The organism is Egibacter rhizosphaerae, from assembly GCF_004322855.1.
Lineage (GTDB): Bacteria > Actinomycetota > Nitriliruptoria > Euzebyales > Egibacteraceae > Egibacter > Egibacter rhizosphaerae.
This window is the reverse complement of record NZ_CP036402.1, coordinates 797,952-909,022: the sequence shown is the minus strand read 5'-3', so window position 1 is coordinate 909,022 and position 111,071 is coordinate 797,952. Positions and strand designations below refer to the sequence as shown.

Annotated in this window: 107 protein-coding genes, 1 other RNA gene, 6 pseudogenes and 1 riboswitch (1 of these 115 only partly in view); of the genes and pseudogenes, 56 read left to right on the top strand and 58 right to left on the bottom strand. The window is 70.6% G+C overall.

From position 1 onward, the window contains the following. The 6 genes and pseudogenes from ER308_RS04285 to ER308_RS21365 all read right to left on the bottom strand — a co-directional run. Positions 1 to 193, bottom strand: a pseudogene (locus ER308_RS04285) (IS256 family transposase); the annotation flags it as partial. A 172-nt stretch (positions 194 to 365) separates the two neighbouring features. Further along, on the bottom strand, positions 366 to 986 hold the full coding sequence (locus tag ER308_RS04280; protein WP_131153832.1) for a dihydrofolate reductase family protein: 621 nt from the start codon (positions 984 to 986) through the stop codon (positions 366 to 368). After that, a complete protein-coding gene (locus ER308_RS04275; protein ID WP_131153831.1) occupies positions 986 to 1,492 on the bottom strand; it encodes an SRPBCC family protein in 507 nt (168 codons plus the stop codon). Before ER308_RS04275 ends, ER308_RS04280 begins: the two co-directional genes overlap by 1 nt. Positions 1,493 to 1,495: 3 nt before the next feature. Beyond that, entirely contained in the window at positions 1,496 to 1,837 is a 342-nt protein-coding gene (locus tag ER308_RS04270; protein WP_131153830.1) for an ArsR/SmtB family transcription factor, read from the bottom strand. Positions 1,838 to 1,883: 46 nt separating this feature from the next. Further along, complete coding sequence (locus ER308_RS23085; protein WP_165491809.1) at positions 1,884 to 2,285, bottom strand: tyrosine-type recombinase/integrase; 402 nt, start codon at positions 2,283 to 2,285, stop codon at positions 1,884 to 1,886. A gap of 1,292 nt (positions 2,286 to 3,577) precedes the next feature. Next, entirely contained in the window at positions 3,578 to 3,727 is a 150-nt protein-coding gene (locus ER308_RS21365; RefSeq protein WP_165491808.1) for a hypothetical protein, read from the bottom strand. An 80-nt stretch (positions 3,728 to 3,807) separates the two neighbouring features. Here ER308_RS21365 and ER308_RS04260 point away from each other — a divergent pair, with 80 nt between their 5' ends. Then, positions 3,808 to 4,605, top strand: a complete 798-nt coding sequence (locus ER308_RS04260; protein ID WP_131153829.1) for a hypothetical protein — start codon at positions 3,808 to 3,810, stop codon at positions 4,603 to 4,605. 58 nt (positions 4,606 to 4,663) lie between these two features. On the opposite strand, the gene ER308_RS22705 is transcribed toward ER308_RS04260, so the two are convergent. After that, the gene (locus ER308_RS22705) at positions 4,664 to 4,789 is read right to left on the bottom strand and encodes a hypothetical protein (RefSeq protein ID WP_276319872.1); all 126 of its coding nucleotides are present in this window, start codon (positions 4,787 to 4,789) and stop codon (positions 4,664 to 4,666) included. A 377-nt stretch (positions 4,790 to 5,166) separates the two neighbouring features. Here ER308_RS22705 and ER308_RS04255 point away from each other — a divergent pair, with 377 nt between their 5' ends. Beyond that, positions 5,167 to 6,849 carry an IS1634 family transposase gene (locus ER308_RS04255; protein ID WP_131153828.1) on the top strand — a complete coding sequence of 561 codons (1,683 nt, stop codon included), beginning with the start codon at positions 5,167 to 5,169 and terminating at the stop codon, positions 6,847 to 6,849. Positions 6,850 to 7,371: 522 nt separating this feature from the next. Here the strand turns inward: ER308_RS04255 and ER308_RS04250 are convergent. From ER308_RS04250 to ER308_RS04235, 4 genes are all read right to left on the bottom strand, one after another. Then, positions 7,372 to 7,803 (bottom strand): VOC family protein, encoded by a 432-nt coding sequence (locus ER308_RS04250; RefSeq protein ID WP_131153827.1) that lies wholly within the window; start codon positions 7,801 to 7,803, stop codon positions 7,372 to 7,374. Between the two features lie 89 nt (positions 7,804 to 7,892). Beyond that, positions 7,893 to 8,243, bottom strand: a complete 351-nt coding sequence (locus ER308_RS04245) for a DUF2200 domain-containing protein (RefSeq protein WP_131153826.1) — start codon at positions 8,241 to 8,243, stop codon at positions 7,893 to 7,895. 239 nt (positions 8,244 to 8,482) lie between these two features. Next, positions 8,483 to 9,367: an SRPBCC family protein gene (locus tag ER308_RS04240; protein ID WP_205745897.1), complete on the bottom strand. Its 885-nt coding sequence runs from the start codon at positions 9,365 to 9,367 to the stop codon at positions 8,483 to 8,485. Further along, positions 9,348 to 9,971 carry a winged helix-turn-helix domain-containing protein gene (locus tag ER308_RS04235; protein ID WP_131153825.1) on the bottom strand — a complete coding sequence of 208 codons (624 nt, stop codon included), beginning with the start codon at positions 9,969 to 9,971 and terminating at the stop codon, positions 9,348 to 9,350. Before ER308_RS04235 ends, ER308_RS04240 begins: the two co-directional genes overlap by 20 nt. A gap of 215 nt (positions 9,972 to 10,186) precedes the next feature. Between ER308_RS04235 and ER308_RS04230 the strand changes: the two genes are divergently transcribed. The 3 genes and pseudogenes from ER308_RS04230 to ER308_RS23080 all read left to right on the top strand — a co-directional run bounded on the left by ER308_RS04230 (position 10,187) and on the right by ER308_RS23080 (position 12,547). Further along, positions 10,187 to 10,993, top strand: a complete 807-nt coding sequence (locus ER308_RS04230; protein ID WP_131156895.1) for an ArsR/SmtB family transcription factor — start codon at positions 10,187 to 10,189, stop codon at positions 10,991 to 10,993. Positions 10,994 to 11,087: 94 nt separating this feature from the next. Next, a complete protein-coding gene (locus ER308_RS04225; protein WP_131156894.1) occupies positions 11,088 to 11,681 on the top strand; it encodes a carboxymuconolactone decarboxylase family protein in 594 nt (197 codons plus the stop codon). After that, positions 11,678 to 12,547, top strand: a pseudogene (locus ER308_RS23080) (RNA polymerase sigma-70 factor). Before ER308_RS04225 ends, ER308_RS23080 begins: the two are co-directional and overlap by 4 nt. 124 nt (positions 12,548 to 12,671) lie before the next feature. On the opposite strand, the gene ER308_RS21975 reads toward ER308_RS23080, so the two are convergent. Continuing rightward, on the bottom strand, positions 12,672 to 12,851 hold the full coding sequence (locus ER308_RS21975; protein WP_205746054.1) for a hypothetical protein: 180 nt from the start codon (positions 12,849 to 12,851) through the stop codon (positions 12,672 to 12,674). A gap of 141 nt (positions 12,852 to 12,992) precedes the next feature. On the opposite strand from ER308_RS21975, the pseudogene ER308_RS23075 reads away from it, so the two are divergent. The 4 genes and pseudogenes from ER308_RS23075 to ER308_RS04200 form a co-directional block, all read left to right on the top strand. Beyond that, a pseudogene (locus tag ER308_RS23075) lies at positions 12,993 to 13,506 on the top strand (TCP-1/cpn60 chaperonin family protein); the annotation flags it as partial. A 482-nt stretch (positions 13,507 to 13,988) separates the two neighbouring features. Further along, positions 13,989 to 14,819, top strand: a complete 831-nt coding sequence (locus ER308_RS04210) for an ArsR family transcriptional regulator (protein ID WP_165491807.1) — start codon at positions 13,989 to 13,991, stop codon at positions 14,817 to 14,819. 156 nt (positions 14,820 to 14,975) lie between these two features. Continuing rightward, complete coding sequence (locus ER308_RS04205; RefSeq protein ID WP_131153823.1) at positions 14,976 to 15,401, top strand: Rossmann-fold NAD(P)-binding domain-containing protein; 426 nt, start codon at positions 14,976 to 14,978, stop codon at positions 15,399 to 15,401. Beyond that, entirely contained in the window at positions 15,398 to 15,832 is a 435-nt protein-coding gene (locus ER308_RS04200) for an SAM-dependent methyltransferase (protein WP_131153822.1), read from the top strand. The genes ER308_RS04205 and ER308_RS04200 overlap by 4 nt, the downstream gene beginning before the upstream one ends. A 689-nt stretch (positions 15,833 to 16,521) precedes the next feature. On the opposite strand, the gene ER308_RS23070 is transcribed toward ER308_RS04200, so the two are convergent. Further along, positions 16,522 to 16,638: a type II toxin-antitoxin system RelE family toxin gene (locus tag ER308_RS23070; RefSeq protein ID WP_131153821.1), complete on the bottom strand. Its 117-nt coding sequence runs from the start codon at positions 16,636 to 16,638 to the stop codon at positions 16,522 to 16,524. A gap of 189 nt (positions 16,639 to 16,827) precedes the next feature. Between ER308_RS23070 and ER308_RS04185 the strand changes: the two genes are divergently transcribed. Together ER308_RS04185 and ER308_RS04180 are read left to right on the top strand one after the other, a co-directional pair. Continuing rightward, entirely contained in the window at positions 16,828 to 17,838 is a 1,011-nt protein-coding gene (locus ER308_RS04185) for an NAD(P)-dependent alcohol dehydrogenase (protein WP_131153820.1), read from the top strand. A gap of 307 nt (positions 17,839 to 18,145) precedes the next feature. Next, on the top strand, positions 18,146 to 19,204 hold the full coding sequence (locus ER308_RS04180; protein ID WP_131153819.1) for an IS1380 family transposase: 1,059 nt from the start codon (positions 18,146 to 18,148) through the stop codon (positions 19,202 to 19,204). 193 nt (positions 19,205 to 19,397) lie between these two features. Here ER308_RS04180 and ER308_RS21970 read toward each other — a convergent pair whose 3' ends face one another. From ER308_RS21970 to ER308_RS04160, 4 genes are all read right to left on the bottom strand, one after another. Further along, positions 19,398 to 19,616 (bottom strand): hypothetical protein, encoded by a 219-nt coding sequence (locus ER308_RS21970; protein WP_205745892.1) that lies wholly within the window; start codon positions 19,614 to 19,616, stop codon positions 19,398 to 19,400. A 437-nt stretch (positions 19,617 to 20,053) separates the two neighbouring features. Continuing rightward, positions 20,054 to 20,824, bottom strand: coding sequence for a CPBP family intramembrane glutamic endopeptidase (locus tag ER308_RS04170; protein ID WP_240732058.1), 771 nt, complete (start codon positions 20,822 to 20,824; stop codon positions 20,054 to 20,056). A 586-nt stretch (positions 20,825 to 21,410) separates the two neighbouring features. Beyond that, complete coding sequence (locus ER308_RS04165) at positions 21,411 to 23,354, bottom strand: heavy metal translocating P-type ATPase (protein ID WP_131153817.1); 1,944 nt, start codon at positions 23,352 to 23,354, stop codon at positions 21,411 to 21,413. 281 nt (positions 23,355 to 23,635) lie between these two features. Beyond that, positions 23,636 to 23,875 carry a heavy-metal-associated domain-containing protein gene (locus tag ER308_RS04160; RefSeq protein WP_131153816.1) on the bottom strand — a complete coding sequence of 80 codons (240 nt, stop codon included), beginning with the start codon at positions 23,873 to 23,875 and terminating at the stop codon, positions 23,636 to 23,638. Positions 23,876 to 23,999: 124 nt separating this feature from the next. Here ER308_RS04160 and ER308_RS04155 point away from each other — a divergent pair, with 124 nt between their 5' ends. Then, entirely contained in the window at positions 24,000 to 24,365 is a 366-nt protein-coding gene (locus ER308_RS04155) for a zinc-binding dehydrogenase (RefSeq protein ID WP_205745891.1), read from the top strand. 78 nt (positions 24,366 to 24,443) lie between these two features. On the opposite strand, the gene ER308_RS04150 is transcribed toward ER308_RS04155, so the two are convergent. Further along, positions 24,444 to 24,668, bottom strand: coding sequence for a hypothetical protein (locus tag ER308_RS04150; protein WP_131153814.1), 225 nt, complete (start codon positions 24,666 to 24,668; stop codon positions 24,444 to 24,446). A 512-nt stretch (positions 24,669 to 25,180) separates the two neighbouring features. Between ER308_RS04150 and ER308_RS04145 the strand changes: the two genes are divergently transcribed. Both ER308_RS04145 and ER308_RS04140 read left to right on the top strand, forming a co-directional pair. Continuing rightward, positions 25,181 to 25,849: a TetR/AcrR family transcriptional regulator gene (locus ER308_RS04145; RefSeq protein WP_131153813.1), complete on the top strand. Its 669-nt coding sequence runs from the start codon at positions 25,181 to 25,183 to the stop codon at positions 25,847 to 25,849. Continuing rightward, a pseudogene (locus ER308_RS04140) lies at positions 25,849 to 26,004 on the top strand (ATP-binding cassette domain-containing protein); the annotation flags it as partial. The gene ER308_RS04145 and the pseudogene ER308_RS04140, both read left to right, overlap by 1 nt. Positions 26,005 to 26,078: 74 nt before the next feature. Here ER308_RS04140 and ER308_RS04135 read toward each other — a convergent pair. Continuing rightward, entirely contained in the window at positions 26,079 to 26,951 is an 873-nt protein-coding gene (locus tag ER308_RS04135; RefSeq protein WP_131153812.1) for a CPBP family intramembrane glutamic endopeptidase, read from the bottom strand. A gap of 578 nt (positions 26,952 to 27,529) precedes the next feature. Between ER308_RS04135 and ER308_RS22690 the strand changes: the two are divergent. The 3 genes and pseudogenes from ER308_RS22690 to ER308_RS04120 form a co-directional block, all read left to right on the top strand. Then, positions 27,530 to 27,844, top strand: a pseudogene (locus ER308_RS22690) (ATP-binding cassette domain-containing protein); the annotation flags it as partial. 154 nt (positions 27,845 to 27,998) lie between these two features. After that, positions 27,999 to 29,090, top strand: a complete 1,092-nt coding sequence (locus tag ER308_RS04125) for an ABC transporter permease (protein WP_131153811.1) — start codon at positions 27,999 to 28,001, stop codon at positions 29,088 to 29,090. Positions 29,091 to 29,127: 37 nt separating this feature from the next. Beyond that, positions 29,128 to 29,622: a hypothetical protein gene (locus ER308_RS04120; RefSeq protein ID WP_131153810.1), complete on the top strand. Its 495-nt coding sequence runs from the start codon at positions 29,128 to 29,130 to the stop codon at positions 29,620 to 29,622. A 76-nt stretch (positions 29,623 to 29,698) separates the two neighbouring features. On the opposite strand, the gene ER308_RS04115 is transcribed toward ER308_RS04120, so the two are convergent. The 4 genes from ER308_RS04115 to ER308_RS04100 all read right to left on the bottom strand — a co-directional run bounded on the left by ER308_RS04115 (position 29,699) and on the right by ER308_RS04100 (position 33,733). Next, positions 29,699 to 30,808 (bottom strand): ABC transporter permease, encoded by a 1,110-nt coding sequence (locus tag ER308_RS04115; protein ID WP_131153809.1) that lies wholly within the window; start codon positions 30,806 to 30,808, stop codon positions 29,699 to 29,701. A 10-nt stretch (positions 30,809 to 30,818) separates the two neighbouring features. After that, complete coding sequence (locus tag ER308_RS04110; RefSeq protein WP_131153808.1) at positions 30,819 to 31,940, bottom strand: ABC transporter permease; 1,122 nt, start codon at positions 31,938 to 31,940, stop codon at positions 30,819 to 30,821. Then, entirely contained in the window at positions 31,937 to 32,983 is a 1,047-nt protein-coding gene (locus ER308_RS04105; RefSeq protein WP_131153807.1) for an ABC transporter ATP-binding protein, read from the bottom strand. The genes ER308_RS04110 and ER308_RS04105 overlap by 4 nt, the downstream gene beginning before the upstream one ends. Before the next feature lie 105 nt (positions 32,984 to 33,088). Further along, entirely contained in the window at positions 33,089 to 33,733 is a 645-nt protein-coding gene (locus tag ER308_RS04100; protein ID WP_131153806.1) for a TetR/AcrR family transcriptional regulator, read from the bottom strand. A gap of 353 nt (positions 33,734 to 34,086) precedes the next feature. On the opposite strand from ER308_RS04100, the gene ER308_RS04095 reads away from it, so the two are divergent. The 5 genes and pseudogenes from ER308_RS04095 (at position 34,087) to ER308_RS04075 (ending at position 37,221) form a co-directional block, all read left to right on the top strand. Continuing rightward, entirely contained in the window at positions 34,087 to 34,713 is a 627-nt protein-coding gene (locus ER308_RS04095) for a PadR family transcriptional regulator (RefSeq protein ID WP_131153805.1), read from the top strand. Beyond that, on the top strand, positions 34,703 to 34,960 hold the full coding sequence (locus ER308_RS04090; protein ID WP_165491805.1) for a 2TM domain-containing protein: 258 nt from the start codon (positions 34,703 to 34,705) through the stop codon (positions 34,958 to 34,960). Before ER308_RS04095 ends, ER308_RS04090 begins: the two co-directional genes overlap by 11 nt. Positions 34,961 to 35,145: 185 nt before the next feature. Continuing rightward, positions 35,146 to 35,601: a DUF6069 family protein gene (locus tag ER308_RS04085; protein ID WP_131153803.1), complete on the top strand. Its 456-nt coding sequence runs from the start codon at positions 35,146 to 35,148 to the stop codon at positions 35,599 to 35,601. A gap of 149 nt (positions 35,602 to 35,750) precedes the next feature. Then, positions 35,751 to 36,685 (top strand): annotated as a pseudogene (locus ER308_RS23065) (helix-turn-helix domain-containing protein). Further along, positions 36,682 to 37,221: a dihydrofolate reductase family protein gene (locus ER308_RS04075; RefSeq protein WP_131153802.1), complete on the top strand. Its 540-nt coding sequence runs from the start codon at positions 36,682 to 36,684 to the stop codon at positions 37,219 to 37,221. The pseudogene ER308_RS23065 and the gene ER308_RS04075 overlap by 4 nt, the downstream one beginning before the upstream one ends. 37 nt (positions 37,222 to 37,258) lie before the next feature. Here the strand turns inward: ER308_RS04075 and ER308_RS04070 are convergent, their stop codons facing one another. The 7 genes from ER308_RS04070 to ER308_RS04040 all read right to left on the bottom strand — a co-directional run bounded on the left by ER308_RS04070 (position 37,259) and on the right by ER308_RS04040 (position 44,212). Then, positions 37,259 to 37,573: a hypothetical protein gene (locus tag ER308_RS04070; protein WP_131153801.1), complete on the bottom strand. Its 315-nt coding sequence runs from the start codon at positions 37,571 to 37,573 to the stop codon at positions 37,259 to 37,261. A 462-nt stretch (positions 37,574 to 38,035) separates the two neighbouring features. After that, positions 38,036 to 38,887 carry a sugar phosphate isomerase/epimerase family protein gene (locus tag ER308_RS04065; RefSeq protein WP_131156893.1) on the bottom strand — a complete coding sequence of 284 codons (852 nt, stop codon included), beginning with the start codon at positions 38,885 to 38,887 and terminating at the stop codon, positions 38,036 to 38,038. 35 nt (positions 38,888 to 38,922) lie between these two features. After that, the gene (locus ER308_RS04060) at positions 38,923 to 40,083 is read right to left on the bottom strand and encodes a dihydrodipicolinate synthase family protein (RefSeq protein WP_131153800.1); all 1,161 of its coding nucleotides are present in this window, start codon (positions 40,081 to 40,083) and stop codon (positions 38,923 to 38,925) included. Further along, positions 40,080 to 41,249, bottom strand: a complete 1,170-nt coding sequence (locus ER308_RS04055; protein ID WP_131153799.1) for a Gfo/Idh/MocA family protein — start codon at positions 41,247 to 41,249, stop codon at positions 40,080 to 40,082. Before ER308_RS04055 ends, ER308_RS04060 begins: the two co-directional genes overlap by 4 nt. A 178-nt stretch (positions 41,250 to 41,427) precedes the next feature. Further along, entirely contained in the window at positions 41,428 to 42,252 is an 825-nt protein-coding gene (locus ER308_RS04050; RefSeq protein ID WP_205745889.1) for an ABC transporter ATP-binding protein, read from the bottom strand. Continuing rightward, positions 42,249 to 43,139 carry an ABC transporter permease gene (locus tag ER308_RS04045; RefSeq protein WP_131153798.1) on the bottom strand — a complete coding sequence of 297 codons (891 nt, stop codon included), beginning with the start codon at positions 43,137 to 43,139 and terminating at the stop codon, positions 42,249 to 42,251. The genes ER308_RS04050 and ER308_RS04045 overlap by 4 nt, the downstream gene beginning before the upstream one ends. Then, on the bottom strand, positions 43,136 to 44,212 hold the full coding sequence (locus tag ER308_RS04040; protein WP_131153797.1) for an ABC transporter substrate-binding protein: 1,077 nt from the start codon (positions 44,210 to 44,212) through the stop codon (positions 43,136 to 43,138). Before ER308_RS04040 ends, ER308_RS04045 begins: the two co-directional genes overlap by 4 nt. A 241-nt stretch (positions 44,213 to 44,453) precedes the next feature. Between ER308_RS04040 and ER308_RS04035 the strand changes: the two genes are divergently transcribed. Beyond that, the gene (locus tag ER308_RS04035) at positions 44,454 to 45,500 is read left to right on the top strand and encodes a LacI family DNA-binding transcriptional regulator (protein ID WP_131153796.1); all 1,047 of its coding nucleotides are present in this window, start codon (positions 44,454 to 44,456) and stop codon (positions 45,498 to 45,500) included. Between the two features lie 93 nt (positions 45,501 to 45,593). Here ER308_RS04035 and ER308_RS04030 read toward each other — a convergent pair whose 3' ends face one another. Both ER308_RS04030 and ER308_RS04025 read right to left on the bottom strand, forming a co-directional pair. Next, a complete protein-coding gene (locus ER308_RS04030) occupies positions 45,594 to 47,264 on the bottom strand; it encodes an ABC transporter permease (protein WP_131153795.1) in 1,671 nt (556 codons plus the stop codon). After that, on the bottom strand, positions 47,261 to 48,175 hold the full coding sequence (locus tag ER308_RS04025) for an ABC transporter ATP-binding protein (protein ID WP_131153794.1): 915 nt from the start codon (positions 48,173 to 48,175) through the stop codon (positions 47,261 to 47,263). The genes ER308_RS04030 and ER308_RS04025 overlap by 4 nt, the downstream gene beginning before the upstream one ends. Positions 48,176 to 48,335: 160 nt before the next feature. On the opposite strand from ER308_RS04025, the gene ER308_RS21360 reads away from it, so the two are divergent. From ER308_RS21360 to ER308_RS04010, 3 genes are all read left to right on the top strand, one after another. Then, a complete protein-coding gene (locus ER308_RS21360; protein WP_165491804.1) occupies positions 48,336 to 48,506 on the top strand; it encodes a hypothetical protein in 171 nt (56 codons plus the stop codon). Between the two features lie 199 nt (positions 48,507 to 48,705). Continuing rightward, positions 48,706 to 48,954, top strand: a complete 249-nt coding sequence (locus ER308_RS21965; protein ID WP_240731952.1) for an ABC transporter permease — start codon at positions 48,706 to 48,708, stop codon at positions 48,952 to 48,954. A 308-nt stretch (positions 48,955 to 49,262) separates the two neighbouring features. Next, complete coding sequence (locus tag ER308_RS04010) at positions 49,263 to 49,829, top strand: TetR/AcrR family transcriptional regulator (RefSeq protein WP_131153793.1); 567 nt, start codon at positions 49,263 to 49,265, stop codon at positions 49,827 to 49,829. An 80-nt stretch (positions 49,830 to 49,909) separates the two neighbouring features. Here the strand turns inward: ER308_RS04010 and ER308_RS04005 are convergent, their stop codons facing one another. Beyond that, positions 49,910 to 50,326: a heavy metal-responsive transcriptional regulator gene (locus tag ER308_RS04005; RefSeq protein ID WP_131153792.1), complete on the bottom strand. Its 417-nt coding sequence runs from the start codon at positions 50,324 to 50,326 to the stop codon at positions 49,910 to 49,912. An 85-nt stretch (positions 50,327 to 50,411) separates the two neighbouring features. Between ER308_RS04005 and ER308_RS04000 the strand changes: the two genes are divergently transcribed. Next, complete coding sequence (locus ER308_RS04000) at positions 50,412 to 50,705, top strand: DF family (seleno)protein (protein WP_131153791.1); 294 nt, start codon at positions 50,412 to 50,414, stop codon at positions 50,703 to 50,705. A gap of 15 nt (positions 50,706 to 50,720) precedes the next feature. On the opposite strand, the gene ER308_RS03995 is transcribed toward ER308_RS04000, so the two are convergent. Next, on the bottom strand, positions 50,721 to 51,632 hold the full coding sequence (locus ER308_RS03995) for an acyl-CoA thioester hydrolase/BAAT C-terminal domain-containing protein (protein WP_131153790.1): 912 nt from the start codon (positions 51,630 to 51,632) through the stop codon (positions 50,721 to 50,723). 184 nt (positions 51,633 to 51,816) lie between these two features. On the opposite strand from ER308_RS03995, the gene ER308_RS03990 reads away from it, so the two are divergent. The 4 genes from ER308_RS03990 to typA all read left to right on the top strand — a co-directional run bounded on the left by ER308_RS03990 (position 51,817) and on the right by typA (position 57,428). Then, positions 51,817 to 53,004, top strand: a complete 1,188-nt coding sequence (locus ER308_RS03990; RefSeq protein WP_205745888.1) for a 2,3-bisphosphoglycerate-independent phosphoglycerate mutase — start codon at positions 51,817 to 51,819, stop codon at positions 53,002 to 53,004. Then, complete coding sequence (locus tag ER308_RS03985) at positions 53,001 to 54,254, top strand: AGE family epimerase/isomerase (RefSeq protein ID WP_131153789.1); 1,254 nt, start codon at positions 53,001 to 53,003, stop codon at positions 54,252 to 54,254. The genes ER308_RS03990 and ER308_RS03985 overlap by 4 nt, the downstream gene beginning before the upstream one ends. A gap of 91 nt (positions 54,255 to 54,345) precedes the next feature. Beyond that, complete coding sequence (locus ER308_RS03980; RefSeq protein WP_131153788.1) at positions 54,346 to 55,434, top strand: DNA alkylation repair protein; 1,089 nt, start codon at positions 54,346 to 54,348, stop codon at positions 55,432 to 55,434. 164 nt (positions 55,435 to 55,598) lie between these two features. Then, on the top strand, positions 55,599 to 57,428 hold the full coding sequence (gene typA / locus ER308_RS03975; RefSeq protein ID WP_131153787.1) for a translational GTPase TypA: 1,830 nt from the start codon (positions 55,599 to 55,601) through the stop codon (positions 57,426 to 57,428). Between the two features lie 15 nt (positions 57,429 to 57,443). On the opposite strand, the gene ER308_RS03970 is transcribed toward typA, so the two are convergent. Further along, on the bottom strand, positions 57,444 to 58,355 hold the full coding sequence (locus ER308_RS03970) for a sulfurtransferase (RefSeq protein WP_131153786.1): 912 nt from the start codon (positions 58,353 to 58,355) through the stop codon (positions 57,444 to 57,446). A gap of 203 nt (positions 58,356 to 58,558) precedes the next feature. Here ER308_RS03970 and ER308_RS03965 point away from each other — a divergent pair, with 203 nt between their 5' ends. After that, positions 58,559 to 58,990, top strand: coding sequence for a SufE family protein (locus tag ER308_RS03965; protein ID WP_131153785.1), 432 nt, complete (start codon positions 58,559 to 58,561; stop codon positions 58,988 to 58,990). Positions 58,991 to 58,994: 4 nt separating this feature from the next. On the opposite strand, the gene ER308_RS03960 is transcribed toward ER308_RS03965, so the two are convergent. After that, positions 58,995 to 60,104 carry a pyridoxal-phosphate-dependent aminotransferase family protein gene (locus tag ER308_RS03960; RefSeq protein WP_131153784.1) on the bottom strand — a complete coding sequence of 370 codons (1,110 nt, stop codon included), beginning with the start codon at positions 60,102 to 60,104 and terminating at the stop codon, positions 58,995 to 58,997. 216 nt (positions 60,105 to 60,320) lie between these two features. Between ER308_RS03960 and ER308_RS03955 the strand changes: the two genes are divergently transcribed. Further along, a complete protein-coding gene (locus ER308_RS03955) occupies positions 60,321 to 61,748 on the top strand; it encodes an acyltransferase family protein (protein WP_131153783.1) in 1,428 nt (475 codons plus the stop codon). On the opposite strand, the gene ER308_RS03950 is transcribed toward ER308_RS03955, so the two are convergent. Together ER308_RS03950 and ER308_RS21960 are read right to left on the bottom strand one after the other, a co-directional pair. After that, positions 61,745 to 62,605 carry an undecaprenyl-diphosphate phosphatase gene (locus ER308_RS03950; protein ID WP_131153782.1) on the bottom strand — a complete coding sequence of 287 codons (861 nt, stop codon included), beginning with the start codon at positions 62,603 to 62,605 and terminating at the stop codon, positions 61,745 to 61,747. The two genes, ER308_RS03955 and ER308_RS03950, sit on opposite strands and share 4 nt — an antisense overlap. 25 nt (positions 62,606 to 62,630) lie before the next feature. Then, positions 62,631 to 63,431, bottom strand: a complete 801-nt coding sequence (locus ER308_RS21960; RefSeq protein WP_205745887.1) for a YdcF family protein — start codon at positions 63,429 to 63,431, stop codon at positions 62,631 to 62,633. A 46-nt stretch (positions 63,432 to 63,477) separates the two neighbouring features. On the opposite strand from ER308_RS21960, the gene ER308_RS03940 reads away from it, so the two are divergent. Next, positions 63,478 to 64,236: an alpha/beta hydrolase family protein gene (locus ER308_RS03940; protein WP_131153780.1), complete on the top strand. Its 759-nt coding sequence runs from the start codon at positions 63,478 to 63,480 to the stop codon at positions 64,234 to 64,236. 25 nt (positions 64,237 to 64,261) lie between these two features. On the opposite strand, the gene ER308_RS03935 is transcribed toward ER308_RS03940, so the two are convergent. Continuing rightward, positions 64,262 to 64,825, bottom strand: a complete 564-nt coding sequence (locus ER308_RS03935; protein ID WP_165491803.1) for an NUDIX domain-containing protein — start codon at positions 64,823 to 64,825, stop codon at positions 64,262 to 64,264. Between the two features lie 101 nt (positions 64,826 to 64,926). Next, the gene (locus tag ER308_RS03930; protein WP_240731951.1) at positions 64,927 to 65,631 is read right to left on the bottom strand and encodes a metal-dependent transcriptional regulator; all 705 of its coding nucleotides are present in this window, start codon (positions 65,629 to 65,631) and stop codon (positions 64,927 to 64,929) included. 293 nt (positions 65,632 to 65,924) lie between these two features. Between ER308_RS03930 and prfB the strand changes: the two genes are divergently transcribed. From prfB to ER308_RS03910, 4 genes are all read left to right on the top strand, one after another. Beyond that, positions 65,925 to 67,008, top strand: a protein-coding gene (prfB, locus tag ER308_RS03925) for a peptide chain release factor 2 (RefSeq protein ID WP_338029792.1) whose coding sequence is annotated in 2 segments (ribosomal slippage) — positions 65,925 to 65,939 and positions 65,941 to 67,008 — 1,083 coding nt in all. Because the reading frame shifts where the segments join, the coding sequence is not laid out codon by codon here. A gap of 138 nt (positions 67,009 to 67,146) precedes the next feature. Continuing rightward, on the top strand, positions 67,147 to 67,833 hold the full coding sequence (ftsE, locus tag ER308_RS03920; protein ID WP_131153776.1) for a cell division ATP-binding protein FtsE: 687 nt from the start codon (positions 67,147 to 67,149) through the stop codon (positions 67,831 to 67,833). Beyond that, positions 67,823 to 68,701 (top strand): permease-like cell division protein FtsX, encoded by an 879-nt coding sequence (gene ftsX, locus ER308_RS03915; protein ID WP_131153775.1) that lies wholly within the window; start codon positions 67,823 to 67,825, stop codon positions 68,699 to 68,701. The genes ftsE and ftsX overlap by 11 nt, the downstream gene beginning before the upstream one ends. 184 nt (positions 68,702 to 68,885) lie before the next feature. Then, positions 68,886 to 70,421: a murein hydrolase activator EnvC family protein gene (locus ER308_RS03910; RefSeq protein ID WP_205745886.1), complete on the top strand. Its 1,536-nt coding sequence runs from the start codon at positions 68,886 to 68,888 to the stop codon at positions 70,419 to 70,421. 3 nt (positions 70,422 to 70,424) lie between these two features. Here ER308_RS03910 and ER308_RS03905 read toward each other — a convergent pair whose 3' ends face one another. Beyond that, positions 70,425 to 71,312 carry a dioxygenase family protein gene (locus tag ER308_RS03905; RefSeq protein WP_131153774.1) on the bottom strand — a complete coding sequence of 296 codons (888 nt, stop codon included), beginning with the start codon at positions 71,310 to 71,312 and terminating at the stop codon, positions 70,425 to 70,427. A gap of 179 nt (positions 71,313 to 71,491) precedes the next feature. Between ER308_RS03905 and ER308_RS03900 the strand changes: the two genes are divergently transcribed. The 3 genes from ER308_RS03900 (at position 71,492) to ssrA (ending at position 73,772) form a co-directional block, all read left to right on the top strand. After that, positions 71,492 to 72,775, top strand: a complete 1,284-nt coding sequence (locus ER308_RS03900; RefSeq protein WP_131153773.1) for a S41 family peptidase — start codon at positions 71,492 to 71,494, stop codon at positions 72,773 to 72,775. Then, the gene (smpB, locus tag ER308_RS03895; protein ID WP_131153772.1) at positions 72,775 to 73,263 is read left to right on the top strand and encodes an SsrA-binding protein SmpB; all 489 of its coding nucleotides are present in this window, start codon (positions 72,775 to 72,777) and stop codon (positions 73,261 to 73,263) included. Before ER308_RS03900 ends, smpB begins: the two co-directional genes overlap by 1 nt. Before the next feature lie 154 nt (positions 73,264 to 73,417). After that, positions 73,418 to 73,772, top strand: a transfer-messenger RNA (tmRNA) gene (gene ssrA, locus ER308_RS03890). 468 nt (positions 73,773 to 74,240) lie between these two features. Here ssrA and ER308_RS03885 read toward each other — a convergent pair. Continuing rightward, on the bottom strand, positions 74,241 to 75,395 hold the full coding sequence (locus tag ER308_RS03885; protein ID WP_131153771.1) for a hypothetical protein: 1,155 nt from the start codon (positions 75,393 to 75,395) through the stop codon (positions 74,241 to 74,243). Next, positions 75,382 to 75,666: an RNA polymerase sigma factor gene (locus ER308_RS03880; RefSeq protein WP_131153770.1), complete on the bottom strand. Its 285-nt coding sequence runs from the start codon at positions 75,664 to 75,666 to the stop codon at positions 75,382 to 75,384. The genes ER308_RS03885 and ER308_RS03880 overlap by 14 nt, the downstream gene beginning before the upstream one ends. A gap of 165 nt (positions 75,667 to 75,831) precedes the next feature. On the opposite strand from ER308_RS03880, the gene ER308_RS03875 reads away from it, so the two are divergent. Together ER308_RS03875 and ER308_RS03870 are read left to right on the top strand one after the other, a co-directional pair. Next, on the top strand, positions 75,832 to 76,914 hold the full coding sequence (locus ER308_RS03875) for an IS630 family transposase (protein ID WP_131153769.1): 1,083 nt from the start codon (positions 75,832 to 75,834) through the stop codon (positions 76,912 to 76,914). A 900-nt stretch (positions 76,915 to 77,814) separates the two neighbouring features. Continuing rightward, entirely contained in the window at positions 77,815 to 78,174 is a 360-nt protein-coding gene (locus ER308_RS03870; protein WP_131153768.1) for a hypothetical protein, read from the top strand. Between the two features lie 1,076 nt (positions 78,175 to 79,250). Here the strand turns inward: ER308_RS03870 and ER308_RS03865 are convergent. The 5 genes from ER308_RS03865 to ER308_RS03845 all read right to left on the bottom strand — a co-directional run bounded on the left by ER308_RS03865 (position 79,251) and on the right by ER308_RS03845 (position 84,514). Then, positions 79,251 to 79,760 (bottom strand): hypothetical protein, encoded by a 510-nt coding sequence (locus ER308_RS03865; protein WP_131153767.1) that lies wholly within the window; start codon positions 79,758 to 79,760, stop codon positions 79,251 to 79,253. Between the two features lie 7 nt (positions 79,761 to 79,767). Then, on the bottom strand, positions 79,768 to 80,340 hold the full coding sequence (locus tag ER308_RS03860) for an RNA polymerase sigma factor (RefSeq protein WP_205745885.1): 573 nt from the start codon (positions 80,338 to 80,340) through the stop codon (positions 79,768 to 79,770). A 371-nt stretch (positions 80,341 to 80,711) separates the two neighbouring features. Then, positions 80,712 to 82,082: a TldD/PmbA family protein gene (locus ER308_RS03855; protein WP_131153766.1), complete on the bottom strand. Its 1,371-nt coding sequence runs from the start codon at positions 82,080 to 82,082 to the stop codon at positions 80,712 to 80,714. 42 nt (positions 82,083 to 82,124) lie between these two features. Next, the gene (locus ER308_RS03850; RefSeq protein WP_131153765.1) at positions 82,125 to 83,567 is read right to left on the bottom strand and encodes a TldD/PmbA family protein; all 1,443 of its coding nucleotides are present in this window, start codon (positions 83,565 to 83,567) and stop codon (positions 82,125 to 82,127) included. A 146-nt stretch (positions 83,568 to 83,713) separates the two neighbouring features. After that, positions 83,714 to 84,514, bottom strand: a complete 801-nt coding sequence (locus ER308_RS03845) for a hypothetical protein (protein ID WP_131153764.1) — start codon at positions 84,512 to 84,514, stop codon at positions 83,714 to 83,716. A gap of 209 nt (positions 84,515 to 84,723) precedes the next feature. Between ER308_RS03845 and ER308_RS03840 the strand changes: the two genes are divergently transcribed. Both ER308_RS03840 and ER308_RS03835 read left to right on the top strand, forming a co-directional pair. Further along, positions 84,724 to 86,613 carry a propionyl-CoA synthetase gene (locus ER308_RS03840; protein ID WP_131153763.1) on the top strand — a complete coding sequence of 630 codons (1,890 nt, stop codon included), beginning with the start codon at positions 84,724 to 84,726 and terminating at the stop codon, positions 86,611 to 86,613. A gap of 158 nt (positions 86,614 to 86,771) precedes the next feature. Beyond that, positions 86,772 to 88,202, top strand: a complete 1,431-nt coding sequence (locus tag ER308_RS03835) for a tRNA sulfurtransferase (protein ID WP_131153762.1) — start codon at positions 86,772 to 86,774, stop codon at positions 88,200 to 88,202. 255 nt (positions 88,203 to 88,457) lie between these two features. Here ER308_RS03835 and tenA read toward each other — a convergent pair whose 3' ends face one another. The 3 genes from tenA to ER308_RS03820 form a co-directional block, all read right to left on the bottom strand. Next, positions 88,458 to 89,156: a thiaminase II gene (gene tenA / locus ER308_RS03830; protein ID WP_131153761.1), complete on the bottom strand. Its 699-nt coding sequence runs from the start codon at positions 89,154 to 89,156 to the stop codon at positions 88,458 to 88,460. 73 nt (positions 89,157 to 89,229) lie between these two features. Further along, a riboswitch (TPP riboswitch) is annotated at positions 89,230 to 89,336 on the bottom strand. Between the two features lie 80 nt (positions 89,337 to 89,416). After that, the gene (locus tag ER308_RS03825) at positions 89,417 to 90,196 is read right to left on the bottom strand and encodes a glycerophosphodiester phosphodiesterase (protein WP_165491802.1); all 780 of its coding nucleotides are present in this window, start codon (positions 90,194 to 90,196) and stop codon (positions 89,417 to 89,419) included. Further along, positions 90,193 to 91,020 carry an HAD-IIA family hydrolase gene (locus tag ER308_RS03820; protein ID WP_131153759.1) on the bottom strand — a complete coding sequence of 276 codons (828 nt, stop codon included), beginning with the start codon at positions 91,018 to 91,020 and terminating at the stop codon, positions 90,193 to 90,195. Before ER308_RS03820 ends, ER308_RS03825 begins: the two co-directional genes overlap by 4 nt. 174 nt (positions 91,021 to 91,194) lie before the next feature. On the opposite strand from ER308_RS03820, the gene ER308_RS03815 reads away from it, so the two are divergent. The 6 genes from ER308_RS03815 (at position 91,195) to ER308_RS03790 (ending at position 97,925) form a co-directional block, all read left to right on the top strand. Further along, positions 91,195 to 92,205, top strand: a complete 1,011-nt coding sequence (locus ER308_RS03815) for a LacI family DNA-binding transcriptional regulator (protein ID WP_131153758.1) — start codon at positions 91,195 to 91,197, stop codon at positions 92,203 to 92,205. A gap of 131 nt (positions 92,206 to 92,336) precedes the next feature. After that, complete coding sequence (locus ER308_RS03810) at positions 92,337 to 93,428, top strand: IS630 family transposase (protein WP_131153200.1); 1,092 nt, start codon at positions 92,337 to 92,339, stop codon at positions 93,426 to 93,428. Between the two features lie 142 nt (positions 93,429 to 93,570). After that, on the top strand, positions 93,571 to 94,683 hold the full coding sequence (locus ER308_RS03805; RefSeq protein ID WP_165491801.1) for an ABC transporter ATP-binding protein: 1,113 nt from the start codon (positions 93,571 to 93,573) through the stop codon (positions 94,681 to 94,683). Between the two features lie 5 nt (positions 94,684 to 94,688). Beyond that, on the top strand, positions 94,689 to 96,029 hold the full coding sequence (locus ER308_RS03800) for an ABC transporter substrate-binding protein (protein ID WP_131153756.1): 1,341 nt from the start codon (positions 94,689 to 94,691) through the stop codon (positions 96,027 to 96,029). A gap of 163 nt (positions 96,030 to 96,192) precedes the next feature. Continuing rightward, complete coding sequence (locus ER308_RS03795) at positions 96,193 to 97,056, top strand: carbohydrate ABC transporter permease (protein WP_131156888.1); 864 nt, start codon at positions 96,193 to 96,195, stop codon at positions 97,054 to 97,056. 11 nt (positions 97,057 to 97,067) lie between these two features. Beyond that, complete coding sequence (locus ER308_RS03790) at positions 97,068 to 97,925, top strand: carbohydrate ABC transporter permease (RefSeq protein ID WP_131153755.1); 858 nt, start codon at positions 97,068 to 97,070, stop codon at positions 97,923 to 97,925. Here ER308_RS03790 and ER308_RS03785 read toward each other — a convergent pair. Both ER308_RS03785 and ER308_RS03780 read right to left on the bottom strand, forming a co-directional pair. Beyond that, the gene (locus ER308_RS03785; protein ID WP_131153754.1) at positions 97,918 to 98,745 is read right to left on the bottom strand and encodes a sugar phosphate isomerase/epimerase family protein; all 828 of its coding nucleotides are present in this window, start codon (positions 98,743 to 98,745) and stop codon (positions 97,918 to 97,920) included. The genes ER308_RS03790 and ER308_RS03785 overlap by 8 nt on opposite strands. 82 nt (positions 98,746 to 98,827) lie before the next feature. After that, positions 98,828 to 101,557 (bottom strand): glycerophosphodiester phosphodiesterase family protein, encoded by a 2,730-nt coding sequence (locus ER308_RS03780; protein WP_131153753.1) that lies wholly within the window; start codon positions 101,555 to 101,557, stop codon positions 98,828 to 98,830. A gap of 321 nt (positions 101,558 to 101,878) precedes the next feature. Here ER308_RS03780 and ER308_RS21955 point away from each other — a divergent pair, with 321 nt between their 5' ends. Further along, positions 101,879 to 102,265, top strand: a complete 387-nt coding sequence (locus ER308_RS21955) for a rhodanese-like domain-containing protein (RefSeq protein WP_205745883.1) — start codon at positions 101,879 to 101,881, stop codon at positions 102,263 to 102,265. Positions 102,266 to 102,334: 69 nt separating this feature from the next. Beyond that, positions 102,335 to 103,645 carry an MFS transporter gene (locus ER308_RS03770; RefSeq protein ID WP_165491799.1) on the top strand — a complete coding sequence of 437 codons (1,311 nt, stop codon included), beginning with the start codon at positions 102,335 to 102,337 and terminating at the stop codon, positions 103,643 to 103,645. 30 nt (positions 103,646 to 103,675) lie between these two features. Here the strand turns inward: ER308_RS03770 and ER308_RS03765 are convergent, their stop codons facing one another. Next, complete coding sequence (locus ER308_RS03765; RefSeq protein WP_165491798.1) at positions 103,676 to 104,317, bottom strand: helix-turn-helix transcriptional regulator; 642 nt, start codon at positions 104,315 to 104,317, stop codon at positions 103,676 to 103,678. A 166-nt stretch (positions 104,318 to 104,483) separates the two neighbouring features. Between ER308_RS03765 and ER308_RS03760 the strand changes: the two genes are divergently transcribed. Both ER308_RS03760 and ER308_RS03755 read left to right on the top strand, forming a co-directional pair. Further along, positions 104,484 to 105,428: an oxidoreductase gene (locus ER308_RS03760; protein WP_131153749.1), complete on the top strand. Its 945-nt coding sequence runs from the start codon at positions 104,484 to 104,486 to the stop codon at positions 105,426 to 105,428. Positions 105,429 to 105,544: 116 nt separating this feature from the next. Then, entirely contained in the window at positions 105,545 to 106,729 is a 1,185-nt protein-coding gene (locus tag ER308_RS03755; protein WP_131153748.1) for a baeRF3 domain-containing protein, read from the top strand. On the opposite strand, the gene ER308_RS03750 is transcribed toward ER308_RS03755, so the two are convergent. The 3 genes from ER308_RS03750 to ER308_RS03740 form a co-directional block, all read right to left on the bottom strand. Next, positions 106,726 to 107,955 carry a lycopene cyclase family protein gene (locus ER308_RS03750; RefSeq protein WP_165491797.1) on the bottom strand — a complete coding sequence of 410 codons (1,230 nt, stop codon included), beginning with the start codon at positions 107,953 to 107,955 and terminating at the stop codon, positions 106,726 to 106,728. The genes ER308_RS03755 and ER308_RS03750 overlap by 4 nt on opposite strands. Positions 107,956 to 107,961: 6 nt before the next feature. Continuing rightward, entirely contained in the window at positions 107,962 to 109,107 is a 1,146-nt protein-coding gene (locus ER308_RS03745) for a site-2 protease family protein (RefSeq protein WP_131153746.1), read from the bottom strand. Between the two features lie 125 nt (positions 109,108 to 109,232). Then, positions 109,233 to 110,486: an HD-GYP domain-containing protein gene (locus ER308_RS03740; RefSeq protein ID WP_131153745.1), complete on the bottom strand. Its 1,254-nt coding sequence runs from the start codon at positions 110,484 to 110,486 to the stop codon at positions 109,233 to 109,235. A 148-nt stretch (positions 110,487 to 110,634) separates the two neighbouring features. Here ER308_RS03740 and ER308_RS03735 point away from each other — a divergent pair, with 148 nt between their 5' ends. Further along, positions 110,635 to 110,886 carry a hypothetical protein gene (locus ER308_RS03735; protein ID WP_131153744.1) on the top strand — a complete coding sequence of 84 codons (252 nt, stop codon included), beginning with the start codon at positions 110,635 to 110,637 and terminating at the stop codon, positions 110,884 to 110,886. A gap of 62 nt (positions 110,887 to 110,948) precedes the next feature. On the opposite strand, the gene ER308_RS03730 is transcribed toward ER308_RS03735, so the two are convergent. After that, a protein-coding gene (locus ER308_RS03730; RefSeq protein ID WP_131153743.1) for an SPW repeat domain-containing protein crosses the window boundary here: on the bottom strand, positions 110,949 to 111,071 show its 3' end. The gene runs 432 nt beyond the window's last position; only the last 123 of its 555 coding nucleotides appear in the window; its start codon lies off the right edge, out of view; its stop codon occupies positions 110,949 to 110,951.

Sequence of the window (111,071 nt, the reverse complement as noted above, 5' to 3'; positions counted from 1 at the left end):
TCACGCGACTTGCTGATCACCACCCTCTGATTCGTCTGGTCGATGAGCTTGCCGTTTCTTGAAATACTGCGCCGGCACGGACCAGCGCTACGAGGTGGGGTGCGTTGAGGGCCCGCCACCGGGTCTGTGCTGATTCGATGAGCTTGAACGCCATCGCGACACCGGCGGCGCGGGAGCCGGGGCCCTTGGTGACTCACTGGCGAAGCTTGAGCTGGCGAGGAAGTTTCACGACAACGCGGTGATGTCCCTCTCGGAGGAGCGCGCGGCCGAGATCGCGGCCCGAACGCTCGCCCTTCCTGAGGCTCAGAGCGTCGAGGATCTCACCGCGCTGCTGCCTCGGCGGGGGGGCGCTGAGGTCGAGACAGCTACCGCTCCCGGACGGTGTAGGTCAGGTGCGTCACCCTTGGGGAGGGCTCCGCGCGGACGGGCTCTAGGGCCACGCGGCCCGCGTCCACGCCTTCGAACAGGCGGATTCCGGAGCCGAACAGCACGGGTGAAAGCGTGATCGAGAACTCGTCGATCAGGCCGGCGTTCACGTACTCCAGGATCGTCGCGCCGCCGCCTGCGATGCGGACGTCCCGGTGGCCGGCGGCCTCGCGGGCCTGGTCGAGGGCGGGCTCGATGCCGTCGTTGACGAAGTGGAAGGTGGTCCCACCCGGCCGCTCCCAGGGGTCACGCTTCTCGTGCGTCACGACGAAGACCGGCGTGTGGAACGGCGCCTCCTCCGGCCACGCATGCTCGCCGGCTTCGAACATGCGCTTGCCCATCACGCTCGCGCCGGTGCGCTCGAACGTCTCCCGCACGATGTCGTTGTCACGCCCTTCCTCGCCGCCCTCGCCGAGCTTCAGATTCTCCCGGATGAACCGTTGCGGGAACATCCACTGCTGCAGTTCCATCCACTGCTGCCCCATCAAGTCCTCAAGGGACTCGGGCGCGATGAACCCGTCCAGCGACATCGAGACGCTGAAGAACACCTTCCCGGCCATCAGTCCTCAACTCCCTTCTGCACGTTCTCGGTGACGTAGGCAGCCAGGTTGCTCAGGGTCTGCTGGCCGCCCTCGATCGCGTGGTACTTCTCGACCGCCTCGTCGCGCAGTTCCTTGGTGGGGAACACCGTGCGCATCTCGATCCGGGTCGCCGCGCCGTCGGGCGCGAACGTCAGGACCGACTCGAAGGCGTTCGGGTCGTCGCGGGACTCACCGTGCAGCAGCGCGATCCGCTCCGGCGGGGCGATCTCGGTCCAGGTGATCCACTCCTGGTAGTCCGTCCCGTCCCGTCCGTGCATCACGAAGTCCCACTCCCCGCCGACGCGGAACTCGAACGCCCGCGTGGTGGTGGTGAACCCCTCCGGTCCCCACCATCGCGACAGGTGCCGGACTTCGGTGAACGCCTCGAACACCAGCTCCCGTGGGGCACTGATGACCCGGGAGATCACGATCTCGCGGTCGGCCGTCGCGGACTGCGCCGGCGCGTCCCGTCCTGTCTCTGCCATCGGTCACTCCTCCTGCCTTGCCTGCTTGAGGTCCTGCACGTATGTGTCTAGCCGGTCGAAGCTCTCGTTCCAGAACCGTTCGAACCCGCCGGTCCACTCGTGGACCGGTCGCAGCCCGCGGGCGTCAAGGCCGTACAGGCGCTGCTTGCCTGCCTTGCGGTCCCGCACCAGCCCGACCTCCCGGAGCACCCGCAGGTGTTTGGACGCCCCCGGCTGGGACAGCCCCAGCTCCTGGGCCAACGCGGTCACCGGCCGCTCACCCGCCCGCAGCAACACCAGGATCTCCCGGCGCTGCGGCTCGGCGATCGCGTTGAAGACGTCCGACGTCGTCGCTGCTCGTGCCATGGGGACCCATCATATACCGATATCGGTATGCGTCAAGCGGCAGCGGTCAAAAGGGGGGCCCACCGGTCTTCGGATGGTTGCTCGGGGTCGGGGTGGCTCTTGTTGGCGAGGGCTGCGGTGCCCGCCGCTCCCGCGGTGCCCTGAGGCCGACCGCGCCGAGCACGCGCGCTTGCAGGGTCATGCCGGCGTTGGCCAGACCGGTGGCGTAGGTGTGGCGCAGCTGGTGGGGCACGACGCGCAGCGGCGCGCCGTCGCGGCCGGTCAATCCCGCCTCGGTGACGGCGTGGTTGAGGGCCTTGCGGATGCGCCAGGGCCCGAGCCGGCGGTCGCGTTCGGTGAACAGGAAGTCGGTGGGCCGGCCGTGGCGGGGATGCGGCAGGGCGCGCTGCTGGCCGCGGTGGGCCGTCCAGGTGTCGAGGGCGGCGAGGGTGTCGTTGTCGAGGGGCACGGAGCGTTCGGTGGCGAGCTTGCCGAGGGGGACCCGCAGCCAGGAGCCGGCCGGGGCCGTAGTCGACGACGCTGTCGAGCTCGAGGTCGAGCAGCTCGCCGAGGCGCAGGCCGGCGCCGCGGAGGGCGATCAGCCCGCAGCGGGCGAAAGGGTCGTCGAGCTGGTCCACGGCGCTCATCAGCGCGGCGTCGTGGTCGGGGGCCAGGGCGCGCGGCAGCGGCCGCTCGAGGCGGGGAACGTCGGCGGCGAAGATCAACTGGCGGGCGGGCCGTTCGGCCCACCCCCACAGGGTTATGTCGTCGAGGAAGTTGCGGACCGCGAGGACGGTGGCGTGCGCCACGGAGGCTGCGACGGGTTGGTTGCGCGCGACCCGCCCGCGCCACGGGCGGGTGGCGTTGTGCCGCAGGAACGCCTCGATGTGGCCTCGGTCGAGCTGGCGCAAGGAGGTGACCTCGGGGCAGGCGCCGCCGAGGAACTCCCCGAAGACGACCAGGCTCTCGCACAACGCCGAGATTGGTGGTGGGGCGCAGGACCGCGGCTCGGTGTCGAGGTAGCGCAGCATCGCCCGGCGGATCTCTCGTGCGGGCACCGCCTTGAGCCGCTCGGCGATCGATCCGGCACGCCGGCAGCATTCCGGCGGCGCGTCGAGCACCCGCAGCTCGAACAGGAGCTGCTGCAGGCTGTGCAGCCGCGCGCGGTACACCCGCCGCGTCGAGACCGTCGCGACGGTGCTGGCCGCAATGGCCTCGTCGAACGCGGCGATGTCGGCGGCGGTCAGCTCGGTCATCGTCCGGCCGCGCCAGGCCCAAGACCACCGCGAGGGACTCGCGCAGCACCGCGTTGGCCCACCCCGGCGTCCAGCCGAGCCGCCCCGCGGCCTGGTACACGGCCGCGTAGTCAGCGGCAAACAGCCGCTCTGCGGTGGCGCCGAACCCGCCGAGGTCCTTGGCCACCAGCAGGTCGAGATCGACCGCGACCCGCTGGGAGAGGATCGCGTAGCAGATCAGCGGCCAGGCGGATGCGCTGCAGGTCGGTCAACCTGGCCGGCAGCGGCACCTCGCGGATCTCGGTCTGGTCGGTTCCATCCACATCGAGGCCCGCGGGCTTGCCGACGCCCCCGTTGCCCGCGGATCAGCGGCCTCGTCAGCTCCCGGGGCGTCGCAAGATCCATGCAGGCGTGGAACATGTGCCGATCGTCCATCGCGTTCGATAGCGAAACGGCCACCCCTCGGAGGAGTGACAGGGTCCGTCTCAACGAATCGGATCATCCACGCGACGCGGAAAATTCCTAGTCAATGGTTCTTCGCCGTAGAACACCTCGACTCGGCAACCGCCGTCTCATTCTCGACGGCGATGGTGTCGCTGGTCACCTGAAACGCCTCGTCCGACCAGTGGCGCTCTTCGTCCCGCATCTGGGCAGTGACCGGCTGGACTTGCCCCATGCGGGCGGACACCTTGGCCTAGCGTTGGGTGGAACTGGCAGGCCGTGGGTGTCGTCTCACTCCGAAAAGGGAGGGCGATCATGCGCATGATGGGATGGGTCGGTGTCCTCGCGGTCGCCGCCGTCGTTGTCACCGGATGCGGCGGAACGCCAGGCGAGCAGGATGCCGCCGGGGGCGGCGTCGTGGTGCTGGCGAAGGCGGAGGGGTGGCGCGACGGGCTTCGGGACGCCGCCGGCCACGCCTACGCGCTGGTCGAGATCGCCTCCGACGAGCGCACGGCCCAGCGGGCGTGGGAAGACAACGTGCCGCAGTCGCTGCCCGACGCCGACGGCGACCCAGCCGAACCCGGCCGCTACGCCCGGCTCGAGTCGGTCGACCTCGATCGGCAGGCGGTCGTGGTCTACTCGTCCGGGCAGTCCGGCACCTGCCCCTCCTGGGTGACCGGGATTGAGACGACCGACGACCGGATCGAGGTGGCGCTGGCCTCCACTGCCGACCAGGGTGAGGCATGCACCGACGACTTCCAGGCGTACCGGTTGGTGGTGGCCGTCGACCGTGACCGGCTGCCCGACCCCGCCCAGCTGCCCATCGAGCGCATCGACGTGTCCACCGAGAACCTCACCGACGTCGAGGGCCGTGCCGTGGCCTACCCCGCCGAGGACGCCGACCCTGCCGGTGCCGGCGATGAGCAGGCCGGCAGCGCTGCGGCGTCCGGCGACGGGATCGGCCCGCCCGCCGGCCTGGAGATCGCCGGCACCGACCGGATCGAGATCCGCGACGTGCCCACCGACCCTGGCCGCCCTGGCCACTGGCCGACCGCGAAGCCGCCGACATCGAGGAGGGCGAGCTCGTGGGCGAGCTCACCGATCCCGACGTAGTCGGCCCGCTCGTCGCCGAAGTCGGTGACGCCTACCGGATCGATCTCGGCGACGTCGCCTACGACCTGGCCCCACCGACCGTGAGGTCGTCTTCCTCGACGGTGACGACGTCCTCGAACGGGTCGGCTACTACAACACTGTCGACACGTGGGGTGAGCGCGAGGTCGAGGGACGTTGGCTGCATGGCTGGGACCTCCTTGCGGTCACTGCCGAACTGCCAGCCGAAGCGCGATAGCACTGACTTTCTCCGCCAGCTGCCGCGGGACCGCCTTCAGCCCTGCCCCGACGCCGAGATGTTCCGCGTCCGACCCCGTGCGATGGATCGGCGAGAACCAGTCCGCCACAGGGAGGGTCGAGAGCCCGCGGGTGCCGTCTCGTGCAGCGCGTCTGGCGGCCGCAACCTGGCCGGAGTTCCGCAGCTGATGGCGGGTTCTGGGGGTAGGCGCGGGTGATGGTGCTGGTCAGCGGGGTGTGGGTGCTGCCGAGGCCGCGATCGGCCTAGTCACACGTTTGAGGTGTGGGTGCTTGGTTGTGCGGTGTGTATCGGCTAGGGTGCTAGTCATGTATATCAGGCGGTCGGCGCGGCGGCGCAAGGACGGCAGCGAGGTCGTGTACGTGCAGTTGTGCCACAACGAGTGGGACGCCTCTCGGGGCCGGTCGGTCACCAAGGTGCTGCACAACCTCGGCCGCGAGGACCAGCTCGATCCCGACGCGGTCGAGCGGTTGATCGGCTCGCTGCGTCGGCTGCTGTCGCCCGAGCGGCAGCTGGCTGAGGCGGGTGCGGCGGAGGCGCTGGTGTGGCAGTCCTCGGCGCGGTACGGGGGGGCGTGGACGCTGGATGGGTTGTGGCGCCAGCTGGGCATCGATCAGACCCTGCGCGCGCTGCTCAAGGGTCGCCGCCTGGACGCGTCCGCTGAGCGGGTGCTGTTCGCGCTGGTGGCCAACCGAGCGTTGGAGCCGATGAGCAAGCACGCCGCGGCGACCCGGTGGGTGGGCAGTCAGGCCGCCGTCCCCGGGCTCGAGGGGACAAGCGATGACGCGTGCTACCGGGCGATGGACCGGCTGGTCGAGGTCGAGGGCGCCCTCGCTGAGCAGGTGTACTCAAGCGTGGCCAACCTGTTGAACCTCGAGACCGATCTGATCCTGTTCGATACGACCTCGACGTACTTCGAGCTCGACGAGCCCGACGTCGCCGTCGACGGTGACGGCGAGACGCAGGCGGGGTTGCGCAGTCACGGCAACAGCAAGGACCACCGCGGCGATCTGCCGCAGGTCGTGGTCGGGCTGGCGGTCACCCGGGAGGGGATCCCGATCCGCTGCTGGGTGTGGCCGGGCAACACCGCCGATGCCGCGCTGATCCGCCAGGCCAAGGACGACCTGCGCGCCTGGCAGCTCTCGAGGGTGGTGTGGGTCGGCGACCGCGGGTTCGCCTCGGCGGAGAACCGCCGGTATCTGCAGCGCGCCGGGGGGCACTACATCCTCGGCGAGAAGCTCCGCTCACACTCGCCCGAGGCCCAGGCGGCACTGTCCCGGCAGGGCCGCTACCGCCAGGTCGCGGGCAACCTGCGCGTCAAGGAAGTCGCCCTCGACGACACCTCGGACCGGTTCGTGATCTGTCACAACCCCGAGCAAGCCGACCGCGACCAAGCCATCCGCGGACGCCTCGTCGCCCAGCTGTCCGAGCGGATCTCAGGCTCCGATGCGCTCTCTGCCACGCGGCGCACCGAGCTGCGCGGCGAGCTGCGCACCAAGCCGGGGCTGCACCGCTTCCTGCGGGTCACCAAGGGCGGGCGGCTGCGCGTCGACCAGACCGCGGTCGCCGCTGAGGCCAAGCTCGACGGCAAGTTCCTGCTGCGCACCTCAGATCCCAGCCTCACGCCTGAGGACGTCGCGTTGGGCTACAAGCAGCTCGCCGAAGTCGAAGCCGGCTGGCGCGACATGAAGCACACCCTCGACCTGCGCCCGATCTACCACCGCCTCGAGGACCGCATCCGCGTCCACGTCACCCTCTGCTGGCTCGCGTTGCTGCTCATCCGCATCGCCGAGACGGCCACCGGCGACATGTGGCGCAACCTGCGCGACGAACTCGACGCCCTGCACCTCGGCACGTTTGCCAGCCCCACCGCCACCGTGACCCGGCGCACCGAGACCACGCCAGAGCAGCAGCGCATCCTCGCCGCCCTCGACGTCGCCGAACCGCCCGCGTTCAGCGACATCACCCTCGCCCGAGACGCCGCGGCCTAGCAACACCCCACCCCCACGACACCCCCAGCCCACCCGCGGGTCTAGTGACACGCCCTGTTCCTAGCCGAACCGGCATTCCCGCAGGTCACACCCCAGATTCGCCGCCCTCAGCCAGACCACTGCTGCGGAAGTCCGGTTGTAGCACTTGAGCTAATCGACCACCCCTTCTTCAGAGGGCTAATCGAGGTCGATCCCGAAACCGTTGGCCCCCGGGCCCGGCTGCACCGGACAATGACACCTTGACCTCGGCCATGGAGCCCTACCGCGAGCGTTGGGACGTCGAGGCGGTCAGGGGCGAGCCCCGTGCAGCGTGCCACTCCGGCAGAAGTCAATACGGTTGCCGCGACCGCGGTCCAACGCCCCCGAGAACTCCGCTGCACTGCGGCGCTTGCCGGGATGGTCTGCAGTTGTTCGACGACGGAGCGCGGGTGGGTGAGCCCTCGAGGGCGAGCAGATCGTCGACGGCGGTCTGCTCGCCCGTAAGGAAGACAATGGTGCGGTCACTCCGTGAGATGGGGACGCCTATTCAGAGGGTGGCTGGCCTTGTGCGGTGATGACACCGATTAGGTGGCGTTCGGGGTCGAGGAACTTGCCGATCTGGACTCCGGGAAAGAGAGGATCGGGGCCTTGCATCCGTGTACCACCCAGTGCTTCGGCCTGGCGCAAGGTCGCTTCCACATCCGCAACCTCGACGATCACGGTGACATGGCCGGGATATCCCTCCGCTCGCGACGGCCCGTTCCATGAGGGCGACGGTTCGTCGGGGACCCGGCTGATCGCACCTCCAAGACCGCTTCCTGTGGCGTCGAGGTTCTCCTCACGGTCGATCAGGCCGTACTCCGCCGGATTGTCGGGGTCGACATTGGCCTGCCAGTCGAACAGGGCGCCGTAGAACGCTCGCAACGTGGCAGCATCACGGCCCTCGATCTCGAAGTGCACCACGGCGCGTCCCATGAAGACCTCCGCACATATCATCGGTAGGTTGTCGTGTGCTGCTCCGCGGCTTTCCCATCCCAGATCCGCCGGGAGCAGCCGCGTCGTTGTCATTCCCGCAGGATCTTCTCCATGGCCTTTCCCTTCGCCAGCTCGTCGATCAGCTTGTCCAGGTAGCGGATCTCCTGCATGGTTGGCTCTTCGATGTCTTCCACTCGGACGCCGCAGACTACACCTTTGATCTGATCCCGTGCAGGGTTTGGATCAGGGGCCTCTGCGAAGAAGGTCTCGAAGTCCGTTGACTCTTCTAGTTGCTTCTCCAGCACCGTTTGGCTGTATCCAGTCAACCAACGGATGATCTCATCAACCTCGGCTTTCGTGCGTCCCTTCTTCTCCGCCTTCGTCACATAGTGGGGATAGATGGTTGCGAAACTCGTCGTATAGATCCGAGGTTTGGTCATCCAAGTCTCCATCCTGTGGCTGTGATCGCACCCCGACTCGACAAGCGATAGTCGTACACAGCGGCTGCCGCGACCGCGATCGTGCGGCCGCCCGGCGCACGGATCTCCTCGCGAATCCCTTCAAGGTCTTCGGGGAGGGAAACCGATGCGCGGTTCCGCTGAGCATCTCGACCGCGACCAGAACGAGCGCAACCGCGATGCCGGTGCGACGACTCCGACGGCACGCAGGCTCGCGGCCATCATGCAGGCGCGTCCTGGGGGAACCGTGCTGCGAGCCAGTCGTTCCATGCTTGCTCGGCGTCCGCTGCGGCCGCGGCACCCTGATCGCCGTAGAGGAAGAAGCGGATCGACACCATGGTCTGCTCGCCCATCGGCATGAGGAACAGGTGAGCGATCCCCGGCGCCGGCCGCTCCAGGCGCAGGAGCAGTTCCGGCTCCTCGCCTCCCATGCCCTCGAGGGCGGCGCGGATCTGCGGTGAGCTTTCGCGGACACCCAGCAGGTCCGGGTCGGTGATCTCCGTACTCTCCACAGCGCCCGAGAGCTCGGGAGCCCCCGCAGGTGCCTCGACCCGGCGCGCCTCCTCGTCGATCCTCACCGCACTCTTGATCGTGCGCCACGCTTCGGGCGGAGGCGTGTTGCTGAAGGCTGCCAGATCGAAGGCCGAGCACTTCTGCCCTGCGAAATGCGTGAGATAGAGCCGCAGCATGCGGAAGAACGACGACGACCATCCGTAAGCGTGACCTTCGAACTCGCCGTCCCACCGGTCGGTTTCCGCGAACCAGCGATGCACCACACGCACCACACACCTGCCACCGTCACGCGCCTCGACGATCCACTCCGTCGCGACCGTTCCCGGTCCCTCCTCGGTCTCGGCCGGCTCCTCGGACTCGGCGGCGTAGCGGTGCGGCGGGTTCCACTCGGTGATCCTCGCGACCGCATCCATGCCCGGCCCGAAGCTGTTTACGGTCTCACCGCCCACGCGCTCGTCGCTGGTGGTGGGCACGAACCACGAGGAGATGCCAGGACCCGTGGCGATCGCACGCCACACGTCCTCGGGCGAGCCGGGAACCTCGACGGCCGCCTCGACAGACCGGTGGCCATCGTCATTCTCGTGCACAGGCATCGTTGCCTCCTTCCTTCGGAACGCGTGGCTGAGGCAACGGGTGTGCCATGAGCACAAGCCGGTGCGAGCGCCCATCCGGCGCGGATTCGTCGTGGTACTTCGCGACCAGCTGGTTGATCGCCTCGGTCAGCTCACTGCTGAACGCGGCCCGCTCCTGTGATGATCGGAACCGGATCACCGTGTCCACCGACAGGGTCGCTAGCCGTTGGCCGGCCTTGTGGGCCCGACCGACCAGATCGCCGACCTCGCGCGTCGCACGGGCTGCCAGCGCGATGAGATAGCTCGCGGACAGACGGTCCATCTGCCGTTCCGGGTCGGCGGCCACCGGGCCGAGCGCGCTGGGAGAGACGACATACGCCGACGCGGTCGCCACCAGCCGGCGCTCGGTCAGCCCGCCCCACTGCTTCTCGCCTGCCATGTGGACCAGGCCATGCGATTCCAGCTTCCGCAGGTGGTAGTTGACCTTCTGCCGCGGCGACCCGACGCGCTCGGCCAGCGCTGCGGCGGATGCCGGCTCGCGAAGCTCCGCGAGCAGCCGACTTCGCACGGGATCCAGCGCCACACTCGCCGCGGCGGGCTCGTCGATGACCCGTATGTCCATCATGGTGCGACCCTACCGGCGACAAATATTGTTGTCAAAGGCCTCGCGCGCCCCGCGACGCAGGCCAGATTGCGGCCGAGGGTGCCGGTGCCCGCCTACTCGATCAGGTGCCGCCCGACTTCGGAGAGCCGGCCACGAGGCTGCGAACCTTGACAGGCAGCCATATGGCTGCTTCTCTTTTCATGCAGCCGCCCGGCTGCACGAAACGGGAAGGCGCTATGGACGCCGTCTTCAAGGCGCTGGCCGACGCGAGTCGTCGGCGGCTGCTCGACCGGCTCAACGCCCGCAACGGCCAGACCCTGCGCGAGCTGTGCGCCGAACTCGAGATCGCGCGGCAGTCGGTGAGCAAGCACCTCGCAGTGTTGGAAGCCGCCAACCTCGTCACCACCGTGTGGCGGGGCCGCGAGAAGCTGCACTACCTCAACCCCGTGCCGATCCACCAGGTCGCCGATCGCTGGATCAGCCGATACGAGCGGGGACGCCTGGCCACCCTCGTCCACCTGAAGCACGATCTGGAAGGAACCGCTGTGACCACACCGAAGTTCGTTTACGTGATCTACATCCAGACCACGGCCGACAAGCTCTACCAAGCGCTGACCGACCCCACGTTCACCGACGTCTACATGGGGGCCACCGGACCGCGATCGGACTGGCAGGTGGGATCGCCGGTGCGGTGGAAGTCGGATCCGGACGGCGAGTTCGAGGAGCTCGGTCAGCGCGTGCTCGAAGCCGAGCCCGGCAAACGGCTGTCCTACACCTGGCACACCCTCCAACCCATGCACCGCGACCTGTTCGACTCCGACGAGGAGTTCGACGCGGCTCGCCAGGAACGGTCCAAGGTCACCTTCGACATCGAGCCGGCCGAGGTGGCTGAGCTGGGCGTCAAGCTGACCATCATCCACGACGACTTCGACACACCGGACAGCAAGATGCTGGAGAGCGTCAGCGGAGGTTGGATCATGATCCTCTCCGGCCTCAAGACCCTGCTCGAGGCCGACACCCCGGCTGCAACCACCGACCGGTAGGAGGGCGAGAGCCGCGCCACGTGCGAGGGGCAGGTGTCACAGTCAGGGCACGACCGGTGTCTTCATGTCGACGTCCGCGACGACAGGAAGCGACATGGCGAACGGAACCCGGGTCCCCCCGGCACCGATCGAAGGTTTGTACGGCACGCTGATGAAGCGGTTCAGCAAGAAGCGGTTTGGCGTGGTGCCCGATGGCTTAGGCGTCCTGTGGCACAACCGGCGAGTGCTCAAGGCCAGCATGGGCATGGGCTACAAGACGACCAGGTGGAACGAGTGTGACGAGCAGCTGAAGTCGTTCGCCCACATGGCGGTGGCCAGCCTGGTCGGCTGCAGCTTCTGCCTGGACCTCGGCTACTTCATGGCCCACGACGAAGGCCTCGAGGAGGCCAAGGTGCGCGAGATCCCGCGCTGGTGGGAGTCGGAACTGTTCACCCCGCTGGAGCGGGAGGTGATGGCCTACGCGGAGGCGATGAGCCAGACCCCGCCAACCGTCACCGACGACATGTCCGCACAGCTGCTCGACCAGCTCGGCGCGCCCGCGCTGGTCGAGCTGACCGCCTTCATCTCGCTGGCGAACCAGACGGCGCGCACGAACGTCGCACTGGGCATCGAGGCTCAGGGGTTCTCAACCTCCTGTGGGTTGCCGCCGATGGCCAACCCGAGCAACGACCTACCAACCTCGGCATGAGCGACGACCCGTTCGCTTTCCCACCGCAGCCTGCTGTTCACGATCGCCTACGAGCTGCTCGGCTCAGCCAGCGATGCCGAGGATGTCGTGCAGGAGGCCTGGCTGCGGTGGGCGAACGTCGACCAGGCCGAGGTGCACGATCCGCGCGCCTACCTGGTGCGGGTCGTCACCCGGCAGGCGCTCAACCGGCAGCGCACGCTCAGCCGCCGGCGCGAGGACTATGTCGGGCCATGGCTTCCCGAACCGCTGCTGACCAGCCCCGACGTGGCCGATGACGTCGCGCTCGCCGAGAGCGTCTCGATCGCGATGCTCACGGTGCTGGAGACGCTCGGCCCGACGGAGCGCGCGGTGTTCGTCCTGCGCGAGGTGTTCGGCGTCCCCTACGCCGAGATCGCCGCAACGATCGGCAAGTCGCAGGCGGCGGTCCGCCAGATCGCACACCGGGTCGCGAGCACGTGATGCCTCGCCAACCTCGCATGGAGGTGAGCGCGACCGAGCAGCACGTCGTGGTGGAGCGGTTCCTGGCCGCGCTCCACACCGGGGACGTGCAGGCACTCCTCGAGGTGCTGGCGCCCGACGTCACGGCGATCGCCGACTGAGGGGGCCTCGTGTCGGCGGTCCGTCACCCGGTCACCGGCGCCGATCGGGTGGCCCGGTTCCTTGCCGGCCTCGTCACAGCCGCACCCGGCCTCCGCGCCAACACGACGTGGGTCAACGGCGCCCCGGCGATCCGGATCGAACTCGACGGCGAACTCCACGCGGCGCTCAGTCTGGTCGTCGCTGACGGCCGGGTCTCACGGCTCTACGCGATCAACAACCCGCACAAGCTGGCCCGACTCGACCATCCAGCCTCGCTCGCGAGGTGAGAGGAGTCAGAGCGCAGCACCGCGAAGGGGGGAGCGTGCGTTGGTCACGGTGCCTGTGGCGAGCGCCAGCGCGGCGAACAGCGTGGTGGTGCGTCGCTCGAGGCGGGGATCGCGTGTGACTCGCTCAGTATGGTTGGTCAACCACGCGGGAATCGGCGAGGGCGAGCGGGATGATGCGACCTGAGTACGACTTCCGCATCGGCGGCAGCGCCGTCGGCTCCTTCGTGCCGACCCGGCGGTCAGCGAGGTGGCGGCGTCGGATGAGGAACACCAGCGGCTGCGCAACCAAGTGGCCGAACTCCACGAAGCCGGCGTCCGGGTCATGGGCGGCAGCGCTGCGGCTGTCCCTGGCGTCGGGCCGCGCAGCCGACCGCCTCCGCTGGGCCCGCACGAGGGTCCGGCCGCGCCTCGCGGGTACCTCGCCGTCCCTCACGGCAACCACGTCATCGTCGAGGCCGCAGGCTCCGACGACGACATCAAGGGCCGCATCAACCAGATCAAGGCCGAGATCGAGAAGACCGACTGGACTGGGACCGCGAGAAACTTCAGGAGCGTCTCGCGAAGCTCTCCAGTGGTGTGGCGGTCGTCAAGGTTGGCGCTGCGACGGAGACCGAGCTCAAGGAGCTCAAGCACCGCATTGAGGACGCCCTGTCGCGACGCGTGCGGCCGTCGAAGATGGCAACGCGGGTCTCGAGGGCTCCGTGGTGGTCGAGCGGGTCCTTGGCATGGAGGCAGGTTCGGGCCTCAACGCCCTGACCGGCGACTACGAGGATCTGCTCAAGGTCAGCGTCGTCGAGCCGGCCAAGGTCACCCGGTCCGCGCTGCAGAACGCCGCGTCCATCGCGAGCCTGCTGCTCACGACCGAGGCGCTGATCGCCGACAAGCCCGAGCCCGAGGGCGAGGCTGCCGGTGGCGGTCACGACCACGGCATGGGCGACATGGGCGGCATGGGCTTCTGATCGTCTGACGCTCTGCAGTACGCAGGGGAGGGCTCCGCCGGCAACGGCGGGGCCCTCCTCGCGTCCGTCCCGCCTCGGCAGCAGGGCCGGCGCAGGCGTCCAGACCGTTCTGGTCCGGGCTTGGGTCCCCCGCCCGGCCCGGGCTGGCCGGCCCAGCTCGCTCGAAGGCATCGCTATCGGGTTCTTGGTCTGGTCTGGACCCACCTTGGCCCGATCCTCCTCGCTGTCCCCCGAACCTCGCTCACATCCGGCGCCGCGCGCAACGCCTACGGCCCACCCCGAAGTGAAGGCCAACGAACCGCGATAGCGCGCCCGCATCACCTGCAGCAACGGCGCGCCCAGCGCCATTCCGGCACTTCGATAGTCCCACCCTGCCGGTGGTGCATTCTCCGCGATCGTGCTCATGCGGCGGACCGCTCTCGACTCCGGCGGACGGCTCCTGTAATATGTGCGGTACAGCGCACGTATTGTCGGAGGGTGAGGTGCAGGATCGTGACGCGGTGTGGCAGGCCCTCGCCAGCCCCGGGCGGCGGCGAATCATCGATCTACTGCGCTCCGGGCCCCTCACCACAGGTGCGATCGTCGAGGCGACGGGCGTGGACCGGTTCGCGGTCCAGCGCCACCTCGGTGTGCTCCGCAAGGCCGGCCTGGTGTTGGTCACGGCGTACGGGCGAGAGCGACACAACACGCTCAACGCCTCAGCCCTCTACCAGGCCACGATCGGCTGGCTGCGCCCGATCGACCGTCACTACGCCACCGTTCTGGATGGCCTGCGCGATCAGCTCGAATCGAACGGTGAGGAGACGCTCATGGACCTCCGCCGACTGCACGTGGCCCAGCAGATCGACATCGCTGCCGAAGCACCACGCTGCTTCGAGGCGCTCACCGGTGACATCTCGCCGTGGTGGGGATCGCCCTGCCTGCTGATCGACCGGGCCGAGACCCGCATCACCGCCGAACCGCGCGTGGGCGGGTTGGTGAGCGAACACGCTGACGACGAAGAGGCCGCGTGGGGCACCGTCTCCGAGCTCGCCGCGGATCGGTCCATCGCGTGGACCGGACGGATCGGGCTCGGAGACGCCGTGACCGGCACCGTCCGGTTCACACTCACCGAACGGGCCGGTGGCACCCGCATCGACCTGGAACACGAGAGCATCGGCGCCTTCGGCCCTGGGTCGCAGCACAGCTACGACGACGGCTGGCGCGACCTGCTGCACCGGTTGAAGGCGCTCCTCGAGGACGGCGAGTCGTACGGGGTCACGGGGACGAACGCCCAGCCACCGACGATCCAAGCCTACGGGAGCGCGCCGTGAGCAAGCAGAAGATTGCTCCGGTCAGGGCGGCGCCCGTGGCATCGGCCGAGGCACCGCGCTGATGCTTGCTGAGACAGGCGTCACTAGGCATGTCACCGACCGCGAGAGCCGCCACCACAAGCACTCGGATCTTCCCGGCACGGTGCACTGGCCCATATGGTCGAGGCCGGCCTGCGCAGCCACCTTGTCACCGCCCGCCACGCAGCTGGGCTGCTGATCGAACGGAAAGGGATGTTGGTGCTCACCGGCTACGCCCTGCCCGAGAACGGCAGTGGACACGTCTTCTATGACCTGGCCATGCAGGGCGTTGGCACCCTCGGCGCAGCCACCGCATGCGATCTCGCCGAACACGACGTCGCCGCGGTCACGGTCTCCCCCGGATTTACCCGCACCGAAGCCATCCTCGTGGCCTTCGGCGACAACCCGCTCCCACCCGGAAGCGACTCGGTCGAACACGTCGGCCGCGTCCTCACCGCTCTGTGGAACGACCCCGCGTCCAACGAGCGCTCGGGACACACCGTGACCACCGCCGATCTCGCCCGGCACTACCGAATCACCGAACCCGGGGACATCCCGGCATGAGCCCGCTGTCTCCACGCCTGGAAGCGATCGTCGACGCTCTTCCGCTGCGAGCCGGGATGCGGGTCCTGGAGATCGGCGGGGGCCCAGGCGCTGCCGCCAAGGCCGTTGCCAGGCGCATTGGTGACGGGCACATCCTCATGATCGACCGCTCCGCCAAGAGCATCGCCTTGGCCGAGAGGAACGCCGCCGAGATCGATGCCGGCCTCATGAGCGTCCGTTGCGTCGCCGTCGAGGACTTCGAACTCCTCGGAAACGAGGAGCCTTACGACCTGGCCTTCGCCGTTCGTGTCGGCACCCTCGACGGGAGACACCCAGAAGTTCGCCAGATCGCTCTCCAACAGGTCGCCGACGCACTCACCCCACAGGGCCAGCTGTTCATCGACGGGGGCACCCCCCTGCGCCAGATCCAACTCCCACCGCGCCGAAGCTGACACGCCCGGCCGCAGCCCCGACACCGGGAATCCAGACTTCCGGATATCGCGACACCATTCATGCAAGGTCGGGGTCTTGATCGTGTAGGCGAGGCGAGGACGCGACGCACACCGCGTCAGTATGATACCACGAATGTGTATGGTATCATTCCATATCGTGACGTTTCGCTCTCCTCGGACTGCTGTCGATCCGCCCGATGGGTGGATACGAGCTGAAGAAGGTCATCGACGCGAGCGTCGGCCACTTCTACCCGCCCATGTACAAACCCCCATAGACCGTCCCGTTCGGGCCCACGCGTCGGTCCACTGTGGCGGCAACGGTTAGTCACACAATCCAGTTGATTATCATGCTTACAACGCCGCCAAGGATGCCGAGCGCCACCACCACTAGCAGCACCAGCGCGATCCACCGAGGGGCACCTCGGGCAGTACGCATGCCTCCCACCGTCTCCGGGGAGGAGCCCAGAGGATCATTGCCGGGAGGATCACCATCCGAATGCATGACCGTTTCCTTCCAAGGATCTCTGAGCGAATACTACGCGAGCTGAACCTGCCACCGAACACCCCGCCCGCACGGCCTAAACCCGCCCGGCCGCAGACCGAACCCAGCGGGGCGGCGTTGGCAAGGGAGGTTGGTCCGCAGGCGCGGTGGGGGGCTGTCGGACAGGGCTTGCTCGCTTCTGCGTTCATCAGCGAGGGTCGGTGTCGTACGCTGGGCCGCGGTGGCGGATCGCGACCACGCGCACGGTGGTCGCGTCGCGCAGCTGGTAGATGATCCGGTAGGCCCCCACCCGGTAGGACCGCAGCCCGGTCCGTCGCCCGCTACAGCCACCTCAGGTTGGACTCGACGGAGGTTCCGCGGGATGTTGTGCCGTGTTGCACGGGGCGGGTAGCTGCGGGATATTCGAGGCGCGCATCGGGCATGCGGCGCAGGAGCGGGAACGCGCCGTGAAGTGAAGTGATCCGTGCTCGTGCGGGAACGCGTGGAGGCTGTGATGCGAGCTGTCGTGCAGTTGGGCTACGGCGGGCCGCCGGAGGTTCTGGGGGTGCGCGAGCTCGATCTGCCGTCGCTCGGGGATGGTGAGGTGCTGGTGCGGGTGCGGGCGGCATCGGTGCATCCGGATGTCTGGCACGTGGTGACCGGTTTGCCGCGGGCGTTGCGTCTGATGGGCTCGGGCGTGCGCCGCCCCAGCAACGTTGTGCCTGGGACGGACATGGCCGGGGAGGTCGAGTCGGTGGGGGCGGGGGTGACGCGGTTGCGCCCCGGTGACGAGGTGTTGGGTGAGACGCTCGGTGGGATGCAGTGGCGCAACGGTGGCGCGTACGCCGAGTACGTGGCGGTGGCAGAGGACGCCCTGGCCGTCAAGCCGTCGCAGGTGACGTTCGAGCAGGCCGCGACCGTGCCCACTGCCGGGCTCATCGCGCTGGCGAACCTGCCCGACCAGGACCAAGCGCCTTCCCAACGGGTGCTCGTCAACGGGGCCGGCGGCGGGGTGGGTGCCATCGCCGTGCAGCTGGCACGGTCGTGGGGTGCACAGGTGACCGCGGTGGATCACACCCGCAAGCTGGACTTGCTGCGCGCGCTCGGCGCGGATCGCGTCATCGACTACACGACCGACGACGTCACGCGCAGCAGCGACCGCTATGACTTGGTGTTCGACGTGGTGGGCAACCATCCGTTCTCGGCGTACCGGCGAGTGCTGGCCGACGACGGCGCGTACGGGTTGATCGGCCATGACCAGTTTGGGGCGCAGGGTCGGCGGTGGCTGGGCAGCATCCCGAGAATGTTTGGGTTGATGGCTCGGTCGCCGGTGGAGCGGCGGCTGCCGCGACCGTCGTTCAAGGCGCCCGACCGCACGGCGTCGATGGCGCGCCTGCGCGACCTGCTGGAGGACGGCGCGATCACGCCCGTCGTCGCGCGTGCCTTCCCGCTCGAGCAGGTGCCCGACGCCCTCGAGCTCCTCGCCTCCGGACAGGCGGTGGGGCGGATCGTCGTCGTGCCGTAGGGCATCAGCGCCCACGCTCAAGGCGCGACCTGGGCCCTCGAACAGGCCACTGAGAGTGGCGGCAAGCGTGTCCGATCGACTTCCGGCCTACCCGGCGAGGGGCGCCTTGGTTGCCTAGGATGAGGGTGGTTAGATCGCTGTGAGCAACCCGCTGTGCGTCGTCGAGCGCATCCTGCTCCTCGGCAAGGGAACGTCGGGGGCGTCAACCACTGCCTCTACGATGGCAAGATGCCGGGATCTAACCGCACGGCCGCAGCCGCAGTCATGAGCGACGGGATCGTGACGCTCCGCCCGGTCGTGCGCGGGGATGTCGCTGCGCTCGTCGAGGCGGCGGCTGGCGCGGGTTCGGGCGCATGTGTGGGGTCTGCCCGGCGGCGCTCCGCCGGCCCTGGACGCCGACAGCGACGAGCCGTTGTGCATCGATCTGGGCGCCCCGCTGGTGACCGCCCATTCGGAGAAGGACGGGGCGGCGGGCACCTACAAGGACAGCTTCGGCTACCACCCGGATCTGGCGTTTGTTGACCGCGGCGACGGCACCGGCGAGGCGCTGGCCAGCCTGCTGGGCCCGGGCAACGCCGGGTCCAACACCGCCACCGATCACATCTGCCTGCTCGACGCCGCCCTGGCCGGGCTCCCCGAGCTCGCCGACGATGTTGAGGTCGTGGTGCGCGGCGATGTGGGCTACGCCGCCAAAGACTTCCTCGCCCACACCGTCGCGGCCGGCTGCGGCTTCTCGGTCTCCTTCGAGCTCTCCGAACGGGTCAAGACCGTCATCCGCACGCTGGCCTGGCACACCTCGGTGTGGGAACCGGCGCTGACCGCCGACGGACAGCTGCGCGAGGGCGCGGCGGTCGCCGAGGCCACCGGCATGATCGACCTGTCCGAGTATCCAGCGGGCAGCCGGCTGATCATCCGCCGCGAACCGCTGCACCCCGGCGCGCAGCAGAGCCTCGACGACATCGACGGCTACCGGTTCACCGCGCTGCTCACCGACCAGCCAGACGCCGACATCGCCGTCCTCGAGCAGCGCCACCGGGCCCGCGCCCGCGCCGAGGACCGCATCCGCAACCTCAAAGACCTCGGCATGAGCAACCTGCCCTGCGACGACTACGACCGCAACGCCGTCTGGCTCCAACTCGCCCTGACCGCCATGAACCTGCAGGTCCGGACCCAGACGCTGACCCTCTCAGGGGAGCTGGCCAGAGCCGAACCCAAACGGCTGCGCTACCAGCTGCTACACACCGCCGCCCGCGTGGTCCGCAGCGGCCGGCGCACCATCCTGCGGCTGGCCGCCGACTGGCCCTGGACCCCCGAACTGCTCGCCGCGTTCCAGCGATTGCGCGCCCTACCGCCCGCACCCGCCTGACCCCACCGACCCGCGCACCTTGACAACCCAGCCCAGCACGACAAGCGGTCACCCCGCCAGCTCGCGCTGCCCGAAGAGCCACCCAAGCAAGCACCACGGCGGCCCGACCGGCATCCTGGACGACCCCCGCCGACCTCAAGGGCCACACGTCGCTACCGAACGGACCCGCCAGCACCCCCACGAATAATCGAGGCTAGCGCTCGCCTGGCCCGTGCGGGCTCGCGCTCGACGCGGCGGGGTCACGCCGTGTCGAGCAGATCCACCCCCGACGGCGGCGGGAACCCCGACGCGACCCCCAGTGGGTGATGGATACGACCTGCCACACGATCACCGCGCGTTTGGAGGCGCCGAATCCGACGAGCGCCATCGACGTGATCTGGCTGGGGAGGATGGACTGGCCCAGCAGGCTCACGCCGGCCACCCCGTACTTGTCGAACGCACGTCGCAGTCTCTCCCGGCGCGGGGAGGTCTCGCGCGGCGTGGCGAACCGCTCGCCGGGGCGCGGCGCTCACAAATCCTCGAAGCGGCGCGCGAGCTCGTCACCGAGCACGGGATGGAAGCGCTCTGCTCGTCATCGCCGCTGAACGGTCGGCCGCAGTGGGCGATCACGACGAACCTCGCGATCATCGACGGGGATCGCGAGACGAGAGAGCCGAGCAGGCCCTCGCCTCCTCGCGTAGTGCCGCAGCGCGGGCGAAGTGGAGCGAGGCCTGCTACCCCCGAAACCTCAGCCCTACGGGGCGTGACCCGGCCAAGGTTCGCGATTGGAGGGCGTCAGAACAAGTTGAGGTGGGGTTGTATGAACGCATCGCAGAGAATGCGTAAACACCCCCCGGGAACAACTTGAAGTTAGAACTGCTGCGCCAGGAGGCTTAGGAGCACCACCGCAATGGTGATGTCCGCACAAACATGCGCGATCCATGGGGCGAGCAATCCTCGCGAGCGCAGGCGGATCACCCCGAGCATCGCGCCGTAGCCTGTTGCCAATACTACGCCGGCGAAGCCACCCGGGTTGCCATGATAGTGCGCACCACCAAACACTACCGCTTGCAACAGGACCGCCCAGGTCGCCTTCCCCAGCGTCTGCTGCAGCGCTCCCTGCACGACGCCGCGATAGATGATTTCCTCAACCGCCGCGTTGACCAACGGGAAGGCAACGAGCCACGCCGCCACTACCCAGATCGGCAACTCGTTGAGCTGTTCCAGGAAGGCGCGCCGAACCGGAGTGTCCAAGTCGGCCAACCAAGCCCATGCCAGCAACGCAGATGCCGAAGCGAGGATTGTCACTGCGGTGAGCAGCCACGTGGCCGGGTCGGGGCGGCCCAGCGGAGCCCATGCCCGCCAGCTCCTGGTGCCATCCGGGTTTGGCCCCAGCAGTCGCCGACTGACCGGGGCGGTCAGGGCGACCCACCCCAGTGCGATGACGGGCGGCCATTGCCATAGCCACGGTGCGAATCCGATGAGACTGCCGAGCACCGTGAGCAAGCCGACGTCGAGGGCGGCGCGGCTCCGTACGCGCGCAGCAAGCGCCATCGCGACGAGGCCGGAGATCGCGGCCGCAGCGCGCACACTGATGCCGACGAGCGTATCCGCAGCCGCGAGACCAAGCGGCATCGCCATCACCAGCAAACAGATAACTACCAGGGCGGCGGGACCCGGCCCATGTGCCTCGACAGAACGTTCGGGTCCGGTCCCCTCGGACGCCCAACGGCCACCTGCCGCCACCCTCGGACCCTCCACCACGTAGCCGTCCGCTGCCCAGCCCGAGGCTAGCCAAAGACTGGGCAGTCCCGCCGGCTGGGTCCGCCGCGTCGATGCCGGGGCAGTCGGTGACGGCCTCCTTCCACCTGACGTCCCGGATGGCGCGTCGCCGGGGTAGCTGCCCGCGCCGTCGAGGCGGATCTCCCAACGTCTCAGGGGTGATCCCGGGGATCGCACCGCGGACGACGAGCCGGGCGCCGAAGGCTACCAGCCCTCGGTGCCGGGGTGGGAGACAAGCGCAGCCGCACGACGAACGCCATGGGCGTGGAACGCGGCTTGCCGCTCAGCCGACCGGCGACGGTGAGCAAGGCCATCGGGCCCAGCGGCGCGCCCATTCGCAGGAGGAGGCGGATGACGGCGTTGTAGCGGGCCTTGCTGGCTAGTCGATCAACCCTCGGGCGTCCTCGACGCCGCAGCGGCGGTGGGCCAGGGAGGCAAGGTGTCGCTAGCGCGTCTTGGCCCCGAGGGCGGTTTCCGGGGTGGATCCGGCAGACGCCGGGGCCCCGGAGCCGGTCGCCGCGCGGGTGCTGGGGGCGGGCTGGTGGCGGAGCAGGCGCATGGCGTTGGCGATGACGACCAGGACGGATGCTTCGTGGACGAGCATGCCCACCGACATGGTGACGTCGCCGAAGAGCACGCCGGCGAGGAGGACCGCGACGGTTCCCAATGCGACGGTGATGTTCTGGCGCATGTTGTTGACGGTGCGCCGGGCGAGGGCGACGGCCTCGGGCAGCTTGCCCAGGTTGTCGGCCATCAAGGCGATGTCGGCGGTCTCGACCGCCACGGCTGAGCCGGCCGCGCCCATGGCGATGCCGATGTCGGCGGTGGCCAGCGCGGGGGCGTCGTTGACGCCGTCGCCGACCATGGCCACGGTGTGGCCCTGACGCTGGAGGTCGGCGACGGCGTCGAGCTTGTCCTCGGGCAGCAGGCCGGCGCGGACCTCGTCGATGCCGGCGGCCTGCCCGACGGCCTGGGCGACGAGCGGAGCGTCGCCGGTGAGCATGACGACGGTGTCGACCCCGGCCTCGTGCAGGTCGGTGACCATCTGCGCGGCCCCCTCGCGGACTTGATCGGCCACGGCGAGTACGCCGAGGACCCGGTCGTCGAGGGCGACGATCATGGGCGTGCGCCCCGCGGCGGCCAGCGTCGCGGCGATCTCGCCGGCGCCGACCACGTCGACGATGTGGTGCTGGTCGAGCAAAGCGGCGTTTCCGACCAGGACCCGCCGCCCCTGGATGGTGGCGGCGATGCCTTTGCCGGCGATCGGCTCGGTCGTGTCGGGCAGACCGGTCACGTCCAGGCCCTCGTCAGCGGCCGCGGTCAGGATGGGCCGGGCCAGGGGGTGCTCGGAGCCGGCCTCGGCCCGGGCAGCCCAGGCCAGAACGTCGGCTCGCTCGCTGTCGGCGTCGAGCGCGACCACATCGGTCAACTGTGGGCGACCGCGGGTCAGCGTGCCGGTCTTGTCGAGCGCGACGGCGCTGACCTTGGCCGAGGTCTCAAGGTACTCGCCGCCCTTGATCAGGATGCCGTCCCTGGCGGCCCGCCCGATGCCGGCCACGATCGACACCGGGATAGAGATCACCAACGCGCCGGGGCAGGCGATGACCAGCAGGGTGAAGGCCAGCACTACGTTGCCGGTGGCCAGGCCGACCACGAGGACCAGTCCCATGATCGCGGGCGTGTACCAGGCCGAGAAGCGATCCATGAACTGCTGGGTGCGCGCCTTGGCGTCCTGGGCCTCCTCGACGCGGTGGATGATCCGCGCCAGCGTCGTGTCCGACCCGGTGCCAGTCGCCCGCACCTGCAAGAACCCGCCCTGGGAGATCGTGCCGGCGAACACCTGATCGCCGGCGGTCTTCTCCACGGGGATGGACTCTCCGGTGATCGATGCCTCGTCCAACGCCCCGGTGCCGTCGATGACCTCGCCGTCGACGGGGACCTTGGCGCCGCTCTTGACCAGCACGGTCTCGCCCACGGCGACCTCGGCTGCGTCGACGGTGACCTGCTCGCCCTCGCGCAGCACCACGGCGACGTCGGGCGCGACCGCGACCAGTTCGGCCAGCGCCGACCGGGTCTTGTTCAACGTGGCGGACTCGAGGGCATTGCCGATGGCGAACAGGAACGTGACCGCCGCTGCCTCCCAGTACTCGCCGATGACGATCGCGCCGATCGCGGCGATGCTGACCAGCAGGTCGATGCCCACGACCTTGGCCAGCAGCGCGCGCCAGGCCTTGATCACGATCGGGGTGCCCGCCACGATCGCGGCCACGATCATCGCCGGGTCGCCGATGGCGTCGACGCCGGCGAGCCGACCGGCCAGCAACCCGACGACGATCAGCGCTCCTGAGATCGCTGGGACCGTCCACCGGCCGTTACGCAGGGTGTCCATAGCGGTTGCTCCTTGCTTGGTCTGCGTTCACCCGCCGTGTGCGGGCTTCGATGCTCAGTGTGCGCCGCGGCTACGACGCGAGACTGATGCAGGTCATGTAGCCGCAGGCCGATTCGGTTCGTCTGTCCCGAGGACCGGGGCGTCACAGCAGCTGGCACCGCCTGGGATCGTGAGATCCCGCAGGCGGTGCCAGGTCCGGGCCGGGGGTAGAACGGTTGAGGACTTGGGTGAACCCCGGCAAGGCCCCGATAGGGGCCGGGCGAAGGCCGTTCGACGCTGCCTTAGAAGGCGGTCGGCCGAGCGGTGTAGCCCGCCTTGGCCACGGCGGCGACCAGCTGGTCGACGCTAGCGACGTCCGGGTCGTGGTCGACCTCGATTCGGGCCGACGCGAAATGCACCTTGACGTTGGACACGCCGTCGACACGGCCGACTCGCTTTTCGATCTTCGACACGCACGAGGGGCAGGAGAAGCCCTCGGCGCGCAGCACGGTGCGGGTGGGGTTGGAGGTCGTGGTGCTCATGGTGGTGATTCCCTTTCCGATGTGTCCCTTGCCTGTGGTCTGGCAAGAGCAACGTTAGGCCCACCGCCACGCGCGAGTCTGACCTAGGTCAGGTAACCACACCCCGATCTGCAAACGCCGCCTGGTGGAGTCAACCGGAGCCACCCACGTTGCTTCGGGTGACGGGTTCGCTGCACAGGTCCGTGACGTGGTGCCTGAGGGTGTGGACTTGGTCGTGGATCTGGTCGGCGGTCAGACCCTGCGTGAGGCTGCACGTCTGGCCACCGACCTCGCCCCCGTGATGTCGGCCGCCGACCCGGCCGTCACCGAGCTCGGCGGTGCGACCCGACAGCGCGACCCGGAGGCGATGGAGAAGATGACCAGCGTCATCCAGTACGGCCTCGTCGACCCGCACGTCACCGGCAGCTACCCGCTCGAGCAGGCCCGCGAGGCCCTCGCAGAGGTCGAGTCGGGGCACGCCATCGGCAAGATCCTCATCCGCCCCGCCTGATCGCGCGGCGGGGGTCGCCGTAGGCTCAGGCCGGCGGCGGGCACACCCCCGGTGCGGCCCGCCGCGGCTCGAGGACAGCTAGCCGCTCAGCCGCCCGCTGCGACTGCGGCCGATGGCCAGCCCCAGGAACATGCCGGTGACCAACCCGACGATCATGCCGCCGTTCATGCCGATCGCCCAGCCGATCATGCCTCCACCAGCCGCGCCTGCGGCGCCACCGGCCACTCCGCCGGCTTGTCCGGCCGCCTGCGCAGCCTGGCCGGTCTCCAGCATCCCCTCGCGCTGACGCGGTTGCTCGGACATAGGGTCTCCCTTTCGTGTTGGCTTCGTTGCGTCGGGCGTCCCCGGGCTACCCGGGCCTGGCCGATCCACACGTGGGGGTTTCACGATCCCGTGCGCGACGGAAGGGCCCCGAGCATCTCCGCCGCCGCACGCTCACCCGAGGAGACTCCCCGTCCATTAGCCGAACCCAGGAGGTCGCGGTCTCGCTGTCGCCCAGTGCACCCGGCCAACGGGGCGGCGCGGCGCGGCGCCGTGCTGGGTCCACGTTCCCGGGGAAACGTGCGCGAAGTACCCGCAGCGGGTCGAGCGCTGCTGTTGCCAGGCGGTCTCGTGACAGTCGATCGGGGTCGCGGCGCGAGGACCGAAGAAGCGCGCGCGGGCGCCGAGGATCCGCGCCGCGCCGAGGGTTCGAGCCGCCCGAGCGCGAGGGCCTCGGCGCCGTTCACGAACGCCATCAGCGCACCCGGGCGGCCCTCGGGCGGGTTGTTACAATACGGTTGACGTGCTTCCGATACGAGCGTATCGTCCATCGCATGGGTACCCACCACTACGAGCCTTCGGATCTGACCGCCCGTGCTCGGATCCGGGATGCCGCACTCGAACAGTTCGCGGAGAAGGGCATCGAAGGCGCGACGATGCGGGGGATCGCTTCCGCGGCGGGGGTGTCCCTCGGCCTGGTGCAGCATCATTTCGGCACCAAGGCCGGGCTGCGGGTGGCCTGCGATGAGCTGGTGATCGAGGTCTTCAACCGTCGGGTGTTGCATCTGCACGAGAAGGGTCAGTTGGCGGATGCGAACGCCCTCGGCGACCTGTTCGCGGAAGGCCCACTCCTCATGCGCTACCTCTCTCGGGCGGCGCTCGAGGGCTCGCAGACTGCTGACGAGGTGTTCGACCACTTGGCCGCCGGCACACGGGAGTTCCTGACCTCGGCCTGGCCGGAGCGGTTCCCGCCGGGAAGCGATTCCGCTGACGACGCCGCCACGATGATGACCGCGATGCACATGAGCACGGCGCTGCTCATCGAGTGGATCAGCCGCCGCTTTGGCCTGACCCCGGAGGAGAGCCTCCGATCGGGCCGCATACCGATGGCCATGCTCGACGTGTACTCCGCCATGGGTGAGTTCGCCGACTCGGATACGGGCCGCGGCATCAGGGAAACCGTCCGCACCATCCGCACCGCCGCGCCAGAAGAGGGGACCTGATGTCCGCCGCAATCGGCATCCGCCAACTCGTCAAGACCTTCGGCACCCACCGCGCGCTCGACCGCCTCGACCTGACCGTGCAGCCTGGCGAGGTTCATGGGTTTCTCGGGCCGAACGGCGCGGGCAAGTCCACCACCATCAGGATCCTGCTCGGTTCCGGGTCGCGGGGGCCTGTGGCTCCCCCCGATCGGGACGATGATCACGCAGCCGTTAACGAGCGCATTGCCGGTCAGCTGGCCATGCCGGTGGGACGCGTTGGAGTGCCGTCGGGTTCGGGACGGCTCCAGTTGGCATCGTTGGGTGACAGCAGCGCGGTGATGATCGGTCCGATGGCGAACGCGGTCGCGAACGCGACCAGCGTGAGCGTCTGCGCACCGTCGACGGTGACGATGCTGTGCCGGTCGCCGAGCAGCAGCTGCGCGGCGACCTGGAAGACGAGGTGGTATCCGATGCAGGCCCACACGTTGCCGGTCATGACACGGATGCAGCCCAGTACCGCGCCCATCCCCACGAACATGCCCGCTTGTTCGGCAGCGGCCGTCCAGCCGGCCGTGACCGTCCAGAGGACGGTCCCGAACAGGGTGAACAGCAGCGTCTGGACCGCGACCGCGCTCCATGGTGGCATCGCCGCGGCGAGGTTGCGGTAGACGTAGCCGCGCATGATCACCTCCTCGGGGAAGGCCTCGAAGACCAGCACGAGCACGACGAGCAGTCCGACGGTGCCCACCAGCGTTGTCACCGGCCCGGTGACCGAGATCTGCACCCATCCCCGCGACACCGCGAGCACGATGCCAGCCACCCCCGGGACCAGCCACGACACCGCGCCCACGACCAACGGCCGCCAGCCCTCGCCGGGCCCGGTCACCCGCAGGCCTGCCCAGGGGCGCCGGTCGAGGTAACGGCGAGCGGCTATGACCATCGGGACCGCCAGGACTAACACGACCACGGCGTTGGCGGTGTGGGCAATGTTCGGCGGCCATGCGGCGAACGCCGTGTCGGCCAGCCATCCCATCGCCAGCCAGATCAGCAGACTCGCCGTGATCACCGCCGCGAGCCGAACGACTACGTTCGGGCGGCGGCCCGTGCCGATCATCGTGGTCATCCGTTCGCCTCCGTTCGTCTCCGTTCGTCGCGGTGACCGGCGGAGGCATGATCCTGTCGCGAACCGCGCTGCCGTCGGTGCCACGATCGATTCGGGCGAGTTGCTTGGGTGGGGCGCATCCGGCTCTGGCGTTCAACCTAGAGACCGGCTGGTCAACCATTAAATCTAGTTGATCGCCCATTCCTTCGGTGCGGTCGACCGGGAAGTGAAGATGAACCTGGCGGAGCAGCGGTTACGCTCCTGTCGTTCGTGCGCGTTCAGGCCGCTGCGAGTATGCGACTGGCGCTGCGCGCGGGTCTGCTGCTCCTGCTGGTCGCCGCGCTGGGTGAGTTTGTGTTCACCAGCCGGGCACGCGAGTGAGGAGCTGCTCGACTGCGGCGGGACCACGTCATCGCGGCCCTCCTGACGGGCTGGCGCATCGAGACCCGGTGTCGGGCAAGGCATCGGGGGCGGGGGGGTTGGCGTCAGGCGTACGATGAGTCCGCGACTGCGACTGCCCGACGCGCTCGACATGGCGGTGCGGGCGGAGGGCTTGCGCTACGCCTACGGGGACCTCGTCGCCGCCGACGGCGTGTCCCCTGGGGGTCGCCCCCGGCGAGATCCTCGGGTTGCTCGGACCGAACGGGGCGGGGAAGTCGACGACGATCCGCATGCTCATCGGCTTGCTGACCCCCCAAGCTGGCGACATCGAAATCCTTGGGCTGGCCATGCCGGCACAGCGGGAGGCCATCCAGGCGCGCATCGGCGTGGTGTTCGAGGAGAAGAACCTGTACCCGGGCCTCTCGGGCCGGGAGAACCTCGCGTTCTTCGCTCGGCTGTTCGGCCTGCGCAACGTCGACCTCGACGAGCTGCTGGACCGCGTCGGCCTGACCGGCCGTGGTGGCGACCGGGTGAACGAGTACCCCAAGGGGAGCGCCAGCGCCTCACCGTCGCCCGGGCGCTGCTCAACCGCCCTGATGTGCTGTTCCTCACCGTGGATACCGACGAGGCGACGCTCGAGGATGTCTTCGTCGAGTTCGCCGGGCGGCGACTCGGCTAGGGAACAGCGTGCGCGCGCGGGCCCGCATCGTCGCCGCGATCGTCGGCAAAGACCTGCGCCTGTTCTCCCGGGACCGGTTCTACCTGTTCATCACGGTCCTCGGGCTCGTGTTCTTCGGCGGGCTGTTCTGGCTGCTGCCGGCGACGGTCGAGGCGACGGTGCCGGTCGGTATCCACCTGCCCGGCGCCAAGCAGCTCGTCGACGACGCTGCGGACGACGCCGGCGACGAGGGGTTTGCCATCACAGCGTTCGACTCGGCCGGCGCGCTCGAGGATGCCGTCGCCGAGGGCGAGGACGTCGCCGCGGGGCTCGCGTTCCCCGACGGGTTCGTCGCGTCCGTCATCGCAGGCGAGCCCACGACGGTCGAGTTGTACGTCGGTGCGGAGGTACCCGAGGGCCTGCGCCCCGCGCTCGCGGGAGCCGCGCGCGAGGTGGCGTTCGCCATCGCCGGCGACGCACCGCCGGTCGAGGTCCCCGAGGTCGAGGGGATGGTCCTCGGCATCGACCGCGCCGACGACCCGCTGTCGCTACGCGAGCAACTCCGGCCTCTCGTCGTCTTCATCGTCCTCACGATGGAGATGTTCGCGCTGGCCTCCCTCGTCGCCGTGGAGCTCGCGCAGCGCACCGCGACCGCGCTGGTCACCACACCGGCGCGCGTCAGCGACGTGCTCGCGGCCAAGGCGGTGCTCGGCACCGTGCTCGCGTTCGGTCAGGCGGTGCTGATCGCCCTGGTGACCGGCACGCTCACCCACCGGCCGGGGCTCATCCTCACGGTCCTCGCCCTCGGCGCGCTGCTCGTCACTGGCATCGGCCTGCTTGCCGGCTCGACGGGGCAGGACTTCGTCGGGGTGGTGTTCTGGAGCGTGTTGCTCTTCGTGCCGCTCGCGATTCCCGCGTTCGCGGTCCTGTTCCCCGGCACGCCGGAGTGGTGGGTGCAGGTGTTGCCGAGCTACGGGCTCGTCGAGACGCTCGTGCGCACGGCCGGCTACGACGAGGGTTGGGCCGAGGCCTGGCCGTACCTCGGCGCGCTCGCCGCGTGGTGCGTCGGCCTGTTCGTGGTCGGCACCGCGGTGCTGGGCCGCCGCGTCGCCCGCACGTGAGGCAGGGTCCACACGCGAGGCAGAAGAGGGGGCAGCGATGAGCCTACGCCGGGCCTGGCAGGTCCTTCGCAAGGAACTGCGCCTCCGGCCGCGCTCGCCGATCGTGCTGTGGGCGCTGGTGGTACCGATCGTGCTCACGCTGCTGATCCGTGGCGGCTGCTGCCGCTGCTGGTCATGTACGCCGTCGCCATCCCCGGAGGGATGTCCCGGCCTCGAGTCTGGTGGAGGAGAAGGAGCGCGGCACGCTACAGGCGCTGCTCGCCTCGTCTGGCCGGATCTGCCGCAGCGGCCCGGCTACCTCATGCCGGCGTACTACTTCCTGGCCCCCGCGTACGAGGCCGGCGTCGAGGGAGCACCGCTCGGCGATGTCGCCCTCGAGCTCGGAATCGGCGCGCTGATCTGTGTGGTCCTGCTGCCTGGCGTCATCGCGGCCGCGCGGTGGATGGCACGACGGCTCGTCGCCGGTCGCGCCCCCACCGCAGCCGAGCCCGATGACGCGACGGCGCCGGTCGGCTCCGCACCCACGGGGTAGCCGGCGGAGGTGTTCACGCGGTTGCGCAGCGGGCGACGCCCGCCGCGTGCGGCCCCACCGTCCAGGGCTGGTGCGGTCAGCGGCGCGGACGGGTGAACAGGGCACGCTCCCGCTGGCCGGTGAGGGAGGCGAGGGCCAGGCCGGCGACTGCGGCGGCGCCCCCCGCAGCCCACTGAGTCGGTGGTATCGGCGCGGTGAACCCGTGCATCACCGGATTGAGCCACTCGAAGACGCGTGACGGCGGCCAAACAGCCGCGAAGGCTCGCGCCGCGGGCGGGAGGTCGGCGACGCCGACGAGGCCGCCGGCGGCGAAGAAGCTCGCGATGCCGGCGAGGATGATGACCGGCTGTAGGGCGCGGTGTCGGCGCAGCAGACCAGCGACGGCGACGCCGGTGCCGGCGGCGGCGAGCAGGATCGGAGGGAGGAGTGCACCGGCGCGGACGGCGTCGTCGGGGGCGGGTGACAGCCCGAACGCCGTGGTGGCGGCGAGGAGGGTCGGTAGCGCCGACAGGGGAGCGAGGGTGATCCCGGACAGGGCGGCGGCGACGCCGGCCCACGCGGGACCGAGCGGTGAGAGCACGATCTCCTTGCTGGTGCGGGCCTCGGCGTCGACGGCGAAGAGGTTGGCCGCGAGCAGGGCGGCGCCGAAGGCAAGTGCGAGGAGCACGGCGCTGCCGGCGATGAAGGCGGTGCGTGGCACGTCTGCGGGGGCGGTCCGGTCGAGGTCGACGACGACCGGCAGCTGGCCGGTGTCGGCGTCGTAGGCGTTGAGGGCGTTGGTGAGGCGCAGACGGGCGTTCTTCATCGCGTCGCTGTTGATGTTGTAGGTCGCGACGTCGATCGCTCGTGTCGCGTCGAAGTCGGCGGGGATCTCGACGTGTAGCTGCAGTCGTCCTTCGTCGAGCTGCTCGGCGGCGCGCTGTGGGTTGGTCTGGACGATGTCGAAGTAGGGGGAGATGCCCGAGCGGGAGTCCTCGATTGCTGCCACCAGCGCCCGGGATCGCTCGGTGTCCGCGTGGTCGGTGACCGCGACTGGCCAGTCGTCGCCCCCACCGCCGAAGATCACCGCGCACAGGCCGAGGACGACGAGGGGGACGACGGCGGCTTGCAGCAGCAGCGTCGGGTCGCGGCGGGCCAGTCGAAGGTTGCGTCGGTGCGCGGCGAGTACGGCGCGCAGCACGGTCATGGATGCCTCCTCACTGGCCGTGGGTGAACGCGAGGCGGCGGTGCAGCAGGACGGCGGCCAGTGCCGCGGCCGTGGCGACGGTGCTCGCTCCTGCCGTCGCGAGCCAGTCAACGGCGACCGCGGTGCCGGCGGCGTCGAAGCGGATCTGGTCCGCGAGCGCGGCGGTGGGCCACCAGTGGGTCGCGCGCCACAGCGCGGCGACGGCGCCGTCGTGGGCGAAGCCACGGATGTAGGACTCGTAGCCGCTGATGAGCAGGTGCAAGACCGAGATGACGACGCACACGGGAACGAGGGGCAGCGAGCGGCGCAGCAGCATCCCCAGCAGCGCGCCGATCCCCGCGCCGTACCACCACAGCGCGCCGATCCCCACCAGGGCGGGGAGCCCGAGCGAGGTGACGGGATAGTCGAGCACGACCGCCAAGGCGGGCAGCACGAGCGCGAGCGCCGCGGCGCTGATCGCTGCGCCCGACAGCCACTTGCCGGCCAGCAGCGGCAGCGGTCCGGCGGGCGAGAGCACGGCCGCCTTGGCGGTGCGTTGCTCCCACTCGGCCGCGGTCAGCGCCCCGGTGCCGACCGTGGCGGCGAACATGACCGCGAACAGCAGTAGGGCGGTGCCGAGGTAGGTGCTGATCCGCATGTCGGCGTCGAACTGCGGGGTCTCGTGGACGGTGACGAGGTCGGCATCCGTGTGGGCCGTGGCGTAGTCGCGGACGGCCTGCTCGGCGCGCAGCTCCACGTTCTTGACGAGGTCGGAGTTGAGGTTGCGCACTTCGAGGGTGAGCGTGGCCGGGGCGTCCCCTCCGGTCGCCTCGCCGAGGTCGGGGAGGGCGAGCAGCGCGTTGGTGGCGCCGTCCTCGAAGAGCCGCCGGGCTTGGGCGGGCTCGCTGGTGCGCAGCTCGAGCATGGGTCCGTCGACGCTGTCGAGGTCCGCGAGCGCTGCGTGCAACGGCTCGCTGCCGCCGCCGTCAGCCACGGCGGCCGGGGTGGTGGCCGAGACCTGGACCACGAGGGCGTAGACGCCGACGAACAGCGCCGAGACCACGACGACGAGTGCGGGGAACAGCGGCCGTCGGCGGGCAGCGCACAGATCCTTGCCGGCGATCGCCAACGTCGCACGAGCGCTGGTGATCATCGCTGGTCCTCCGCGGCCGCCACGCGCGGGGCCGTGCTCGTCCCCGCGTCGACCGCGGGGAGTGCCGGCGAGGAGACGGCGCGGTCGCGCAGCGCTCGGCCGGTGACGCGCAGGAACACGTCGTGCAGCGACGGCTCGTCGACCGCGATGCCCTCCAGGGCGTGACCGTCCGACTCAACGGCGTCGAGGAGCGCTCGCAGGGTGGAGGGGACGCTGTCGCCGGTGGGTACCGCCACGCGCACCTCGATGCCGCTGCGTTGAGCCGACAGTCCGGCGAATCGCTCGGTGATGTTCGCCGCCGTGGGCTCGTCGGATGCCTGCAGGCGCACCGTGCGCTGCGCGACGGTGGCCTTGAGCTCGCCGGGCGTGCCCGCGGCGACGGGGCGTCCCTCGTCGATGACGAGCAGGTCACGTCCGAGCCGCTCGGCCTCCTCCATGAGGTTGGTGGTCAGCAGGATCGTGCGGCCCTCGTCGGCGAGCGCGTCGATGCGCTCCCAGATCGCCTGGCGGGACTGGACGTCGACGCCCAGGGTCGGCTCGTCGAGGACGATCACCGACGGGTCGGTGAGCAGCGCACGGGCCAGCAGCAGCCGGCGGCGCATCCCGCCCGAGTACGTTCCCACCCGCTCTCCGGCCGTGCCTTCGAGCGAGACCAACTCCAAGGCCGCGTCGATGCGCCGGCGCTCCGCCGCCCTGGTGACTCCGTAGTAGCGGGCGTGGAACTCGAGGTTCTCCCTGCCGGTCAGCTCCTCGTACAGCGCGGTCTCCTGCGGCACTACGGCCACGCGCCGCAGCACTTCGCGGCGCTGCCGATGAGGGTCCATCCCCGCCACCGCCACGGCCCCGCGCGTTGGCCGCAGCAGACCGACGAGCAAGTTGACCACCGTGGTCTTGCCCGAGCCGTTTGGCCCCAGCAGGCAGAACACCGTCCCGGCCGGCACGTCCAGGCCAAGACCGGAGACCGCGCACACCGGCGGACGGCCACGGCGTCGGAACACCACCTCGGCCTCATCGGCCCAGATCGCCGCGTTCTCGGCTGCCATGCCCTCTCCGATCCACTCCACTGGCTGAATCAAACCATACCGTACGGTTTGACACAAGGGGTGGATGCCACTGATGGGCGGGCGTCCCACGGTCGCGGTCGACGTTCAGGGCGAGGCGATGCCGCGCAGAAAGTCGCCCACGAGCGCGTCGATGCGCGCTCGAGGTGGACGCTCGAGCAGGTCGGGGCGCAGGAGCCCCTCGAGCAGCACGAAGGTGAGGAGGGCGCCGACGAGCAGCCGTGGGGCGTCCTCGCTCACCTCGGCACGGACCGCGCCGCCCTCTTGTCCGCGGCGCAGCGTCGCGGCGACCGCCGCCAGCACCGGGCGGGCCACGGCGTTGGCGAAGCGCTCGCCCAGCGCGGGGTCTCGTGCCGCCTCGGTGATGACGATCCGCACGGTTCCGACGTAGTCGGGTTGCAGCAGGGCCTCGACGATGACCTCGGCCAGGCTCGTCAGCTCGCCGCGTAGCTCGTCCGTGGACGTGAGCGGCGCGCCATCGCCGTGAAGGGCTTGCCACTGCTCAGCACGGCGACCGACGAGCTCGGCGAGGACGTCCTCGAGCAGCGCCTCCTTGCTCGGGAAGTACGCGTACACCGTCTGCTTCGACACACCTGCCTCGGCGGTGATCGCGTTCATGCTCGTCGCCGACACCCCGTTGGCGAGGAACAGCCGCCGGGCCGCGGCGCGGATCTGCGCGGCCTTCTCCCGTGAGCGCGCCGTGCGCCCGTTCGCGCCCGCGTACTCGGCCATCAGCCCTCCTGCCGGCTTCGGACGCTCTCGTGGACGGCTGCAGTCTGCTGCCAACGGCGAGCCTCGGCGGAGCCGTCGAGGAGTGCGACGACCACCTCGCTGATGCTCAACCGCTCGGCCCGCCCACGACGACCTCCTCAGCTCATTGGCCGACTTCAAGCCTATTCGAGGCTGCAGGCTCCGGCGATCCGGCTGGCCCTTCCTCGCCGTGGCGCCCGTCGAGCCCGGTGGTCACCGAAGGGTGCGCGTCGTGGTGCGCGGGCGCGCGAAGGCGGCACGTCAGGACCCGGAGGAGCCGTCCGCAACGTATGGTCCTACCTGGATGGTCCAGTTCGCATGGTATGCTTAGGGTCATGTCAACCACGGAGCCGCAGGAACTGAGCGCCACGGGAGTAGCGGTGCTCGGTCTAGTCGCCCTCATGGGCGAGGCCACGAGCTACGACATGAAGCAAGCCGCACAGGCCTCGATCGGCAACTTCTGGTCGTTCCCGCACTCGCAGCTCTATGCCGAGCCGCAGAAGCTCGCCGAGCGCGGGCTGTTGGAGGAGGAGCAAGAAGAGGGGGGCCGACGCCGGCGCGTGTTCCGGCTCACCGAGACGGGCCGGAGCACCCTGCGCTCATGGCTCGCCGACCCAGAAACCCCACCGGTCGAGCTGCGCGACGAAGGACTGCTCAAACTCGCGTTCGCTGCCGAGGCCGGTGACGACGAACTTCGCGTGCTGGCTCGGCGCCAACAGGAGATTCACCGCGAGTGGATCGAGCACTACGAAGGGCTGGCCCAGCACCTCGCCCCGACCGGTGCCACGCGCTTCAACCGCGCCGCCCTCGAGATGGGTCGGCGCTACCGGCGCGTGTCACTGGCCTTCTGGCGTGACGTCGAGACGCTGGATGACACCGGCGAGATGCCCACCATCGAAACCCATAACGACGCACCGATGAAGACCGACCTCAAGCGAGAGGATGAGCACCATGCCCGATGAACAGTACGAGGCAGCCGAACGTCGCGTCCGACAGAAGGCCGGCTTGGCGGTCCACACGCTGGCCTTCCTGACGGTCAACGCGATCTTGTTCTCCCAGTCCGGCTTCGAGCCCGCAGCCGGCCACTTCTGGGGATGGGGCATCGGCCTTCTCGCCCACACCGGGTTCGTCAGCGCTTCCGGGACAAGACTGCAGCAGCACATGATCGAACGGGAGTTGCAACGCGTCCAACGATCCAAGTCGGTGTGACCATCCGCGTACTCCCCGTCCGACACCCCGACAAGCTCGTCCATGTCGTCTGAGGGGGCCACCGAACTCTGGAGCTGGTCGACCGCTCGGACGGTGTCACATTCCCGCGGCACGCGGTGTCGTATGTGGAGAAGGGGTGTCAAACACGACTGGTGACGGTCCGCCGCGCCTGCCTGGAGGAGCCCATGCACACTGTCTCGACGACCACTCCGTCACCGACGACCATAGCTCCGCGCAAACGGGCGGTGATCCGAGCCGCCACGGTCGGCGCCGTCGCCGCGACCGTGGTCAACGTGGCGCTGTGGGGGATCGGACGCGTGGCGGGGGCCAGCTTCGTCGTGGACCCGGGCCTGGGCGAACCGAACCTGGAGGTGGGCGTCATCAAGGTGATCCTGACGACGCTGGTCCCTTTCGCTGTCGGCGCGGCGTTGCTGGCGCTGGCTGCTCGGTGGTCGCGCCGGTGGGTCGCGGTGCTGGCGGTTGTGGCGGGCGTGTTCGCCGTGGTGTCGGCCGTCGGACCGCTGGACGGCGGACACGACACCGGAACCGGTGTGCTCCTGGCGACGATGCACGTGACGACTGGGGCCGCCTTCGTGCTTGCGGCCATGGGGGTGCAGATGCTCCGACACGCGCCGTCGTAGGTTCTCGTCGGGCACGATCTCCGCTATCGCATCCCGAGGTGAGGTGCTACACCGCTTCGGCGGACGCACCTGGCTCCCAGGGCGGGAACCCTGTCGCGGAGAGCAAGAACGGTCGGGCGGTCCTGCGGAGATCCGGCCACACTGCCGGCATGGGTACGAACGGACGTGACCGCCTGCGGGAGCTGCTCGACGCAGTGCTCCAGGACACCGAGGGTCCAGCCGACGGGGCTCACCGGCGGCTCGATGACTTGGCGGAGGGCGCCTTCAGCTCGCCGTACCACTTCAGCCGGCTGCTCTCGCGCGCCACGGGGGAGCCACCGATCACGATGCGCCGGCGGGTGTTGCTGGAGCGGGCCGGCTGGCAGCTCGCGCGTGACATGTCGGTGACGGATGCGGCCTGGGCGGCCGGCTACGAGTCGGTGGAGGGGTTCAGCCGTGCGTTCACCCGGGCGTTGGCCGCTCACCGTCCAGCCCGCCGGGGACCAGCCACTGGCTGCCTGCCCCGAACGGCATCCACTTCCACCCGCCCACGTCGCTGTGGGTGCACGCCGAGGAGCAGCCGATGAACCCGCTCGCTCTGCAGATGGTGGCCCACGATCTCGAGGACACTCGGGCGCTGCTGGAGCTCGCCAAGGGGCTGACCGACGAGGATCTTCGTGCCATCCGCCAGCCGGGGACGACCGTGCTGTCGTGGGACGGCCCGGAGGAGTCGATCGCAGCGGTGCTGGAGCACCTGGTCTTCGCCAAGGAGGTGTGGCTCGCCTCCATCGAGGGCCTCGACATGCCGTCACGGGCAGACGCCCCGGATGCCGCTCGCTTGCTCGAACGCCACGAGGCGGTCGCGCCGCGGTGGCTGGAGACCGTCCGCGACATCGACCGTCGCGGCGCCTGGAACGACCGGCTCATCGACGCGCTCTGCGATCCCCCGGAGAGCTTCGTGATGAGCAGCGTCATCGCCCACGTCCTGACCTACTCGGCCCACCGACGTCAGGTGGTGCGGCGGATGCTCGACGCCGCCGGCCGCGACGTCGACGACGGCGATCCGATCATGTGGCTGCGCGCCCAGCGAGGAGAGACGACATGAGCCTCACGACGTACTACACCGCCACGAGCCTCGACGGGTTCATCGCCGACGAGCACCACTCGCTGGAGTGGCTGCTCCGTCAGGACCAGGACGAGGCCGGCCCGCTGAACTACGACGAATTCTTCGCCCGCATCGGCGCCCTGGTGATGGGGTCGGCGACGTACGAGTGGGTCGTGCGACACGAGAACGGGACGTGGCCGTTCCAGCTACCAGCATGGGTGATGACCAGCCGGGACCTGCCGCAGGTCGACGGGGACGTGCGGTTCGCCCGCGGCGATGTCCGGGCCGTTCACGACGAGATGACCGCCGCCGCCGGCGACAAGAACCTGTGGATCGTCGGTGGCGGTGATCTGGCCGGCCAGTTCGCCGACACCGGCCTGCTCGACGAAATCATCACCTACGTCGCGCCGGTGACGCTGGGGCGCGGCGCGCCGCTTTTGCCGCGCCGGCTCGACCTGCGGCTCGAGGAGCTGGCGCAGAACAAGGCCTTCGCGTGCGCGCGCTACTCCGTCGGTCCGCCACGGGGGTCGCACTGACCGACTCGAACGCCGCGGCGGAGATCGAAGCGGCGTCCTAGGTGACGTTGACGTCGCGCCGTCGCAGGGTGGCTCGGCCGAGCAGGACCAGGACGGCTGCGATCGTCGTGAGGACGAGCAGCGCGGTGGCGTCGACGTCGCCGCCGGGCAGCTCTGGTACGTGATGGAAGGGGGAGAGGGCCCGGGCACCGTCGGGCAGGTCGAGCGCGTCTCCCATGAAGGTGACGAGGGCGGCGTAGCCGAAGATGGCCCAGCCGAGGGGGGCGAGGCGAGGAGCCAGCCCGTACAGCGCCACGGTGACGCCAACGATGAGCCACATGGCGGGAACGAGGGCGAGTCCAGCGCCGAGCATCGAGGCCACCCACGAGGCGTCGCCCAGCTGGATGCCGGCGACGATGCCTCGACCTCGCCGACCAGCGAACCGAAATCGCCCCCCTCCCAGCTGAGCACCAGCGGCAGTCCGGGCAGCGGCAGGCCCCGGTGCGAGGCGGGGCCGGCGTGCGCTGGGCGTAGGCGGACAACCCCGCCACCAGGCCATCCAACTCGACCTGCGCACGCTGTACCTCGACGAGCTCGAGCTCATCGGCGCCACCACTGGCACTCGGGAGGAGTTCGCCGCCGTCGTCGAGGCGGTCCGGCCGGTGACCTCACCGCGGTCGTCGCCGCCACCTACGCACTCGAGCAGATCGCCGATGCCCAGGACGCCCTCGCGCGCCGAGAGCACGTCGGTAACCTCGTCATCGAGATCGCCCGGTGAGGCTCTCAGCGTGCGGTCTCGCCCGCGTCGGCGGCGTCGCTCACCTCCTCCGCACAATCACGCGCGCAGGACCCGTTCGACGTAGCGCCGCGCCGTGGTGTCCAGCACGGCGTGGGGGTCGGCGTCCCACACGTCGTCGTTGAAGATCTCGACCTCGATGTCACCGGTGTAGCCGGCCGCAGCGACCGCGTCGCGCAGCGGCGCGAAGTCGATGTGGCCGTCGCCCATCATCCCCCGGCCCATGAGCACGTCGCAGGGCAGCGGTGTCAGCCAGTCGCAGACCTGGAAGGTCGCGATCCGCGGACCCGCGCGCAGGATCTGCGCGCGCACGTCCGGGTCCCACCAGATGTGGAACGTGTCCACCGCCACGCCCACGACGTCGGGGGGGTAGGGCTCGGCGAAGTCCAACGCCTGGCCGAGCGTCGACAGCACCGCCCGGTCGGCGCAGTACATCGGGTGCAGCGGCTCCAGCGCCAGCCGCACGCCGTGGTCGGCGGCCGCGGGCGCGAGGACCTCGAGGCTGGCGCGGACCCGCTCGCGGGCACCGTCGAGGTCACGCGACCCCTTCGGGAGCCCGCCGACGACGAGCACGAGACACTCCGCGCCGAGGGTCGCGGCCTCCTCGATGGCGCGCCGGTTGTCGTCGAGCGCCTCGCGACGCGCGGTGTCGTCATCGGCGGTCAGGAATCCGCCGCGACACAGCGACGACACGCGCAGACCCGCCTCGCGGACGGCCCGAGCACTCGCCTCCACCCCGGTCGCGGCCACGTGCTCGCGCCACAGGCCGATGGCGGGGATGCCGCGTTGCACGCAGCCTTCGACCGCCTCGGGGACGCTCCAGCGCTGTGTCGTCTTCTGGTTCAGCGACAGCCGCGCCAGCTCCGGGGACCCCGGCGCAGGCGTCGTCATGCTCGCCAGCACCCCGGAGGGCACGTCCACCGCGGTCACCGGCTCACCCCGGCGACGTCGAGGAAGGCACCCATCCGCGCCGCGGCGAGCTCGGGGTCAGGCAGCAACCCGGCCTCGTCGGCGAGCTCCAGGACGCGGACGAGGTGGGGGACGCTCCGCCCTCCCTGCAGGCCGCCGACCATCGTGAACCCCGGTTGCTGGCCCCGAAGCCACGCGAGGAAGCCCAAGCCGGTCTTGTAGTAGTAGGTGGGCGAGGCGAACACGTGGCGGGCCAACGGCACCGTCGGCGCGAACGCGGCGTCGAACCCCTCGACGTCGCCTGCGTCGAGCGCCTGCAGCGCCGCCGACGCCGCGGGGGCGATCCCGGCGAAGATCCCCAACAGCGCGTCGCTGTAGCTGCGCTGGTCGCCTCGGATGAGCGTCGGGTAGTTGAAGTCGTCGCCGGTGTACATCGCCACGCCCGCCGGTAGCCGTTCCCGCAGGGCGACCTCGCGATCGGCGTCGAGCAACGAGATCTTCACACCCTCGACGACGTCGGCGTGGGCGTTGACGATCTCGAGGAAGGCCTCGGAGGCCTCGTCGAGGTCCGCGCTGCCCCAGTAGCCCGCCAGAGCTGGATCGAATGGCGCCCCGAGCCAGTGCAGAATGGCCGGGCGCCGTACCTGGGCCAGCAGCTTGCCGTACACCTCGGCGTAGTCGCCCGGACCTCGGGCGAGCGCGGCGAGGTGGCGGCTGGCCATGAGGATGGGCCGGGCGCCGGCCCGCTCGACGACCTCGAGTTGGTGCTCGTAGCCGGCGACGACCTCACCCACCGTCGCGGCGCCGCTGAGGTGGTCGGTGCCCGCCCCGGCCGCGATCCGACCACCCACCGCCGCGGCCTCGGCGCTGCTGCGGCGGATCAGCTCCTCGGTGGTGGCCCAGTCCAAGCCCATGCCGCGTTGGGCGGTGTCCATCGCCTCGGCGACACCGAGCCCGTAGGCCCAGATCTCGCGGCGGACCGCGAGCGTGGCCTCCCAGTCGAGCTCGGCGGTGGCGCCGAGGGCGTTGGCGCCGGCGGGCGCGGCCATGACCGGAACCGCCGCATACGCGACGCGACTGGCGATCGGCCGCGTCGGCTGCGGCCAGACCGGGGGGTCGTGCAGCTCGCGCACGTACGTCGAGCCGTCGGGTCGGCGCAGGCGGACACTGGTGCTCATGGGTGGATCTCCTCCAGGGCAACGCGGCTGCCCTCACGCGACGACGCCAGGCCCGCGGCGGCCAGTTGGTTGCCGCGTACGCCGGAGACGAAGTCGTACTGATGCGCAGCGCCGTCGGCGACGTCGCGGACGAAGGCCTCCCACTGCTGCTTGAACCCGTTGTCGAAGGCCGTGTTGTCAGGGACGTCGAGCCACTGGTCGCGGAAGCGGTGCGACGTCGGCACGTCGGGGTCCCACACCGGCTTGGGCGTGTTGGCCCGATCCTGGGTGCGGCATCCGAACAGCCCGGCGACCGCGCTGCCGTGCACCCCGTCGACCTGGAACTCGACCAGCTCGTCACGGTAGAGACGAACCGCCCAGGACGAGTTGATCTGGGCGATCACCCCGCCCTCGAGCTCGAGGATCGCGTAGGCGGCGTCGTCGGCCGAGGCGGTGTAGCGGCGGCCCTGCTCGTCCCAGCGCTCGGGGATGTGCGTCACGGCCTTCGCGGTGACCGCCTCGACCCGCCCGATGAGGTTCTCGAGGACGTAACTCCAGTGTGGGAACATGTCGACGACGACGCCGCCGCCGTCCTCGGCGCGGTAGTTCCAGCTCGGGCGCTGCGCGGGCTGCCAGTCGCCCTCGAACACCCAGTAGCCGAACTCCCCCCGCACCGACAGCACGCGCCCGAAGAAGCCGCTGTCGACCACGCGGGAAAGCTTCGTGAGCCCCGGCAGGTAGAGCTTGTCGTGGACCACCCCGTGCGTGACCCCGGCCTTGCGGGCCGCGCGCGCGAGCTCGACCGAACCCTCGACCGTCTCGGCGATCGGCTTCTCGGTGTAGACGTGCAAGCCGGCGTCGAGGGCGGCCAGGATCGCCGGCTGCCGCGCCTGGGTCACCTGGGCGTCGAAGTAGACCGCCGGGTCACCGTCACCGATGGTCGGGGCGATCCGCAGCGCCTCGTCGAGGTCGGTGGTCCACCGCTGGAGGCCGTGCTCGGCGGCGAGCTCGCGGAGCTTGGCCTCGCGTCGCCCCACGAGGATCGGCTCGAGCTGGACGCGCCGCCCGTCCGACAGCTGCACGCCGCCTTGCTCGCGGATCGCGAGCACCGACCGCACGAGGTGCTGGCGGTACCCCATCCGTCCGGTCACCCCGTTCATGACCACACCCAGTACTTGCTCTGCCATTGCTCACCTCGGTTCCTCTCTCGGGCCCACGGGCGCCGACGAGCGTTCGTGTGCTGGTTCCTGACCCCGATCCCCGCCTGAGGTCCCTGCCTGAGGGCTGGCTCCACTCCCCGCGGCCCTGAACGGCGGCTGGGTCGGGGAAGCCCGTCGTGAGGGCGGCACGGGGCGCCGTGTGGGGTCAGGGCGCGGTTGCCATCGCCTCGCGGATCCGCTGGCGGTAGCTGCCGAGCTCAGCGGACTCGAGTCCTGCCGGGATGGTGAACTCGGCGGCCACGTGCCCCGGTGCGCGGAACACCACGACGCGGTCGCCGATGGACAGCGCCTCCTCGATCGAGTGGGTGATGAACACGCCGGTCTTTCCCTCGTCCTTGACCAGGTTCACGAACTCGCCGCGTAGGCGCTCGGCGGTCAACTCGTCGAGGCGGCTGAACGACTCGTCGCACAGGATGATGTCGGGGTTCAACGCGAAACAGCGCGCGATGCCCACGCGCTGGCGCATCCCGCCTGACAGCTGGTGCGGGTACGCGCTCTCCCGGCCCTCGAGGCCGAGCCGACCCAGCCACGTGCGAGCGATCTCCAGGCGCTCGGACTTACCGAGCCCCTGGTACTCGAGGCCGAGCGCGACGTTCTGCTCGGCGGTTCGCCACGGCAGGAGGCGGTCATCCTGGAACACGACCGCGATACGGCCCTTGAGGTCCTGGAACTGCGCGTAGGGGTTGCAGCCCGCGACGGTCACTCGCCCGGAGGTCGGCTCGTACAAGCCGAGCAGCAGGTTGAACGCCGTGGACTTGCCACACCCGGTCTGGCCGACGATGGCGACCATCTCGCCGGACGCGACGCTGAGGTCCAATCCCTTGAGCGCGGTGACCGGCGCGCCCTCCTTGGAGGGGAACCGCTTCTCCGCGCCCTCGAACGCGATGACGGTGTCCGCGGGCGCGGCGTCGCCCCCGGCCGGAGTGGCGTTCTGGGGCATCACGTCTCCCTCACGTGTGAGCTCGGTCATCGATCGGCACCCCCAGCGCCCTCGCCGCTGACTGCCGCCGGCTGCTGGGTCTGCTCCGGCGGTGGTGCTGCTTGCTGGTCCTCACCCTGCTGGCGGTATCGCAACAGGTGACGCTCGATGCGCGAGATCACGCTCTGCACCAGCAGGACGAACAGCACGAGCACGGCGGTCCACGCCATGACCCCGGACATGTCGAACATCTGCTCGCTCGTGCGCAGCTGGTAGCCGACGCCGATCGCAGCGCCGACCAGCTCGGCCACGAGCACGACGCGGGTGCCGAGACCGAGGTTGACCTTCCACGCGGTGAGCAGGTCGGGCACGATCGCCGGCAACGTCACCGTCCGGAACAGGTCCAGGCGGCGCGGCCGCAGCGAGCGTGCCATGTCCCGCAGCTCCCGGGGCACAGCGCGGTACGAGTCGAGCGCTTGGAACACGAACCCCGGCAGCGTGACCATCAGCACGATGAACCAGATCCTCAGCTCGACGGTCTGGAACCAGATGATGGCGATGATCACCCAACTCAAGGACGGAATGCCCTGGATCATCTGCAACGGGGGCATGAGCGCGCGGTCGAGGCGGCGCAGCCGCCCCATCGCTAGCCCCAGGCCCGTGCCGATGACGAACGCGGCAGCGAGCCCCGCGAGGATGCGGACCAGCGTCCGCACCACGTGGTCCAGGGACTCGAGCTCGAAGAGGATGTTGCGCACGTCGGCGAGTACGACGGTGATCTGCGGGAGGATGTACGGCGGGGTGAATTCGGCGACGATCACCCACGCCACCAGCAGGGCACCCACCGAGGCCACGGCCTCGACGGGTGCGCCGTTGCGCACCCGCTGCCACCACGTCCGCGGGGAGGCGAGCGTGCCCGAGGCCGCGTCGAGGCTCATTCGGCCCCCTCGTAGATGACGTCGTCGGACGGCGGCTCCTCGAAGTAGCCGATCTCGACGCCCGCGTCGAAGACCGCGCGGATGCCGTCGGCGACCTCGTGGGCGGGCTGGACGTTGAGCCCGAGCCGGTCGTTGTCCTCGAGGAGGCCCGTGAGCGCCTCGGCGTCACCGCCTTCGATCGTGTCGGCGATGATCTCGGCCGCCTCCGCGGGGTTGTCGAGGCTCCAGTCGGCCGCGTCCTCGTAGACCGCGCGCAGGTCGGGGATGATCTCCTCGTTCTCGTCGACCCAGTCCTGGTGGGCGGCGACACCGAGGTAGGGGATCTCGTCGAAGCCGAACTCCTCCTCCCAGAGCTCGATCGGGATGCCGACCTCGTGCACACCCTCCGGGTCGTCGGCCATGAGCGTCGTGAAGCCTGGCTCCCACATCTGCACCGCGTCGCTGCGGCCGGTCTGGGCCTGGGTCCCCAGCCCACCGGTGTCGACGTCCTGGACCTCGGTCTCGTCGAGGTCGAGGCCCTCCTCCTGGGCGAACCACTCGAACATCGCCCAACTCGTCGCGACCGTCGCTCCGGCCAGCGTGCCGCCCTCGATGTCGGGCAGCTCCTGGATCTCGTCGGTGGTGGCCACGACCGTCGCCCAGTAGTCGAAGACGTTGAACAGGTAGACGACATCGACGCCTTCGGTCACGCGCACGGCCTCGCTCATCAGCGAGCCGCTCGCCCCGACGTCGAACTGCCCGGCGCCGAACTCGGTGTTGTAGGGCCCCGGGGGGCGCTCCACGAAGTCGAGGTCTAGGCCGTGCTGCTCGTCGAAGCCCTGCGCCTCGATGACCGCCGGCAGGAACGCACCCAGGGAGGGTGGCTCGAAGGCCACGAGCTCGACCTCGGTGAGCTCGCCCTCCGTCGCATCGGCGTCGTCGGGAGCGTCGTCGGGAGCGTCGTCAGCCTCGGCGTCGTCGGGGTCGGCGTCGGCTCCCACCTCGTCGCCGGCGTCCTCCGCACATGCCACGAGCATCATCGCGAGGAGACCCAGGAGGGTCGCCAGGAGGGCTTGTCTGCGGGAGCGCTGCATCTTCGCCTCCTTGTCGGCTCGAGCCCTTCGTCCGCGGCGGGCCGGGCGCTGCGCGGCACCGCGTTGACCAACCTTTTGGTAAGGGCTTACCGCGGACGGTAGGGGCTCAGGAGGAAGGACACAAGGGGTGGGGCCCATACAACTGGTAGACGCTTTCCACTGTCGGGTGATCTAGCCTGGTCAGTGGGCACGCGCGCGATGGCCCCAGCGCCCGGCCCGGTACTGAGAGGAGGCGAGCGACGTGGCGACCTCGACCACACTGCTCGACGTGGCGCAGGCTGCGGGGGTGTCCATCGCCACGGCCTCGCGAGCGCTCAACGGCAGCCGCGACCGGCGGGTGCGCCCTGAGCTCGAGCAGCGCGTCTGGATGGCCGCGCGGTCGCTCAACTACACGCCGAACAGCCACGCGCAAGCGGTCGCGCGAGGCCAGACCTCGGTTGCCGGCCTCGTCGTCCACGACATCGCCGACCCCTACTTCTCGTCCATCGCCAAGGGCCTCATGGCCGAGGCGGCCTCCCACCAGCTCGTCGTGACCGTTGCCGCCACCGACCGCGACCCCGAGCAAGAGTTCGAGTACGTGCGGATGCTGCGCATGCAGCGGGCTCGCGCGCTCGTGCTGGCCGGGAGCCGGCTCGACGACCGCGAGCTGCTCGACCGACTCGGCGAGGAGCTCGCCGCCTACGAGGAGACCGGCGGTCGGGCGGTGCTGGTCAGCCAGAAGCGGTTGCCCGTCGACACTGTGCAGGTGGAGAACCGCGCCGGCGCACGAGCGCTCGCGCGAGAGCTCCACGGGCTGGGCCATCGACGCTTCGCCGTCCTGGCCACCGCTCCGCGGCTGATCACCTCGCGCGACCGGACCGCCGGCTTCCGCACCGAACTGGCGCAGCTGGGGGCGCCGGTCCCGCCCGAGCGGGTGGTCGAGGACGAGTTCACGCGCGACGGCGGTTACCGAGCGATGCACCGCCTCCTCGAGCTCGACCCGACGGTCACCTGCGTCTTCGCTGTCAACGACGTGATGGCGGTTGGTGCCCTGGCCGCGCTGCGCGAGGTCGACCGCGTGCCCCCGGACGGCATCGGGGTGGCGGGCTTCGACGACATCGCGACGCTGCGCGACATCACGCCCGGGCTCACCACCGTGCGGCTCCCCCTTCAGCACATCGGAGCAGAGGCGCTCCGCCTCGCCGTCGAGGAGCCCTCCGAACGGCCCCGCGTGCGCCGGGTGGCGGGCGAGGTCGTCCTGCGTGACAGCACGCCACCGCTGACCGCCGAGCACCCGACGCCGAGCTGACGGGCGAGTGGGCCGGGCGCGTCGCTGCTGGGCAACGCGGCGGGCGTCCTCTGCCGAGGACCCCACCGGCTCGAACAAGGTCTGTGGTCGGCTCTAGGTGACGTTGATGTCGCGCCGTCGCAAGGCGGCTCGACCGAATAGGACGAGCGCGGCTGCGATGGTCGTGAGGACGAGCAGCGCGGTGACTTCGACGTCGCCGCCGGGTAGCTCTGGTACGTGGTGGAAGGGGGAGAGGGCACGGGCGCCGTCGGGCAGGTCCAGCGGGTCTGCCATGAAGGCGACGATGGCGGCGTAGCCGAGGACGGCCCAGCCGAGGGGGGCGAGGCGAGGTGCCAGCCCGTACAGCGCCACGGTGGCGCCAACGATGAGCCACATGGCGGGAACGAGGGCGAGTCCAGCGCCGAGCATCGAGGGCACCCACGAGGCGTCGCCCAGCTGGATCCCGGCGACGATGCCCATGGCGGTTGCGGTTGCGAGCAGGACGGCAGCGCCACCGATCATCGCGACGGTGAGGTGCCCGCTGGCCCAGCGCCAGCGGGTGATCGCCGTTGCGAGCAGCGGTTCCGCACGGCCGGCGGTCTCCTCGCTGCGCAGCCGAGACGCCGCGGCGAGCGCGTAGCCAGTGGCGAGCAAGCCGAGCAGCGACATCACGATGCTGAGGAACGCCTGGGTCAACGCGCCATCCTCGGCGGCGCCGAAGAACTCCTGCAGCTCGGGGGCCTCCTCGAGGAACACCTCGACCTCGCCGACCAGGGAACCGAATATCGCCCCGAACGCCACCAGTCCGACGCCCCAAGCGGCCAGCTGGGTCCGCTGCAGTCGCAGGGCGAGGCCACTTGGGGTCGCCAGCCGCCTCGACGCCTGCGCGGGACCAGGGCGTGGGGGGAACAACCCGGCGGTGACGTCGCGGCGGTTCTCCAGTGCGTAGGCCGCTGCCGTCAACAGCACAGCGAACGCGACCGCCAGCAGCAACGGCCACCAGCGTTCGTCGACGTAGGCGCGGGTGGACTGCGCCCACCCGATCGGCGAGGCCCACGACAACACCCGGTCGTCGCCGATGTCACCCGCGGCTCGCAGCACGAACGAGACTCCGAGCGTCGCCACGCCGATCCCGATCGCGCCGCGTGCGTGCTCGGTGAGCTGAGCTGCCACCCCGGCCACCCCCGCGAACGCGATGCCGGCTGCGGCCATCGACAGGCCGAGGGCCCACGAGCCAACGGTCGAGAGCTCGGCGAGGCTGGCCGCCAGGGCGAGCGCGGTCAGTGCGCCGATCAGCAGGTTGACGCCCACGGTCACGGCGAGCGCCGCCGTCAGGGCCGCATGGCGGCCCACCACCGCCGCACGGACCAGCTCGGCACGCCCCGACTCCTCCTCGGCGCGGGTGTGACGAACGACCATGAGGATGCTCATCAGCGCGAGGGCGACCGCGCCGTAGATCATGTACTCGTTGGCGACCATCGCGCCGACGGTGTAGTCCTCGGCGCCGTAGCCGGGTCCGGAGAAGATCGTCAGCACGGGGCTGCGCACGAACTCGCCTCGTGCCTCGAGCTCCGCGGCGGTCGGGTACACCTCGGGCACGCTCGCGGCCGAGGCCGTGACGAACCCGACGATGCCGACGGTCCAGGCCGGGATGCGGATGCGGTCGCGCCGCAGGACGAGGCGCGCGAGGGCGCGGGTGCCGGCGAACGATCCGCCGCGAGGGCCCGCGGAGGGCGCGGACACGCTCGCAGGTGCGCTGCCTGGGTTCACGGTCGAGTGGCTCACGGCCGGTCCCCCTTGGTCGCGCGAGCGAGGTCGTGCTCGTAGTGGCGCATGAACAGCTGCTCGAGGGTCGGGGGATGGCTGGTGAGGCTGCGGATACCGAGCTCGTGCAGCCGCCCGATGGCCTGGTCGAGGTGTTCGCTGTCGACATCGAAGGCCAGACGGTGGCCTTCGACCTGCAGGTCGTGGACACCTGGGAGCTCGCCGAGGCCGTCGACGCCATCCCGCGTCTCGGCGGTCACCGCCGTGCGTGTCAGGTGGCGCAGCTGATCGAGCGTTCCGGCTTCGACGATCCGGCCGCCCCGGATGATCGACACGGCACTGCACAGCCGCTCGACCTGGCCGAGGAGGTGGCTCGACAGCAGCACCGTCGCTCCGGCGGCCCGCACCTCGTCGATCGTTTCGGCGAAGACCGCCTCCATCAGCGGGTCCAGCCCTGCCGTGGGCTCGTCGAGCACGAACAGTTCGACGTCGCTGGCCAGGGCCGCCACGATGGCCACCTTCTGGCGGTTGCCCTTGGAGTAGGTGCGCGCCTTCTTCGTCGGATCGAGGTCGAAGCGTTCGCACAGCTCGTCGCGGCGCCGTCGGTCCACGCCCCCACGCAGCCGGGCGAACACGTCGATGGCCTCTCCGCCCGTCAGGCCTGGCCACAGCTCCACGTCGCCGGGCACGTACGCCAGCCGACTGTGCAGCGAGACCGCGTCGGCCCACGGATCGCCGTCGAAGACCCGCACGGCGCCCTGGTCCGCCCGCAGCAACCCCAACAGGACGCGGATGGTCGTCGACTTGCCCGCACCGTTCGGACCGAGGAACCCGTGCACCTCCCCCCGCTCGACGCGCAGGTCGACGCCGTCCAGCGCCCGAGTGCGGCCGAAGTCCTTCACCAGTCCGTCGACGGCGATCACCGTGTCCATGGGCTGCCTCCTCAGGTCCCCTCCGATCCTGCGACCTTAGCCGATATCTTACTGGCGTGCAAGTAAATTACTGTTGCGACAGTAATCGAACGCCATGCCTCCCAAGGACCTTGCCTGGGTACAGATGCTGGTGGGCAGAGCGACGGCGGAGGCGAACGCGATGTGGGTAGTCGGAGGCGTGGTTGTCGTAATCGTGCTAGTCCTCCTCGCCGTGTGGCTGTGGCTGCGGCTGGCGCGACAGGCGCCCCCGCCCGAGCTCGAGGAGGAGACCCCCGGACCTCCCGAGGAACGCGATCGCACCTGGGACCCGCGTGAGCGTTACGACGACTGAGGCGGACCGGAGGCCCGCGCCGAGCTGTGGGCCGAGATCGAAAGGCTCGCCACCGAGGAGGGGCTCACCGTCCTGCTGACCGGGGCGCTGGATCGCGCTGATCAGCGGCAACCTGAGCTACCTCGGGGTCGTCTCCCTCGTGTAGACGCTGATCGTCTTCGGCGTCGGGATCCTCCTCGGTGCACGCTACGACGGCGGTGTGATCGGGGTTGCTGCGGTGGTGCTGATCGCGCTGCTGCTCGCGGCGCTCTTCGCCGCGCTGTCCTGCGCGATGGCCTTGCAGGTGCGCTCCCAGGAGGCACTGACCGGGATGTCGAAGATGCTGGCGCTGCCGCTCGTCTTCCTCTCGTCGGTCCTGATGGCCATCGAGCTGCTGCCGGACTGGATCGGCACGGTGGCGTTCTTCAACCCGTCGACTGGGCCGCGGTCGCCAGCCGCGAGGCGCTGACCGCCGCGCCCGACTGGGGCGTGGTTCTCAGCCGCGGCGGGCTGCTGATTCTGTTGGCGCTCCTCACTGCCGGGTGGGCGACCCGGAGCTTCCGCAGCTACCAACGCGCGCTGTGAGGCGCTGGTCCGACCGAGCAGGGTCCGGGCGTCGATCCCGCTTAGATCGTCGAGGGCTGCATCCTCAGGTCCCCTGCGGTCCTGAGGACGGCCCTACCGATACCTTACTGACGTGAAAGTAAAATACTCTCGCGACAGTAACCGAATGCGTACGCTTCGGTTCAGGCGAGACACCCCTGCGAGGAGGCGGCGATGGCAGACGCAGCATCGGAACCACGGCGCAACGGGCGGAGCACCGACACCCACCAGCGCATCCACGAGGTCGCCCTCGACCTGTTCCTTCAGCGGGGCTTCTCGCACACGACACTGCAGGACATCGCCGACGAGCTCGGGCTCACCCGCGCCGCGCTCTACTACCACTACCGGTCCAAGGACGACCTGATCGCCAGCTTGATCCAGCCGGCCAAGGACGCGGTGGACGCCTTCCTCGACCACGCTCAGCGCACCGACCCGCCCGCTCGCGAACTCCTCGAAGGCTTCTTCGACCTCAACTACCGCCACCGGCGGATCTTCCTCGCGCTGGTCCGCGACCCGACCGGGCTGGGCAGCGTCGACGCCGAGGGCTGGGTCACCGAGCTGGCCGCCACGGCCCAACGGCTCCTCGCCGGCGACGACCCGACCCCGGACGGGCGGATCCGCGCGGTCGTCGCGATCAACGGGCTCAGCCGCTGCGCGACGGTGCTCCCCGACATCCCCCACGACGAGTTGCGCCGACGGTCCGTGGACCTGGGCTTGCAGATCCTCGAGGACCAGCGCTAACCACCGTCGATCGCCCGGCCACGCGTGCGAACCGCGCTGCGCGTCGAGGTCCCGGGATCCTCCAGGGCGGGGACTGCCGGTTAGTGAGGGCGGCTGCTCGAGGTCATGGGAACGGCGGCGCAGATGGTGTCGTCGTGACAGTCGATGGGGTCGAGGGCCGCGAGCCGTTGGCGCAGCGCGAGGAGCTCGGCGCGGGTGCGCTCGAGCTCGTCGAGGCGGCGGGTCACCTCGCCGAGGCGGTGTTCGACCAGGTCGGCGACGTGGGCGCACGGGGGGTGGCCGCCGTCGCGGACGGCGAGGACCTGGGTGATCTGGGCCAAGGTGAGCCCGGCGGCCTGGGCCTGGCGGATGAAGCCAACACGGCCGATCGCCGCGTCCGGGTAGTCGCGGTATCCCGCAGGGGTGCGGTCGGGTTCGGCCAGGAGCCCCTCGGCCTCGTAGAAGCGCAGGGTCTTGGCGCTCGTCCCGGTGGCGGCAGCCAGCTCACCGATCAGCATCGCGAGTGCTCCCTTGACCTTCCAGTGCGATGGAAGCTGCACCCTCAGCGTAGCGAGTCCTGCGACCAGGGCCGGGAGGCTGAGGATGACGACGGTGCGGTTGCTCTACTTCGACGGGTGTCCGAACTGGCAGAACGCCGAGGCTCGGTTGCGGGCGCTGCAGGCCGAGGCGGGCTTCGAGCTCGAACGCCAGAGGGTCGAGACCGCCGAGGACGCCGAGCGGCTCGGCTTCCGTGGGTCGCCGACGGTGCTCGTCGACGGGGTCGACCCGTTCGCCGACGGCACCGCACCAATCGGGCTGGCGTGCCGCGTGTACGCGACCTCTGACGGGCTGCACAGCGCGCCGACGGTCGAGCAGCTACGGGCGGTGCTCACGTGACACGAGCGGGTCGTTTCAGGCGAGGTGGTCTTTCAGGAAGCGGACCGTTGCCTGCCAGGCGGAGGCTCGCGCGCCGGTGTTGGCTGCGGTTGTCCCGCCCATCTCGAAGGTCACACCGGGTCCGGGTGAGGTGGTGGTCGTGAACGGCGTGCTGGGTGGGCCGGCGATCGGGTGACCGGCGCCTCGGAGCGTCTTGTGCTCAACGGGGTAGGGATGCGCACTGAGCCGGTCGATCGCGACTTGCGTGTACTCCCTGCTCGGCCACATCCGGTCGTCCTCTGCGCAGATGAACAGCGCTGCCCCCGCGATGTTCTCGACCTTGATGTTGACTTGTTCGAGCAGTCCCGGATCCGAGGGCAGGACAGGGTAGGCGAGGCTCAACGGGACCGGAACGCCGCGCTGGATCAGATCGCCGAGCTCGTCGGACACCACGTTCGGCAGATAGGGCAACGCCTGGCCGTCGAGCGTCCACGAATTGGTCGGCGTACGCAGGATGTCGAGCAGGTTGCCCTGCCGGAAATCGATTCCCTGGGTCACGACCCCGCTGCCGACCACGCTGACGACGGCCGCGACCCGTTCGTCGTGCGCAGCAGTGAGCAGGGCCGCCTCAGCACCGCGTGAGCCGCCCGCGACACCGAAGCGTTCACCGGAGGCCGGCTGCGCCGCGAGCACGTCCAGCGCCCTGAAGAAGTACTCGAGGGGGATGTCGACCAGCCCAGGGGGCAGGCTCGATGCGCCGAAGTACGCGAGCGCCAACGCGCTGAAGCCCTCGGAGGCCAGTGCTCGCGCGTCCCGCTCGTGTAAGCCGCCCTCAGAGCCGCCGAGCAGCAGTACACCGGGCGCAGGGCCCGGTGCGCGCGGTGCGCACAACACCCCGACGAGGCCGTGCGTGTCCACCCGCTGACTCGTCACCTCCATGTCGGTCATGCCACTGGTCCTCACTTGGCTTTCCACCGCTTCGTTCGGGAAGATCACGCTATGGCCCGATGCGGAAAGGGCCTGTCCGCTGACCGAGGCTCAAGGCCCGGAACGCGACATCGGGACCCTTGAACCCGATACGGGACGGGTAGCCCTCGGGCAGACCCCGCAACTGCTCGGTCGGGAGGACGCCGTGGACATCACCCCGCTCTTGCAGCCCGGCGGCAAGATCTTGCTCGTTGTCGCCGACGGGCTCGGTGGCATGGCCGACGCCGTGCACGACACCGAACTCGAGCAGGCCGACACCCCTCACCTCGACCGTCTCGCCGCCGAGGGAGTGACCGGCCTCGCCACACCGGTGCTCCCGGGCATCACCCCCGGTTCGGGGCCCGGACACCTCGCGCTGTTCGGCTACGACCCGCTCCAACACGAGCTCGGTCGTGGGGTCCTGTCGGCCACCGGGGTCGAGTTCGACCTGCGCCCCGGTGACGTCGCCGCCCGGGGAAACCTGGCAACGTTCGACGACGACGGCAATGTGGCCGACCGTCGCGCCGGCCGCATCGATGACGCGAAGGCCGAGCCCCTCGTCGCGCGTCTCGACGAGGGGGTCCGGATCGACGGCGTCGAGGTCTTCTTCCGTCACGAGGCCAGCCACCGGGTCCTGCTGGTGGTCCGTGGCGAGGGCCTGGACCCACGGGTGTCGGACACCGACCCCGAGATCGAGGGCCGCCCGCCGAAGGCTCCCGAGGCGCTCGACCCGGCCGCCCGACACACCGCCGAGGTGGTCGCCGAGGTCGAGCGCCAGGTGCGCGAGCTCCTCGCCGGAGAGCCGGCCCACGGCCTGCTGCTGCGTGGCTTCGACACGTTGCAGCACCTACCGAGCTTCACGGATCGCTACGGGCTGCACGCCGCGACCGTCGCGATCTACCCGATGTACCGGGGCGTGGCCCACCTCGTGGGCATGGACCTGCTCCCGCGGCCTGACGACCTCGATGGCCAGGTCGCGGCGATGGCCGACCACTGGGACGACTACGACTACTTCTTCCTGCACCACAAGTACACCGACGAGGCCGGGCACGACGGCGACCGCCCGCGGAAGGTGGCCGAGATCGAGCGCCTCGACGCGGCGATGCCGGCGATCCGCGACCTCGCCCCCGACGTGCTCGTCGTCACCGGCGATCACGCCACCCCCACGCAGCTGCACGCGCACTCGTGGCACCCCGTGCCCGTCCTGATGTGGGGACCGCACGTGGGTCGCGACCACGTTGACCGGTTCGGCGAGCGCGCCTGCCTGCAGGGCGGGCTCGGCCAGCGCCCGACCCGGGAGTTCATGCCGCTGGCCCTCGCCGCCGCCGGGCGCCTTCGCAAGTACGGCGCATGAGTGGAGGCCCCGACCCCGCGGGGCCCGCTTGGCGTCGGCTCACCGCACACCGGCGATGGCTCGACGACGAGTTCGTGAGGCTCCTCGGGTTTCCGACCGAACCCCGCCATCCCGACGGAGGCTTCGCCTGGCTCGACGCGACCGGGCACCCGGATACGCGACAGCCGGTGCACACCTGGATCGCCGCCCGCATGACGCACGTGCACGCGCTCGCGCACCTGCGGGGGCTGCCGGGGTCGGGACCGCTCGTCGACCACGGGGTCGACGCGCTGCGTGGGCTGCTTCGCGACCCGTTCCACGGCGGCTGGGTCACACACAGCGGCCCGGACGGCCAACGCAAGGACGCCTACACCCACGCGTTCGTGGTGCTGGCGGCCAGTAGCGCGACCGCGGCCGGCCGGCCCGGGACCCGCGCGCTCCTCGACGACGCGCTCGGGGTGCTCGCCGACCGGTTCCTCGAGCGTTCCAGCGGCCTCGTGACGGAGTCGTTCGCCGCGGACTGGACCGACGAGGAGGCCTACCGCGGAGCGAACAGCAACATGCACACCGTCGAGGCGCTGCTCGCCGCCGGCGACGTGACCGGCGAGCCCGCCTGGCACGGGCACGCCCTGGGGATCGCGAGCTTCCTCGTCGACGACGTGGCCCGCGCCCACGGATGGCGCCTGATCGAGCACTTCGACCGTGGCTGGGCTCCGCAGCCGGAGTACCGCGTGGACGAGCCCGATCACCCCTTCCGCCCGTACGGGACCACCGTGGGTCACTGGCTCGAGTGGGCCCGTTTGCTGCTGCACCTGGAGGCGTCGTTGGACGAGCCGCCCCGGTGGCTGGCCGAGGCCGCGCAGGCGCTGTTCGCCGCCTCGGTGGAGGCGGGCTGGCAGTCCGACGGCGTGCCGGGGTTCCCCTACACGCTGGGATGGCGGGACGAGCCGGTCGTGTGTGCACGCTTGCACTGGGTCGTGGCCGAGGCGATCGGCGCGGCCGCCGCCCTGCACGAGCGCACGGGCCATCCCTCCTACGAGACCTGGTACCGCACCTTCTGGGATCATGCGGCTCGGTACTTCATCGACCCGGTGCACGGCAGCTGGCACCACGAGCTGACGCCCGACCTGCAGGTCGCTGCCGGCACCTGGAGCGGGAAGCCGGACCTCTACCACGCCGCGCAGGCGTGTCTGTTGCCCCAAGCGCGCCTGGCCCCGGCCCTCGCGCCACAGCTGGCCGAGCCCGCGGTCGCTGAGCCCGCCGGTCGCTGAGCCCGCCGGTCGCTGAGCGCGGCGGTCGCTGAGCCCGCCGCAGCGGCCGGCCGTACGCTTCGTTCGACATCCTCGACCGGGAGGGGCGGTTGTGACGGCGCTCAAGGACCACGTCGATCCGCGGATGGTGGAGGGGCTCGCCGCAGAGTTCGCTGCCAGTGACACCGACTTCCCCGCCGCCGCGTTCGTCGAGCGGGCGACCGAGGGGCTCGAGGAGCTGGAGCTCATGGGGCGCGTCCGCCACGTCGCCGACGCGCTGGAGCACGCCCTGCCCACCGAGCCCGCCGAAGTCGTGGCCGTGTTCGACGCCGCGCTCGCTTCCGAGTCGTTCCGGGGCTGGATGCTGTGGCCGTGCGCGGAGGTGATCGGCCGGACGGGCCCCACCGAGCCCGAGACGGTCATCCCCTTCATGGCCCGGCTCACGCCACGGGTTTCCTGCGAGTTCGCGATCCGGCCGTGCATCGAGCAGGTCCCGGAGATCACCTTTGGCCACCTTCACCAGTGGGTCGACCACCCGGACGAGCACGTGCGGCGGCTCGTTTCCGAGGGCACGCGCCCGCGGCTGCCGTGGGGTACGCGCCTGCGAGCACTGCAGGCCGATCCCGCACCGGCCATCGCTCTGCTCGACCGGCTCCGCGACGACCCCTCGGGCTTCGTGCGCCGGTCGGTGGCGAACCACCTCGGCGACGTCGTGAAGGACCATCCCGAGCTGGCCCTCGCGACCGCGGAGCGGTGGCAGCGTGAGGGTGGCCGCCACGTCGACGAAGTGGTCCGCCACGGTCTGCGCACCCGTATCAAGGCCGGCGACGCGGCGGCACTGCGCCTGGTGGGCTACGACGGGGACGCCCCCGTGCGGATGCCGCACCTCGCGATCTCCCCTCGACGCCTCGCCATCGGGGAGACGGCGACGCTCGGGGTCGAACTGAGCGCTGACGGGCACCGGGCCGTGCCCGTCGTCGTCGAGTACCTCGTCCACTATCTCGGTGCTCGGGGGCCGAGGAAACCCCAGGCCTACCGGCTCGCGGAGCGGACGCTCCAGCCCGGCGAGACGTGTGCGCTCCAGCGTCGGCACACGTTCGCGCACGCGTCCATCCGGACCCTCCATCCGGGGCGTCACCTCGTGGAGGTCCAGGTCAACGGGCGCGTGCTCGGTGCGGACGCCGTCGAGATCACCGAATAGCCGAGCAGCCAGCGGAGCCGGGGCGGGCGGGCGCCGGTGGCCGAGGCGTGCGGCATGTTGCGCGGCCAGACCCGAGGGGTAGGCTCGTGAGCGCGTCGAAGCCCCCGGTTCGTCCGGGGGCTTCTGTGTGCGCACCTCCCGTCGCCAACGCCCGAGGTCTCGCCATGCCCGCCCGCACCGACCTGCGCAACGTCGCGATCGTGAGCCACGTCGACCACGGCAAGACCACCCTCGTGGACGCGATGCTCTGGCAGAGCGGTGCGTTCCGGGCGAACCAGGACGTCGCCGAACGCGTGATGGACTCCACGGATCTGGAGCGTGAGAAGGGCATCACGATCCTCGCGAAGAACACGGCGGTCCAGCACGGCGAGGTGAAGATCAACGTCGTCGACACCCCGGGCCACGCGGACTTCGGGGGAGAGGTCGAACGCGGCCTCGCGATGGTCGACGGCGTGGTCCTGCTCGTCGACGCGTCCGAGGGGCCGCTGCCCCAGACCCGCTTCGTTTTGCGAAAGGCCCTCGCGGCCGACCTGCCGATGATGCTGGTCGTCAACAAGGTCGACCGCCCCGACGCCCGGGTGGACGAAGTCATCGACGAGGTCTACGAGCTGTTGTTCGATCTCGGCGCGACCGAGCAGCAGATCGAGTTCCCCATCGTGTACTGCGTCGCCCGGGACGGGCAGGCGAGCCTCGACCCGGGCGAGCGGGGCACCGATCTCGCCCCGCTGTTTCGGACCCTGCTCGATCACGTCCCTGCGCCCACCTACGACGACGGCGCGCCGCTGCAGGCACTGGTCACCAACCTCGATGCCTCCCCCTACGTCGGCCGGATCGCGCTCTGCCGGGTCCATCAGGGCACGCTGCGCCGTGGGGAGCAGGTCGCGTGGTGCCGGCGTGACGGCAGCGTCGAGCGCGTCAAGGTCACCGAGCTGTACGTGACGGAGGCGCTCGACCGTGTCGACGCGGCGGAGGTCGGGCCCGGGGAGATCATCGCGATCGCCGGCCTGTCCGAGGTCACCATCGGTGAGACCCTCGCCGATCCCGAGCACCCGAACCCGCTGCCGGCGCTGACCGTCGACGAGCCGAGCCTGTCGATGACCGTCGGCACCAACACCTCGCCCTTGGCGGGGCGCGACGGCGACAAGCTCACGGCGCGACTGCTCAAGGCCCGACTCGACACCGAGCTCGTCGGCAACGTGTCGCTGCGCGTCCATCCGACCGAGCGGCCCGACACGTGGGAGGTGCAGGGTCGAGGTGAGCTCGCGCTCGCCGTGCTCATCGAGACGATGCGCCGCGAAGGATACGAACTGACGGTCGGGAAACCGCAGGTCGTGACCCGCGAGATCGACGGCCGGCTGCACGAGCCCGTCGAGCGCGTGTCGGTCGACGTGCCCGAGGACTACCTGGGCGTCGTGACGCAACTGCTCGCGGTGCGGAAGGGCCGCATGGAGCAGATGATCAACCACGGCGCCGGCTGGGTGCGGATGGAACACCTCGTTCCGGCCCGCGGACTGATCGGTTTCCGCACCGAGTTCCTCACCGAGACACGGGGCACCGGCTTGATGCACCACGTCTTCGAGGGCTACGAGCCGTGGCACGGGGAGTTGCGCACCCGGGCGAGCGGCAGCCTCGTCGCCGACCGGCGCGGCACCGCGACCTCGTTCGCCCTGTTCGGGCTGCAGGAGCGAGGCCGGTTGTTCATCGAGCCCGGCACGGAGGTCTATGAGGGCATGATCGTCGGCGAGAACGCCCGGCCCGAGGACATGGACGTGAACGCCGCCAAGGAGAAGAAGCTGACCAACGTGCGTTCGGCGACTGCCGACGAGCTCGTCCGGCTGGCCCCGCCGACGGCCTTCAGCCTCGAGCAGGCGCTGGAGTTCTGCGGGGCCGACGAGTGCGTCGAGGTGACCCCGGGCGCGGTCCGCATGCGCAAGGTCGAGCTCGATGCGACCGTGCGGGGCCGGCAGGCGAAACGCGCGAAGCAGCGGGCCTGAGTTCGCGGGCGGGACCTACCCCTCGCCGTACGGCTCGGGCCCCTTGGCGATCGGGGCACGGACGAGGTTGCCCCACTCCGTCCACGATCCGTCGTAGTTGCGGACGCGTTCGTGCCCGAGGAGGTGGCGGAGCACGAACCACGTGTGGCTCGACCGCTCGCCGATCCGGCAGTAGGCGATCGGGTCCTCGTCGCCCGACAACCCCTGCTGCTCCTCGTAGATCTCGCGCAGCGCCTCGACCGGCTTGAAGGTGCCGTCCTCGTTCGCCGCCTGCTTCCACGGCACGTTGACCGCACCGGGGATGTGCCCACCGCGGAGCGCGCCCTCCTGCGGGTAGTCGGGCATGTGGGTGCGCTCGCCCGTGTACTCCTGGGGGCTGCGCACGTCGATGAGCGGCCGGTCGGCGTCGAGGTGGCCCTCCACGTCCTCGCGGAAAGCTCGGATCGCCTCGTCGTCGCGAGTGACGACCGGGTACTCGCTTTCCCGGCGCTGGGGCTTCTCCCGAGTGAGCGGGCGCTCCTCGGCCTCCCACTTCTGCCGCCCCCCGTCCAGCAGGCGCACGTCGGGATGGCCGAACAGCGCGAACACCCAGAGCGCGTACGCCGCCCACCAGTTGAAGTTGTCGCCGTAGAACACCACGGTGTCGTCGCGGTGGATGCCCTTGCTCCGCATGAGTCGCGCGAATCCCTCACCATCGAGGTAGTCCCTGGTGACCGGGTCCTGCAACTCGGTGTGCCAGTCGATCTTGACCGCGCCGGGGATGTGCCCGGTGTCGTACAGCAGCACGTCCTCGTTGCTCTCCACCAGCACGAGGCCCGGCTCGTCGCTGGCGGCCTCGTCGAGGCGCTCGACCACCCATTCGGTGCTCACGAGCATCCCGGGGCTGGCGTACTCCTGGAACTTCGGGGTCGGATCGTGGTCGGTCATCCTCGGCTCCTTCGTCGGTTCGCGCCCGCACCCCGGGGCCGGCGCGGCGACGGCGGGAGGCGCGGACGCGTGCGTGTCGGTACCGTGAGGTCCGGGTGCGGTTGTGCCCACGTTGCCCCTTGCGTATCGGGGGCGGGACCCGGGAAACAGGAGGAACCCGGTCCCGACGCCACCATCGTCGGCACGAGAAAGGGGGAGTCCCTGTGAGCCTTCCAGTTCCGCTCGAGGCCGTGGTGGAGGACTTCGCCTCGCTCCCGCCGGAGCTGCGGATCGAGGTGCTGCTCGAGTACAGCGACCGGATGCCACCGCTGGCGGAGCGCTTCAAGGACGCGCCTCTCCAGATGGAGCAGGTGACCGAGTGCCAGACGCCGTTCTTCCTCGCGACCGAACTCGACGACGAGGGGCGCGTGCACATCCACTTCGACTGTCCCCCGGATGCGCCCACGCAGCGAGCCTTCGCCGGCCTGCTCGCCGAGGGATTGAACGGCGCGACCCCGGAGGAGGTCCTCGCCGTGCCCCGCGACTTCTACACGCGGATGGGGCTGGCCGACACGATCAGCGCGCTACGCCTGCAGGGTCTCGAGGCGATCCTCGCGCGGGTGCAGCGCCAGGTCGAGTTGGCCCGGGTCGCGTAGCGGTTCAGCGGGTCTCGTCGAGCAGGCGCTCGAGGGCGGCCAGCAGGAGCCGGACGTTGCGTTCGTCGCACGAGTGGCCCATGAGGCCGATCCGCCACGCCCGCCCGGCGAAGTCGCCGAGCCCGCCGCCCACCTCGATGCCGTACTCCTTCAGCAGGCGAGCCCGCCACGCGGCCTCATCGACACCGTCGGGCAGGCCCACGGTCGTCAGCTGCGGGAGGCGGTGACCCTCCTGGGCGAGCAGCGGCAGTCCCAGCTGGGTGAGTCCGTCCTGCAGCAGGCCACCGAGGTGCGCGTGCCGGGCGATCCGTGCGTCGACCCCCTCCTCGAGCACGAGGTCGAGTCCCTCCGCAAGGCCGTAGATCATCGACACCGGTGCGGTGTGGTGGTACGTGCGCCCGCCCTCGGCGTCCAGGTAGCCGAGCAACAGCGTGAGATCGAGGTACCACGACTGCACCGGCGAGGCCCGGCCGCGGACCTTGGCGACCGCGCGGTCGCTGAAGGTGACGGGTGAGAGGCCTGGCGGGACCGACAGGCACTTCTGGGTCCCTGAGTAGCCGGCATCGACCCCCCATGCGTCGACCGCCACCTCGACCCCCGCGAGGCTCGTGACGCAGTCGAGCAGCAGCAGCGTGTCCTCACCACGCAGGGCCTCCCCGATCTCCGCGACCGGCTGGTGCGCGCCGGTGGAGGTCTCGGCGTGGACGAGCGCGGCGACGGCGGGACGGCGTTTCCGGACCTCCTCGAGGAAGGCCTGCGGATCGATGATCCGTCCCCACGGCGCCTCGACCGTGTGCACGTTCGCGCCCGCTCGGCGCGCGACCTCGGCGATGCGCCCACCGAAGACCCCGTTGACGCCCACCACGACGTCGTCGCCGGGCTCGACGAGGTTGACGACCGTGGCCTCCATCCCGGCACTGCCCGTGCCCGACACCGGGAAGGTCACCCGGTTGGAGGTGCCGAACAGGGTGCGGAGTTGCTCGCCCACGCGGTCGAGGAGCGGGGTGAAGTCCGGGTCGAGATGGCCGATGAGGGGATGGCCCAGTGACTGCAGGACCCGGGGATGCACATCGCTGGGGCCGGGGCCCATGAGGATTCGGTCGGGGGGATGCATGTCTGTCCGTTGCCGTCGACGTCCTGCACTCTCGGCCCGAAGCCTATCGGGGGGCCGCCGGTCACGGCCAATGCCGCCCAAGGGAGCGGTTCGGTGGGGTCCCGACGGCGCAGGCATCGATCCCTCGCGGGGCGGGAACCGTGGGGCGGCCGTACGGGAACACCTCGCGAACTCGTCCGCGAGCCTCCGTGACCCGAGGGCACGAGGGTGCCGAGGATGTTGCGTCGCTTCGACCTGGCCGCCGAACGGATCGCCGAGCGGACCTCGACGGACCGTGAGCGTTACCTGGACTTTCTGCGAGTCGTCGCGATCTCCCTGGTCGTCCTCGGACACTGGCTCGTCCGCGTGGTCACCGAGCAGGACGGGGAAATGCGGTCCGACTACTTGTTGGTCGCCGAACCGTGGACACAGTGGGCGTCGTGGATCTTCCAGGTGATGCCGCTCTTCTTCATCGTGGGCGGCGTCCTCAATCTGCGGTCCTGGCGGCGTGCGCGTGAGCGGGGAACGGGCGCCGTCGCCTGGACCCGGACGCGTGCACGTCGCCTGTTGCGTCCCCTCGTCCCGCTGCTCGTCCTGTGGCTCGTGCTCGCCGCGATCCTGCGGTTGGCCGGCCGCGACGACGTGCTCGCGTTCAGCACCGAGACGGCCATCATCCCGGCGTGGTTCCTCGCGGCGTACTTGCTGGTCACCGCGCTGACTCCGGTGGTCGCCGACCGAGGCGACCACCGCGTCCTCGTCGCGCTCGTCGCAGCGGCCACGGTGGTCGACGGGCTGCGGTTCGCGGAGCCCGCGGCGCTCGCCTGGGTGCCGGAGATGGGGGGCGAACCCCTGTTCGCGACGCTGAACTTCGTGTTCGTGTGGGTGGCGGTCCACCAGCTGGGCTTCAGGTGGTGCGACGGGCAGGTCCCACAGCGTGGCGTCTCCCGAGCGGCGCTCGTGCTCGGCGCGCTCGTGGTACTGGGCGGCCTCGTCCTGGCGGGCTACCCCCGCTCGATGGTGCAGGTACCGGGCGAGGAGCTCTCCAACAGCACGCCGCCGACGATCGCGCTGTTCGCGCTCGGCGTCGCCCAGCTCGGGGTCGCCCTCGTGGCACGCGTCCCGGTCGAAGGCTGGCTCGAGCGGCTGCGCCCCTGGGGGGCGGTCGCCTTGCTCGGGTCGCGGCTCATGACCGTCTTCCTGTGGCACCAGACCGCCATGCTCACCGTCTCGACGGTCGCGGTCGTGTTCGAGCCGTGGCCGCTCGCCGCCGAGATCGACGCGACCTGGTGGGCGACGCGCCCGCTGTGGCTCGCCGCGTGCGTCGCCGTGCTCGTCCCCCTCGTCGCGGTGTTCGGGCGCTTCGAGCGGGTCGGGGACGCGCCGCGGAGCACGCTCCCGCCACGCGCGGCTGCCGTGAAGACCGCCGCCGCGGTGGTGGTGACGAGTGCCTCGCTCGGATGGCTGATCGTCGGTGGGCTCACCGACCCGGAGGGGCCCCTGCGGCTGCCGGTCGGGCCGCTCGTGGCCCTGTTGGTCGGCATGGCCGCCCTGGGTGTACTGGGCGGGCGCCACACCCGCCGCGTGCTGGCCGCCCTGGGGAGCGACCGGGGGGCGTCCCGGCGTCGTGTCCGCGCAGGCCCGAGGGATCGGTCGGGGGAGGCCTAGTGGGTCGAGACCACCACGCCGCTGGCGACGAGGACGGCGAGGATCCAGACGTAGATGCTGAACACCCGGAATCGCGCGCGGTACAGCAGGCGCAGCACCCCCCAGAGCGCGACCGCGCCGACGGCGGCGGCGATCACGAAGCCCACGGCGAACGCGCCCGCGTCGACGAGCAGCGGCTCTCCTTCGCGCGCGACGAGCAGGGCCTGCACGCCGGATGCGGCGACGATCGTGGGGATGGCCACGAAGAAGCTGAACTCTGCCGCCCAGCGGCGGCGTAGGCCCAGCAGCAGGGCGCAGGCGATCGTGAGCCCGCTGCGTGACAGCCCCGGCAGCAGCGCGATTCCCTGGGCGGCCCCGATCCCGATCGCGACGAGCGGGGTGATGCCGTCGAGTCCCCGCCAGCGCGGGCCGACCGTGTCGGTCCACCAGAGGATCGCGCCCGTCAGGGCGAGGTTGCCCGCGATGATGGGGGGCGCGCCGAACACGCCCGTGCCGGTCTGCAGGACGACCACCCCGATGGCGCCGGTGGTCGCCACGGACAAGAGGCCCATGCCGACGAGGCGCAGGTAGCGTCCCCGGCGGCCCTCCCGCGTGCCCAGCAGGCCACCCACGTCCGCGCTGGCTCCGACGAGCAAGCGTCCCAGGCTGCGTCGCAGCACGAGCGCCACCGACACCATCGTGCCGACGTGCACGACGAGGTCGAACAGGATCATCTCGGGCGACTCCGGCGGGGGGAGTGCCGAGCCCCGATCGATGAGCCACTGCTGTGCGAGTGCCAGATGGCTCGTCGAGCTGACGGGGACGAACATGAACAGGCCCTGGATCGCCCCGAGGATGATCGCCTCCCAGAGCGTCACGAAGCCTCCCCCGGTGCACCGGCCCTCACGAGGCCTCCCCGGTGGGCTCCTGCCGCTCGCCTCGGGCGTCGTCCCCGGGGAGGTCGCCGGCCTCCTCCTCGAGTTCTTCGGCGCCCAGCTGGCGCAGGCGCAACCCGAGCTGATCGAGCCGCCGATAACCGATCACGCGACCGAGGGATACGGCGACGGTCTCGCGAGCCAGCTGGCGCAACTCGTTGACGCCGGAGAACGGGCTCGCGGTGGTCGCCGACACGTGGGCGTCGAGCCCGACCTCGCGAGCGATCGCGCGGATCCGGTGGTTGTGGAACGGGTCCGAGACGAGCAGGACCCGGTCGAGCCCCTCGTCGGCCAGGAACCGGGCGGTGGCGGCGATCGAGGCGTAGCTGGTTCCCCCGGTCGTCTCACGCTCGATCACATCGCCCGGCATCCCCCGCCCTTCGAGGTAGTTCGCGCTCGCGGCCGCCTCCGTGTACCGATCGCCCGCCTGTCGGCCGCCCGTGACGACCACGAGCGGCGCGTACCCCGCCTCGTAGAGCTGGAGGGCGTGGTCGAGTCGCCCCTGCAGGGCGGCGGACGGACGCCCGTCGTACTGGGCCGCGCCGAGGACGACGATGGCGTCGGCGGAGCGCGCGGCGTCCCGCGTCGTCGACCACCACACCTGCACCCCGGTGACCACCACGTAGCCCGCGAGCAGCACGATCGCCACGAGGACGGCACGCATGACCCAGCCCGTGCGCCGGCGCGTGCGGCCGGTGGCGGCGTCACGCCGGGTGCGGGCAGCAGAAGCGGGCTCCGGTTGTCTGCGGGGTGCGGTCTTGCTCGACACCTCGCCAGTGTCGCGCATCAGCACCCGCCGAGTAGCCTTCCCGGGCGTGCCCACCCGACCCACCGCCCCGGAGGACTGGCACGTGCCCGTCTTCGGGCCGCAAGCCGTGCCAGCGGTCACGGCCACGGCTCGCCGGCCCCTCGGCGACCGCGGTGAGCTCGCCGTCGTCCTCGCGCCGGGAGCCGGCTCCGATCGTCACGACGCCCCGCTCGCCGTCGTCGCCGATCGCCTCGCCGCGAGGGGTCACCCGACGCTGGTCCTCCAGTTCGCCTACACCGAGGCGGGTCGCGGCCGCCCTGACCCCCTCGAGCGATGCGGAGCGGTCTTCGCGGAGGTGGCGGGCCACCTGCGCGAACGCCTCGGCGATGAGCGCCCGCTCATCCTGGGCGGCCGGTCGATGGGCGGTCGGGTCGCGAGCCTGATCGCCAGCGACGAGGACGAGCCGGTCGCGGGAGTCGCCGGGGTGGCCCTGCTCGCCTATCCGCTCCATCCGGCCCGTCCCCTGCGCGACGCCGAGCCGGTCCCGCGGGAGCGGCTGCGAACCGCCCACTGGCCGGACCTGCGTGTGCCGAGCCTGTTCGTCCAGGGCGATCGCGACCGGCTGTGCGACCTCGCGACCCTCGAGGCCGAGCGTGCCGCGCACCTCGAGGCCCGACGCACCAGCGTGCACGTCGTCGCCGGGGCCGATCACGGGTTCGAGCCTCGGCGTCGTGACGGGCGCGCCACCGCGGACGTGCACCGCGAGGTCGCGGAGGTGGTCGGCGACTGGGTCGACGGGCTCGCCGACCAGGGCCGCGCCACGTAGGCCGTGCGTTCGTCCGCCGCCTTGCTTAGGCGGGCCGCAGGAGCCGCAGCGCGCCGATCAGCCCGGGGTCGGCCATGGCGATGGCCTGGTCCCACGAGAACCACGCCACTTCCGGGCTCTCGTCCGGCGGTGGCGCCGGCTCGTCCGAGCTGCCGGCGTCCGCGACGAGCAGGTAGCGCAGATCGAGGTGAACGTGGCCGGTGACCACGACGTCGTGCACGTCGAGGTGGACCGGGCGGGGACCGCCGCTCGGGTGCGTGACGGTCACCCCGGTCTCCTCGGTGGTCTCCCGCGCCGCTGCTTGGGAGGGGACCTCTCCGTGATCGATGTGCCCGCCGGGCTGCATCCAGGCCCCGGTGCGCTTGTGGCGGTGCAACAGCACTCCGCGCGGCCCGATCACGAGCCCGGAGGCGGTGACGTGGACGGGGTCGGCCTCGCGGTCGAACGGGCGTGTCAGGGTGGCCAGCGCCGTCCGGAAGCGTTCGAGGGCGCTCGCTTCGCGCTCGTCGGTGGGATTCCACCTCTCGAGGAGCGAGGCGAGTTGCTGCGGCGTGGCGGCGGGATCGTCGACGGCGCGGAGCTCGGTCACGCGAGCGTATGGCGAGGTCACGGGCAGCCTTCCCCCTGGCACCGGTCCGGCCCGGGCCACACCCCGTCAGCTTACGTTGCTCACCGGGACCTGTACAGCCGTTAGTCGAGCCTCTCGACGTAGACGAGCTCGGCGGCATCGGGCGCGAGCGCGAGCGCTTCGACGGCTTCCCCGTCGAGCGGGCGCAGTGTCACGCCGGTCGGGCCGGAGGACAGCTCGACGCGGGCGCCCGGCACGATGCCGTGGCGGACGAAGTCGCTCATCGTCGGGACATCGCCCTGGAGCATCTCGCTGATCCGAGCGATGCGAGCCCGTTGCACCTTGCGCGCCGCCTCGGCGAGGGTCGAGAGGCCGGCCCGGGCAGGTGGGTGCACCGTGTCGGCGGCCCGTTCCTCGTCGCCGGGGGAGGGGATCGGATTGCCGTGGGGGCAGCGATCGGGTTCCCCGAGCAACTCGGCGATGCGCTGCTCCACGTGATCGCTGATCACGTGCTCCCAGCGGCAGGCCTCGTTGTGCGACAGCTCCCACTCGACCCCGATGACGTCGACGATGAGCCGCTCGGCCAGCCGGTGCTTGCGCATGACGCTCATCGCGATCTCGCGCCCCTTCTCGGTGAGCCCGAGGGTGCGGTCTGCGGCCATGCGCATGAGCCCCTCGGCCTCCAGCCGGGTCACGGTTTCGCTGACGGCGGGGGCCGAGAGGCCGAGCCGCTCCACGAGCCGGGCGCGGATCGGTGTGATGCCCTCCTCCTCGAGCTCCCACACCGTTCGCAGGTACATCTCGGTCGCGTCGATGAGGGGTGTCACAGACGTCCTCCCGGGCCCACCCGATCGAAGAGTCAACCCGCGACCGTGTCCGGTTCGGGGCACGCGCATCGTAGCCCACGGTCGCGACCCGTTCTCGATGCGGCCCGCCGGACGGGTGGGGCGGCGGGCCGTGGCGGCCCGGGCGGGCTCGTCGTCGCTATCATCAGCGGTTGCGCCGTGGGTCCGGGTGCGCGTGCTCTCGGGCGCGACGGAGCGGAAGCCGTCAGGAAGGAACCGACGTGACCACCGAGTCCCGCCAGGCGCTCGCCGTCTACGCCCAGAAGCTCGCCGGCGTGAAGGAGTATCTTTGACGTCGACGGCAAGCGCCGCCGACTGACCGAACTTCAGGGCGAGGCCGGCGATCCCGCCCTGTGGGACGATCAAGCACGTGCCCAACGGGTCATGACCGAGCTCCGGCGGCTGGAGGACGACCTCGGTCGGTACGACGCGTTCGCGCAGAAGCTCGCCGATCTCGAGACGCTCGAGCAGCTGGCCCGTGAGGAGAACGACGAGGACGCGGCGGTCGAGGTCGCGCAAGGGGTCGCCGCACTCGAGCGGGAGATCGCCGAGCTGGAGCTGCGCGTCCTCCTGTCCGGCGAGTACGACCATCGTGATGGGGTGGTGACGGTCCACGCCGGCGCCGGGGGCACCGATAGCCAGGACTGGGCCGAGATGCTCCAGCGCATGCTGCTGCGCTGGTGCGAGCACCGGGGCTTCGGGGTCGACGTCCACGATGTGCAGCACGGCGACGAGGCCGGGATCCGCAGCGCGACCTTCACGGTGCACGGTGACCGCGCCTACGGGCTGCTCCAGGCCGAGCGAGGGGTGCACCGCCTCGTCCGCATCAGCCCGTTTGACTCGCAGAAGCGGCGGCACACCGCCTTCGCGAGCGTCGACGTGATCCCGGTCTTCGAAGCCGTCGACGATCACGTCGAGGTGCCCGAGGAGGAGTTGCGCATCGACACTTTCCGCAGCTCGGGGCCCGGCGGACAGTCGGTCAACACGACCGACAGCGCGGTGCGGATCAACCATTTGCCCACCGGCATCGTGGTGCAGTGCCAGGACCAGAAGTCACAGCTGCAGAACAAGACCGTCGCGATGAACCTGCTCAAGGCGAAGCTCGCCGAGCGTGCCCGTGCGGAGCGTCAGGCCGAGATCGATGCGGTGCGCGGGGAACAGGCCGACGTCGCGTGGGGTAGCCAGATCCGCTCCTACGTGCTGCACCCGTACCAGATGGTCAAGGACCTGCGGACGGGTCACGAGACGGGGAACACGGACGCGGTGCTCGACGGCGACCTGGACGCCTTCATCGAGGCCTTCCTGCAGTGGAAGGCACGCGGCGAGCAACAGGAGCGCGTCGGTGAGGGTCATGTCTAGGCGATTGCGAAGCCGGAGCCGGTCCCCTGCTAGGCTCGCCAGGCGACACGGTGCGGCGTGCGTTGCGGGACCCGCTGTGGTCGCCACCAGCCCCAGGCGTGAGGCCGAGCCGACCCCCGTTCGAGAGAGCGCAACGAAGTGATCCGCCTGGAGAACGTCACCAAGGTCTTCGACAACGGGGTCGTGGCGCTGTCCGACCTGAGCGTCGAGGTGGCCAAGGGCGAGTTCGTCTTCATCGTCGGGGCGTCGGGCTCCGGCAAGAGCACGTTCATCCGGCTCGTGATCAAGGACGAGGATCCCAACGAGGGTGACCTCTGGGTGGCCGGCAAGCGCCTCTCCCGGCTGAAGTCGTGGAAGGTGCCGAGCCTGCGACGCGAGCTCGGCTGCGTCTTCCAGGACTTCAAGCTGCTCGAACGCAAGACCGCGGCCGAGAACGTGGCCTTCGCGCTCGAGGTGATCGGGCGGCCCCGTCACCAGATCACCAAGACCGTCCCGGAGGTGCTCCGGCTGGTGGGGCTCGAGGACAAGTACCACGCGTACCCCCACGAGCTCTCGGGCGGCGAGCAGCAGCGCGTCTCGATCGCGCGCGCGTTCGTGAATCGGCCGCGGATCCTCCTCTGCGACGAGCCCACCGGCAACCTCGACCCGCACACCTCCGTGGGGATCATGAAGCTCCTCGACCGGATCAATCGCACCGGCACCACGGTGGTCATGGCGACCCACGACCAGCACATCGTCGACTCGATGCGCCGACGGGTCGTCGAGCTCGAGGACGGGCACTTGGTACGCGATCAGGTCCGCGGGGTGTACGGCTATGGGGGCTAGGCTCCGCTATCTGCTCGGCGAGGTCGGCGTCGGGCTCCGCCGCAACCTGCTCATGACCGTCGCGACGGTGGTGACCGTCACCGTCAGCCTCGCCCTGCTGGGCGCGGGTCTGCTGGTGCAGGAGCAGGTCAACCTCACCCGCGGGCTCTTCTACACGCAGGTCGAGGTGTCGATCTGGCTGGACGACGGCATCACCGAGGAGCAGCGGCAGTCCCTCGAGGCCGACCTGCAGGACAACAGCGAGGTCAGCGAGGTCATCTACGAGTCCCAGGAGCAGGCCTACGAGAACGCACAGGACCTTTTCGAGGGGCAGGACGAGGTGTTGGCCAGTGTGACGCCCGACCTGTTGCCCGCCTCGTTCCGGGTCGGTCTGCATCAACCGGAGAACTTCCGGATCGTCGAGTCCCAGTACGAGGACTACCCGGGTGTGTCGGAGGTCAGCGACCAGCGCGAGGTGCTCGACCGCTTCTTCACGGTGATGGATTCCGTGCGACTCGGCGCGATCTCGGTCGCCGCCCTGCAGCTCGTCGCCGCCGCAGCGCTCATCTCGAACACGATCCGCATCACCGCGTTCGCCCGCCGTGAGCAGATCAGCATCATGAAGCTCGTGGGGGCGCCGAACTGGTACATCCGGCTGCCCTTCATCCTCGAGGGCGTGGTCGCGGGTGTGCTCGGCGCGCTCCTCGCCGGCGGGCTGCTCTGGCTCGGGATGGAGACCCTGGTCACGACGCTCGACGCGGAGGTGCCGTTCCTGCCGTTCATCGGCCCCGAGGCGCTGCTCTACACGGTGCCGTGGCTGCTGCTCATCGGGGGTGGCCTCGCCGCGCTCGCGTCCTACTTCAGCCTGCGGCGCTTCCTCGCGGTCTGACGGACGGCGTTCCCCCGCCTCGGCCTGGTCAGGGCCTCGCCCCGCGACGGTGCTCAAGTGTGCCGGTGTGCGGCCGATATGTGCGGTAAGAGACCCATTCGCGACGCTCCGCAGTTCCTCCTGCGCCGAGTGCGGCCGCGAACCGGTTAGATTCCCACGTGGGACGTCGACGAGGAGCTGTCGGGTGAAGCAGGAACCGCGCGGCGGGCAGGATCGCCCTCGCGTCGCGGGTGACCAGGCGGCACACGTGGTGGCCGGCGCATGGCGCGTGCTCGTGGCGACGTTGCTGGCCGGCACGCTCATGGCGGTGCCCGGGATCGCCGGGGCGCTCGACGAGTTCGACGAGCGGGAACAGGAGCTCGAGGAGCTCGAGGAGGACGTCGAGGAGGACGTCGAGGAGGTCGATGAGGACCTCGAGGGCGCGCGCGACGAGCTCGAGAACATCGAGGACCGCCACGCGCAGGCGGACGCCGAGCTCGACGAGATCGAGTCCGAGCTCGACCGGCTCAACGGGGAGCTCGACACGCTCACCGGGGAGGTGGAGAGCGCGGAGGAAGCGCTCGCCGCCGCCGAGGAGCAGCTCCGACAGACCACGAGCGAGCTGATCCAGACCGAGCAGGAGCTCGACGCCGCCCGCGCGGAGCTCGGGGAACAACGGGATCTGTTCGCGGAGCGGGTCAGAAGCGCGTACATGAGCGGGGAGGGCAACTACGCGGACGCCCTGCTCGACGCTCAGGACCTCAACGAGCTCACGCGCACCAGCGGCCTCGTGCGGTCGATCCTCGACAGCGATCTCGCCGCGATCGAGCGGATGCGCACCCTCGAGCACGAGATCTCGGCGAGCGTGGGACACCTCGAGGAGCTCCAGGACCAGGAGGTCGAGGAGCAGCGCGCCGCCGAGGAGGAGCGGAATCGTGTCGCCGCCCTGCGCGAGGAGCGTCAGGACGTGCGCGACGCCGTGGCCGTCGAGCGTGAGCGCCAGGAGGAGGTGCTCGCTGAGCTCGAAGCCGACAAGGAGGAGTACGACCGGTTGGTCGGCGAGCTCGAGGGGCAGAGCCAGGCCCTCGAGGCCGAGTTGGCGCAACTCGCCGACGAGCAGGAGGACCTGCAGGCCGAACGCCGTGCCGAGATCGAACGCCGTGAGCAGGAGCGTCGCGAGCAGGAGCGTCGCGAGCAGGCCGAGCGCGAGCAGGCCGAGCGCGAGCAGGCCGAGCGCGAGGCGGCGAGCGACGGTTCGGGGAACGACGATGCGGGCTCGGGGAGTGGGGGCGGATCCAGTGACTCCCCCGGATCCGGTGGGAGCGACTCCAGTGCCTCCTCCGGCGCCGATGGGGGCGGCGGGTTACTGGCCCGGCCGGTGGGCGGCCCGGTCACCAGCTCGTTCGGGTACCGCACCCACCCGGTGCTGGGCACGCAACGCTTGCACGCCGGCATCGACTTCGGGGCGCCGACTGGAACGCCGATCCGTGCGGCCGACGGCGGTCGGGTCGTGCAGGCCGGGGGCCGGGGCGGCTACGGGATCACGGTCGTGATCGACCACGGCGGCGGTCTGTCCACGTTGTACGCGCACCAGTCGTCCCTGAACGTCTCCGCCGGGGAGTCCGTGAGCCGGGGCGACGTGATCGGCTACGTCGGCTCGACGGGCGTGTCGACGGGCCCCCATCTGCACTTCGAGGTGCGTGAGGGCGGCAGCCCGGTGAATCCGGCCCCGTACCTCTAGCCCTCACGCGTCGCGGGCGAGCACGAAGTCGAACGAGGCCTCGTACCACGGGGCCTCCATCGCGGAACCGTCGGGGGCGGGACCGGGAGCGCGCTCGGCGAACTCGGTGATCAGCGAAGACCTGACCCCGAACACGGCATCGGTCGCCATGTGCGGGTCGCCGGCGGCGAAGACGTGGGTCACCAGGGTGCGGTAGCCGTCGGCGCTGATCATGAAGTGGACATGGGCGGGGCGCATCGGGCTCCTGCCGGTGGCCCTCAACAGGTCGCCCACGGGCCCGTCGTCGGGAATTGGGTAGGGGGACGGCCGCACGGTCCAGAAGCGGTACCCGCCCTGCTCGTCGGTGAAAAGGTGTCCGCGGCCGCTCGTGGGCGCGCCCTCGCGTTGCACGTCGTAGAGACCCTCGTCGTCGGCCTGCCAGACCTCCACGCGCGCGCCGGCGACCGGCCGCCCCTCCTCGTCGCGCACCGTGCCCTCGAGCCAGCAGGGCTCGCCGGGGGGGTCCCCGGCAACGTCGCCGCCGAGCGGGATCCGCGGGGAGCCCGGGACGAAGAACGGGCCGAAGACCGTCGCCTCGGTGACGCCGCCGCCCTCCGGCTGGTTCAGGCCGATCGTCAGCATCGACAGGCCCAGGACGTCGGACAGGAGGATGAACTCCTGCCGGTCGTCGGTCGTGGTGTGCCCGACGCGGGTCAGGAACTCGACGGCCTGGTGCCACTCCCGCTCGCTCAGTTGCACCTCCTCGGCGAAGGCGTGCAGGTGGTGAACCAGGCTGGACAGCACCTCGCGCAGCCGCGGGTCTCGGGTCTCCGCGAAGCTCGAGACCACCTCGTCGGTGACCGTCACCGCGGCATCGCGTCGGCCGCGGGCCGGCACGGCGTCCTGGCTCATGAGGTCTCCTTTCGACGCCGGGGGCTACGTTGCCACGGCCCTGGCACATCGCGCATGGTGCGCTTCGGCGCGCCCCGCGGACGAGGGTCGCTCGGCGTCCCCTGTCACCCGGCGTGCGGTTCGTCTCGCCTGGGGCTCGCGCATCCGCAGGGCGTTCGTCGGCATGGCACGCTGGCGGTATGGACAACCCGGCGGATCCCCCGACGAACGAGCCGCCGCAGACCTCGGGCGCGGACCGACCTGAGCGGCGAGGGCGGCGCCTCCTCGGCGTGTTCGTCGTGCTCCTGCTCGTCGCGCTGGTCGGCGGATTGACCTACGGCGCGTACCTCTGGGGCCTGCAACAGGATTCAGGGGGCGTGGTCGATGCGACCGGGGCGGGCACGGAGGCGACGTCGGACCCCTATCCCGAGGAGCTCGCGCCGCTCATCGAGACCTTCGAGGAGCTCACCGAGGGCGCGGTCGACGCCCCGGACGCGGATGAGCTCTTGGACGCGGCCATCGACGGCATGCTCGAGGAACTCGATGACCCGTACGCCGAGTTCTACGAGCCGGCCGAGTACGCGACCTTCTCGGAGTCGCTCGACGGCACGTACTCCGGTGTCGGCATGGAGCTGCAGGAGACGCCCGACGGCCTGTTCATCGTCACCGTCTTCGAGGGGAGCCCGGCGCAGGAGGCCGGCCTGCGCAGCGGTGACCAGATCGTCGAGGTCGAGGGCGAGGACGTCCGTGACGCGCCGATCAACTCGGTGGTCGACGAGGTTCGGGGCGACGAGGGGACCGAGGTCAGCATCGGCGTGGAGCGCAATGGGGAGGAGCTCCACTTCGACGTGGGGCGCGCTGAGATCGAGATCCCGCTGCTCGACGCGGAACTGCTCGACGACGGTCAGGGCTACGTCGAACTGAACCAGTTCACCAGCGGTGCGGGCGACACGGTGCGCGAGGCGGTGAACGGGCTGCTCGACGATGGCGCGGACGGCCTCGTCCTCGACCTCCGTGGCAACCCCGGCGGTCTCCTGAACGAGGCCGTCGAGGTCGCGAGCGTCTTCGTCGACGAGGGTCCGGTCGTGACCGTGGAGGCGAGCGACGAGGCCGAGACGTTCGAGGCCTCCGGCGACGCTGTCGACGCCCCGTTGGTCGTGCTCGTCGATGGTGGCTCGGCGAGTGCCTCCGAGATCGTCGCGGGGGCGATCCAGGACGCCGGCCGCGGACAGCTCGTGGGCGAGCCCACCTTCGGCAAGGGCACGGTCCAAGCGATCCGTTCGCTCTCGGACGGTTCCGGCCTGAAGTTCACCAACGCGCAGTACTTCACGCCGAGCGGCGAGTCGATCGAGGAGATCGGCGTCCAGCCCGATCGCCTGGTCGAGGTGGACGAGGACGAGGCCGCGGAGGCCGAGAACGGTCCCGACGAGCAACTGGACGCCGCGCAGGAGGAGTTGCGGCAGATCATCGCTGGGGCGAACTGATGGCGAAGAAGGGCGCGAAGCAGCGCGACGACGACACCATCGCCGTGAACCGGCGGGCTCGCTTCGACTACGAGGTCCTCGACACCGTCGAGGCGGGGCTGGCCCTGCGTGGTACCGAGGTGAAGTCGCTGCGTGCGGGCAAGGTGTCGCTCCAGCACGCCTTCGCCACGATCAAGGAGGGCGAGGCCTGGCTGTTGCAGGCCGACATCCCGGAGTATCAGTACGGCAACATCCACAACCACTGGCCGACCCGGGAGCGCAAGCTGTTGCTGCACCGCGCCGAGATCGAGCGGCTCGCCGAGTTCAGTCGAGAGGCCGGGCGCACGCTGGTGCCGCTGAAGATGTACTGGAAGGACGGCAAGGCGAAGGTCCTGGTCGGTCTCGCGCGCGGGAAGGCCCAGCACGACAAGCGCCGCGACCTCGCCGAGAAGGACGCGAAGCGCCAGGTCGAGCGCACGCTGGCCCAGCGTGCGAAGGGCAAGCAGTAGTGTCACGGTCCTCCGCGTGCGGTGAAGCCGCACGACGACCATGTGGCGCGTTCCACGCCCATTGCCGGTCGGCGGAGGTCCGCCCCGCTGTCAGCGCCACCTGAGGGGTGTAGAGTAGGGCTGCTGCGGCCCGTGAGGGACGCAGCACCAATTCGGGGGCGATCAGGCTTCGACGGGTGTCGGTCGACCTCGAGAGAGCGAGCCGGGCATGTCAGGTCATCCCGTAAAACTGCCTGGCGACCAATAGGTGCCGACGACAACGTGGCCCTGGCGGCCTAACTAAGCCGCCCGTCCGCCCTCGGCTGCCTGGGCTGGGGGACCGGACGTCATAGCCAGGCTCTACCGGCAGATCACCCCCGCGGGTCTGCCGGGACACGCTAGCGGGGTAAGGCCGCCGAGCCGCTTGGTCCCGGAGCGCGGCGGCCCGACACCCAGCCGGGACCTACGCTCGTAGCCGCTCTCGAGGACGAGACATCCGGACGCGGGTTCGACTCCCGCCGCCTCCACACAGGGGTCCGCACAGAATGCCGGCGTGTTGCTGACGGAATCTGGGCGACCCGCTGGATGACAGCCCGTTGTGGGCTCAGACACGAAGACGCCGCCCCGTGCGGGGCGGCGCTTCGTCGTTTCTGGGGGCGTGTGGCCTCGCCGGCGGGCTTCGGGACCGCGGCGGCGGCTGTGCGGGCACGATGGCAGCCCCGCCGTCGGCGGGGTGGACCGGCGGGGGAGCGGCTAACCGGGTCAACTCCAAGGCGCTCCAGCCCGGGGCCTGGCGGCCGTGGCCCTGGTAGCCCGCCCGCCACTCGACGACCGTCTGTCCGCGCCCAGGCTGGCGTGCGCCTTCCGTTTCGGCGTCCTGGCTCCGATTGCGGCTGGGCTGTCTCCCCCGGGGCGGGACTTGGGCCCCATGGTCGAAGGGGTCGGCCATGGCAACCTTCGCTCCGCGCCGGCGATGCCACCGCCACACCGTTGGTCGGTCAGTGCTCCCAGTGCTCCACCACGTCGCCGCCGACGTCGACGGCTTCGACGCGGACGACGCCCGCTGTCGCATGGTCGTCGTCGGCGGGAGCCGGCGACGCGTAGAAGGCAAACGGACTGCCTGAAGGCCGGTGGACGGCGGTCTCGGTGACGCTGCCGTCGGCGTGGTGGATTCGCACGACGTGGGCATCGTCGGGAGCCCAGCCGCTGACCAGGAGCGGGGCGTCGTCCGCGTCGACCAGTCCGGGTCGGAAGGGCGCCGCGGGGTGACCCCCCACCTGCCAGCTGACCGTGGTTGTCGCCCGAGCCCAGTCGACCGTGACCTGTAGCTGCACCGCCGTCCACTCGGCGGGCAGGTGCTGTCCATCGACGTCGACTTCCAGCGTCCAGTCGTCGCCGTCGTGCTCGCCGCTGGCGAACTCCTCGAGCGCTGACGGGCTCGGCGAGCCCACCGCGGGATGAGCAAGCTCGTCGCCCGCTACCCGCGTGACCGCGCCGCCGTCTTCGTCGAGGGCCTCAACTGCCTCCACTGAGGTGTCGGCTTCGGCGTCTTCTGAGTCATACGGAAGACGGACGACCGCCAGCTCCAATCCCAGGCCGCTGTCGACTGTGTCGACTGGGAACGCGCTGCCATCCGCAAGGTGCACGCGGGCCCGCTCTGCGGGTGCGTCAAGCGCTGCGACGACCCATCGAGCGTCGCCGATCTCCTGCACGGTGGCGGCCAGGGCCTCCTCCGGGGCGGGAAGGACCGCGGCGGTTCCCTCTTCGACTCCCTCGACTCGCACGTGGACCCCCTCGACGAACTCCGAACGCTGGACCAGGACTGCCCACTCCCGCTCGTCGGCGCCAGCGGCGACTCGCTGGAAGTCCACACCGCCAACCCTCGGCGCCGGCTCCGAGGCCACTCCCTCGGCGACCTCGACGCCCTCAGGCAGAGGTGGGCCGCCGAAGCGCATCGCGGTGTCCTGGCCACCAGCGAGGGTGACCAGGCCACCTCCCAGCACCGCGATGACCGCGACCGTCGCAGTGACTTGTCCGGCGCGCCGGCGAGCCCGAAGGCGACGGCCCCGTGCCCACAGCGCGTCGACGTCCGTGTCGTCGTTCGTGGTCGGCGCCGCAGCGCGCAGCAGCGTCGACAGGTCATCGCGCGCCATCGTGTTCCTCCCCGGCAAGCGTCGTATCCACGTCCAACACCCCGCGCAGCTCGTCGACAGCGCGACTGGCCAGCGACTTCGTCGCCGACTCCGACGCCCCCATCGCATCAGCGGTCTCTGCCACCGAGTAGCCCAGATAGAACCGGTACACCAGCACCGCCCGCCTGCGGTGAGGCAGACGTGCGACCGCCTGACGCACCGCCACCGCGTCCGCCCGGTTCGCGCGTAGGCTGCTGGCCTTCCAGCCGGCGGCGCGCCCGTCGCTCGGCACCTCTGCGTCGGAACCATGAGTTGGCCAAGTTCATCGCCACCCGATGAGCCCACGCGCCCGGGCGGTCGAACTCCCGCACGCGGTCCCAGTCACGACAGACCCTCGCTAGTGGTTCGTTGCGTAGGTTCCTTTCCTGTTGGGGGTCGGGGGTGGATACTGGCCGGCATGGCCAACCATGCGAAGGTTCTGGACGTCTCGGAGGAGGACCGGCGGGTCCTGCAGTCGCGCGTGGCAGCGCGGACGGTGTCGGTGCGGGATCGGGAGCGGGCCCAGATCGTGCTGCTGGCCGCTGAGGGACTGCCGGCAGGCGAGCTCGCCGCCCGCGTGGGGTGTTCGCGGCCCACGGTGACCCTGTGGCGCAACCGCTACGCCAAGCGCGGGCTGGCTGGGCTGGACGATGCGCCGCGCTCAGGCGCGCCGCCCAGGCTGACCCGCCAGCGCACCGACGAGATCCTGGCGGCCACGCTCGCGCCGCCACCGGCGCATCTGGGGGTGACGCACTGGTCGTCGCGGCTGCTGGCCCGCCACCTGGGCGATGTGTCGCACACCACGATCACGCGGCTGTGGAAGTCATGGCAGCTGCAGCCGTGGCGCGCCGAGACGTTTAAGTTCTCCACCGACCCCGAGCTGGTCGCCAAGGTGCACGACATCGTCGGGCTGTACCTGCACCCGCCGGAGAACGCGGTCGTGCTGTGCGTCGACGAAAAGTCCCAGATCCAGGCGTTGGAGCGCACCCAGCCGATCCTGCCGCTCAAGCCCGGCCAGGCCGAACGGCAATCCCACGACTACCGCCGGCACGGCACCACCACCCTGTTCGCCGCCCTGGAGGTGGCCACCGGCAAAGTGGCCGGCGCCTGCTACCCCCGCCACCGCCACGAAGAGTTCCTCAAGTTCCTCAAGCAGGCCGCCAAGACCTACCCGCGGGTGCCGCTGCACGTGATCGTCGACAACTACTCGGCGCACAAGCACGCCGACGTCAAGACATGGCTGGCCAAGAACCCGCGGATCCAGCTGCACTTCACCCCGACGCACTCCTCATGGATGAACCTGGTCGAATCGTTCTTCTCGATCATCACCCGCCAGGCCATCCGCCGCGGCTCGTTCACCTCCGTGCGGCAGGTCACCGACGCCATCGCCACCTTCATCGACGGCTGGAACGACCGCTGCCAGCCCTTCACCTGGACCAAAACCGCCGACGACATCCTCGCCACAGCCAACCGGAAAGCCGACTCCGTTACAGAGCACTAGCGCCTCGTTGGCCAGCTCCTCGGCCACCCCGACGTCGCTGCAGTACAGGCCCAACGAGCCCACCAGCTGCGGCCGCTGCTTGCGGCAGAACCGGGCCAGATCCACCGGCACCTCTGCCACATTCACCTCCGAACTCCGCGGGCTGCTGCCCTCTCACCCAACCAACGCACAACTGCGCCGACCGGTCGCACGCAAACCCCGTCGGCTGCGGTGCCCTACACGGTGCGTTCGAGGGCGGGTCCGACCCCCGCGTTCGAGCTCGTCCTGGAGCGGACCCAGCTGTTCGCCGACCAGAGGGTCAAGCCGCGGCTGTCGCGTGCCGGACGACCCGAGCGCGCCGGCTTCCGCACACTCGCCAGGCTCACGTGCAGACCCACAGGCCCGAGTGTGCCGCTGATTCCCCGGCGTGCGGGCCGCTGTCGCCGGAGCACCGCCACCGCAGCCGGGAATCGGACATATCGCCGTGACTGAGCTGCCGCCAATCTGTGGCTGCCCCTCACCGACCCCCGCCACAACCGCGCGGCCTCAGGCCGTTTCGATTCTGTCGACACCCCACACGCGGGTCTGCACAGTATTCGCCGTTCGCGGCGACGGAATCGCGGCAGACCCGCCCCGGGCATGGTCCCCGGGCCGTGCAACGTCGACGCGTCTCGGGCGGCGCGTTCGCGTTTGGAGAGCAGTTCTGGGCTCGGGGAGGCCGGGTCGGGCGATGTTGACCAGCACGTCAGGCCCGCCGAACGCGGGATAAGCCCGAGGCGCGCGGCTAGGGGGAAGACCACGGAAACGACGAATGCAGTGTCTTGCGTTCGAGGGAAGCTGCAGGCACTTTAGTCCATGGAAGGGTGTCGACACGGGCCCTACCAGCGCCACTGGATGGTGAGACTGCAGGAGAGCGCGTCCATGGCCGATCCGTCCGTAGGTGAGCGAGAGCTCGACGGTGAACGGGCTCGGGGGCAGCGAGGAAGCGCCCTTGGTCGACTGTGGGAGAGGCAGTTCGCGACGAACCGTCCGCCGGGACCGTTGGGCTACGCGCCGGTGCTCGTGTTCTTGTCCGGACTGTTGGTGTTGGCGGCTGGCATCGGTGGCCTGGCCACCGACGGTCTCAGGTCGGCGCTGGGGTTCGTGCTTCTCGCCTTCGGGCTGGTGCTGGCTACCCTCATGAACATGGTTCGCGACGAGTTCGTGCGTTGGGTGGTGCCGATCAACCTCCTGGCGCTGGTCGTCATGGTCGTCGGCATCGCCGTGTACTGGACGAGCTGACCACGCAGCCGAGCGCAACGACGTTGGGTAGCGCATCGGCCCGCTCTAACGGCGCTCGGCAGGGGCGCCCAACTGTGCCCGGCAGGTCGTTCTCACCTGCGATGGGGCGACTGTTCCCGTAGGTTGCGTGCACAAGGCCGCAGCAACGAGTCGCGTGCTAAGAGCACGCCGCCGCATGCGTCTGGGCCCCTACGAGTGAGCTGCTGAGCTGCCGTGCGCACGCCGGCGCCCTTAGCCTGTGATGAACATGGTTTCCACCGGTGAGGAGGCCGTCGTTGCGGGCTCCTAGGATCCTGTTTGGACCCCACACGCAGACGCGCCGCCCACCTCGGGGCGGCGCGTTCGCGTGTCGAGAGTTGGCAGTTGAGCGTGGACTCAGGGCGTGCGAGCCCGGACCGTCCCCACACGGCAACGGTCCGGGCTCCGAGCCCCGCGGATCCGGTCGACCGAACTCCCCACTGGGAGACGCCCCCACGACCGCCCCCCACCCGGGGGCCAGCTATCGCGACTGCCATCCTGCTTGTACCCGATCGCGCCACGGTCGGCAAGCCCTTCGTCGGCGAGGTCACGAAAAAGGCGCGGCGGCCGGTGGGTACGGGGGGAGACCCAGCGACCGCCGCGCTGCGACCCAGCGCAGGCAATGACCGCTGCGAGGGCCGTCCGTTGCGATTTCACATTCTATAGGTGAGCTTGTCAACCCGTCTCGCCGAGCGAGGGGAGGCGCCTGTCGTGCCTCGCGCCGTCGCGGCACGACGTTGCGGCACGCCGTCGCGCCACGTCGGTCTGAGGGTCGGACGGGCGCGGGAGCCCTGGCGCCGGTGGTCGGCGCGGGGCCTGCCGAGCGGCACGATTTCCGGAAATTCGTTGTATCAACACCTGGGTCGTGCCGCTCTCCATAGGTGACGGCCCGGATAGCGGGGGAACGGGCTGTCCCGCGCGTGGGGGCGCGGGCAGGTGGGGGACCCGGCGGCGGGACCGGGTCCCCCACCTACGACGTTCCGCGCCCGGCGTCGGACCGTGCCTGCTCGCGGCGACGGTCGGACCCGGGGATGCCAGTGGTGATGACGAGCCGGTCGCTAGATCCGGACCCACTCGGTGGCCACCGTGACGCCGTCAAGCGGCGTCCAGCGCACGCTGATCGGGCCCTTCGGCAGCAGACCCGCGGCGAAGTGGCCGAGCTCGTCGACGTCGAGATCCATCGACCCCTGTGCGTGACGAACCTCGACCCGTCCGGGCGCGGGCGGCACGACGTGGCCCACGATGCGGTAGCCGCGACCACCCCTGGTGACCTCGAACTCCACGGTGATCTCACTGTACTCGAAGGCGAGCAGCCGCGATGCGCCCGCGCCGCGCACCCCCGCGAGCGCGTCGCGGTCGTCGCTCGAGTCGTAGACGAGATCGGCGAGGGCGCTGTCCGGGTCGCGCCAGGCGAACGCGGCCCGCGCGGCGTCCCGGAGCTCGGGCGGCGGCGGGTCGACAGCGGTGCCAGCACGCCGGAGCGAGCCGGCGAGGGCCGGATCCTCGTCGGCGCCTCCGCGCCCGGAGGGGCCGACGAGGTCGTCCTGTGAAGGCTCGTGTCCTGTCACCGTTCGATCAGCTCCCCGGGGCGCGATCAAGGCTGATACCGGCTCGATCGACCATCGTCCGCAGTCGCGTCAGACAACGCGCGCGGGTGGGTCCGATGCTGCCGATCGGCATGTCCAGGCCGGCACTCAACTCCTCGTAGCTCGGAGGGGGGTCCGCCATCAGCATCCGCAACAGGCGACGGCACCGGTCGTCCATGGTGTCGACGAGGCGCCACAGCTCGCGTGCCGAGTCGTCGCGAGCGACCGACTCGTCGGGCGGCGACGAGGGATCCACCGGGTCGAGGGAGTCCGGATCGTCGGGGAGGACGTTCCGCTCGCGCTGCTGCTTCGTTCGCAAGCACTCCCGCCGGAGGGTGGTCGCCAGCCAGGCACCCACGTGCTCGGGTTCGCGGATGGTGTCGAGCCGGTCGACCAGCCGGAACCAGGTCGTCTGGATCGCGTCCGCCGCATCGGCACGCGAGAGGCGGTAGCTGCGGGCGATCGCCCACAGCATTCCCGTGTAGTGATCGACGAGTCGCTCCCACGCGGCAGCATCGCCCGCTCGGGCCTCGCGAACGAGAGCGCCCACCGGCTGCGTCACGCTGTTCGTCTCCCAGCCTCGACCGGCTGCGGCGTGCGCCCCAGCCGATCACAGATTGCCTCGTGCGGCCCGCGCTCGTCCAGCGAACGCACCGACCGCCGACTTCCTGTTTCGTGCACTGTGAATAAACGTCGACAACGTCGATGCGTTGCCGTTCGCACCCCGCACCCACGGTCATGCGGGCCTCCTCCCCCGGGCCCGTGGCAGGACCTCTCCCGACAGGCAGAGCATCGGATGGGCGGGCTGATACCTACGGGCACGGTGTGACGTGTACACGTGCGTTGGCCGCATGGGCGGGCAGCCCACGTGTGTCCCCGGGTCCATCAGCCGCCCGCGCCCCCGGTGAATCAGCCGCCCACGCCCCCGGTGAATCAGCCGCCCGCGCCCCCGGTGAAGGTGAACGACCGCAGCCGCAGCGACGGGCACGTGACCATGCCCGTCACGAGCCCACCGTCGGCGAGCCGGTCGTCGTTGCCGACCCCGAGGACCCGTCCCGATCCGAGCGCATCGAGGAAGCTCTCGGTGAAGCGCAGGTTGCCGACGGCCCCCGCCACTTTCCCGTCCTCGATGCGGAACGTGCCGTTGCGGGTCAGCCCGGTCGCCAGCTGCGTCTTGGGCTCGAGTACCCGGACGTAGTGAAAGCTCGTGATGAGCAGGCCCCGTTCGACGCTGGCGACGAGATCCTGTGGGGAGGCCTGCCCTCCGAGCATCCGCACGTTCAGCGGCACCGCACCGAACGTCTCCCCGCCGGGAATGGCGCCCCCCGTGGAGACCGTGTCCGCGCGTTTCGCGGTGCGACGGTCGTGCACCACCGCACGGGTCACCCCGCCCTCGACGAGCGCGACGCGACGGCGGGGACTCCCCTCGGCGTCGAAGCCGAGGCCGACGGCCCGGGGATCCTCGGGGTCGTCGAGGATCGTGACCGACGGGTCGAACTGCGCCTCACCGAGCTCGGCGAACGAGCCGCCCTCGAGGTGGGTCTTCGCGTTGAAGCCGTACACCCCCAGGAAGGTCAGCATCGCTGCGACGGCCTCGGGCCCGAGCACGACGTCGAACGCGCCGGGCTCGACGTCCTCGAACTCCGCTGAATCGCGCGCGAGCTCCGCCGCCAGCGCGCCGGCGGTCGCGCCGTCCAGGTCCGACGAGCGGATCGAGGTCTGGTGCGCCGAACCCGCCGATCGGGCGGTCTGATGGATGCCGTCGAGGGTCGCGCGCGTCGAGGCGTCCGCGGCGCGGTGCTCCGCCGTGGACGCGAACGCGGCCCAGGTCGCCTCGGTGTCGACGTAGCCGGCCGCGTCGAGTTCGGGCCCGGCATCGACGAAGGCGCGGACGCGCTCAGCCCGGCCGGTCGGTTCGCCCGCGGCCGTGTCGGGATCGAAGTGTGCGCTTGCCGGCACGTCGGTGGGCGGGGTCGCCCCTGGCCAGTGGGGGTCGACGGGCTGCTGGCCCGCGGACGCGATCGCGGCGTCGATGGCCTCGCTCAGTGACGGCCGGTCGGTCGAGGTGGTCGAGGTGGTGGTGGTCCGGCCGTCGACCGCCAGGGTGATCGACACGGTGACCGTGTCCTCTCCCACGTGCTGGTGCACGAACGAGTTCGCGAAGCGCGTGAGACCGTGACGATTGCGGACGACGCCGACGTTCGCCTCCACCTCGGCGTGCGGTGCGGCCGCGGCGCCGCGCTCGGCGACGAGCGTCACGACGTCGTCGGCCAGGCGTTCCAGCGCGGTCGTGTCCGTGTCCATCGAGGCTCCTCGCTGCGGCGGCTGTGCGACGTGATCGTGGGCTCAGGTGGTGACACCGATTCGCACGTTCCGGAAGCGCCCGGGCGACGCGGGGTGACCGGTGTGGCCGACCTGCGTCGGTTGGCCCTTCCCGCAGTTCGGCACCCCCCACGGGTGCCACTCGCCCTCGCCGGCCAGCATGTCGAGGCTGGCCCAGAACCGCGGGGTGATGCCGGTGTAGGTGGGATTGCGCACCATCCGCACGCGCTTGCCGTCGCGCACCTCCCATCCGATCTCGCAGCCGAACTGGAAGTTCAGGCGGCGGTCGTCGATCGACCAGGACCGGTTGGTGGCCATCACGACCCCGTGCTTGGTCTCGCTGACGATCTCCTCGAGGCTGGAATCGCCCGGTTCGAGCCCCACGTTCGTCATCCGCACCATGGGCATCCGGTTGAAGCCGTCGCCGCGCACCATGCCACCCGGTGGCAGGCCGGCGAGGTGAGCAGAGTCGCGGCCGGACAGCACCCCGACCCAGGTGCCGCCCCGCACGATGTCGACGGCCTGGGCAGGGGTCCCCTCGTCGTCGTAGCCGAAGGTGGAGAGGCCCCGCGGGATGGTGGCGTCGGCCGTGATGTTCATCAGCTCGGAGCCGTACCGCAGCGAGCCGAGCTGGTCGAGCTCCAGGAACGAGGTGCCCGCGAACGCGGCCTCCCATCCGAGGATGCGGTCGAGCTCGATCGCGTGGCCGACCGACTCGTGGATCTGCAGTGCGAGCTGCGAGGATTCGAGGATGAGGTCGAGCTCACCGCTGGGACACGGCTCGGCCGACAACAACTGGACGGCCTCCTCGGCGACGTGCTGCGCGTTGCCGGGGAGATCGAAACGCCGGACCATCTCGTACCCGCCGGTCTCGACGTGCCCGAAGGACTGCGGGTAGCTGCGGCGCTGTGTCTCGTGCTCGCCCAAGGCGGTCGCGTCCATCCCGCACCCCGACTCGACGAGGTGCTGGTGGATGCGGTGGCCCTGGGACGAGACGAACCACTTGTCGGTGTCCCAGAACATCAGCTGGGCGCTCGCGACGCGGATCCCCTCGACGCCGGCCATCGTCTGCGTGGCCCCGACGATCACGCCCACCTTCTCGTCGAGCGGCACCGAGAAGGGGTCCTCGAGGTGCGGTGTCTCGTAGGAATCCTCGGCGACCGTCACGTCGGCAAGCTGGATCCCGCGCCCCGGTACGAGTGCGGAGGCCTTCGCCGTGGCAGTGGCCTCCGCGCCCGTGCGGCCGGCCGCAGCCTCATCGCCGAGGTCGCTGCTGGCGGCGAAGCCCCACGAGGAGCCGACGAGGGCACGGACCCCGAGGCCCGCGTCGAGGCTGTTGCGCACCGACTGCAGTTCCCCGTTCTGCGCGCTGAGCCGCTCGTGACGGCGGATAACCACACGGGCATCGGCGTACGTGGCGCCGGCCGCCAGGGCGGCCTCCACGGCTCGTGTCGCGGGATCGAACATCTCGTCGCCGGCTCCTGGGGTCGGGGTCGGATTCCGCGGTGCCAGAGCCTGCCGTCTCGGCGGCCGTTTCGCACGTTACCTGATCGTCATTCGTGGTTCGTGGCGTGTGTCACGGATCGCGCGCGCCGGTCGGCGAGGCGCTCGGCTCAGGTGCAGGTACCGTCGTCGGTCACGCCGCGCCGGCAGTGCGGGCGCTGCTCGGCGCTCTCCACGTACCAGCCGTCGCCGTCGTCGCGTAGCTCGAGCCGGGTGTCCGAACCCACCACGGCATCGTCCGCCAGTCCCCACTCGAGGTGGGCGCCGGTGGCCTCGCCCGTCTCGGGGTCCTCGTCCAGTACGCGCAGCGTCGTCTCCCACACGTCGCCCCCGAGACCGAATTCAGCGCCGACCTGCTGCTCGGCGTACGCGGTCAGCAGCTGGCCCGGTGCCTCGAACCCGGTGCCCTCTCCGAACCCCTCGGGGACGTCGATCTCGCGCCAGTCCCCGACGCCCGGCTCCCACCCCTCGGGCAGGTCGTCCGGTGGCGGGAAGTACGTCCGCAGCTGGTCGACCAGGCCCTCCTCGGAGCGCAGCGGTGCCGGCTCGCCGAGCGCGGCCTCCTCCTCGGCGTCGGCGTCCCCCGGGTCCTCGGTGGCCTGCAGTTCGGCTTCGAGTTCGGCGGCGCGGTCCTCGGCGGCGTCGCGGGCCCCTTCGAGGTCGGTGATGCGCGCCTCGGCCTCCTCGAGCTCGGCCTCGAGCTGGGCGATCCGCGACTCGGCGTCGTCGAGCTCGGTCTCGAGCTCGGCCTGCGGGTCCTCGTCCTGCTCGTTCTCGGCGGCGGTCTCCTCGCCTCGGTCGTCCTCGCCCGCCTCCTCGGCGCAGGCCGCCAGGACGGTCACGCCCAGGGCGATGACGAGGGCGGCAACGAGCACGACACCCGGCGAGGTGACGGGTCGGCTCGGTCTCATCAAGAACCTCCTACTGGATGCGCGGCAGCGGTCCAGTATCGAGCAGGCACACCGGGTTCGCGAGGCCGGGCGCATCGGGCCGCTCGCCGTGGCCCGCGACCGCTCGTCCCGGCTGAGACGCCGCTCGGCGATCCACGGTTGACCGCTCGTCCAGCGGCGCGGAGTCTCGGGGTGCGCCGGCGAGGCGAAGGCCGTGAGGAGGTCGAGCCGTGTCCGCATACGCCCGTGCCTATCACCACAGCATGTCCGATCCGGAGGGGTTCTGGGGCGAGGCGGCCGCCGCGATCGAGTGGACCCGACGGCCCACGAGGATCCTGGACCGCGAGGCCCGCCCGGCGCCCCGCTGGTTCGCCAACGGGGAGCTGAACACCTGCTACAACGCCGTGGACCGGCACGTCGAGGCCGGCCGCGGCGACCAGTTGGCGCTGATCCACGATTCCCCGCTCACGGGACGGACCCGGCGGTTCACCTACACCGAGCTGCGCGACGACGTCGCCCGGTTCGCGGGCGCGCTCGCCGGTCTGGGCGTCTCGGCGGGCGACCGTGTGCTCATCTACCTGCCGATGGTGCCCGAGGCCGCGGTGGCGATGCTCGCGTGCGCGCGGCTGGGTGCGATCCACTCGGTGGTCTTCGGCGGGTTCGCGGCGCGCGAGCTCGCGGTGCGGATCGACGATGCGCGGCCGGTGGCGGTCGTCGCCGCCTCGTGCGGGGTCGAGCCCGGACGCGTCGTGCCCTACATGCCGCTCGTCGAGCGCGCGCTCGAGCAGGCCGAGCACACGCCGGATGCCTGCGTCGTGCTGCAGCGCGAGGAGCAGCCCGCCGAACTCACGTCCGGACGCGACCACGACTGGGAGGAGCTCGCCGCGGCCGCCCGGCCGGTGGGGTGCACCCCCGTCGCGGCGACGGACCCGCTCTACGTGCTCTACACGTCCGGGACGACCGCCAAGCCCAAGGGCGTCGTCCGCGACAACGGCGGCCACGCGGTCGCGCTGCGCTGGTCGATGACGGCGATCTACGACACGGGGCCCGGCGAGGTCTTCTGGGCCGCGAGCGACGTCGGGTGGGTGGTCGGCCACTCCTACATCGTCTACGCGCCCCTGCTCGCGGGTTGCACGACCGTGATGTACGAGGGCAAGCCCGTCGGCACGCCCGATGCCGGCGCGTTCTGGCGGGTGGTCGACGAGCACGGTGTGAAGACCTTGTTCACCGCCCCCACGGCCTTCCGCGCGATCAAGAAGGAGGACCCGTCGGCCTCCCATCTCGCGCGCTACGACCTCTCGCGGTTCTCCGCGCTGTTCCTCGCGGGCGAGCGGCTCGATCCCGACACCTACGACTGGGCCGCGAAGGTGCTCGACCGGCCCGTGATCGACCACTGGTGGCAGACCGAGACCGGGTGGCCGGTCGCCGCCAACCCCCTCGGCCTCGAACCTCTGCCGATCAAACCCGGTTCGCCGACCAAGCCGATGCCCGGCTGGGACGTCCGCATCCTCGACGATGAAGGTAAGGAGGTCGCCCCGGGGCGGGAGGGAGCGGTCGCGGTCCGCCTGCCGCTGCCGCCGGGTGCGCTGCCGACCCTCTGGAACGACGACGACCGCTTCGTCGACGCCTACCTCTCCCGCTACCCGGGGTACTACCTCACCGGCGACGGCGGCCTGATCGACCAGGACGGCTACCTGTTCATCATGGGCCGCATCGACGACGTGCTGAACGTCGCCGGCCACCGACTGTCGACCGGCGCGATGGAGGCCGCGCTGGGAGCGCATCCGGCGGTCGCCGAGTGCGCGGTCATCGGCGTGGCCGACGACCTGAAGGGGGAGGCCCCGGTGGGGTTCGTCGTCCTCTCCGACGACGCGGAGGTGCGCGATCACACGACGTTGGAGCAGGAGCTGGTCGCGCTGGTCCGCGAGGAGGTCGGGCCCGTCGCGGCGTTCAAGCGCGTGGTCGTGGTCGACCGTCTGCCGAAGACCCGCTCGGGCAAGATCCTGCGCCGCAACATGCGCGAGATCGCCGATGGGCAGCACCCCGCCGCGCCGTCGACGATCGAGGACCCGGCGGTGCTGGAGGAGGTCGCGACCGCCCTCGGCGGGCAGTCGCCGTAGGCGTGAGACCCGAACCCGTCGCATCGGCGGACCCTCCGAGGGGGCGTGGCGCCATCGTTCGCGCGTCCACCGTGGCAGCATGGACAGGCTGAACCCGGTCCTCGTCGTCGCGGCCCGTGCGTGCTCGGTGCGGCTCGGCCGCGCGGAGGTCGACCCACATGACGAACAAGCTGCGTTGGTTGCTCGTCGCGGAGTCCGGCGAGTTCCACACCAAGTCACTGCAGACGCGGCGGCGCTTCCGCCGCGTCCTGCGGTCGCGCTTGCGCGCGGGGCTGGCCACCCGGGCGCCCGCGGCGTGGGTGGTGCGCCCCCGTCGGCGCCCGCTCATGATCCGCGCCCCGGAGCACGCGGTGGAGTCCGCGGCGGCCGTCGCCGCTCACACCTTCGGCGTGCACGCGGTGCGGGAGGCGGTCCCGTTCGCTGAGCGTCCCCTGGACCTGCTGATCGGCGAGCTCGGCGAGTACCTGCGTCCACGCGTCGCGGGACGGACCTTCGCCGTGCGGGCGCGCAAGCGTGGCGGGCAGCGGTGGCGGACGAACGACTTCGCCGCGGATCTCGGGGCACGGCTCTTCGACGCCTCGGCCGGCGTCGATCTCGAGTCCCCCGAGGTCGAGATCAAGGTCGAGCTCTTCGGGGACACCGCCTGGGTCGTCGAACGCGAGTGGCCCGGACCGGACGGGTTGCCGCTCGGCACCCAGGAGCGGGTCGTGAGCTTGCTCTCGGGCGGCTTCGACTCCGCCGTCGCCGCATGGATGCTCATGCGCCGGGGCGCCCCGACCGACTTCTTGCACCTCATGCTCGAGTGCGCGCAGAGCGACCACGCGACCGCGCTCGCACACCACCTCGTGCGGGAGTGGGCGCCGGGGACGCGACCCCGCGTCTGGATGCTCGATGCCGAGGCGGTGAACGGCGTGCTCACCGAGCTGGTCCGCTCGGACCTGCGGCAGATGGTGCTCAAGCAGGTCATGTTCACCGCTGCGGATCGGTTCGCCGAGCGGGCCGGCTATCCGGCCCTCGTCACGGGCGACGCCCTGGGGCAGGTGTCGAGCCAGACCCTGTCCAACCTCGTCACCCTCGACGCGTACACGAGTCGCCCCGTGCTGCGCCCCCTCGTCGGCCTGCCGAAGGAGGAGATCGTCGCGCAGGCCAAGCGGCTCGGTACCCACGACCTGTCGGCGCGGGCGAAGGAGGTCTGCGACCTCGGGAACGGGCCGGTCTCGGTTGCGGCGAGCCCGCACGACCTCGCGCGGGCCGGAGGGGACGTCGTCGAGGCGCTGGTGGAGCAGTCCCTGGCGGGACTGCGGGTGCTCGACGTCAGCGAGTGGGTTCCCGGGATGTCGGCGGTCCCCGTGTCCGGCGAGCCGCCCGAGGGCTCGGAGTCCGTGCACGTGGACAAGCCCGGCGACGATCCGGCGGTGCCGCACGGGCGTCCGATCGCCGTCGGCGGTCGTGGGGCGGTGTCGGTCGCGACGCGGCTGGCGGCGGTCGGTCACGACGTGCGCGTCGTGCACCCGGCGGCAGCCCCCGGGCTGTCGGAGGGGAGCCCGCGGCGTGCGGCCGGCACCGGATCGCGGCAGGATGCCGCATGATCCGAGCCTTGCCCGGCGCCCCACGGCCGCCCCGGGGGGCGTGACTCGCAGCGGCGGATGAGGGGCCATGCGCAACACCCACCGCACCGACAATCCGTGGGAGGACCGGGTCGGCTACGCGCGGGTGTGGGTGGGGTCCCCGGCTGAGGCATGACAGCGCCGCCGCACGGCCCCACCCGAGCAGCGGTCCCACCCGAACAGTGGCCCACGCGAGCAGCGGTCCCACCCGAACAGTGGCCCACCCGAGCGTCCTCGTCAGTGGGCGGTGCCGATCATCGTCTTGCCGCGCGGGGGCGTCCAACTCTCGAGCGACCAGGCCATCTCCCAGAAGCGCACCTCGTGGTGGCAGCTCCGCTCGAAGGCGCGAGCCATCCGGTCGCGCTCGGACGGGCTGGCCCGTTCGGCCAACTCGTCCACCCCGCGCTGGAACTCGGCGAGCAGGTTCTGCACCTCGTCGGTGGCGTAGAACGCCCACCAGCCGTGGAAGGGGTTGTCGTTCGCCGGCGGGTCCTCGCTCATCGCGCGCGTGCAGGCCCAGATGTAGGTCCACGGGCAGGGCAGCAGTCCGGCCATCAGCACCGGCAGGGAATCACGGGCGCAGAGCTCCATGTGGTTGACGTACGCCTGGGCCGACGGAACGAGGTCCTCCTGGCGGACGTCGTCGTAGCTGATGCCGACCGCCTCGCACATCACGTGGTGGGGATGCTGCTCGTCCTCGAGCAGGAACCGGATCTGCTCGTTGAACCAGGCCATCCACCGGCGGTCGGGCGATCGGGCGACGCCGAGCCCGTAGCAGCGGATGAACGCGTTCAGGTACTGGTGGTCCTGCCCCACGTAGTGGATGACGCACTCCCGTGGGAGGGTCCCGTCGTGCAGCCCCCGCAGGAAGGGGTGGGCCCAGAAGGACTCGAACAGGTCCTTGTGCTTCGCGCCCAGGTCCGCACTGAAGCTCATGCTCGCTCACGCTCCTTGAAAGGCGAGCGAGGGACACATGCGACGACTCGATCCGGTGCGACGGCACCGAGGGCCGAGCGTGACACCACGTTCCCTCCGCTCGTGTCAACGAGGTCAGGTTCCACGGGTTCCGGCCGTCGACCGGTCTCAGTCCCGTCAGGGACGCCCCGCGTGGTTACGCGTCCGAGCGTAACCGACACAGCCGGCGGACGCGCGAACACGGCTGCGAGGCCGAGCAGGACCGGCTGCTCCCCGCCGAGCTACCCCTCGGCTGCGCGCCTCGGAGGCGCGTGGCGCAGAGCTCGCGCCCGCTCCGGTCGAGGGGTGATCACCGACGCGCCCGCGCCGAGAACGGCGCCCACGGCACTCTCTGTCTCGGCGCCGAACCCGCGCACGGCGATGCCGTGCGCCGAAGCCTGCTCGACCAGTTCGCGGTCGATCCAGTCCCACCGGCAATGGAGCGCCTGCGCCCCGACGTCGGCCGCGTACACCCACGGGCGGTACAGCCCGAAGTCGAACAGGACCGCGGTCGCGAGCGGTGCGCAACGCTCTCGGGCGAAGACGAGGCCGCGGTGGTCGTAGGAGGACAGGACCACCCGCTCGACCATCCCGTGCCGCTCGACCGCCGCCACGACTGCAGCGGACAGCTCCGGCATCGGGGTGCCGGGCCCGCCCTTCAGTTCGATGTGCAGGGTCAGCCGCTGCTCGGCGCCCCACTCGAGCACCGCATCCAGGGTCGGGATGCGCTCCCCGGCGAACCGGGGAGCGACCCAGGCCCCCGCATCCAACGCGGTGAGCTCGTGCGCGGTGAGCCCGCCGACCTTCCCGGACACGCCGGTGGTGCGGTGGACATCGGCGTCGTGGATGACGACCGGCACCCCGTCGGCCGAGAGCTGGACGTCGAACTCGATGCCATCGGACCGCAGCCTCGCCGCCTCTGCGAACGCCGCCAGCGTGTTCTCCGGGTGCGTCGCCCGCGCCCCGCGGTGGGCGATGATCTCGGGGGCCCGGGCGAGGGGGGTGGGTGAGGCGGCGGTCACCTCGATCCCCCGCTCACGCGACCGTCGGGCGGCACCGGGGTCCGCCCCGGGCGCAGCTCGTCGACCCCCTCGCAGACGTAGGTGGGCTGGAACGCGCTGGACGCCAGCGCGTCGCGGGTCGTCACGCCCGACAGGACGAGCGCGGTGTCAACGCCGTGCTCGGCGCCCATCGGGATGTCGGTCCCGAGCCGATCCCCGACGATCAGCACCTGCTCGCGCGGCAGCGCCATACGGGCGAGGACCGCATCGAGGAAGGACCCCGAGGGTTTGCCGAGCACCAAGCTGACCGGATGTCCCGTCGATGTCTCGAGCGCGGCGATGATCCCTCCGCAGTCGGGGATCTCGCCGTCCGCGGTGGGGTAGGTGGCGTCCGCGTTCGTGGCGATCAGCTCGGCCCCGCGGCGGATCGCGCGGAAGGCGGTGGTCCACTTCGCGTAATCGAAGGTCCGGTCGAACGCCGCCACGACGCACGCGATCCGGTCGGGATCGTCGCTCTGGGGGATCCCCGCCTCGTGCAGCGCTTCCACGAGCGGAGGCTCCCCGATCACGTAGACCGGCCCGCGCGGCTGCACACGCAGATGGGTGAGCAGCGCGGTCACCGAGGTCTGCACGTCCTCGGTCCGCACGTCGAGACCGAGCTCGGTCAGCCGGGCGGCGTGTGCGGCCGCGGGCACGAGCGGGTTGTTCGACATCACCGCAAAGGGCCGGCGGTCGCGGCGCAACTCGTCGACGAGCTCGCGCGCGCCGGGTAGCACCTGCGAACCGCGTACCAGGGTGCCGTCGATGTCGAAGATGTAGCCGGCGTATGGCCGAACCCACCGCATGCCACCCCCTTGCTCGTCCGTCGCTCGCGGAGACGGTAAGCTGTAACGATAAAGTCCACAACTGTTCCGTCTCGGGTTGCTCGATCGTCACCCGCGGCCGACCCCCTGGGTCCCGTGGTGGCCGAGTCCGCCCGAGAACGATCGGCAGGGTCGCCACCGGCCATCGGAGGGTAGGTGAGGGGGGGCAACGCTGGCCGCCGCCCGACGCTGCGGGACATCGCGGACGCCGTGGGCGTGTCGACCGCGCTGGTCAGCTTCGCGCTGAACGACCGCGCGGGAGTGTCGGCCGAGACGAAGGCGCAGATCCTTGCCGAGGCCAGCCGGCTCGGCTACCGGACCGATCCGGTGGCCCGCGCGCTGCGCACCGGGCAGAGTCGGTTGTTCGGAGTGGTGGTGCGCAACCTGCAGAACCCGTACTTCCTCGACGTGGTCGGGGGTATGCAGGAGGCCGCCGTGGCGGCGGGAGCGGGGATCGTCGTCGCGGACGCGGACTACTCCGCCAACCTCGAAGCGCACCACGTCGAGACGTTCGCCGCCTACCGCTTCGACGGCTTGGCGGTCGCGCCCGTCGGTACCGGCGCGGCGATCGCCCAGTGGCAGGACCTGCGTCCCGACGTCCCAGCGGTGGTGCTCAACGCCAGCGTGCCGGGGCTGGACGACGTGGCCCGCGTCTCACCCGACAACGCGACCGCCGTCCGGCTGGCCGTGGAGCACCTCGCCCAGCTCGGGCACCGACGGCTGGGGTTCCTGACGGCGCCCGCGGAACTGATGGCCGACTATGACCGCCTCGAGGCCTTCCTCGCGCTCACCGCGGAGCGCGATCTCGAGTCCCGCCCGATCGAGACGCCGCTGAACCTGCGGGCGGTTCACGATCTCGTCGGCCGGGCACTGGTCGGCAGTGAGGCGCCCTCCGCGTTCATCACCAACTCCGACTTCACCGCGCACGCCGTCTACACAGCCGTGCGCCAACAGGGACTGCGAGTGGGCCACGACGTGAGCGTCGTCGGGCATGACGACCTCGCCACCTCCGAGCTGCTGGACCCACCCCTGACGACCATCCAACTCGACGTTCGGGCCCTCGGCCGGGCCGCGTTCGCGCGCTTGTGGGGTGCGGGATCGAGCCGCACCCACCTCGAGCCGGTGCGCTTGGTCGCCCGCGGCTCGACCGGGCCGCCGCCCAGCTGATGCGGGGGGTGCGGCCGCCACCCCTTGACACCAGCCGTCTTGCGCTGCTTTGCTTAAACGATCTAGTGTCCTGAATCGTAAGTTCGTTGCATAATGTGGTACGATCCCTTCCTCCGATGAGAGGATGGGCGATGGCGGCTCGTGGCAGGCCAAAGGCCACGTTGGAGCTGTCCGATGAGGACCGGGCGACGCTCGAGCGGTGGGCGCGCCGTCCCAAGACGTCGCAGCGGTTGGCGCAGCGCTCGCGGATCGTGCTGGCGTGCGCGAGGGGCGCGTCGAACCGGGAGGTCGCCGCCGAGCTGGGCGTCAGCGAGGCGACGGTGGGCAAGTGGCGGCGACGGTTCGTCGCTGGCGGTGTGGACGCGTTGGCGGATGCGCCGCGGCCGGGCGCGCCCCGCCAGATCACCGACGCCGACGTCGAGCGGGTGATCACCAAGACCTTGGAGGAGGCCCCGCCGGATGCCACGCACTGGTCGACGCGGTCGATGGCCGCCGCGGCGGGCATGTCGCAGACGGCAGTCAGCCGCATCTGGCGCGCGTTCGGCCTCAAGCCGCACCTGACCGAGACGTTCAAGGTCTCCACCGACCCCGACTTCATCGACAAGGTCAGAGACATCGTCGGGCTCTACCTCGACCCGCCCGAGCGCGCGGTCGTGCTGTGCGTGGACGAGAAGTCCCAGACCCAGGCGCTCGACCGCACCCAGCCGGTGTTCCCGCTGCTGCCGGGCACCCCCCAGCGGGCCACCCACGACTACGTCCGCCACGGCACCACCAGCCTGTTCGCCGCCTTGGACCTGGCCACCGGCAAGGTCATCGGCCAGCACCGCCGCCGCCACCGCGCCGCCGAGTTCAAGACGTTCCTCAACCAGATCGACGCCGAGGTGCCCGACCACCTCGACGTGCACCTGGTGCTGGACAACTACGCCACCCACAAGACCCCAGAGATCCAACGCTGGCTGCTGCGCCACCCGCGCTTCCACCTGCACTTCACGCCCACCGGCGCCAGCTGGCTCAACCTCGTCGAGCGCTGGTTCGCCGAGCTGACCACCAAACTGCTGCAGCGCAGCACCCACACCTCGGTGCAAGCCCTCGAATCCGACATCCGCGACTGGATCGCCACGTGGAACGAGAACCCCCGCCCGTACGCGTGGCACAAGACCGCCGACGAGATCCTCCACGCCCTCTCCGAATATTGCCAACGAATCTCCGACTCAGGACACTAGAGTCCCTTTTCCACGAGCTCGGAGGGGTGGTCGTGGCACAATCCCCGGCGCGTTCATGCGGGGCACGAGAGCTGTGGTGGCGATGACCCCCGAGCGCCCGCTGGACCCCCAACCAGCGGTCCCGAGAGAGGTCTGGGCGCACATGTCACGGGTCGAACTCCGCAACGTGGATAAGTGGTTCGATGACACCCAGGTGTTGTTCGACGTCTCGTTCACCGCCGAGGAGGGCGAGTTCGTCGTGCTCCTCGGCCCGAGTGGCTGCGGTAAGTCAACGTCGCTGCGCCTGCTCGCCGGCCTGGAGGACGCCGGCTCGGGCGAGATCCGCATCGGCGACCGGGTCGTCAACGAACTGCCCGCCGCGGCGCGGGGCATCGCCATGGTGTTCCAGAACTACGCGCTGTTCCCCCACCTGTCGGTCCAGGAGAACATTCTGTTCGGCCTCAAGGTCCGGCGCGTGGAGAAGAGCGACCGCGCTGACCGTCTCAGGCGCACCTCGGAGCTGCTGGGCCTGACCGAGTACCTCGACCGCAAGCCCGCGCAGCTGTCCGGCGGACAGCGCCAGCGGGTCGCGCTCGGGCGGGCGCTGGTCAGCGGCTCCTCGGTCATCCTCATGGACGAGCCGCTGTCCAACCTCGACGCCAAGCTCCGCCAGCAGATGCGTCTCGAGTTGCGCTCGCTGCAGCGCGAGCTCGGCCTCACCGTGGTGTACGTCACGCACGACCAGGTCGAGGCGATGACGATGGCCGACCGCGTCGTCGTCATGCGCGACGGGGCCGTGGACCAGGACGCCGATCCCCGCACCCTGTACCAAGCGCCAGCGCGCGCCGAGGTCGCCCGCTTCATCGGCTCGCCGCCGATGAACCTGATGGACGGCAGCGCGACGGGCGGGCACGTCGAGATCGCCGCCTCGGGGGTCACCATCGAGGTCGACCGCCCCGACGAGCTGGTCTCGGAGGTGCTCGTCGGCATCCGACCCGAGGACATCGAGCTCGAGGGGCGCGGCATCGCCCTGCCCGCGCGCGTCACCACGACCGAGTTGCTCGGCGCCGACCAGCTCGTCCGGCTCGATGTCGGCGGTGCGCACGAGCTGATCGCTCGGTTGCACCCGAGTACGCCGGCCGAGCCCGGGCACGAGCTCACGCTGCACCTGCCGGCGAGCGCCATCCACCTCTTCGACGCCAGGGACGGCCGCCGTCTCGCCGTGCAGGCCACCGCCCCGTCCGCGTCGGGCACCAGTCACGCAACGAAGGGATGATGAACATGCAGCGGATCCGAATCCGCCGGCACCTTGCTCTGCTCGCCGTGCTCGCGGGCCTCGGCCTGCTCGCGGCGGCTTGTGGCGAGGACGAGGCCGGTGAGGCGGGACAGGACACCCTCGACGAGGCCACCGAGGACGATCCCGTCGAGATCACCATGTACTACCCGATCGCGGTCGGTGGGCCGCTCGAGGACGTGGTCGACGGCCTCGTGGCCGACTTCGAGGCAGAGCACCCGGAGATCCAGGTCAACCCGGTCTACTCCGGGAACTACGACGACACGATCGTCCAAGCCCAGAGCGCGATCGACGCCGGTGACGTCCCGGCGACGACCGTGCTGCTGTCCACCGACATGTTCTCGTTGATCGACGACGATCTGATCGTGCCCTTCGACGAGCTCGTGACCGACGAGGACGAGGAGGAGTGGCTGGACTCGTTCTACGACGAGTTCATGCTCAACAGCCGCGACGGCGAGGGCACCACCTGGGGCATCCCGTTCCAGCGGTCCACGATCGTGCAGTACTACAACAAGGACGCGTTCGAGGAGGCCGGACTCGACCCCGAGCAGCCACCGGGGACCTGGGACGAACTGGTCGATATGTCCGCCCAGGTCCAAGAGGGCTCCGATGTCGAGTGGGGCGTGCAGATGCCTTCCAGTGGGTTCCCCTACTGGCTGTTCCAGACCTTCACCACCCAGATGGGCGTGGAGATCGTGAACGACGAGGGCAACGAGGTCTACTACGACCAGCCCGAGGTCGTGGAGGCGCTCGAGTTCTGGCACTCGCTGAACGACGAGCACGGCGTGCACCCACCGGGGGTCGTGGACTGGGGCACCACCCCCGAGGACTTCCTCCAGGAAGAGACCGCGATCATCTGGACGACCACCGGGAACCTGGCGAGCATCCGCGACGACGCCCCCTTCGACTTCGGCGTCGCGCCGATGCCGGAGAACGTCGAGCCGGGTTCACCCACCGGAGGTGGCAACTTCTACATCTTCGAGGGTGCTCCGGAGGAGGAACAGCGGGCGGCCTTCCAGCTGATCCGCTTCCTCACCCAGCCTGAACAGGCCGCCGAGTGGAGCATCGAGACGGGCTACGTGGCCCCTTCCCCGGAGGCGTGGGAGACCGACCAGATGCAGGAGTACGTCGAGGACTTCCCCGAGGCCGAGGTGGCCAGGGACCAGCTGGGTGACACCGTTCGGGAGCTGTCGACGTACCAGCGGGGCGAGGTCTACGACATCGTGAACGACGGCCTCCAGGCCGCCGTCACGGGTGAGCAATCGCCCGAGGAGGCACTCGCCGACATCGACGAGCGCGCCAACGAGGTGCTCGAGCCCTACCGCTAGCCCGACCCAGCACCGACGGCGTCGGTGGGCCCGTGGAGCGCGTCACGGGCCCACCGGCCTTCACCCCGGGAGTCCCCCGATGGCTGCCCCCACCACCGACCGTCCGGCCGGCACCCCCGCGGGCGGCGAGCTCGGGATGCCGCGACGCACGCCGCTGAGCGCGTTGCGTCGGATCCCCAACGGGATGTTCGCCTGGCTGCTGATCACGCCGGCGATGATCATCCTGCTGGGCTTCAGCGTCCTGCCGATGATCACGACGATCTGGACGAGCCTGCAGGAGCCGGGCATCGGCGCTTCGATCGGCCCGGCCAACTACGAGCGGATGGTCGGCGACGGGGTCTTTCTGCAGAGCCTGCGGAACAACCTCGTGTTCTCGTTGGTGACGGTGCCGATCAGCCTGGCGATCGCCATGCTGATGGCCGTGCTGGTCGATCGCGAGATTCGCGCTCGTGGGTTCCTGCGAATGGCGTTCTTCACGCCGGCGATGCTGCCGGTGGTGGCCGCGGCAGCGATCTGGTTGGCCTTCTACCAGCCCAACTTCGGGCTCATCAACGCGATCGCCCAGGGGCTCGGGCTGCCAGGGCAGAACTGGCTCGGCAACCCCACCACGGTCCTGCCCGCGCTCATGGTGGTGATGGTCTGGAAGGAGGCCGGCTTCTTCATGTTGTTCTACCTCGCCGGGTTGCAGACGATCTCCCCCGAGCTCAACGAGGCGAGCAAGCTCGAGGGCACCGGCCGGTGGACGCACTTCCGACGAATCACCTTCCCGCTGCTCCTGCCGACCACCCTGTTCACCTCGATCGTCGGCGTCGCGAACAGCTTCAAGCAGATCGATTTCATCTTCGTGATGACCCAAGGCGGGCCGAACAACGCGAGCAACCTGCTGCTGTACAACATCTACCTGCAGGCGTTCCCGAACCGGAACCCCGAGTTCGCCGCGGCCATGACCGCGGTCCTCGTGCTGATCCTCGTGGTGCTGGCGGTCATCCAGATCCGGATGTTCGACAAGCGCATCCACTACCGCTGAGGGGCCGGCCGATGAGCGACACCTTCGTCACCCCCGACCGCGCCCGCCGGATCGCCCGCTGGGAGCGCACGGCCACGCGGCTCGAAGTGCTGGCCGCCTGGCTGATAGCGTTGCTGTGGCTCGCGCCGCTCGCCTACATCTTCTGGGCAGCGTTCCGCGAGACCGAGGTCGCGTTGAGCTTCCAACCGTTCACCGGGTGGACGTTCGACAACCTCGTCACGGTGTGGAACACCGCTCCCTTCGACCGCTTCTACTTCAACACGACCGTGCTCGTGATCGGGCTGAGCGCCGGGCAGATCATCCTCGGGTCGCTGGCGGCCTACGCGTTCGCCCGCTACCGCTTCCCCCTGCACAACTTCATGTTCACGCTCGTGCTGTTGCAGTTGATGATCTTCCCCGAGGTGCTGCTCGGTGAGAACTTCCGCCTAGTCGCGAATCTCGGCCTGGCCGACACCCTGGCCGGGATCGGCTTGCCCTATCTGGCGAGCGCGTTCTTCATCTTCCTGCTCCGGCAGTCGTTCAAGTCGGTGCCGCTCGAGCTGGTCGAGGCCGCCGAGGTCGAAGGAGCCAGTCGGCTCGAGATCCTCTGGAAGGTGTACGTGCCGGTGGCGCGGCCCACGATCATCGCCTTCGGGCTCGTGTCGGTGAGCTTTCACTGGAACAACTTTCTGTGGCCCCTCGTGATCACCCAATCTGTCGAGTCGCGACCGATCACCGTCGGGATCTACCGATTCCTGTCCCCAGAGATCGGCATCAACTTCACCGCGCTGACCGCCGGCACGGTGATCACGGTGCTGCCGCTGCTGGCCCTCTTCCTGGTCGCCCAGCGAGCGTTCATCCAGAACTTCCTGCGGTCGGGGATCAAGTAGCCGAGCCCCGCAACCAGGCGCGGAGGGTGTCGCGGCTGCGCCGCAGGCCCGGTCGCACGTCGTTGACGCGGAACGGGAAGATCTCGAGGATCACCATCCCGTCGAACCCGTCGGCCCAGCCCGGCACGAGACCGACGAGGTCCGCGGAGCCGTCGCCGATGGCGAGATGATCGTCCTCGACGCCGAGGTTGTCGTGCACGTGGTAGTGCGCGACCCGGGCCCCGAAGTGCTGCGCGGCGCGCGGGACGGCGCCGGACCCCTCGAGGTGCACGTGGGCGTGCCCGGTGTCGAAGGTCATCGCCACCGCGGGGTGGTCGAGCTCGTCGATCGCTGCCACGAGCGCGGCATAGTCGCCATCCGCGTGATCGGCGCCCACTCCGTAGTTCTCCACCCCGAGGACGACCCCCGCGTCGCGGGCGAGCTCGCCACACCATGCCAGCGGCTCGAGGGCCAGACGCAGCCACTCCGGCCGTGGGGCCTCGCGCCCGTGGCGCAGATGGACCACCACCACCTCGGCCGCCAGGGCCGCCGCGGCCTCGATGCTGCGGGCGAGCAGGTCGCCGCTCTCGCGCCGCTCCGCGGCGTCGGGGCTGGCGAGCGCCATGGGCTCGATCGGCGCATGCACCGAGCGTCGCAGGTCCCCGCAGGCGGCGCCGAGCCGCGCCGCGTGCGCCGGCCTCGGCACGTGCTCACCCTGCCACAGTCCCTCGGTGAGGAAGGCGAACTCGAGGGCGTCGAACCCTTCGGTGTGGGCTACCTCGATCGCCGCCTCCGCCGGGTCGTCGGGGAAGGCCCAGCTGGAGAACCCGATCGTCGCCATCGGCCCACCCTTCCCCTCGTCCCGCACGCGACACGAGCGCGCCCGGGCCGCAGCCCGGGCGCGCCGTCAGCCAACCGGTCCGCTACTGCGTCGCTGCGGCCTGCTCCTGCACGTGCGCCCAGTTCTCACGGAACTCGGCGTGCACGTCGTCGTCCTCGACCGACAGCAGTACCTCGTCATTCTGCCGCAACGAGGTGCCGTTGAGGTTGTGCGAGCCGGTCCACACGACCCCGCGCTCCTCCCCGTCGGCGAACTCGGACTCGATGAGCAGGTCCTTGAGATGCACCGCTGCCTCGGCGTCCCGGTCGAACGGCGTCACCGCGACCCCGCCGTCCTCGAGGACGTCGACGACATCCTCGCTGTAGTCGGCGTCCTGTACAACGGCCGCGACGTCACACCCCTCGTCGACCAGTTCACCGAAGCGCTCGGCGACCTCGGTCCGGGCGCTGGACCAGTACGAGGCCGCGACCCGGAGCTCGCTGTCCTCGGTGCACACGACGTCGTCGAGGATCTCGAGGTACGGGTCCCCGTCCGCCCGCGGGAAGAACTCCGCCGTGGCGGTGTCACCCTCGACCTCCCAGCCGTAGTCCAGGTCGATCTCCTGGGTGGCCAGGTCGTCCCAGTACGTACGGAAGCCGTCGTACAGGGTCGCGTCGTCGCGGACGAGCACCGTCGCGTTGTGCTCGTGCAGCTGCGGGTTGGTGGGATTGGCCGTGGACTGCAGCACGACGTCCTCGCTGCCGTCACCCAGCTCGGAGAACAGCACGAACTTGTTGTGGTTGATGTTGTCGCCGATGCAGCCGGGCGTGCGCCCGTCGCGCTCGTCCTCGTTGCAGATCGTCACGCGGTCGGGGATCTCGTCGACCAGTTGCTGTGGGGCGGCCCACAGCTCCCCGTCGTCGTGGACGTTGGAGTTGTCAAGCAACAGTTGCACGTCGACGCCGCGATCGACCGCGTCGATGAATGCGTCGGCCATCCCCGTGCGACTGAACGTGTAGAAGGCGCCGTGCACCTCCGCCCCTGCTGGTGCGGTGGCGAGCAGGTTGCGCAGCCGGTGTTCGAGCGCCTCGTCGGCGGTCCCGTCGAGCCCGGGCGAGTTGAACGTGGTCTCGATCTGCTCGGGCTCGCCGGGTTCGCCGGGCTCGGTGCCGTTGAGCTCGGCGTGCAGCTGCTCGGCGTACGCCGCGTCCGGACCCTCACCGCTGGCGCCGATGCGCCACCGGCCACCCTCGTAGGTGCCCTCCTCCCACTCGCGACCACCGCTCTCCCACAGCGGCGTCCACGCGGTGAAGTTGTGGGCGGTCGAGAAGAAGACGTCATCGTCGGCCCACGCGGAATCGTCCTCGTAGGCGGCGACGACGGTGAGATCGTCGTCCCAGTTGATCGTCCAGTCGGAGAACGGGATGGCGTGGCCGCGCTCACGGTCGAGCACGTCGTTGTCGCCGAGGTACGGCAGCCCGGTGTCGAGGCCCCAGCCCACCTGGTAGACGTCGTCGCGGATCTCGCCGTCGACGTGCCACGTCATCTCGTGGTCGAACCACTCGTCCTCGAAGTCGAGCTCCCAGTCGACGGTGATCGGCTCCGCGCCCACGGGGATGCCCTCGAGCACGAGCCGATCGTCCTCCTCGACGACTTCCGCAGGCTGGCCGAGCGGCTCCACGGGGCTGAACTGCCCGACCCCGACGAACGGCAGGGTGCCTCGGGTCGTCGGGTTCAGGATCTCGCGGTGGTTGCCCTCGCCCTCCGGGTCGAAGCCGAGCCGCACGATCTCGGGACTTGGGCTCGTCACCACCTCGACTTGGTAGTACCCGCTCTCGAACGAGTAGCGCTCCGTCTCGTCCTCGGGCGGATCGAAGTCACGGTCGAGCAGGCCCGACGCCACGAGCTCGCGCAGCATCGTCGGGTAGTCCGTGGCGATGCCGCTCGCGCCGTAGTCGACCGCGTCGTACATCGGCTCGGCCTCGTTGAGCGTGTAGACCCCGAAGCGGAAGCCGAGGTCGTCGAGGTCCTCGCGCAACCGCGGGTTGTTGGCGATGTTGTCGAAGGCGGTGATCATCATGTCGGTGTCGTCGCGCACCGCCTCGAGCTCGGCGCGGCTGGCGATGTTGCCCGCGCCCCACATCGGCACGAGCGTGACTCCGTCGGGCGCCACGGGCGCGAAGTCGTCGAACAACCAGTCTTGATCGAATGCGAGCACCTGGATCCGCTCGCGGGCGAGGGCCGCGTTGAGGTAGCCGGGCACGGCCTCGAGCTCCTCGATGATCCGCTCCTCGATGCCGGGGTAGCGGTCCGGCGACTTGACGTCGAGCTGCACGCCGGCCCGCTGGCCGATCGTCTCGATCGCCTCCCGCAGTGTGGGCACCTCCTCGCCCGCGAACCGGGGATTGAAGTGTGAGCCGGCGTCCAGCTCCTTGATCTCTTCGAGGGTGAAGTCCTCGACCAGCCATGGCGAGCGGTCGGGAAAGACCTCCTGCGCATCGGTGGTCGATGCGAGGCTCGTGTCGTGGACGATGACGATCTCCTCGTCCGCCGTCATCACGAGGTCGAACTCGATCCAGTTCGCCCGCTGGTCGAGGGCGAGCTCGAAGGCGGCCAGCGTGTTCTCCGGCGCCATGCCGGAAGCACCGCGGTGGGCCACGTTCTGGAAGTCCCCGGGGCGGGGCCGACGCGGACCCGGTCGGTGTCGGCGTCGTCGTCGGCAGTGGCGGTCGCTGCGGGTGCGAGTACCGCGGCCAGCGCTACTGCCATCAGGGCGAGCAGGAGTCGGCGTGGGTGGGGGATCGACCGTGAGGGCATGACGAGACCTCCGCATCGTGGCGGTCAGAAGCGCGCCGGCTTAGGGCAACGCCCGGCGCGGTGGCAGAACGTAGGCCTTAATCGAATTAAGCACAAGGGGTCGCTTCGTGGTTACCCCGAGCCGCTCGAGTCCGGGCAGCCGAGCAGCGACAGAGCGGGGCACAACGGAGCCCTCCGACGCTGCGAGCGTGCGTGCCCGCGGTCGAGCGGGCACACTCGCCTCCGACGGCGGGTCGCATCCCCCGATGCAGCCACGCTCCCGGATGCCGGTCCGCCCCCTCGATCCCCGATCGAGCCGACCACGCGGAAGCCACACGCGCAGGAGGACGAAGCCATCGTGGTGCTCGCCCTGGTGACCTCGCTGGTGTTGGCGACCGTCCCCTCGCGGGGGGACGGTCCGGACGCACCGCGCGACCTACCCGAACCCGAAGGCGCCGCGGAGTTCGCCGAACGCAGTGCGTCGGCGCGGCTCATCGACGTGCGGACCCCTGCCGAGTACGCGGACGGGCACCTCTCGGGGGCCGAGCTGATCGACGTGCAGGGGGAGGACTTCCGCGAGCGCGTCGAGGAGCTGCCCCGCGACGAGCCCTACTACCTGTACTGCCGCTCCGGCAACCGCAGCGGCCATGCCGCGCGCGTGATGGCGGCCATGGGCTTCGCCGACGTCACGAACATCGGGGGCTACGAGAAGCTGGTCGAGGCCGGACTCTCTCCGGACGGGTAGTTCCGGACGAGCGGTTCTGGCCTCCTTGCCGACACCGAACCGGCATCTGCGGCCACCAGGATGGGTTGGATGACGAGTCGGACGCCGAGCGAGCGCACCCCGGGGACCGGGTCCGGACGCTTCACCCGTCCGGGCTGGCTCGCCCCGCCGATCGTCGCGGCGGGGTTGCTCGCCCTCTTCGCCGGCAGCGCGCAATTCGGCTTCACCGCGATCGCGGCCGACGTCGCCAACGAGTTCGGCGAGCCGATGCCGGACGCCCCGGACGACCCGATGGCACAGATCGGGTTGACGCTGACGACCCTCGGCGTCGGGTTCGCCATCGTGCGGCTGGCGTCGCTGGGGAGCCTGCCGGCGTCCAGCCTGGCCGATCGGTTCGGGCGGCGCCGCACCTTGCTGGCAACGACCGCCGTCGGCCTGCTCGCAACCGCGCTCGCGGCCGGGTCACCGGCGTTCTGGGTGCTCGTGGCCCTGCTGGCGATCAGCCGGCCACTGCTGACGGCCACCGACGTGGTCGCGATGGTGATCGCGGCGGAGGAGACGCGCAGCCGGGACCGCAGCGCCGCGATCGCGTTCATCGGCGGGGCCTACGCCGTCGGCTCCGGGATCATCTCGGTGGCGCGGGGTCTGCTCGACGTCGCCCTGCCCGATCCGGGCTTCCGCGAGGTGCTCGCGCTGGTGCTCATCCCTCTCGTGCTCGTGCCGTTCGTCGCGCGGCGCGTGAGCGAGCCCCCGCGCTTCCAGCGCGCGGCTGAGAGCCAGAGACTGCACCAACGCCTCGGGCGCATGCCGGCAGGATACCGGGGGCGCCTCGCGATCCTCTGTGCGATCACGGCGGGGGTGGGCCTGGTGATCGGACCGGCGTGGACCTACCTGTTCGTTTACGGCGAGGGGATGCTCGGTGCGTCACCCATCGGGATGAGCGGTCTCGTGCTCGCGGCCGGGCCCGTCGGGTTGGTCGGCCTCGTCGTCGGACGCTTCGTCGCCGACAGACTGGGGCGCCGCGCCGCCGCGGCGAGCACCATGGCGCTCGCGGCGGTGATGGCGGTGGTGGCCTACTCGGACGGCTTCCTCGCGTTCGCCGTCGGATACCTGACCTCGATCGTCGCGATGAGCGCCTACACGCCTGCGGGCGGGGCGCTCGACACCGAGGTGTTCCCGACCTCGGTCCGCTCGACCGCCGGCGGATGGTTGGCGGCCAGCGGGGTCGTGGGCTCCGTGTTGGGGTTGTTCGGGTTCGGGGTGCTCGTCGACGTGACCGGCTCGTTCGCGCCCGCAGCGCTGCTGGTGTGCGGCCCCGCTGCCGTGCTCGCGCTCCTCTACGGCCTGCTGCCCGAGACCCGTGGCCGCGAGCTGGAGGAGACAGCCCCCGAGCCTTCGTGACCTCGCGGTCCGGCCGGTGGCCGGCCGATCTCAGCCACTCGGTTCGAGCCGCGCGACGCACGCGGCCGAGGTCGCGAACGGCGCCAGATCGATCCCGTCCCAGCCCGCGCCCGCCGCTGCGAGCGCCCCTTCCAACAGCCCACGGTGCGCGCCGCAGACGACATCGGTCTGTTCGCGGGCGAGTTCGCCGAACGGACAGCCGCGCATTTCGATGCAGGTCCCGATCGCGTCCTCACGAAGCGTCGGTGCGAAGCCGAGTTCGTCGAGCACGGCCACCACCTCGCGCAGTGGCTCCGCCCGGGGGCCGCTCTCGCGCTCGAGAACGAGGCGCTCGCCCCACGGCCGCCCGGCCTCACGGCCCTGCTCCCTCGCGGCTTCGGGGCGGTGCGAGATTTGTGCCGCGAGGGCCCTGGCGAGTCCGGTGTGCGGATCGTGCTCGGTGCGGGGCTGATAGCGGCGGGACGGACGTCCGCGGCGACCGGTCGGCGTCTCGCGTGCGCTCACCAACCCGGCGTTCTCGAGCGTGCCGAGATGCTCGCGGATCGTGTTCTCGTGGCGGCTCAGGTCCTCGGCCAGCTCCCGGGCCGTCGCGTCGCCGCGCTCCTCGAGTCGCCGGAGGATGCGCAGCCGTGCTTCGCTGGCGAGAGCGCGCTGGCGAGCGTCGGGATCCACGTGTCCACGGTAACCGTCCTGCTCCGGCCCTGTCGTGGTTCTCCACCGCGTCGTCCGACGACCCGTGGCTCTGCATCCTGCGACTGCGGCCACGCCGGCGGTGGGTAGGCTCGGCGATTGCCATCGCGCCTTGCGCCCCCCCCCGTCCGTCGATCGGAGCCCGGTCATGGTCCGAGCGAGCCGCTGGAGACCCGAGCACGCCCCTGCTCAGTCCGGGCGCGTCGCGCTGGTCACCGGGGCGACGGGTGGCCTCGGCCGAGAGGTCTGCCGACAGCTGGCCGAGCGCGGGGCCACCGTGGTGCTCGCCGCCCGCGATGCCGCCAAGCGTGCCGAGACGGCCAGCTGGATGCGGGGACAGGTCCCCACGGCCCACGTCGAGTCGGTGGAGCTCGACCTGTCCGATCTCGGGTCCGTGGAGGCCGCAGCACACGACACCGCGGAGCGGGTCGACCGGGTCGACGTCCTCGTGAACAACGCCGGGGTCATGGCAACGCCCTACCGCAGGACCGCCGAAGGGTTCGAGCTCCAGTTCGGCATCAACCACCTCGGCCACTTCGCCCTGACCGGCCACTTGCTACCGCTTCTGCTCTCGGCTGGCGCACCACGGGTGGTCAACGTCTCGAGCACGGCCCACCGGATGGGCCGCCTGGACCTCGATGACCTCGACAGCGAGCACCGGTACCGCAAGTGGCGGGCGTACGGCCGGTCCAAGCTCGCCAACCTGCTGTTCACGCAGGAGCTGCAGCGTCGCGCGGACGCCGCCGGCGTGCACCTCACGTCGGTGGCGGCCCACCCGGGGTACGCGGCCACCGGGTTGCAGACGGTCGGTCCGCGCATGCAGGGGTCCCGACTGCGCACGGCGCTGATGCGTCTCGTCAACCGGCTGGGGGCCCAACACCCCGCACAGGGCGCCTGGCCCATCGTCTATGCCGCCACGATGCCGGACGTCGACGGCGGTGACTACTTCGGTCCCGACGGACCCGGCGAGTCGCGTGGTCACCCCACCCGAGTGGGCATGAGCCGGGAGGCCTGCGACCGCGAGACCGCCCGCCGGCTGTGGGACGAGAGCACCGCGCGTACGGGGGCCGCATTCCCCGCGTTGGTCGGCTGAGCGTCACCGGGAAGGTGTCACCCCTTCTCCCCCCGGGGATCGTCAGGGCGGGCGAGATACGGCCCGCCGCGGTGGACCGATCCCGTGGCTGTCGTCCGCGTCGACAAGGAGCCAGCGTGACCGAGCCGACCACGAGCGAGCGCGACACAGGCCTCGAGACGCTGGGGCCCGACGAGCTCACCCGCGCCGCACTGCGCGAGCTCGTCGAGCAGGCCCACGGCCCGGTCGTCACCATTGCGCATCGCGCCGACCGCGCCGCCGTGGATGCCGCGACGAACGACACGCCGCTGAAGAACGGGCTCCGCGAGGCCCGGGAGGCGCTGGAGGCGCGCGGTGACGAGGACACCGACGGGCTGCTCGCATCCATCGAGAAGCTGCTGCGTGACGGACGCCAGGGGGTGCTCGACGGCGAGGTCCTGCACGTGTGGCCGAGCGGCGCGCGGCGTCACCGGACCGCGTTCGAGGTCGAGGGCCGCGTCGAGGTCGGGGACGCCCCACTCGTGACGCCGTTGTTGCCGGGCATGACGATGGCGGGGGCGTTCGCGGTGCTCGGACTCTCGCAAGGCAGCGTGCGCCTGCTGCGTGCGACGAAGACGACCGTCGCCGAGGTCGATCTCGAGGCGCACGGCATCCCCACCGAGGTCGAGGGGGTGATGACCGACGCCGAGCGCCCGGAGGTCAGCGCCCACGAAGGGGGCCGCGCGGGGGATCCCGCCGTGTTCCACGGCCACTTCGACGAGCGGTTCGAGGAGGTCATCACCGAGCGGCTGTTCCGTCAGGTCGACCAGGGCGTGCGGCGCCTGATCGGCGATCGGACGCCGGTGGTGCTGGCGGGTATCGACAAGCACCGTGCCCATTTCCAGCGCATCAGCGGGTCCCTCACGGTGCTCGACGAGGGCGTGGGGGGTGATCCCGGGGACCGGCGCCCCGACGAGTTCCGCGACGCGGCGTGGCCCATCGCGGCGGCGGCGTTGCGGGCACCGGTCGACCGTGCGCTCGCATCGTTCGGCGACGAGGCGGCCGTCGGGCGAGCGAGCGCCGACCTCGCGGAGGTCGTCCGCGCCGCCCACACCGGGCGCGTCGCGACCCTGTTGGTCGGGGAGGGTCTGCGTGCGTGGGGAGTCGCCGACGGGGTGGGCGTGGACGCCCTGCGCACCGGCGATGACGATCGCCAGCCCGGCGACGAGGACCTGGTGGATCGCGCGGCCCGCTGGACCCTCCTCAACGGCGGCGAGGCCTACGCCATCGAGCCCGACGAGCTGCCCGGCACCCCGCCGTTGGCGGCACTCTTCCGCTTCTAGCCCGGGGCCCGGATCCCGAGGCCGGAGCGCAGGGCGCGCCGGAGCTCCGCATGCCGAGCGGGCGCCAGGAGGGCGCCCCGCAGGCGTGGTGTCCTCCGGAACACCGCGAGCATCGAGCGGCGCAGGTCACTGACCGAGTCGCCACCCGACAGGTACGCGCACCAGGTCGTCTCGGGCAGGGCGAAGAAGGCGGCGAAGAATCGTCGCAGCTCCTCCGGGTCCAGTGCGAGCAGCACCTCCAGGCCGTAGTCCTGCAGGGCTCGCTGACGCCGTCGATCCTCCGGCCAGACCGCCGCCCATCCCACGCCCGCGAGGGTGCGCGGGCTCGCGTGAGGGTCGGCGAGCCCCTCGGCGAGCGCGGCCGCCACGGTCGGTGCCCGGCGCAGTGCCTCGCCCACCTGGTAGCCGGACGCCGGGTGCACCATCGACGCCGCAGCGCCGTAGCCGACCACGGGCTGATCGCGGCGAGGGATCGGCCGGCCCATGGGGATGAGACAGTGCTCCTCGTCCGCTTCGTGCGAAAGCTCCAGGCCGCGGTCGGCCAGACGGGCCCGCAGCCGGGCCTCGAGCACTTCGAACGGCAATGGTCGGCGGCGGGTGAGCGAGGTCTCTTCCAGAAACCAGCGTCCGTCGCCGGTGTCCATCGCGTACAGGAACGTGGGGTCGGCTCCACGGGGCAGGGGCACGGGATCCCGAAGGTCCATGAGCATCATCGCGCCCGGCTCAGTCAGTGGTTCGGAGACGTGCGCGGTGACCCCCCACGCGGACTGGAAGGCCGGTGCCGAGCCTCGGGGCTCCACGAGCGCCGGTCGGTGCCCGGTCGCATCCACCACCACCCGCGCGGCCAACTCGCGGGCGCCGTCCAGCGCGAGCCTCGGCCCGCGCGGGCCCTGTCGGATGGCGCGGGCAGGGGCGTCGACCCGGCGGCGCACCCGCGCCAACAGGCGGGAGTAGGTGGCCTCGTTGTCGAGGAGCGCGTAGCCGCGGCTGACCCGCTGGGGCGCGGTGCCCGCCTGCACGATCGCGACCGGCCAGAAACGAGCGACGACGTCCTGCAGGCCGAGGGGGATGAGTTCGTCGCGCCAGACGCCGTAGCGCTGTGGCCAACCTGCCCCGCGGTCCGGCGCCACGAGCGCCGTGTCGATGCCCTGGTCGGTGCAGGCCGCCGCGAGCGCGAGGCCTGCCGGCCCGCCCCCGACGACGGCGACCTCGACCTCGTCGACCACCACCGCCTAGGCCGGTTGTGGGTCGGCCTGGCCGGTGGATCCGCGCAGGTCGGCCAGGCGCATCACCCGGGACACGTCACTCGGGGAAACGATCCCGATGACCTCGTCCTCCTCCTTGACGATCATGCGCCCGTCCGTGCAGCCGCTCGACATCCGCGGCAGCGCGGCCGCGAGCTCCTCGTCCGGATGCCCGACGGGCACGCGGTCGACGGGGCACGCGATGTCGCGGACCCGCGTGCCCGACCGCTGGTCCGGGGGGACCCGCTTCACCGCGGAGAGCGCGACGACCCCCGCGAGCGAGCCGCTCCAGTCCTTCAGCGGGAAGGTCGAGCACCGGTTCGCGAACACGTAGTCGTCGAGGAAGGCCTGCACGGTCAGCCAATCGGGTGCGGTCACCGGGTCCAGGGTCATGACGTCGCGGACGCGAACGCCGTGCAACCGTGAGGTCTGCTCCTCGCCACGGGCCGCCGTGACGACGAACCAGCCGATCAGGGCGAGCCAGAGGCCACCGGGGTCGGTGAACCCCACGAACCACAGCGCGCCGAGCCCCATGAGCCCGAACCCGAAGACGCGACCCGCACGCGCGGCCTGGCGGGTCGCGACCTGGCGCTCGCCGTGCCGGGCCCACAGCGCAGCCTTGAGGATGCGCCCCCCGTCCAGGGGGGCCGCGGGAGCGAGGTTGAAGACCGCCAGCACGGCGTTGATGAGGGCCAGCCAGCCGACCGCGCTGGTCGCGAGGCCGTCGAGGCCCGCCGTGAGGAGTACGCCCCACAGCAGGCCGAAGGCGCCGGCTGCGCCGAGGCTCACCAGCGGTCCGACACCGGCGATGAGCAATTCGTCCCGGGCATTGGCCGGCTCGGAACGGAACCGTGCGACCCCGCCGAACAGCCACAGGGTGATGCCCTCGACATCGACGCCCTTGCGTTGCGCGAGCAGCGCGTGCCCCAGCTCGTGGGCGAGGACGGAGGCGAAGAACAGGACGCCGGTGACCACCCCGGCGGCGAGATACGCGCCGACGGGCTCGTCGGGGTGCGTCAGCGGGAAGTGCCCGAACGAGAGCCCCAGCACGATCAGGGTGAAAATGATGAGCAGTGACCAGCCCATCCCGATCGGAATGCCGCGCACTGTCGCCAGGTGAATGGATGAGCGCACCGACGTCACCTCCTGCCTGCTCGCAGCCCCGCGCGTGGTCCCGACGAGGGGGTCCCTCGCCGGGGCTGGGCCCCGTTCGCAGTCATACCCGCTGCTGGCGGCGGCGAGTCCACCGCCGCGAAGGGTCAGCGTAGGGCGAGCCGCTGGCGGTCGGGTGCGAGGTCGGGCAGCCCCTCCTCGGTCATGCACGCGATCCGGGTGTGGGGGTCCTCGCGGAGATCGACCTCGACGCCGTCATCGACCGGTTCGTGCGCGGCGTCGAGGAGGAGGCGCACCACCGGCTGGTTCAGCGAGTAACTGGGGACCGCGAGGACCACGCCCCGCCAGCCACTCCAGGCCCCGGCGGTGACCTCCACCCAGTGGCCGATGGGGTAGCGTGGCAGGTTCCGGGTGAGTAGCTCGACCACCTCGCGGTTCAACTGGGCCCCGGCGTGCGCCTCCATCAGGTCGATGGCCTGGTCGGGGGGATAGGCGCGACGGTGCGGACGATCACTGGTCACCGCGCTGTAGACGTCGGCCACCGCCGCGATCTCGGCCATCAGCAGCATCCGACGCGAATCGATGCGCTCCTGGAGCTGACGGTCGATCCGGTTGTTGCCTTCGAGGCCACGTGGGTAGCCCCCGCCGTCCTGGCGCTCGTGGTGCTGGTAGGCGACGTGGGCGGGGACGAGGCTGAAGACCGGCATCCGGCGGACGAGCTCGAAGCCCATGGACGGATGCTGGCGCACCTGGTTCAGCTCGTCCTCGGTCAGCGGGCCCGGCTTGGCCAGTACCCGTTCATCGACGTACATCTTCCCGAGGTCGTGCAGCAGGGCGCCGAGACCGAGCTCGCGCAGCTGCGCGTGCGGCAGTCGCGCCTCGTGACCGAGGACGAGGCTGATGACCGCGACGTCGACCGAATGGGTGAAGGTGTCCCCGTGGTGGGTCTTCAGCGACTCGAGGCTCGCGACCGTGACGCCGTCGAGGAGTTCGGCGATGAGCAGCTCGATGTCCTGGTAGAGCCGCACGACCGCCTCGGTGCCCTGCGGGGGCAAGGGCAGGGGCCGGTCGCCCAACCGATCGAGTGCCTGCTGCACCCCGGTGATCGGGGGGTTGGGCCCGAAGAGGTCGCGGCTCATCGACGAGACGGCCTCGAACACCCGGGCGACGTTGCGGGTGGCCGCGGTGCGCAGGTGACCGGAGATCAGGGTCACCGGCGGCACGTCGTCGGCCAGTCCGTCGCGGACCTCGACCGCGGTGATCCCGCGACGGCGCAGTCGCGTGATGTAGTCGACGGTCAGCGTCGTACCCGTCTGCAGCAGGATCTCCCCACGCTCGTCGAGCAGTGGGCGGGCGACGACCATCCCGGGTTCGAGCCGGTCCGTGCTGCACGCGTACATCGGTCCTCCCCCGCCAGGATCAGTCAGGTGCCTGCCGCGACCCGTCGGCACCGGGGCCCACCTGCTTGAGGGTACTCGCTAGCCTGTTCGTGGGAACCTCCCGGCACGGGATCGGTGCCGGGCCAGTCGATCGACAGTGGGAGCCCCGGTGAACGCGACGACGATCGCCACCCAGGCCATCAACCAGGCGCGCTCCGATTACGGGGAGGTCGACTCGGTGGCGCTGCCGCAGTCCGTTTTCGAGGCCGTCCAGGACGAGGTGACCGCGGCGGGTGGCGAGGTGGGTTTCGACCACGCGATCGTCGACGGGATACCGGTTCATGGCGGGATCGACGACGACGATCGTCGTGCTCGGATTCGATTGCCCGGCGCGGGCGAGGCGTGGATCGACCTCGCCTAGGGGCGCGGGGGCGTTCGGGGCCGACCCCTCGGCGATGGGGTGGGCGTCGCGGTGCGCGGTGCTCAGCGCTCGGCCTCCGGAGGATGCTCGTCGGACGGCCGACCACCCGCGGATGGCGGCGTGTCCCCCGCCCCGGACCCCGTCTCGGGGTCGGATGACGGCGTCGCGCCCTTGGGGTCGGACGC

Coding starts and splice junctions, on each gene's coding strand:
- ER308_RS04060 (WP_131153800.1), bottom strand. CDS start 40,083: ATGAGCACCAGTGTCCGCCTGCGCCGACCCGACGGCTCGACGTACGTG.
- ER308_RS04025 (WP_131153794.1), bottom strand. CDS start 48,175: ATGGACACGGTGATCGCCGTCGACGGACTGGTGAAGGACTTCGGCCGC.
- ER308_RS04095 (WP_131153805.1), top strand. CDS start 34,087: ATGTCAACCACGGAGCCGCAGGAACTGAGCGCCACGGGAGTAGCGGTG.
- ER308_RS04100 (WP_131153806.1), bottom strand. CDS start 33,733: ATGGCCGAGTACGCGGGCGCGAACGGGCGCACGGCGCGCTCACGGGAG.
- ER308_RS03875 (WP_131153769.1), top strand. CDS start 75,832: ATGGCCAACCATGCGAAGGTTCTGGACGTCTCGGAGGAGGACCGGCGG.
- ER308_RS04000 (WP_131153791.1), top strand. CDS start 50,412: ATGACGACGGTGCGGTTGCTCTACTTCGACGGGTGTCCGAACTGGCAG.
- ER308_RS03835 (WP_131153762.1), top strand. CDS start 86,772: ATGACGAACAAGCTGCGTTGGTTGCTCGTCGCGGAGTCCGGCGAGTTC.
- ER308_RS04045 (WP_131153798.1), bottom strand. CDS start 43,139: ATGAGCCTCGACGCGGCCTCGGGCACGCTCGCCTCCCCGCGGACGTGG.
- ER308_RS04280 (WP_131153832.1), bottom strand. CDS start 986: ATGGCCGGGAAGGTGTTCTTCAGCGTCTCGATGTCGCTGGACGGGTTC.
- ER308_RS03770 (WP_165491799.1), top strand. CDS start 102,335: ATGACGAGTCGGACGCCGAGCGAGCGCACCCCGGGGACCGGGTCCGGA.
- ER308_RS04170 (WP_240732058.1), bottom strand. CDS start 20,824: ATGGCGATGCCGCTTGGTCTCGCGGCTGCGGATACGCTCGTCGGCATC.
- ER308_RS04240 (WP_205745897.1), bottom strand. CDS start 9,367: ATGCCTGTGCACGAGAATGACGATGGCCACCGGTCTGTCGAGGCGGCC.
- ER308_RS04165 (WP_131153817.1), bottom strand. CDS start 23,354: ATGGACACCCTGCGTAACGGCCGGTGGACGGTCCCAGCGATCTCAGGA.
- ER308_RS04180 (WP_131153819.1), top strand. CDS start 18,146: ATGTCGCTGCGCTCGTCGAGGCGGCGGCTGGCGCGGGTTCGGGCGCAT.
- ER308_RS03810 (WP_131153200.1), top strand. CDS start 92,337: ATGGCGGCTCGTGGCAGGCCAAAGGCCACGTTGGAGCTGTCCGATGAG.
- ER308_RS04200 (WP_131153822.1), top strand. CDS start 15,398: ATGAGCCCGCTGTCTCCACGCCTGGAAGCGATCGTCGACGCTCTTCCG.
- ER308_RS04270 (WP_131153830.1), bottom strand. CDS start 1,837: ATGGCACGAGCAGCGACGACGTCGGACGTCTTCAACGCGATCGCCGAG.
- ER308_RS04230 (WP_131156895.1), top strand. CDS start 10,187: ATGGACGCCGTCTTCAAGGCGCTGGCCGACGCGAGTCGTCGGCGGCTG.
- ER308_RS04115 (WP_131153809.1), bottom strand. CDS start 30,808: ATGACCGTGCTGCGCGCCGTACTCGCCGCGCACCGACGCAACCTTCGA.
- ER308_RS03790 (WP_131153755.1), top strand. CDS start 97,068: ATGAGCGACACCTTCGTCACCCCCGACCGCGCCCGCCGGATCGCCCGC.
- tenA (WP_131153761.1), bottom strand. CDS start 89,156: ATGAGCTTCAGTGCGGACCTGGGCGCGAAGCACAAGGACCTGTTCGAG.
- ER308_RS03900 (WP_131153773.1), top strand. CDS start 71,492: ATGGACAACCCGGCGGATCCCCCGACGAACGAGCCGCCGCAGACCTCG.
- ER308_RS04235 (WP_131153825.1), bottom strand. CDS start 9,971: ATGATGGACATACGGGTCATCGACGAGCCCGCCGCGGCGAGTGTGGCG.
- ER308_RS04075 (WP_131153802.1), top strand. CDS start 36,682: ATGAGCCTCACGACGTACTACACCGCCACGAGCCTCGACGGGTTCATC.
- ER308_RS04070 (WP_131153801.1), bottom strand. CDS start 37,573: ATGCTCGGCGCTGGACTCGCCCTCGTTCCCGCCATGTGGCTCATCGTT.
- ER308_RS04135 (WP_131153812.1), bottom strand. CDS start 26,951: ATGACCACGATGATCGGCACGGGCCGCCGCCCGAACGTAGTCGTTCGG.
- ER308_RS21365 (WP_165491808.1), bottom strand. CDS start 3,727: ATGGGGCAAGTCCAGCCGGTCACTGCCCAGATGCGGGACGAAGAGCGC.
- ER308_RS04050 (WP_205745889.1), bottom strand. CDS start 42,252: ATGACCGAGCTCACACGTGAGGGAGACGTGATGCCCCAGAACGCCACT.
- ER308_RS04065 (WP_131156893.1), bottom strand. CDS start 38,887: ATGACGACGCCTGCGCCGGGGTCCCCGGAGCTGGCGCGGCTGTCGCTG.
- ER308_RS03855 (WP_131153766.1), bottom strand. CDS start 82,082: ATGGACACGGACACGACCGCGCTGGAACGCCTGGCCGACGACGTCGTG.
- ER308_RS04145 (WP_131153813.1), top strand. CDS start 25,181: ATGGGTACCCACCACTACGAGCCTTCGGATCTGACCGCCCGTGCTCGG.
- typA (WP_131153787.1), top strand. CDS start 55,599: ATGCCCGCCCGCACCGACCTGCGCAACGTCGCGATCGTGAGCCACGTC.
- ER308_RS03800 (WP_131153756.1), top strand. CDS start 94,689: ATGCAGCGGATCCGAATCCGCCGGCACCTTGCTCTGCTCGCCGTGCTC.
- ER308_RS03960 (WP_131153784.1), bottom strand. CDS start 60,104: ATGCATCCCCCCGACCGAATCCTCATGGGCCCCGGCCCCAGCGATGTG.
- ER308_RS03820 (WP_131153759.1), bottom strand. CDS start 91,020: ATGCGGTGGGTTCGGCCATACGCCGGCTACATCTTCGACATCGACGGC.
- ER308_RS04090 (WP_165491805.1), top strand. CDS start 34,703: ATGCCCGATGAACAGTACGAGGCAGCCGAACGTCGCGTCCGACAGAAG.
- ER308_RS04255 (WP_131153828.1), top strand. CDS start 5,167: ATGTATATCAGGCGGTCGGCGCGGCGGCGCAAGGACGGCAGCGAGGTC.
- ER308_RS04005 (WP_131153792.1), bottom strand. CDS start 50,326: ATGCTGATCGGTGAGCTGGCTGCCGCCACCGGGACGAGCGCCAAGACC.
- ER308_RS04205 (WP_131153823.1), top strand. CDS start 14,976: ATGGTCGAGGCCGGCCTGCGCAGCCACCTTGTCACCGCCCGCCACGCA.
- ER308_RS03970 (WP_131153786.1), bottom strand. CDS start 58,355: ATGACCGACCACGATCCGACCCCGAAGTTCCAGGAGTACGCCAGCCCC.
- ER308_RS03995 (WP_131153790.1), bottom strand. CDS start 51,632: ATGACCGACATGGAGGTGACGAGTCAGCGGGTGGACACGCACGGCCTC.
- smpB (WP_131153772.1), top strand. CDS start 72,775: ATGGCGAAGAAGGGCGCGAAGCAGCGCGACGACGACACCATCGCCGTG.
- ER308_RS03780 (WP_131153753.1), bottom strand. CDS start 101,557: ATGCGGAGGTCTCGTCATGCCCTCACGGTCGATCCCCCACCCACGCCG.
- ER308_RS04120 (WP_131153810.1), top strand. CDS start 29,128: ATGAGCCTACGCCGGGCCTGGCAGGTCCTTCGCAAGGAACTGCGCCTC.
- ER308_RS04150 (WP_131153814.1), bottom strand. CDS start 24,668: ATGTCCGAGCAACCGCGTCAGCGCGAGGGGATGCTGGAGACCGGCCAG.
- ER308_RS04245 (WP_131153826.1), bottom strand. CDS start 8,243: ATGACCAAACCTCGGATCTATACGACGAGTTTCGCAACCATCTATCCC.
- ER308_RS03955 (WP_131153783.1), top strand. CDS start 60,321: ATGTTGCGTCGCTTCGACCTGGCCGCCGAACGGATCGCCGAGCGGACC.
- ER308_RS04085 (WP_131153803.1), top strand. CDS start 35,146: ATGCACACTGTCTCGACGACCACTCCGTCACCGACGACCATAGCTCCG.
- ER308_RS04160 (WP_131153816.1), bottom strand. CDS start 23,875: ATGAGCACCACGACCTCCAACCCCACCCGCACCGTGCTGCGCGCCGAG.
- ER308_RS04055 (WP_131153799.1), bottom strand. CDS start 41,249: ATGGCAGAGCAAGTACTGGGTGTGGTCATGAACGGGGTGACCGGACGG.
- ER308_RS21360 (WP_165491804.1), top strand. CDS start 48,336: ATGTGGGTAGTCGGAGGCGTGGTTGTCGTAATCGTGCTAGTCCTCCTC.
- ER308_RS03850 (WP_131153765.1), bottom strand. CDS start 83,567: ATGTTCGATCCCGCGACACGAGCCGTGGAGGCCGCCCTGGCGGCCGGC.
- ER308_RS04250 (WP_131153827.1), bottom strand. CDS start 7,803: ATGGGACGCGCCGTGGTGCACTTCGAGATCGAGGGCCGTGATGCTGCC.
- ER308_RS03845 (WP_131153764.1), bottom strand. CDS start 84,514: ATGAGACCGAGCCGACCCGTCACCTCGCCGGGTGTCGTGCTCGTTGCC.
- ER308_RS04225 (WP_131156894.1), top strand. CDS start 11,088: ATGGCGAACGGAACCCGGGTCCCCCCGGCACCGATCGAAGGTTTGTAC.
- ER308_RS04275 (WP_131153831.1), bottom strand. CDS start 1,492: ATGGCAGAGACAGGACGGGACGCGCCGGCGCAGTCCGCGACGGCCGAC.
- ER308_RS03905 (WP_131153774.1), bottom strand. CDS start 71,312: ATGAGCCAGGACGCCGTGCCGGCCCGCGGCCGACGCGATGCCGCGGTG.
- ER308_RS04260 (WP_131153829.1), top strand. CDS start 3,808: ATGCGCATGATGGGATGGGTCGGTGTCCTCGCGGTCGCCGCCGTCGTT.
- ER308_RS03885 (WP_131153771.1), bottom strand. CDS start 75,395: ATGGCGCGCGATGACCTGTCGACGCTGCTGCGCGCTGCGGCGCCGACC.
- ER308_RS04110 (WP_131153808.1), bottom strand. CDS start 31,940: ATGATCACCAGCGCTCGTGCGACGTTGGCGATCGCCGGCAAGGATCTG.
- ER308_RS04105 (WP_131153807.1), bottom strand. CDS start 32,983: ATGGCAGCCGAGAACGCGGCGATCTGGGCCGATGAGGCCGAGGTGGTG.
- ER308_RS03785 (WP_131153754.1), bottom strand. CDS start 98,745: ATGGCGACGATCGGGTTCTCCAGCTGGGCCTTCCCCGACGACCCGGCG.
- ER308_RS03985 (WP_131153789.1), top strand. CDS start 53,001: ATGAGTGGAGGCCCCGACCCCGCGGGGCCCGCTTGGCGTCGGCTCACC.
- ftsX (WP_131153775.1), top strand. CDS start 67,823: ATGGGGGCTAGGCTCCGCTATCTGCTCGGCGAGGTCGGCGTCGGGCTC.
- ER308_RS04185 (WP_131153820.1), top strand. CDS start 16,828: ATGCGAGCTGTCGTGCAGTTGGGCTACGGCGGGCCGCCGGAGGTTCTG.
- ER308_RS03760 (WP_131153749.1), top strand. CDS start 104,484: ATGGTCCGAGCGAGCCGCTGGAGACCCGAGCACGCCCCTGCTCAGTCC.
- ER308_RS03805 (WP_165491801.1), top strand. CDS start 93,571: ATGTCACGGGTCGAACTCCGCAACGTGGATAAGTGGTTCGATGACACC.
- ER308_RS03740 (WP_131153745.1), bottom strand. CDS start 110,486: ATGTACGCGTGCAGCACGGACCGGCTCGAACCCGGGATGGTCGTCGCC.
- ER308_RS04010 (WP_131153793.1), top strand. CDS start 49,263: ATGGCAGACGCAGCATCGGAACCACGGCGCAACGGGCGGAGCACCGAC.
- ER308_RS04040 (WP_131153797.1), bottom strand. CDS start 44,212: ATGCAGCGCTCCCGCAGACAAGCCCTCCTGGCGACCCTCCTGGGTCTC.
- ER308_RS22705 (WP_276319872.1), bottom strand. CDS start 4,789: ATGCAGCCAACGTCCCTCGACCTCGCGCTCACCCCACGTGTCGACAGT.
- ER308_RS03870 (WP_131153768.1), top strand. CDS start 77,815: ATGGCCGATCCGTCCGTAGGTGAGCGAGAGCTCGACGGTGAACGGGCT.